The sequence below is a fragment of the Escherichia sp. WS1451 genome (genome assembly GCF_046487365.1).
Taxonomy (GTDB): domain Bacteria; phylum Pseudomonadota; class Gammaproteobacteria; order Enterobacterales; family Enterobacteriaceae; genus Escherichia; species Escherichia coli.
The window spans coordinates 115,344-230,686 of sequence record NZ_JBJQJP010000006.1; the positions used below are offsets into that span (position 1 = coordinate 115,344).

The 115,343-nt window shown below is 50.0% G+C and carries 103 protein-coding genes and 3 pseudogenes (2 of these 106 cut by a window edge); 47 read left to right on the top strand and 59 right to left on the bottom strand.

The window, feature by feature from the left end; translation table 11 throughout:
• Positions 1–161 carry the end of a pyrroline-5-carboxylate reductase gene (proC, locus tag ACJHX7_RS10345; RefSeq protein WP_001304841.1) on the top strand. The gene continues 649 nt to the left of window position 1, outside the view, so 161 of the gene's 810 nt are visible here — the last part of the coding sequence; its start codon lies off the left edge, out of view; it ends in the stop codon at positions 159–161.
• Positions 162–177: 16 nt separating this feature from the next.
• Here the strand turns inward: proC and adrA are convergent, their stop codons facing one another.
• The 5 genes from adrA to ACJHX7_RS10370 all read right to left on the bottom strand — a co-directional run bounded on the left by adrA (position 178) and on the right by ACJHX7_RS10370 (position 3,994).
• On the bottom strand, positions 178–1,293 hold the full coding sequence (adrA, locus tag ACJHX7_RS10350; RefSeq protein ID WP_000484048.1) for a diguanylate cyclase AdrA: 1,116 nt from the start codon (positions 1,291–1,293) through the stop codon (positions 178–180).
• A gap of 101 nt (positions 1,294–1,394) precedes the next feature.
• On the bottom strand, positions 1,395–1,715 hold the full coding sequence (gene psiF / locus ACJHX7_RS10355) for a phosphate starvation-inducible protein PsiF (RefSeq protein ID WP_001295332.1): 321 nt from the start codon (positions 1,713–1,715) through the stop codon (positions 1,395–1,397).
• A gap of 118 nt (positions 1,716–1,833) precedes the next feature.
• Positions 1,834–3,249, bottom strand: coding sequence for an alkaline phosphatase (gene phoA, locus ACJHX7_RS10360; protein ID WP_000814386.1), 1,416 nt, complete (start codon positions 3,247–3,249; stop codon positions 1,834–1,836).
• A 99-nt stretch (positions 3,250–3,348) separates the two neighbouring features.
• Positions 3,349–3,609 carry an anti-adapter protein IraP gene (iraP, locus tag ACJHX7_RS10365; protein ID WP_000792975.1) on the bottom strand — a complete coding sequence of 87 codons (261 nt, stop codon included), beginning with the start codon at positions 3,607–3,609 and terminating at the stop codon, positions 3,349–3,351.
• A gap of 181 nt (positions 3,610–3,790) precedes the next feature.
• Positions 3,791–3,994 (bottom strand): hypothetical protein, encoded by a 204-nt coding sequence (locus tag ACJHX7_RS10370; RefSeq protein ID WP_094029739.1) that lies wholly within the window; start codon positions 3,992–3,994, stop codon positions 3,791–3,793.
• A 77-nt stretch (positions 3,995–4,071) separates the two neighbouring features.
• Here ACJHX7_RS10370 and ddlA point away from each other — a divergent pair, with 77 nt between their 5' ends.
• The gene (gene ddlA, locus ACJHX7_RS10375) at positions 4,072–5,166 is read left to right on the top strand and encodes a D-alanine--D-alanine ligase (protein WP_000413677.1); all 1,095 of its coding nucleotides are present in this window, start codon (positions 4,072–4,074) and stop codon (positions 5,164–5,166) included.
• A gap of 23 nt (positions 5,167–5,189) precedes the next feature.
• Here the strand turns inward: ddlA and ACJHX7_RS10380 are convergent, their stop codons facing one another.
• Positions 5,190–5,402 carry a DUF2754 domain-containing protein gene (locus ACJHX7_RS10380; protein ID WP_001295334.1) on the bottom strand — a complete coding sequence of 71 codons (213 nt, stop codon included), beginning with the start codon at positions 5,400–5,402 and terminating at the stop codon, positions 5,190–5,192.
• A 259-nt stretch (positions 5,403–5,661) separates the two neighbouring features.
• Here ACJHX7_RS10380 and ACJHX7_RS10385 point away from each other — a divergent pair, with 259 nt between their 5' ends.
• Positions 5,662–5,970 carry a YaiY family protein gene (locus ACJHX7_RS10385; protein ID WP_000763151.1) on the top strand — a complete coding sequence of 103 codons (309 nt, stop codon included), beginning with the start codon at positions 5,662–5,664 and terminating at the stop codon, positions 5,968–5,970.
• Between the two features lie 57 nt (positions 5,971–6,027).
• On the opposite strand, the gene yaiW is transcribed toward ACJHX7_RS10385, so the two are convergent.
• Positions 6,028–7,122, bottom strand: a complete 1,095-nt coding sequence (yaiW, locus tag ACJHX7_RS10390) for a surface-exposed outer membrane lipoprotein YaiW (protein WP_094029740.1) — start codon at positions 7,120–7,122, stop codon at positions 6,028–6,030.
• Positions 7,123–7,134: 12 nt separating this feature from the next.
• The gene (gene sbmA, locus ACJHX7_RS10395; protein ID WP_001304845.1) at positions 7,135–8,355 is read right to left on the bottom strand and encodes a peptide antibiotic transporter SbmA; all 1,221 of its coding nucleotides are present in this window, start codon (positions 8,353–8,355) and stop codon (positions 7,135–7,137) included.
• Between the two features lie 351 nt (positions 8,356–8,706).
• Between sbmA and ampH the strand changes: the two genes are divergently transcribed.
• Positions 8,707–9,864: a D-alanyl-D-alanine-carboxypeptidase/endopeptidase AmpH gene (gene ampH, locus ACJHX7_RS10400; protein ID WP_000830741.1), complete on the top strand. Its 1,158-nt coding sequence runs from the start codon at positions 8,707–8,709 to the stop codon at positions 9,862–9,864.
• Here the strand turns inward: ampH and iprA are convergent, their stop codons facing one another.
• Together iprA and ACJHX7_RS10410 are read right to left on the bottom strand one after the other, a co-directional pair.
• Entirely contained in the window at positions 9,865–10,488 is a 624-nt protein-coding gene (gene iprA, locus ACJHX7_RS10405; RefSeq protein ID WP_001295817.1) for a hydrogen peroxide resistance inhibitor IprA, read from the bottom strand.
• An 85-nt stretch (positions 10,489–10,573) separates the two neighbouring features.
• Positions 10,574–13,525 (bottom strand): autotransporter outer membrane beta-barrel domain-containing protein, encoded by a 2,952-nt coding sequence (locus ACJHX7_RS10410; RefSeq protein ID WP_094029741.1) that lies wholly within the window; start codon positions 13,523–13,525, stop codon positions 10,574–10,576.
• Between the two features lie 525 nt (positions 13,526–14,050).
• Between ACJHX7_RS10410 and hemB the strand changes: the two genes are divergently transcribed.
• Positions 14,051–15,025: a porphobilinogen synthase gene (gene hemB, locus ACJHX7_RS10415; protein ID WP_001295337.1), complete on the top strand. Its 975-nt coding sequence runs from the start codon at positions 14,051–14,053 to the stop codon at positions 15,023–15,025.
• A gap of 39 nt (positions 15,026–15,064) precedes the next feature.
• Here the strand turns inward: hemB and tauD are convergent, their stop codons facing one another.
• The 4 genes from tauD to tauA are packed head-to-tail and all read right to left on the bottom strand — an operon-like array spanning position 15,065 to position 18,479.
• On the bottom strand, positions 15,065–15,916 hold the full coding sequence (tauD, locus tag ACJHX7_RS10420; RefSeq protein WP_410231561.1) for a taurine dioxygenase: 852 nt from the start codon (positions 15,914–15,916) through the stop codon (positions 15,065–15,067).
• On the bottom strand, positions 15,913–16,740 hold the full coding sequence (gene tauC / locus ACJHX7_RS10425) for a taurine ABC transporter permease TauC (RefSeq protein WP_088170421.1): 828 nt from the start codon (positions 16,738–16,740) through the stop codon (positions 15,913–15,915). The genes tauD and tauC overlap by 4 nt, the downstream gene beginning before the upstream one ends.
• Positions 16,737–17,504 carry a taurine ABC transporter ATP-binding subunit gene (gene tauB, locus ACJHX7_RS10430; RefSeq protein WP_088170420.1) on the bottom strand — a complete coding sequence of 256 codons (768 nt, stop codon included), beginning with the start codon at positions 17,502–17,504 and terminating at the stop codon, positions 16,737–16,739. The genes tauC and tauB overlap by 4 nt, the downstream gene beginning before the upstream one ends.
• A gap of 12 nt (positions 17,505–17,516) precedes the next feature.
• The gene (tauA, locus tag ACJHX7_RS10435) at positions 17,517–18,479 is read right to left on the bottom strand and encodes a taurine ABC transporter substrate-binding protein (protein WP_001018416.1); all 963 of its coding nucleotides are present in this window, start codon (positions 18,477–18,479) and stop codon (positions 17,517–17,519) included.
• 608 nt (positions 18,480–19,087) lie between these two features.
• On the opposite strand from tauA, the gene ACJHX7_RS10440 reads away from it, so the two are divergent.
• From ACJHX7_RS10440 to fghA, 7 genes are all read left to right on the top strand, one after another.
• Complete coding sequence (locus tag ACJHX7_RS10440) at positions 19,088–19,759, top strand: PIG-L deacetylase family protein (protein WP_000362022.1); 672 nt, start codon at positions 19,088–19,090, stop codon at positions 19,757–19,759.
• Positions 19,760–19,768: 9 nt separating this feature from the next.
• Positions 19,769–20,965: a glycosyltransferase gene (locus ACJHX7_RS10445; RefSeq protein ID WP_000860421.1), complete on the top strand. Its 1,197-nt coding sequence runs from the start codon at positions 19,769–19,771 to the stop codon at positions 20,963–20,965.
• The gene (locus ACJHX7_RS10450; RefSeq protein WP_072146072.1) at positions 20,943–21,524 is read left to right on the top strand and encodes an acetyltransferase; all 582 of its coding nucleotides are present in this window, start codon (positions 20,943–20,945) and stop codon (positions 21,522–21,524) included. The genes ACJHX7_RS10445 and ACJHX7_RS10450 overlap by 23 nt, the downstream gene beginning before the upstream one ends.
• A gap of 1 nt (position 21,525) precedes the next feature.
• Positions 21,526–22,299: a YaiO family outer membrane beta-barrel protein gene (locus tag ACJHX7_RS10455; RefSeq protein WP_088170419.1), complete on the top strand. Its 774-nt coding sequence runs from the start codon at positions 21,526–21,528 to the stop codon at positions 22,297–22,299.
• Between the two features lie 184 nt (positions 22,300–22,483).
• Positions 22,484–22,759 (top strand): formaldehyde-responsive transcriptional repressor FrmR, encoded by a 276-nt coding sequence (gene frmR / locus ACJHX7_RS10460; RefSeq protein ID WP_001141271.1) that lies wholly within the window; start codon positions 22,484–22,486, stop codon positions 22,757–22,759.
• Between the two features lie 34 nt (positions 22,760–22,793).
• The gene (gene frmA / locus ACJHX7_RS10465; RefSeq protein WP_000842102.1) at positions 22,794–23,903 is read left to right on the top strand and encodes an S-(hydroxymethyl)glutathione dehydrogenase; all 1,110 of its coding nucleotides are present in this window, start codon (positions 22,794–22,796) and stop codon (positions 23,901–23,903) included.
• A 93-nt stretch (positions 23,904–23,996) separates the two neighbouring features.
• Positions 23,997–24,830: an S-formylglutathione hydrolase gene (gene fghA / locus ACJHX7_RS10470; protein ID WP_094029742.1), complete on the top strand. Its 834-nt coding sequence runs from the start codon at positions 23,997–23,999 to the stop codon at positions 24,828–24,830.
• A 124-nt stretch (positions 24,831–24,954) separates the two neighbouring features.
• On the opposite strand, the gene ACJHX7_RS10475 is transcribed toward fghA, so the two are convergent.
• The 8 genes from ACJHX7_RS10475 to ACJHX7_RS10510 all read right to left on the bottom strand — a co-directional run bounded on the left by ACJHX7_RS10475 (position 24,955) and on the right by ACJHX7_RS10510 (position 33,253).
• Complete coding sequence (locus tag ACJHX7_RS10475; RefSeq protein WP_001096710.1) at positions 24,955–25,494, bottom strand: DUF2058 domain-containing protein; 540 nt, start codon at positions 25,492–25,494, stop codon at positions 24,955–24,957.
• A 101-nt stretch (positions 25,495–25,595) separates the two neighbouring features.
• The gene (gene mhpT, locus ACJHX7_RS10480) at positions 25,596–26,807 is read right to left on the bottom strand and encodes a 3-(3-hydroxy-phenyl)propionate transporter MhpT (protein WP_000107624.1); all 1,212 of its coding nucleotides are present in this window, start codon (positions 26,805–26,807) and stop codon (positions 25,596–25,598) included.
• A gap of 175 nt (positions 26,808–26,982) precedes the next feature.
• Complete coding sequence (gene mhpE, locus ACJHX7_RS10485; RefSeq protein ID WP_001013507.1) at positions 26,983–27,996, bottom strand: 4-hydroxy-2-oxovalerate aldolase; 1,014 nt, start codon at positions 27,994–27,996, stop codon at positions 26,983–26,985.
• Positions 27,993–28,943 carry an acetaldehyde dehydrogenase gene (mhpF, locus tag ACJHX7_RS10490; protein ID WP_000044321.1) on the bottom strand — a complete coding sequence of 317 codons (951 nt, stop codon included), beginning with the start codon at positions 28,941–28,943 and terminating at the stop codon, positions 27,993–27,995. Before mhpF ends, mhpE begins: the two co-directional genes overlap by 4 nt.
• On the bottom strand, positions 28,940–29,749 hold the full coding sequence (gene mhpD, locus ACJHX7_RS10495; protein WP_000160712.1) for a 2-keto-4-pentenoate hydratase: 810 nt from the start codon (positions 29,747–29,749) through the stop codon (positions 28,940–28,942). The genes mhpF and mhpD overlap by 4 nt, the downstream gene beginning before the upstream one ends.
• Before the next feature lie 9 nt (positions 29,750–29,758).
• Positions 29,759–30,625 (bottom strand): 2-hydroxy-6-oxonona-2,4-dienedioate hydrolase, encoded by an 867-nt coding sequence (gene mhpC, locus ACJHX7_RS10500; RefSeq protein ID WP_094029744.1) that lies wholly within the window; start codon positions 30,623–30,625, stop codon positions 29,759–29,761.
• A gap of 17 nt (positions 30,626–30,642) precedes the next feature.
• Positions 30,643–31,587, bottom strand: a complete 945-nt coding sequence (gene mhpB, locus ACJHX7_RS10505) for a 2,3-dihydroxyphenylpropionate/2,3-dihydroxicinnamic acid 1,2-dioxygenase (protein WP_000543457.1) — start codon at positions 31,585–31,587, stop codon at positions 30,643–30,645.
• A gap of 1 nt (position 31,588) precedes the next feature.
• Complete coding sequence (locus ACJHX7_RS10510) at positions 31,589–33,253, bottom strand: bifunctional 3-(3-hydroxy-phenyl)propionate/3-hydroxycinnamic acid hydroxylase (RefSeq protein ID WP_001007420.1); 1,665 nt, start codon at positions 33,251–33,253, stop codon at positions 31,589–31,591.
• A 190-nt stretch (positions 33,254–33,443) separates the two neighbouring features.
• Between ACJHX7_RS10510 and ACJHX7_RS10515 the strand changes: the two genes are divergently transcribed.
• The 5 genes from ACJHX7_RS10515 (at position 33,444) to lacA (ending at position 40,615) form a co-directional block, all read left to right on the top strand.
• The gene (locus ACJHX7_RS10515; RefSeq protein ID WP_001295813.1) at positions 33,444–34,277 is read left to right on the top strand and encodes a DNA-binding transcriptional regulator; all 834 of its coding nucleotides are present in this window, start codon (positions 33,444–33,446) and stop codon (positions 34,275–34,277) included.
• 76 nt (positions 34,278–34,353) lie between these two features.
• Positions 34,354–35,436, top strand: coding sequence for a DNA-binding transcriptional repressor LacI (lacI, locus tag ACJHX7_RS10520; RefSeq protein WP_094029745.1), 1,083 nt, complete (start codon positions 34,354–34,356; stop codon positions 35,434–35,436).
• A gap of 122 nt (positions 35,437–35,558) precedes the next feature.
• Positions 35,559–38,633, top strand: a complete 3,075-nt coding sequence (gene lacZ / locus ACJHX7_RS10525; RefSeq protein WP_410231565.1) for a beta-galactosidase — start codon at positions 35,559–35,561, stop codon at positions 38,631–38,633.
• Positions 38,634–38,684: 51 nt separating this feature from the next.
• Positions 38,685–39,938, top strand: coding sequence for a lactose permease (gene lacY, locus ACJHX7_RS10530; protein ID WP_000291549.1), 1,254 nt, complete (start codon positions 38,685–38,687; stop codon positions 39,936–39,938).
• 65 nt (positions 39,939–40,003) lie between these two features.
• Entirely contained in the window at positions 40,004–40,615 is a 612-nt protein-coding gene (gene lacA / locus ACJHX7_RS10535) for a galactoside O-acetyltransferase (protein WP_077516195.1), read from the top strand.
• 87 nt (positions 40,616–40,702) lie between these two features.
• Here the strand turns inward: lacA and cynX are convergent, their stop codons facing one another.
• The 3 genes from cynX to cynT are packed head-to-tail and all read right to left on the bottom strand — an operon-like array spanning position 40,703 to position 43,050.
• Positions 40,703–41,884, bottom strand: a complete 1,182-nt coding sequence (cynX, locus tag ACJHX7_RS10540) for a cyanate transporter CynX (protein ID WP_410231567.1) — start codon at positions 41,882–41,884, stop codon at positions 40,703–40,705.
• Positions 41,885–41,889: 5 nt separating this feature from the next.
• Positions 41,890–42,360, bottom strand: a complete 471-nt coding sequence (cynS, locus tag ACJHX7_RS10545) for a cyanase (RefSeq protein WP_000616241.1) — start codon at positions 42,358–42,360, stop codon at positions 41,890–41,892.
• A 30-nt stretch (positions 42,361–42,390) separates the two neighbouring features.
• Positions 42,391–43,050 (bottom strand): carbonic anhydrase CynT, encoded by a 660-nt coding sequence (gene cynT, locus ACJHX7_RS10550; protein WP_022645257.1) that lies wholly within the window; start codon positions 43,048–43,050, stop codon positions 42,391–42,393.
• A gap of 109 nt (positions 43,051–43,159) precedes the next feature.
• Here cynT and cynR point away from each other — a divergent pair, with 109 nt between their 5' ends.
• Complete coding sequence (gene cynR / locus ACJHX7_RS10555; protein WP_094029748.1) at positions 43,160–44,059, top strand: transcriptional regulator CynR; 900 nt, start codon at positions 43,160–43,162, stop codon at positions 44,057–44,059.
• A 39-nt stretch (positions 44,060–44,098) separates the two neighbouring features.
• Here cynR and codA read toward each other — a convergent pair whose 3' ends face one another.
• From codA to prpB, 6 genes are all read right to left on the bottom strand, one after another.
• On the bottom strand, positions 44,099–45,382 hold the full coding sequence (gene codA / locus ACJHX7_RS10560; RefSeq protein ID WP_012602187.1) for a cytosine/isoguanine deaminase: 1,284 nt from the start codon (positions 45,380–45,382) through the stop codon (positions 44,099–44,101).
• Positions 45,372–46,631: a cytosine permease gene (gene codB, locus ACJHX7_RS10565; RefSeq protein ID WP_000076233.1), complete on the bottom strand. Its 1,260-nt coding sequence runs from the start codon at positions 46,629–46,631 to the stop codon at positions 45,372–45,374. The genes codA and codB overlap by 11 nt, the downstream gene beginning before the upstream one ends.
• A 236-nt stretch (positions 46,632–46,867) precedes the next feature.
• Positions 46,868–48,754 carry a propionate--CoA ligase gene (gene prpE / locus ACJHX7_RS10570; protein WP_094029749.1) on the bottom strand — a complete coding sequence of 629 codons (1,887 nt, stop codon included), beginning with the start codon at positions 48,752–48,754 and terminating at the stop codon, positions 46,868–46,870.
• A 39-nt stretch (positions 48,755–48,793) separates the two neighbouring features.
• Positions 48,794–50,245, bottom strand: a complete 1,452-nt coding sequence (gene prpD / locus ACJHX7_RS10575) for a 2-methylcitrate dehydratase (protein WP_094029750.1) — start codon at positions 50,243–50,245, stop codon at positions 48,794–48,796.
• Between the two features lie 33 nt (positions 50,246–50,278).
• Positions 50,279–51,448, bottom strand: a complete 1,170-nt coding sequence (gene prpC / locus ACJHX7_RS10580) for a 2-methylcitrate synthase (protein WP_001285909.1) — start codon at positions 51,446–51,448, stop codon at positions 50,279–50,281.
• A 44-nt stretch (positions 51,449–51,492) separates the two neighbouring features.
• Complete coding sequence (gene prpB / locus ACJHX7_RS10585) at positions 51,493–52,383, bottom strand: methylisocitrate lyase (RefSeq protein WP_000052173.1); 891 nt, start codon at positions 52,381–52,383, stop codon at positions 51,493–51,495.
• Between the two features lie 238 nt (positions 52,384–52,621).
• Here prpB and prpR point away from each other — a divergent pair, with 238 nt between their 5' ends.
• A complete protein-coding gene (gene prpR, locus ACJHX7_RS10590; protein ID WP_000941047.1) occupies positions 52,622–54,208 on the top strand; it encodes a propionate catabolism operon regulatory protein PrpR in 1,587 nt (528 codons plus the stop codon).
• A 100-nt stretch (positions 54,209–54,308) separates the two neighbouring features.
• Here the strand turns inward: prpR and yahO are convergent, their stop codons facing one another.
• Positions 54,309–54,584, bottom strand: coding sequence for a DUF1471 family periplasmic protein YahO (gene yahO / locus ACJHX7_RS10595; protein ID WP_000691951.1), 276 nt, complete (start codon positions 54,582–54,584; stop codon positions 54,309–54,311).
• 146 nt (positions 54,585–54,730) lie between these two features.
• On the opposite strand from yahO, the gene ACJHX7_RS10600 reads away from it, so the two are divergent.
• Positions 54,731–55,402, top strand: a complete 672-nt coding sequence (locus ACJHX7_RS10600; RefSeq protein ID WP_000976966.1) for a LysE family transporter — start codon at positions 54,731–54,733, stop codon at positions 55,400–55,402.
• A 16-nt stretch (positions 55,403–55,418) separates the two neighbouring features.
• Here the strand turns inward: ACJHX7_RS10600 and yahM are convergent, their stop codons facing one another.
• From yahM to ACJHX7_RS10670, 14 genes are all read right to left on the bottom strand, one after another.
• Positions 55,419–55,664: a protein YahM gene (gene yahM / locus ACJHX7_RS10605; RefSeq protein ID WP_000290600.1), complete on the bottom strand. Its 246-nt coding sequence runs from the start codon at positions 55,662–55,664 to the stop codon at positions 55,419–55,421.
• Positions 55,665–56,077: 413 nt separating this feature from the next.
• The gene (gene yahL, locus ACJHX7_RS10610) at positions 56,078–56,893 is read right to left on the bottom strand and encodes a protein YahL (protein WP_001330069.1); all 816 of its coding nucleotides are present in this window, start codon (positions 56,891–56,893) and stop codon (positions 56,078–56,080) included.
• Positions 56,894–57,135: 242 nt separating this feature from the next.
• Positions 57,136–58,185 (bottom strand): NADPH-dependent aldehyde reductase YahK, encoded by a 1,050-nt coding sequence (yahK, locus tag ACJHX7_RS10615; RefSeq protein WP_000692717.1) that lies wholly within the window; start codon positions 58,183–58,185, stop codon positions 57,136–57,138.
• An 86-nt stretch (positions 58,186–58,271) separates the two neighbouring features.
• Positions 58,272–59,228: an ABC transporter permease gene (locus ACJHX7_RS10620; RefSeq protein ID WP_000750339.1), complete on the bottom strand. Its 957-nt coding sequence runs from the start codon at positions 59,226–59,228 to the stop codon at positions 58,272–58,274.
• On the bottom strand, positions 59,225–60,196 hold the full coding sequence (locus ACJHX7_RS10625) for an ABC transporter permease (protein ID WP_094029751.1): 972 nt from the start codon (positions 60,194–60,196) through the stop codon (positions 59,225–59,227). Before ACJHX7_RS10625 ends, ACJHX7_RS10620 begins: the two co-directional genes overlap by 4 nt.
• On the bottom strand, positions 60,189–61,673 hold the full coding sequence (locus ACJHX7_RS10630; protein WP_000447338.1) for a sugar ABC transporter ATP-binding protein: 1,485 nt from the start codon (positions 61,671–61,673) through the stop codon (positions 60,189–60,191). The genes ACJHX7_RS10625 and ACJHX7_RS10630 overlap by 8 nt, the downstream gene beginning before the upstream one ends.
• A 48-nt stretch (positions 61,674–61,721) precedes the next feature.
• Complete coding sequence (locus ACJHX7_RS10635) at positions 61,722–62,705, bottom strand: autoinducer 2 ABC transporter substrate-binding protein (RefSeq protein WP_001042107.1); 984 nt, start codon at positions 62,703–62,705, stop codon at positions 61,722–61,724.
• Positions 62,706–62,958: 253 nt separating this feature from the next.
• Complete coding sequence (locus tag ACJHX7_RS10640; RefSeq protein ID WP_044705473.1) at positions 62,959–63,369, bottom strand: ASCH domain-containing protein; 411 nt, start codon at positions 63,367–63,369, stop codon at positions 62,959–62,961.
• Between the two features lie 299 nt (positions 63,370–63,668).
• Positions 63,669–65,051, bottom strand: coding sequence for an amidohydrolase family protein (locus tag ACJHX7_RS10645; protein ID WP_410231570.1), 1,383 nt, complete (start codon positions 65,049–65,051; stop codon positions 63,669–63,671).
• A 9-nt stretch (positions 65,052–65,060) separates the two neighbouring features.
• Positions 65,061–66,011, bottom strand: a complete 951-nt coding sequence (locus ACJHX7_RS10650; protein ID WP_000661641.1) for a carbamate kinase family protein — start codon at positions 66,009–66,011, stop codon at positions 65,061–65,063.
• Between the two features lie 94 nt (positions 66,012–66,105).
• Positions 66,106–67,524, bottom strand: a complete 1,419-nt coding sequence (locus ACJHX7_RS10655) for a DUF1116 domain-containing protein (RefSeq protein ID WP_410231571.1) — start codon at positions 67,522–67,524, stop codon at positions 66,106–66,108.
• Positions 67,524–69,071 (bottom strand): acyl-CoA synthetase FdrA, encoded by a 1,548-nt coding sequence (fdrA, locus tag ACJHX7_RS10660; protein WP_022645248.1) that lies wholly within the window; start codon positions 69,069–69,071, stop codon positions 67,524–67,526. The genes ACJHX7_RS10655 and fdrA overlap by 1 nt, the downstream gene beginning before the upstream one ends.
• A complete protein-coding gene (locus ACJHX7_RS10665; RefSeq protein WP_001361812.1) occupies positions 69,061–69,924 on the bottom strand; it encodes a DUF2877 domain-containing protein in 864 nt (287 codons plus the stop codon). The genes fdrA and ACJHX7_RS10665 overlap by 11 nt, the downstream gene beginning before the upstream one ends.
• 39 nt (positions 69,925–69,963) lie before the next feature.
• The gene (locus ACJHX7_RS10670; protein ID WP_000153097.1) at positions 69,964–70,569 is read right to left on the bottom strand and encodes an ankyrin repeat domain-containing protein; all 606 of its coding nucleotides are present in this window, start codon (positions 70,567–70,569) and stop codon (positions 69,964–69,966) included.
• A 257-nt stretch (positions 70,570–70,826) separates the two neighbouring features.
• Between ACJHX7_RS10670 and ACJHX7_RS10675 the strand changes: the two genes are divergently transcribed.
• Entirely contained in the window at positions 70,827–71,324 is a 498-nt protein-coding gene (locus tag ACJHX7_RS10675; RefSeq protein WP_001013882.1) for a DUF1097 domain-containing protein, read from the top strand.
• A gap of 91 nt (positions 71,325–71,415) precedes the next feature.
• A complete protein-coding gene (locus tag ACJHX7_RS10680; protein ID WP_001084388.1) occupies positions 71,416–72,348 on the top strand; it encodes a LysR substrate-binding domain-containing protein in 933 nt (310 codons plus the stop codon).
• 41 nt (positions 72,349–72,389) lie between these two features.
• On the opposite strand, the gene pdeL is transcribed toward ACJHX7_RS10680, so the two are convergent.
• Both pdeL and betT read right to left on the bottom strand, forming a co-directional pair.
• The gene (gene pdeL / locus ACJHX7_RS10685) at positions 72,390–73,478 is read right to left on the bottom strand and encodes a DNA-binding transcriptional activator/c-di-GMP phosphodiesterase PdeL (protein WP_001305451.1); all 1,089 of its coding nucleotides are present in this window, start codon (positions 73,476–73,478) and stop codon (positions 72,390–72,392) included.
• Positions 73,479–74,353: 875 nt separating this feature from the next.
• Positions 74,354–76,387: a choline BCCT transporter BetT gene (betT, locus tag ACJHX7_RS10690; RefSeq protein ID WP_000131044.1), complete on the bottom strand. Its 2,034-nt coding sequence runs from the start codon at positions 76,385–76,387 to the stop codon at positions 74,354–74,356.
• Between the two features lie 128 nt (positions 76,388–76,515).
• On the opposite strand from betT, the gene betI reads away from it, so the two are divergent.
• The 5 genes and pseudogenes from betI to ACJHX7_RS10715 all read left to right on the top strand — a co-directional run bounded on the left by betI (position 76,516) and on the right by ACJHX7_RS10715 (position 80,749).
• Positions 76,516–77,103, top strand: a complete 588-nt coding sequence (gene betI / locus ACJHX7_RS10695; protein ID WP_024241779.1) for a transcriptional regulator BetI — start codon at positions 76,516–76,518, stop codon at positions 77,101–77,103.
• Positions 77,104–77,116: 13 nt separating this feature from the next.
• Positions 77,117–78,589 carry a betaine-aldehyde dehydrogenase gene (betB, locus tag ACJHX7_RS10700; RefSeq protein WP_094029754.1) on the top strand — a complete coding sequence of 491 codons (1,473 nt, stop codon included), beginning with the start codon at positions 77,117–77,119 and terminating at the stop codon, positions 78,587–78,589.
• Positions 78,590–78,602: 13 nt separating this feature from the next.
• On the top strand, positions 78,603–80,291 hold the full coding sequence (gene betA / locus ACJHX7_RS10705) for a choline dehydrogenase (RefSeq protein WP_094029755.1): 1,689 nt from the start codon (positions 78,603–78,605) through the stop codon (positions 80,289–80,291).
• 193 nt (positions 80,292–80,484) lie between these two features.
• Positions 80,485–80,550, top strand: a pseudogene (locus ACJHX7_RS10710) (hypothetical protein); the annotation flags it as partial.
• Position 80,551: 1 nt separating this feature from the next.
• Positions 80,552–80,749 carry a hypothetical protein gene (locus ACJHX7_RS10715; RefSeq protein WP_015674588.1) on the top strand — a complete coding sequence of 66 codons (198 nt, stop codon included), beginning with the start codon at positions 80,552–80,554 and terminating at the stop codon, positions 80,747–80,749.
• 73 nt (positions 80,750–80,822) lie between these two features.
• Here the strand turns inward: ACJHX7_RS10715 and ACJHX7_RS10720 are convergent, their stop codons facing one another.
• The 4 genes from ACJHX7_RS10720 to rclR all read right to left on the bottom strand — a co-directional run bounded on the left by ACJHX7_RS10720 (position 80,823) and on the right by rclR (position 85,050).
• Positions 80,823–81,518 carry a lactate utilization protein C gene (locus ACJHX7_RS10720; RefSeq protein WP_094029756.1) on the bottom strand — a complete coding sequence of 232 codons (696 nt, stop codon included), beginning with the start codon at positions 81,516–81,518 and terminating at the stop codon, positions 80,823–80,825.
• Positions 81,511–82,938 (bottom strand): LutB/LldF family L-lactate oxidation iron-sulfur protein, encoded by a 1,428-nt coding sequence (locus tag ACJHX7_RS10725; protein WP_000023900.1) that lies wholly within the window; start codon positions 82,936–82,938, stop codon positions 81,511–81,513. Before ACJHX7_RS10725 ends, ACJHX7_RS10720 begins: the two co-directional genes overlap by 8 nt.
• Before the next feature lie 10 nt (positions 82,939–82,948).
• Positions 82,949–83,668, bottom strand: coding sequence for a (Fe-S)-binding protein (locus ACJHX7_RS10730; protein ID WP_001102126.1), 720 nt, complete (start codon positions 83,666–83,668; stop codon positions 82,949–82,951).
• A gap of 527 nt (positions 83,669–84,195) precedes the next feature.
• Positions 84,196–85,050 (bottom strand): reactive chlorine-specific transcriptional regulator RclR, encoded by an 855-nt coding sequence (gene rclR / locus ACJHX7_RS10735; RefSeq protein ID WP_000339604.1) that lies wholly within the window; start codon positions 85,048–85,050, stop codon positions 84,196–84,198.
• A 226-nt stretch (positions 85,051–85,276) separates the two neighbouring features.
• Here rclR and rclA point away from each other — a divergent pair, with 226 nt between their 5' ends.
• The 3 genes from rclA to rclC all read left to right on the top strand — a co-directional run bounded on the left by rclA (position 85,277) and on the right by rclC (position 87,552).
• Positions 85,277–86,602 carry a reactive chlorine resistance oxidoreductase RclA gene (rclA, locus tag ACJHX7_RS10740; protein ID WP_001046301.1) on the top strand — a complete coding sequence of 442 codons (1,326 nt, stop codon included), beginning with the start codon at positions 85,277–85,279 and terminating at the stop codon, positions 86,600–86,602.
• Positions 86,603–86,710: 108 nt separating this feature from the next.
• Positions 86,711–86,947 (top strand): reactive chlorine resistance periplasmic protein RclB, encoded by a 237-nt coding sequence (rclB, locus tag ACJHX7_RS10745; RefSeq protein ID WP_000474088.1) that lies wholly within the window; start codon positions 86,711–86,713, stop codon positions 86,945–86,947.
• A gap of 11 nt (positions 86,948–86,958) precedes the next feature.
• Complete coding sequence (gene rclC, locus ACJHX7_RS10750; protein ID WP_001298546.1) at positions 86,959–87,552, top strand: reactive chlorine species resistance protein RclC; 594 nt, start codon at positions 86,959–86,961, stop codon at positions 87,550–87,552.
• Positions 87,553–87,711: 159 nt separating this feature from the next.
• On the opposite strand, the gene ACJHX7_RS10755 is transcribed toward rclC, so the two are convergent.
• Positions 87,712–88,581: an aldo/keto reductase gene (locus ACJHX7_RS10755; RefSeq protein ID WP_122992236.1), complete on the bottom strand. Its 870-nt coding sequence runs from the start codon at positions 88,579–88,581 to the stop codon at positions 87,712–87,714.
• A gap of 247 nt (positions 88,582–88,828) precedes the next feature.
• Between ACJHX7_RS10755 and ACJHX7_RS10760 the strand changes: the two genes are divergently transcribed.
• Complete coding sequence (locus ACJHX7_RS10760) at positions 88,829–89,686, top strand: helix-turn-helix domain-containing protein (RefSeq protein WP_000620999.1); 858 nt, start codon at positions 88,829–88,831, stop codon at positions 89,684–89,686.
• Between the two features lie 120 nt (positions 89,687–89,806).
• On the opposite strand, the gene fdeC is transcribed toward ACJHX7_RS10760, so the two are convergent.
• On the bottom strand, positions 89,807–94,060 hold the full coding sequence (fdeC, locus tag ACJHX7_RS10765; RefSeq protein WP_094029758.1) for an inverse autotransporter adhesin FdeC: 4,254 nt from the start codon (positions 94,058–94,060) through the stop codon (positions 89,807–89,809).
• Positions 94,061–94,625: 565 nt separating this feature from the next.
• On the opposite strand from fdeC, the gene ACJHX7_RS10770 reads away from it, so the two are divergent.
• A complete protein-coding gene (locus ACJHX7_RS10770; RefSeq protein WP_001174464.1) occupies positions 94,626–95,477 on the top strand; it encodes an aldo/keto reductase in 852 nt (283 codons plus the stop codon).
• 26 nt (positions 95,478–95,503) lie between these two features.
• Positions 95,504–96,493 carry an aldo/keto reductase gene (locus tag ACJHX7_RS10775; RefSeq protein ID WP_001172288.1) on the top strand — a complete coding sequence of 330 codons (990 nt, stop codon included), beginning with the start codon at positions 95,504–95,506 and terminating at the stop codon, positions 96,491–96,493.
• A 30-nt stretch (positions 96,494–96,523) separates the two neighbouring features.
• On the opposite strand, the gene ACJHX7_RS10780 is transcribed toward ACJHX7_RS10775, so the two are convergent.
• Entirely contained in the window at positions 96,524–97,417 is an 894-nt protein-coding gene (locus tag ACJHX7_RS10780) for a LysR family transcriptional regulator (protein WP_000910713.1), read from the bottom strand.
• Between the two features lie 205 nt (positions 97,418–97,622).
• Entirely contained in the window at positions 97,623–98,549 is a 927-nt protein-coding gene (locus tag ACJHX7_RS10785) for a LysR family transcriptional regulator (protein WP_094029760.1), read from the bottom strand.
• Between the two features lie 156 nt (positions 98,550–98,705).
• Between ACJHX7_RS10785 and ACJHX7_RS10790 the strand changes: the two genes are divergently transcribed.
• From ACJHX7_RS10790 to ykgO, 5 genes are all read left to right on the top strand, one after another.
• A complete protein-coding gene (locus tag ACJHX7_RS10790; RefSeq protein WP_000860025.1) occupies positions 98,706–99,626 on the top strand; it encodes an alpha/beta hydrolase in 921 nt (306 codons plus the stop codon).
• A 244-nt stretch (positions 99,627–99,870) separates the two neighbouring features.
• Positions 99,871–101,013, top strand: a complete 1,143-nt coding sequence (locus ACJHX7_RS10795) for an NADH-dependent flavin oxidoreductase (protein WP_000182338.1) — start codon at positions 99,871–99,873, stop codon at positions 101,011–101,013.
• Positions 101,014–101,486: 473 nt separating this feature from the next.
• Positions 101,487–101,588, top strand: a complete 102-nt coding sequence (ykgR, locus tag ACJHX7_RS10800; RefSeq protein WP_000662258.1) for a small membrane protein YkgR — start codon at positions 101,487–101,489, stop codon at positions 101,586–101,588.
• 364 nt (positions 101,589–101,952) lie between these two features.
• Complete coding sequence (locus tag ACJHX7_RS10805) at positions 101,953–102,216, top strand: type B 50S ribosomal protein L31 (RefSeq protein ID WP_000803998.1); 264 nt, start codon at positions 101,953–101,955, stop codon at positions 102,214–102,216.
• The gene (ykgO, locus tag ACJHX7_RS10810) at positions 102,216–102,356 is read left to right on the top strand and encodes a type B 50S ribosomal protein L36 (RefSeq protein ID WP_000866436.1); all 141 of its coding nucleotides are present in this window, start codon (positions 102,216–102,218) and stop codon (positions 102,354–102,356) included. Before ACJHX7_RS10805 ends, ykgO begins: the two co-directional genes overlap by 1 nt.
• 34 nt (positions 102,357–102,390) lie before the next feature.
• Here ykgO and ACJHX7_RS10815 read toward each other — a convergent pair.
• A pseudogene (locus tag ACJHX7_RS10815) lies at positions 102,391–102,565 on the bottom strand (hypothetical protein).
• Positions 102,566–103,439: 874 nt separating this feature from the next.
• Here ACJHX7_RS10815 and ecpR point away from each other — a divergent pair.
• From ecpR to ACJHX7_RS10850, 7 genes are all read left to right on the top strand, one after another.
• Positions 103,440–103,982: an ECP biosynthesis operon DNA-binding transcriptional regulator EcpR gene (ecpR, locus tag ACJHX7_RS10820; RefSeq protein ID WP_000389022.1), complete on the top strand. Its 543-nt coding sequence runs from the start codon at positions 103,440–103,442 to the stop codon at positions 103,980–103,982.
• A gap of 74 nt (positions 103,983–104,056) precedes the next feature.
• Positions 104,057–104,644, top strand: a complete 588-nt coding sequence (gene ecpA, locus ACJHX7_RS10825) for a common pilus major fimbrillin subunit EcpA (RefSeq protein WP_000730982.1) — start codon at positions 104,057–104,059, stop codon at positions 104,642–104,644.
• A 57-nt stretch (positions 104,645–104,701) separates the two neighbouring features.
• Positions 104,702–105,370, top strand: a complete 669-nt coding sequence (gene ecpB / locus ACJHX7_RS10830; protein WP_000716409.1) for a fimbrial chaperone EcpB — start codon at positions 104,702–104,704, stop codon at positions 105,368–105,370.
• A gap of 25 nt (positions 105,371–105,395) precedes the next feature.
• Positions 105,396–107,921, top strand: coding sequence for a fimbrial usher EcpC (ecpC, locus tag ACJHX7_RS10835; RefSeq protein ID WP_075861850.1), 2,526 nt, complete (start codon positions 105,396–105,398; stop codon positions 107,919–107,921).
• The gene (gene ecpD, locus ACJHX7_RS10840) at positions 107,911–109,554 is read left to right on the top strand and encodes a fimbrial adhesin EcpD (RefSeq protein WP_001265646.1); all 1,644 of its coding nucleotides are present in this window, start codon (positions 107,911–107,913) and stop codon (positions 109,552–109,554) included. The genes ecpC and ecpD overlap by 11 nt, the downstream gene beginning before the upstream one ends.
• Positions 109,523–110,233 (top strand): fimbrial chaperone EcpE, encoded by a 711-nt coding sequence (gene ecpE / locus ACJHX7_RS10845; protein WP_001307601.1) that lies wholly within the window; start codon positions 109,523–109,525, stop codon positions 110,231–110,233. Before ecpD ends, ecpE begins: the two co-directional genes overlap by 32 nt.
• Before the next feature lie 312 nt (positions 110,234–110,545).
• Positions 110,546–110,875 carry a YkgJ family cysteine cluster protein gene (locus ACJHX7_RS10850; RefSeq protein ID WP_001303809.1) on the top strand — a complete coding sequence of 110 codons (330 nt, stop codon included), beginning with the start codon at positions 110,546–110,548 and terminating at the stop codon, positions 110,873–110,875.
• Positions 110,876–111,124: 249 nt separating this feature from the next.
• Here ACJHX7_RS10850 and ACJHX7_RS10855 read toward each other — a convergent pair whose 3' ends face one another.
• Both ACJHX7_RS10855 and ACJHX7_RS10860 read right to left on the bottom strand, forming a co-directional pair.
• On the bottom strand, positions 111,125–111,739 hold the full coding sequence (locus tag ACJHX7_RS10855; protein ID WP_001019920.1) for a YagU family protein: 615 nt from the start codon (positions 111,737–111,739) through the stop codon (positions 111,125–111,127).
• A 214-nt stretch (positions 111,740–111,953) separates the two neighbouring features.
• Positions 111,954–112,139: a hypothetical protein gene (locus ACJHX7_RS10860; RefSeq protein ID WP_000146241.1), complete on the bottom strand. Its 186-nt coding sequence runs from the start codon at positions 112,137–112,139 to the stop codon at positions 111,954–111,956.
• A 23-nt stretch (positions 112,140–112,162) separates the two neighbouring features.
• Here ACJHX7_RS10860 and ACJHX7_RS10865 point away from each other — a divergent pair.
• Together ACJHX7_RS10865 and ACJHX7_RS10870 are read left to right on the top strand one after the other, a co-directional pair.
• Positions 112,163–112,317, top strand: a pseudogene (locus ACJHX7_RS10865) (integrase); the annotation flags it as partial.
• Positions 112,318–112,816: 499 nt separating this feature from the next.
• Positions 112,817–115,343, top strand: partial view of an SIR2 family protein gene (locus ACJHX7_RS10870; RefSeq protein ID WP_104698912.1) — the 5' portion only. The gene runs 284 nt beyond the window's last position; the window shows 2,527 of its 2,811 coding nt (coding positions 1–2,527); the start codon lies at positions 112,817–112,819; the stop codon falls past the right edge of the window.

A 115,343-nucleotide genomic window follows, 5' to 3' on the forward strand; every position in this document is an offset into this window, starting at 1 on the left:
AAACGGGAGAACATCCAGGGGCACTGAAAGATATGGTCTGCTCACCGGGAGGCACCACCATTGAGGCGGTACGCGTACTGGAAGAGAAAGGCTTCCGTGCCGCAGTGATCGAAGCGATGACGAAGTGTATGGAAAAATCAGAAAAACTCAGTAAATCCTGATGACTTTTGCCGGACGTCAGGCCGCCACTTCGGTGCGGTTACGTCCGGCTTTCTTTGCTTTGTAAAGCGCCAAATCTGCCGATTTCAACCACTCACGATAGTGACTCATTTGTGGGTTCAGCGGCGCAACCCCCACACTAATCCGTAAAGTTACCTGTGGCGTATTCGGCAGACGTAATGTATTTAGCCCTTCATGCACTCGTAACATGGCGGTAATGGCGCTCTCAGCTGGCGTACCGGACATGATTACCGCAAACTCATCGCCGCCAAACCGACCAATCACATCGCTACCGCGCAGGGTTATTTGTAACTGTCGGGTAAGCGCCACAATCGCTTCATCGCCCACATCATGGCCCCAGGTATCGTTGATGCTCTTGAAATGGTCGATATCGATAATCAGTAATGTCGCATCGCGGTTATGCCGCCGACAGTTATCAAATTCATTGCGTAACATAGTTTCCCAATGACGTCGGTTATACACGCCCGTCATACCGTCGCGGGTACTCATGACCTGCAACCTGCGTTTATGTTCCGCCAGTTTAGTCGCCGTCTGGTAGCTGACCCAGCCAAACAGCAGAGGATAAATGACGATAATGGGAAGGGAGAGCCACCATTCCAGCGGCGCACTATTGAACGACACGGTAATGCCCGTCAGTTCGAGGGTGACAAGGCAGGAAACCACCATCAACACCAGACCCGCGACAAACAGACGGGGGCCGCCTGCCCCCATCAAATTCAGACACATAATCATCAACATCGCGGTGGAAGGCAGCACGTTTACGCCCATTACGCCTACCCACATTCCCGCTAATACTGCATCGGTTTTTAAGTTGTAAATTTCCCGGCTAAGCGGATCGACGGCCCTGCTCGCTATCTGCCAGGCTAAATGCGGCCAGACGAACGCCCAGCCGACCAACACCAGCCACCACCAGCCCGGCGGCGGGTGCGAAACCAGCGTTGAAGCAATCGGTAAGAACATGCCAGCCAGGCCAACCGCGCGGGGTAGTCTGACGCGACGGGCGAAGCGCAGCCCGGACCGCTGATGTTCGTTTTGAGGAGTTAAAGGAGGTTCCTCCCCATGCGCCGCCGCTTTTTTGAAAAAGTTTTCATCATTCATTATTTTTGGGAACATTCAGAAACAATTTTCCCAAATTATAGAGACGGGGCTAAAGGCAGAAGTATGAAATTTCGGGTGAGCCATTTTCGTAGCTCACCCGTTAGCACTATCAGGTATCAGGCGGCTTTCTTGAGGCAGGCGCTCATAAACTTATTACGATCATCACCTTTCAGAGATTGTTGCGTTGCTTGATTATTACATTCGCGCATCTTTTGCTGCTGTGGCGTCAAACTTTTTTCACCAGGCGCAGACTTGCTGTTCTTCAGGCAATCACTCATGTAGGTCTTACGAGCATCCCCTTTCAACGCCTGCGCCGTCGCCTGCTGATTACAGGAGGTCATACGCTGTTGTTGCGGGGTTAAGGTTCTCTCGGCAGCGCCGACGGTGGTTAAAAAAACCAGTCCGAAAAGCAAGGTAACCAGTAATGTTATTTTCATAGCACCATCCCTCTTCATGTTTTAACCATGAGCGTTTGCGCCCGTGATCTGCCATTAAGTCTGGTTGCTAACAGCAAAAAAACCACCCGACAGCGAAAATTCACCGCCGGGCGCGGTTTTATTTCAGCCCCAGGGCGGCTTTCATGGTGTAGAAGAGATCGGTCTGGTCGGTCAGTCCAACGACATTGGCGGCATGTGGGCCATACGCTGCAATACGCAACTGACTGCCGGTATGTTCTTGTGAATCCTCTTCGGAGTTCCCGTAACTCATCACCATCACTGCGCCATCTTTGGTATTTAGCGCCTGGGTGAGGCCCGGCGCTTTGGTGTCCGGCGCGACAATCTGGCTGGCGTGGGCGTGATCAGCGGTGACTATGACCAGCGTGTTGCCATCCTTTTTAGCGAATTCCAGCGCACGTTGTACGGCTTCATCGAGGTCGACCGTCTCGCCAATTTGCCCACAAGGATTCGCAGCGTGATCCTGTTTATCGATTGATGCACCTTCAACTTGCAGGAAAAAGCCTTTCTCATTTTTACTCAACAATTCAATGGCTTTGTCGGTCATCTGCGCCAGGGTCGGTACACTGTCATTACGTTGCGGATTAGGTGTACAGGTGACTGCGGGCTTATCTATATTACCGTGGTACGTTGCTTTCGGTCCTTGCCAGCGCACTGGCATATTGCCGTCAGCAAACAGTCCTAATAGGGGTTTTTGCTGATTCGCTTCCGTCACCGCATTTAGCGAGGCAGCATCGCTCACCAACTGATAACCACGCGCCAGTGCCTGTTCACGCAGCGTTTTTCCCTGCCATTCACCGGCGGTTGCCGTTTCAGCAAAGGTTTTTGCACCGCCGCCAAGCGTAACATCGGCACGGGCGTTAAGCAGCTGTTCGGTAATCGATCCTTTTCCGCCTTTTTCCAGAGCGTTACCCGGACATTTTTCACTGGTCGCACTCGGACCGTAGCATTTGCGCGAGGTCACATGCGCCACCAGCGCAGCGGGCGTGGCATCCTGCAACTCTGCGGTAGAAACGTTACCGGTCGCCAGACCTGCGGCTTTTGCCATTTCCAGAATCGTTGGGTGATCTTTTTCGTGAATATCGACGCCCAGCGCGCCGTTATAGGTTTTGACACCAGTTGACCAGGCGGTTGCTGATGCAGCCGAGTCGGTGACGTAGTCCGGTTTGCCGGTTTTTTTATTCAGCGCATAGTGTGTGTATTGTCCGGTAAGCGGTAAGGCATCGATACCTTTAAAAAAGCCGCCCGCACCTTCGGCATAATTGCGTGCGGCAGTAATTTCCGAGTCCCCCATCCCATCGCCAATCAGCAAAATAATATTTTTTGCAGGTTTATCGCTAAGAGAATCACGCAGAGCGGCGGTCTGATCACCCGTTAAGCGGCGAGCACCGCCGGGTGCAGTAATATCGCCCTGAGCAGCCCGGTTTTCCAGAACAGGCATTTCTGGTGTCCGGGCTTTTGTCACAGGGGAAAACAGTAACGGTAAGAGTGCCAGTGCAATAGTGCTTTGTTTCACTTTATTTTCTCCATGTACAAATACATTAAAAATAAAAACAAAGCGACTATAAGTCTCGGCCGTGACAGCTTTATGACAGCTGTTGAAAAGATTAACTTTTTACTGACGAGGATGCTTCAATAACTTCTTTACATAATTGCGCAGCAGCTCCGTATCGTCGTCAGGAATGCTGGCATCGGGCTTTACCTCGTACAGCGCCCCCTCTACCTGATCAATCAACCTCTGTTGGTCATTTTGCGCCATATTGCGAAGCATTGCCGTGACGATAATCTCCAAAGCTTCTACCTGCGCGCACAGTTCTTTCGACTCTTCTTCTTTTTGGGCAAGCTTAAATAACAACTCAGCAATGAGATTTTTCATGTCTGTATTTCCTTATCCAAAGTATGGAGAAGTTAACATTATGTTTCACAACTTCATAGTGTCTGGAAGTATTATTTTTATGACAAAGGAAATACTTTGCGCAAATATTTTTTGTTTGATTACCAGCGAAACGTTTCTCTTATTTTAATAATTACCCACACAAAATATAGGCTTTTAATTATCAACCTTTATTATAAATAAAAGTTATGAAATATATTCTCTTCGTTAACTTATAATTAAGAGAAAAAAACTCACTGCATGGCCATACAAGCCAGGAATAAATTAGCTTCCCGTTCATCATTTTTGTGATCTTGCGCACATCATTGAGATAACGCACTTTTTTCACCATTACGTTGCACGCTTTGTCAGCAGAAGATTGCAACATTCTGTCAGAAGGCCGCGAATCCCCCGTTTTGTCGTGGTAATGTATGCACTTTGTGTTAGACGGGATAGGTTTTTAAGATGGAAAAACTGCGGGTAGGAATCGTTTTTGGTGGTAAATCAGCGGAACATGAAGTGTCTCTGCAATCGGCAAAAAACATTGTCGATGCCATTGATAAAAGTCGCTTCGACGTTGTGCTGCTGGGCATTGATAAACAAGGGCAATGGCACGTCAGCGATGCCAGCAATTATCTGCTAAATGCAGACGATCCTGCCCATATTGCGTTGCGCCCTTCGGCGACCAGCCTTGCGCAGGTGCCTGGTAAACATGAACATCAGCTTATCGACGCGCAAAACGGTCAGCCGTTGCCGACGGTGGATGTCATTTTCCCGATTGTCCACGGTACGCTGGGCGAAGATGGTTCCTTGCAGGGAATGCTGCGGGTCGCCAATTTACCGTTTGTAGGTTCTGATGTTCTGGCTTCAGCGGCCTGTATGGATAAAGATGTCACCAAACGTCTGCTGCGCGATGCCGGGCTGAACATTGCGCCATTTATTACCCTGACGCGCGCTAATCGTCACAACATCAGTTTTGCCGAAGTGGAGTCTAAACTGGGGTTACCGCTGTTTGTAAAACCGGCTAATCAGGGCTCTTCTGTTGGTGTCAGCAAAGTAACCAGTGAAGAACAGTACGCAATTGCCGTCGATCTGGCGTTCGAGTTCGACCATAAAGTGATCGTTGAGCAAGGGATCAAAGGTCGTGAGATCGAATGCGCAGTTCTGGGCAACGACAATCCGCAAGCCAGCACCTGTGGCGAGATCGTACTCACCAGCGATTTCTATGCCTACGACACCAAGTACATTGACGAAGATGGCGCGAAAGTGGTTGTTCCGGCAGCCATTGCGCCAGAAATCAACGATAAGATCCGGGCGATTGCCGTTCAGGCCTATCAAACGTTGGGATGCGCAGGCATGGCGCGTGTAGACGTGTTTTTAACCCCAGAGAACGAAGTGGTGATCAACGAGATCAACACCCTGCCTGGCTTCACCAACATCAGTATGTATCCGAAGTTGTGGCAAGCCAGCGGTCTGGGTTACACCGACCTGATCACGCGTTTGATTGAGCTGGCGCTGGAGCGTCACGCTGCAGATAACGCACTGAAAACCACAATGTAATATTCAAACGCCCGGTAATATTCTTATTGGGCGTTTTCAGTTTCTTCATCGCGACGACGAATAATCAGCCCCGCCAGCCAGAAACTAATCACCCACGTCACCAGACCGACGGCATAGGTCTGCCAACCTTTTGCTTCAAATCCCAGTAAACCCACCACGCCATTAAGAATGAATATAAGGCCAATGGCGAACGCATAGTAGTGCCAGTCACGGCGGATTTTTACAGGCAAGTTCATGGCAGCTCCGTTAACGAAAAACAACATCCTTGCATATTCTGCAACATCCGTCTGTGGCGTAGACAACATTTCCGTAATTGTTAATAAATTTAACTTAAGGTTGTCATTTTGTGACTCACGACGAAGATTCACGCTTCGGGAATATTCCCAACATCAATTTACCATGATTCTGATATTGACAATCTTAATGACCTGTCAGACTTGCCATAAGCCGCTGGTATCACACCAGAAGAGAAGCAGATGACTTCCGGAGGTTTTTATGGCTGATTTCACCCTGTCAAAATCGCTGTTTAGCGGAAAATATCGCAATGCCTCTTCAACGCCTGGCAATATTGCCTATGCGTTGTTTGTGCTGTTTTGCTTTTGGGCTGGGGCGCAATTGCTGAACCTGCTAGTGCATGCGCCCGGCGTCTATGAGCGTTTAATGCAGGTCCAGGAAACAGGTCGCCCACGGGTGGAAATTGGTTTAGGTGTCGGCACCATTTTCGGGCTGATCCCGTTTTTAGTAGGCTGCCTCATTTTTGCAGTAGTGGCGTTATGGCTGCACTGGCGACATCGCCGCCAGTAAGATTTACTTGCCAGATAGGACCTAAAACGCTTTATCTGGCATGACATTCCTGTTTGATCACTGTTTCATACAACGCGCCCGCCGTTCGTCTACGCGCTTCGCAAACCAGGCCGTAGTCAAGTTGCTGGTGATTTTCGGGCTTTCCAGTTGAATGCCAGGCAACATTTCGCGGGGTAGTGATTTACCCGTTTTCGCTTCGGCAAGTTGATAAACTTTCTTGTACAGCGCCGTCTCCTCAAAAGAGAAGCTGTCCCCTTTCTCTAACTGGCGGCGAATTTCACTGTCGCTCATCCCCAGTTTTCCCGCCAGTTTGCGCGTTGCCAGTTCGGTTTTCCCGGGCTCTTTACTGTCGTAACGAATTAAATCACCGTCCAGTGCCAGCTTCACGCCGCTGACCTTACTGACCGCGTTCTGAAACGCGGCATTACGGCTGGCGTACCAGCCAGCGTTAAAATCAGCAAAACGGTATATCGGCGCGCTATAGCTGGCGGGATAATTCAGTAAATGGTAAGTACCAAACCACAACCCGCCGCGACGACTGAAGACTTCCTGACGGACTGTACCGTCCATTTTCCACGGATACCCTTTGGTATGCTGTTCGGCAAAGGCAATGCTGACCTGCATCGGCCCACCGGTGCGCACCGGATTAAGCGAACCAAACAACGTCTGCCCCATTGGCACCATGCTGATCAGATCGTCAAAAATCGCGCTCAATTGCTTTTCAGTACGCACCGAATCTAACCGTTCGCTATAGCTTTTGCCGTTTGGCGATTTGATTTTTAGCGCGGTATGCACCAGAAAAGCAGGAATGTGCATCCGTTCAGCACGACGGTCAATCTCTTGCCAGGCGATCTTGCTTAAGCCCGGAACGGCCGGATCTGCCTGATAATTTGACTCCTGCTGCGCCACCGCCAGCACCGAGCAGACGTTTTCCAGCGTCGGTGCCAGCCCCTGACTTTCAAACGTGGTGGCGAGATCTTTCGCCCAGGCATCGCGGTCTTTCACGCTCGCAGGCATCTTCTGCCGCACGACGCTCGCCACATCTATCGCTTTTTCGCCCTTTTTCAACGGTTGCGGAGCCTGACTACTACACCCCGCTAAAACCAGAACCGCCAACAATGACAGCGAAGATAGATGATTGACGCGCGACATTACTTCTCCTTTTTAGCTCAAGGTATGGGTTACTTCCTGAATTTTGTCACCATCCAGCTCATGTTCAAAGCTGCGCAGACGTTTGTAGATAGACATCAACTCAACCAGTGTGGTCCATGAGTTAATCAGGTACTGGAAAGCTCCGCGAACCTGACCAAAAACGTTGGTAATCTGCGTCATCAGGCCGAGCGTAATCGTACCGGCAACAATTGACGGAAACAGCAAGAACAAACCGAAAACGTTATCGACCTGCAAATAGAGAATGCGGGCGATATTGAAATACATATAGTGAAAATAGAGGCGGAAATAGTTTTTCCGTACGGCGCTAAACAGCTCGCGTACCGTAGGCGGCGTCGCGCGCGTGGCATCGTCTTCACCATAAACCAGCTCTTTACGGTAGGCAGCCTCTACACGCTGGTTTTTAAACTCCAGCCCCGGCAGTTTGATCCCTACCACTGCCAGTAATCCGGTCCCCATCAGCGACCAGACGATAGCGGCAATCACCAGACCATACGGAATGTGCCCGACAATCGGCAGCTCCGGCACATGTGCGGAGAGCGTTACCAGCACCGGCAGGAAGGCGATCAACGTCATGATAGCGTTGATAAAGCTGACGCCCATATTCTCCAGCGTTGAAGCAAAACGCATGGTGTCTTCCTGCACACGCTGTGCGGCACCTTCGATATGACGCAGTTGTTGCCAGTTCGCCATGTAATATTCGTTCATCGCCGTACGCCAGCGGAACACGTAGTGACTGACAAAGAAGTTGTTCAGCACACTGATCACTACCGCGATCAGCGCAATCCCCAGAAAGACGCCCACTTCGCGGTAAAATTGTTCGATGGTGACTTTATGCGGCGAACTTAGCGCGGTTTGAATCAGATCATAGAACGGCGCATACCAGGCGTTGACGGCGACCCCGACTTCCACCAAAAACCAGGTGACGAAGATGATCAGTGCAGTACCGAGTATTGACCAGTATTGCCAACGGTGCGGGCTGTAGATAAACCAGAACAATGCAAAAAGTCCTACGCAAACAATGTAGTAAGCGTAAAAAATCAGGAAATCCAACGACCAGAAACGCGCGGCGCTAATCGGGATCTGCCCGGAAGCGCCGGTGATACGCGCCACCCAGTCACCCCCACCGGCTTGCCAGAAGATAACGGCAATCAATGCCCAAACAAAGGCCGAGAGAAAAAACGTTCCCGGCTTTGGGAAAAAAGACTTAAACATATGCACTCCTGCTAACTTCTTATCGTTTTAACAACTGCTGTGTATTAACCGCATGACCGCTACAAAGCGTCAGCCAAATGAAACCGCCCATTGTGACCCATAGCAAGGCGCTTAGTTCGCCAGCCTGACCATAAGAATTGTTTCGACGGATTTCACAAACCAAAGATTGTTTACATAAGCGGATTAACACGTGCAGGATCACAAATGCAGGCATTGGTGAGCAGGAAAAAGATCGTGTTTACGCGCCGTTACGTTTTTAACACTATTATTGCACTAATTCGCCCTTTGCAATCCATCAATGAGTAGTATAAATACGCTCAGTTACCTTCATTCAATTTATGGACACCACCGTTGAAACGTAGTCTGCTTTTTTCTGCCGTGCTGTGTGCGGCGTCATTGACCTCCGTCCATGCGGCGCAGCCGATCACTGAACCGGAGTTTGCCTCTGATATTGTCGATCGTTATGCCGATCATATTTTTTACGGCAGCGGTGCCACGGGGATGGCGCTGGTTGTTATCGACGGTAACCAGCGCGTCTTTCGCAGTTATGGCGAAACGCGACCTGGTAATAACGTTCGCCCGCAGCTGGATTCGGTCGTGCGTATTGCTTCCCTCACCAAGCTAATGACCAGTGAAATGCTGGTGAAATTGCTCGACCAGGGGACCGTGAAGTTAAACGATCCGCTAAGTAAATATGCTCCGCCAGGCGCACGCGTGCCAACCTACAATGGGACGCCCATTACGCTGGTGAATCTAGCAACCCATACCAGCGCCCTGCCCCGTGAACAGCCCGGTGGCGCGGCACATCGTCCGGTATTTGTCTGGCCAACGCGCGAGCAACGCTGGAAATACCTTTCCACTGCCAAACTAAAAGCCGCGCCGGGCAGCCAGGCCGCGTACTCCAACCTCGCATTCGATCTGCTGGCAGATGCACTGGCGAATGCGTCCGGCAAGCCTTATACCCAGTTGTTTGAAGAGCAGATTACCCGTCCATTGGGGATGAAAGACACCACCTACACCCCCTCACCGGATCAGTGCCGCCGTTTAATGGTTGCTGAGCGCGGTGCCAGTCCGTGCAATAACACGCTGGCGGCAATTGGCAGCGGCGGCGTCTATTCCACGCCTGGCGATATGATGCGCTGGATGCAGCAGTATTTGTCATCTGATTTTTATCAGCGCAGTAATCAGGCAGATCGCATGCAGACGTTGATTTATCAGCGCGCGCAGTTTACGAAAGTGATTGGCATGGATGTCCCCGGCAAAGCGGATGCGCTTGGTTTAGGCTGGGTATATATGGCCCCGAAAGAGGGTCGTCCGGGGATTATTCAGAAGACAGGCGGTGGTGGCGGTTTCATTACCTATATGGCGATGATCCCGCAGAAGAATATTGGCGCGTTTGTGGTGGTCACTCGTTCGCCATTGACGCGCTTTAAAAATATGAGCGATGGCATCAATGACCTGGTGACCGAACTGAGCGGGAATAAACCGTTGGTCATCCCCGCGTCCTGATTAATACTCTGAAGGCAAACGGTTGATAGCGACCAGTTTGCCTTTATTCATTTCGATATAGCCGCCTTTACGTAAAGCAGCGAGAACTTCTGCGACGACAGAACGCGATATGCGTGTACGTTGATGGATATAATTCATCACACCAATACGTGAGCGTAATTCTTCATTCCAGTCAATCATTGATAATAAAGTTGCGCGGATTTGTTCGTAGGAATTATGCCCAATGAGCTGTACGTCACGTAATTCCAGAATTCTATTTTGCCAGGCTAACCAGTAAAAAGCGTCTCGCCAGAGTTGATTTTGTTCAATAAGGGTAATGGTTTGTTTGGCTGGCAGATGATATCCCGTACAATTTCCTTCTGATATTAATTTGTATGGTATATCGTTTTTCATTAAACCATCAGCCAGTCCCATAATATAAGGAGCCTGGGTAATACCGATAAGTACGTTTTCTTCTCTACGCAGAGAGATAACGCCCTCTAAAATAACGAAAGTATCTTCGCTATTGACATCACTTGAAAATATAACTTGCTTTTCATTATTAAACTCGAAGCGCGTGCCATATCTGGACAAACATTTATCGAGCTTACCAAATTCCTGAAGAGGTTTAACTACAGATAACATTTGCGCGTCCTTTGCAGTAATGCCCGTCAAATCCTTGACGGGCATTATTTAGATTAAATAACCTATTTCTTCAGAGTGAAGAATATTACCAGGTATATTTAACACCCACGTTCGCGGACCAGTCTTGATCTACGTCACCACCACCGAGGTAGTTAGCATCGGTATAGGCGCTGAAGTTCTTGGTGAAGCTGAACTGAGTACCCAGACCAACACGTACCGCAGACCCTTCAGTACCGTTATCGATGGAATCACCGTTCACATCGTTATGGTTGTTAGAGTCGTCGTAAACGTAAGCCAGTTTGAAGTACGGAGTCAGAGCCTGGTCTTCGCTGTAGGTGAAGGTATAACCTGCATCTACACCCAGTTCATAACGCATGCTGTCGTAAGACTGACCGTCAACTTTCATGTTGTTGCTCAGCTGGTAGTCATCACCAGACTGGAACAGACCAGAAACGCTGCCGTAAGGAGTCACGTAACCTGCATCACCCAGTTTGAAGTCGTAACCGGCTTTCAAACCAAAGCCCCAAGCGTCGGAGTTGGTGCTGCCGTCAACGTAAGTACCGTTGCTCATGGTTGCAGACACGTCGTTGTTGAAGTGAGAGTAGCTCAAGCTACCGTCAACAAAGACGTTGTTCGCGAAGTGAGCAGAAGAGTAGATGTAGGCAGTCTGGCTGTCTTGATCCACCTGACCAGAACGGTCATTCATGTCACCTTTAGCGAAGCCTGCAGCCGCACCGACGATCCACTTAGCGTTGTTACCGTCAATTTTGGTATCAACACCGACCATGATGCCGTTAACATCCTGATCATAGTTGATGGTGCCATTGTCGCCGTTGAAGTTACCACCGAAGTAGCTTACCCATGCGCCGCCGTTATCAGCCAGGCCATGACGAGAGTTGGTCAGACGAGTACCAACGGTGTCTTGTTCCAGGTTCCAGATATTGGTGTTCGCAGACGGGATGCTCAGCGCCATGTTAGCGTAGTCGGTCAGCTCCATCTGTTGCAGAACAACGGTGTTACCACGCTGCTCAGCCTGATAGGTGTATGCACCCAGGTCAGCTTTGTTAGCAGCAGAGAAGGTCGCGTTGCTGTTGACGTCGTTTACGTAGATAATTTCTTTATCTTTGTAATCAGCGATAGCGCCAGCGCCAGTTGCGTTGTCGATACGAACTTTGTAGTTACCGGTTGCAGCAACAACGTTGTCTACAGAGCTGTTATCCAGTTCAGTACCGTTGTCTACGTCGCCGTTACCATTGATAGTCAGGTGACCATCAGAGTTCATAGCAACAATACCGTAACCGTAGTTAGACTTGGAAGTATCCCACGTACGGTCGTTCACCAGGTCAGCGTTCAGAACGTAATCGCTGCTGTTGATGTCGAACACACCAGAAATTACGTTGCCGTTATGGTCAGCAATGTTGCCGCTGGTCAGTTCCAGTTTATCAGTACGGAAAGCTTCAGTATCGAACTGATCAACATTCACATCCAGCACACCACCGTTAGTCACAGTGATAGTATTGGTATACAAATTAGAATAATTATTCCAACCAGTAGATTCGGTTAAATTAACGGTACTGTAGCTATCAACAGTCAGGTGGTCTGTAGCAACCACGCCATTTGCACCAATATTCAGTGAAGAACCGTTGGTTAAACCAATGGTATCTGATACCAGAGAGGAATCAGTAACATTTACCTGAGAGCCATTATTTACAGCTAATGTATCAATTACTGAACTATTAACGGTATTCCATTCTGAACTATTGTTCAGTGCTACGTTAAATACGCCGCTCTGGAATACTTTGTTGTCAATAATACGGCCCCAATCATTAGCTTCGATGGTGGCACCAGGGGTCAGGCTGTTCGGCGCAACGTCATACATATCTGCCGGAGCAATTACTTCAGCACTCATGTTTGCTGAACCAACCCACTTACTACCGTTATTCAGAGTAATGTTCAGTTCGTCAACGTTCTGAGCGTCATCTACCCAACCGCCGTTGGTATCAAGGACGCCGTCGCCGTTGCTGTCATGGCCGGTGGAATAGAAGAATACGCCATCGTTATTCCAGTGACTTGTAAATTCGACATCACCCAACAGAGTTGAATGGTCAAAGTTTACATTGTTTTTCATGGAATAATTTGAGCCAGCATTGTCAGTGAATGACAGTGCTACGTCATTCTGGCCACCATTACCAGCGTAATCACTTGGTTCAGCAGATTTACCGAAGAAGCCATCACTTTCTTCCAGCGGAGTCTGTGATCCTGAAGTTACAGTGGAATTAGACACATTGATGTTGTTGTCCCACTGATGATATTCGCTAGTATAAGTTGTGTTGCTTGTATTGCCTTCAGACAGCGCAATGCCAGCTACACGGGAGTTGTTGGTAATATTGATATTGCTTTCAACATCAAGATTTACTGCAACACCCAGAGCGGTATAGAACGTTTCATTGGTTGACTTAGATTTATCACCATCGAGATGTGTGTCAGTGAAGTAAAGAGCTTCATAGTCATCATCAATGGTGGAATTGGATACGTTCAGAGTGAATACGTCACCATCGTACCAATTGTAGTCAAGGTCAGTAGTGGTTCCGTTATTGAAAGTATAGCCATTATAACCTTCAGGCGTAATGCTGTAATAACCAAATGGCAGTTCAGAAGTGATTGACCCATGAATTACTGAATTGCTGATATCTACCTGGTTAACAGAACCGCTAGCGTAATCATGATTCAAGTAATAAGTAGAAATGGTACCGTTAACGGTATCGCCTTTAAAGACTGTATCGAAATCGCCATTGGCATTGTTATAGTAAACAAAACCATTGTAAGTTACGTAGTTACCATCTGAACCCATCGGGTCCATGCCGCCAGCATCGGCAATTCCATCATTGTCGGTGTCATACGGCCAAACTAAATCGGTCGTGGTGTTGTCATGATACCCCCAGGTATCATAGTTTGCTGCATTAGCCTGAGAGGTGATAGCCAGAGTGCAAGCCAATGCTAATTGTGATACTACAAGTTTCTTTTTCCAGGAGTGCATTTGTCATCCCTCCTCAGGGACGTAATAAGTTGATCCATCAATTATCAATGCATAGAAAACATATTATGTTTCGCGTTTACGATTATGCGGCGTTATAGAGGAATGGTTCAATTATTCTTTCCTCTAAGTCCGATTGCGGACATATATAAAGCACGTGAACACACACAAAGAAAGAAATAACAAAAACACAATATTTCAATACGTTAATGAAAGCGTTAATTTTAAAATATAGACCATGAAAATACAAAACACACAAAACAGACAAATAATGTATCAATAAGCAATGAACTTTAAGTCATTCACTTTTTGAAAACGTCACCAAATCTCCAAAAACAATAATCTATAGCTATAAATAAAAATTAAAAATATTTTCAGTGAATATGAAATTATTGCTATTTCTATTACAAAGATGTCCTGGCCTCTCTTCCATTCTCTTCTTGTCAACATCGCGACAACTTTCGTAAAACATCCCCACCCTGCTTCAGGTATACTATGCCCCTCGATTCCACAAACATCAGGCAGACCATGACAGATTTAATCCAACGCCCTCGTCGCCTGCGCAAATCTCCTGCGCTGCGCGCTATGTTTGAAGAGACAACACTTAGCCTTAACGACCTGGTGTTGCCGATCTTTGTTGAAGAAGAAATTGACGACTACAAAGCCGTTGAAGCCATGCCAGGCGTGATGCGCATTCCAGAGAAACATCTGGCACGCGAAATTGAACGCATCGCCAACGCCGGTATTCGTTCCGTGATGACTTTCGGCATTTCCCACCATACCGATGAAACCGGCAGCGATGCCTGGCGGGAAGATGGACTGGTGGCGCGGATGTCGCGCATCTGCAAGCAGACTGTGCCAGAAATGATCGTTATGTCAGACACCTGCTTTTGTGAATACACTTCTCACGGTCACTGCGGTGTGCTGTGCGAGCATGGCGTCGACAACGACGCGACTCTGGAAAATTTAGGCAAGCAAGCCGTGGTTGCAGCTGCTGCAGGCGCAGACTTCATCGCCCCTTCCGCCGCAATGGATGGCCAGGTACAAGCGATTCGCCAGGCGCTGGACGCTGCGGGCTTTAAAGATACGGCGATTATGTCGTATTCGACCAAGTTCGCCTCCTCCTTTTATGGCCCGTTCCGTGAAGCTGCCGGAAGCGCATTAAAAGGCGACCGCAAAAGCTATCAGATGAACCCAATGAACCGTCGTGAGGCGATTCGTGAGTCACTGCTGGATGAAGCCCAGGGCGCAGACTGCCTGATGGTTAAACCTGCTGGAGCGTACCTCGACATCGTGCGTGAGCTGCGTGAACGTACTGAATTGCCGATTGGCGCGTATCAGGTGAGCGGTGAGTACGCGATGATTAAGTTCGCCGCGCTGGCGGGTGCTATAGATGAAGAGAAAGTCGTGCTCGAAAGCTTAGGTTCGATTAAGCGTGCGGGTGCGGATCTGATTTTCAGCTACTTTGCGCTGGATTTGGCTGAGAAGAAGATTCTGCGTTAATGATCATTATGCCGGGTTATCCAACCCGGCATTTCCCCCTTACCCCGCCCGATAAAACGGTTTATCCCCAAGAATCGTCGCCCGATGCATAATCCGCCGCTGTGGCAGGTAATCGGCATTGGCATAGTGCTGAGTCACACGGTTATCCCAAATCGCAATATCATTTGGCTGCCAACGCCAACGCACCTGAAACTCCGGTTTGGTGATATGGGCAAACAAAAAACTTAACAAGGCTTCGCTCTCTTTCTCGCTCACATCAACAATTCGCGTAGTAAAGCCTTCATTCACAAACAGCGCCTGTTTACCGCTCACCGGATGCGTTCGCACCACCGGATGTAGCAACGGCAGATTTTTCGCGACCGCCTCGCGCCAGCGTTGATGCACCTCCTCGGTTTTGCGGTATTTGTATTCCGGGAACGATTTACGGAAATCATGCTCCGCACGCAGCCCGCTCAGCAGTTGGCGGAAGGGAACAGAGAGCGCCTCATAGGCCGCAATACCGCTGGTCCAGAGCGTATCGCCGCCGGTCGAGGGTAACTCTTTTGCCGCCAGAATCGCCCCTGCGGGTGGCGTTTCAATAAATGTCACATCGGTATGCCAGTTGTCGTTATCCGGCGGATTATCGTTATGAGTATCCAGGACGATGATCTCGTCAACCCCTTCGGCATGAGGGTAAACAGGATGAATATGCAGTTCGCCAAAACGTTGGGCCAGCGCGCGTTGCTGCTGCGGCGTAATAGCTTGATCGCGCAGAAACACCACCTGATGGCGCAGCACCGCATGGTAAAGCTGTTCAAACTGATTATCGCTTAACGGGCGCGTCAGGTCGGCACCCGAAATTTGTGCGCCAATATACGGCCCCAGCGGGGTAATGCTCAGACGTTCACTCATTGTACTTCTCCATGCCAGGGCGTCAGGCGGCGCTGTAACGCGCGCAAACCCAGTTCTAAAAGAAAAGCGATAATCGCAATCACCGCGATCCCCGCCAGCACCACGTCAGTCGCGAGAAATTCACCCGCTGACTGAACCATAAATCCTAAACCGCGCGTCGCGGCAATCAGCTCCGCCGCTACCAGCGTAGACCAGCCCACACCCAGACCAATGCGTAATCCGGTGAGGATTTCCGGCAGCGCACCGGGCAAAATAACAAACCACAGCACCTGCGCACGACTGGCACCCAGCGACTGGGCGGCACGAATGCGAACCTGCTGCGCGCTTTTCACCCCCGCCAGCGCCGACATCGCCACAGGTGCAAAAATCGCTAAATAGATCAGTAAGATCTTCGAGGTTTCGCCAATACCAAACCAGATCACCATCAGCGGCAAATAAGCCAGCGGCGGCACCGGACGATAAAGCTCGATTATCGGATCCAGAATGCCGCGCACCGTCGGGCTTAGCCCCATGGCGATCCCGACCGGAATACCGATCAACACCGCCGCGAGTAGCGCCAGCAAAATGCGCGTCAGGCTGGCTGCCAGATGCTGCCACAGCGTGGCGTCCATAAATCCCTGCGGTCCGGCAATGGTGAGCAGTTTTGCCAGGACCTGTTGCGGTGCCGGCAAAAACAGCGGGCTAATCAGTTGCAGCGCCGCCACCGCCCACCATACAGTGAGTAAAACCGCTAACGTGCCAATGCTTAAGGTCACCTGACGCGAGAGCGGCCAGCGCCATTTCAGCCGATGCGAATGCAGTTTTTCATTAATGAGCACACTCATGAGAATGCCTCCCGTTGCTCAAATACGCGGCTTAAAACATATTCGCGCATGGCGATGAATTGTGGATCGGACTTGATGCTGCGGCTCGGTTCCCCGGCAACAAAGCGGCGAGCAAAGTTGAGCGGCAGCCGCTCCAGCACGCGGCCAGGGCCGGATGAAAGCAGAACCAGTTCAGTCGCCATAAACACCGCTTCTTCTATATCGTGGGTAATCAACAGCACCTGCTTGCCCGTCTCCTGCCAGAGTTTCAGCAGCAGGGTTTGCATCTGATCGCGGGTGAAGGCGTCCAGCGCGCCAAACGGTTCGTCGAGTAATAACAGCTGGGGATTCGCCGCCAGCGCGCGGGCAATGCCCACCCGCTGACGTTGACCGCCGGAAAGCTGCCAGATGTAGCGTTTTTCTGCGCCTTCCAGCCCCACTTTTTTCAGCATCTGGTGCGCGATTTCCAGTCGCTGTACTTTCTCTACACCTGCCAGTTGCAGGCCGAATGCCACGTTGTCTACCACATTACGCCACGGCAACAGCCCTTCATTCTGAAAAACCACGCCACGCTCTGCTCCCGGTCCCTGAATACCCTTACCCGCCAGTTGAATGCTGCCATGCTGATAAGGCACAAAACCAGCAATCAAATTCAGCAACGTAGTTTTGCCGCAGCCAGACGGCCCCAGAACTACCAGAAGCTCGCCGCTTTCCAGCGTCAGGTTGATATCTTCCAGTGCCGGTTTGCCGCCATAATCGGCGTAAAGATGAGAGATTTGCAGCATCTGCGCCTCCTTTTATTGCACGAAGCGCGAGGTAACGTACTGGCTGTAATCATTCGCTACAGCCGGGACTTTGCCCTGCTCTTTCAAAAACTGCGCGGTGTCGATGATCGCTTTGTTCACCGGTCCGGTCAGTTCTGCCGTTTGTTGCTGCGGCGTCAGATAGGTATTCCCCTTCACCAGCCCCGGAACGTCACCTTCAGGCACGCCGCTTAACCGCGCCAGTTTGCTGATGTTTTCAGGCTGTTTCAGCCACGCGTCTGGGTTAGCAATGTACGGCTGCTGAGCATCGATGGCGCTTTTAGCGAACGCTTTCACGACCTCAGGATGTTTCTCGGCAAAATCTTTGCGCACTACCCAGACATCCAGCGTCGGCGCGCCCCACTGCCCGACCTGTTCAGAATCGGTCAGCACCTTGCCGTCTTTTTCCAGGGCGTTAACCGCCGGTGCCCAGACATAAGCACCATCAATGTCTCCCCGCTGCCATGCAGCGATAATCGCGGGCGGCTGCAGGTTCACAATCTCCACTTGCCCGGGTTTAATGCCCCAGTGTTTCAGCGCCGCCAGCAGGCTGTAGTGGGTGGTGGAGATAAACGGTACGGCGATGCGTTTGCCAATCAGATCTTCCGGTTTGCTGATAGTTTTCTTCACCACCAGCGCTTCGGAGTTACCCAGTTTTGACGCCAGCAAGAAGACTTCAATCGGCACCTGTTGGCTGGCTGCAACCGCTAACGGGCTGGAACCGAGGTTACCGATTTGGACATCGCCTGAAGCCAGCGCCCGCACGATGCTGGCTCCGCTGTCAAACTTACGCCAGTCCACCGTCGCCCCGCTCTCTTTAGCAAAGGTGTTATCAGCCTGAGCCACTTTCGCCGGTTCAGCGGAGGTTTGATAGGCCACGGTGACGTTCACCGCCTGTGCCTGAAAAGCGATGAATGCCAGTGCGGCAAGAAGTGTGTTACGCGATGAAATTGCCATGATTGTCTGCTCCCCTGTCTTGTTATAGGAGCAGTATTCAGGAATAAAAACATTCATTAAAAGAATTAGTCGTTATCGCACAGATGATTTTATTCTTAGCGAAAAAGTGGCAAAGGAAAGATTAAATATGCAATTACACCCACTCTGACAATTCAGTAAGTTACTGCACTTCATTTTTATGAATGCATAAACAAGCAGATCATAATGTCTTTTATTTTACTAACAGCAATACATATAATGAAATCATTATATTCACATTGTATATATAACTGTATTATTCTCAATCAACCACATAATATATTCACATAATGTATATAACCCATATTTGTGTATAGAACATATTTTTAATATGTAATTAATTGACAAACTAAATCACATCTAAATACAATATATAAAACAAAATAACTATACAAACCAAACACACAAACACTTAACATATGAACTACATAAAAGATTACGCAGCCGTATCCCCATACCTGAAAGCCCCTTATTTTTCAGCTATCAGCAATTTTTAACACTTATAAATTAGCATCTGGCTGCGCCAGAGATTACGTCTCTGAGTGCATCGTTGTGCTTGTAGTATAATAAATAAAATGGAGTGTCATTAAGTGGATAAGGTTTTAGATTCAGCCCTCCTTTCTTCGGCAAATAAAAGAAAGGGTATCCTTGCTATTGGCGCACATCCTGACGATATAGAATTAGGCTGTGGCGCATCGCTTGCTCGTCTTGCGCAAAAAGGAATTTATATCGCAGCCGTGGTGATGACTACCGGCAACTCTGGCACAGATGGAATAATCGATCGCCATGAAGAATCGCGCAACGCCCTAAAGATATTAGGGTGCCACCAAACTATTCATCTTAATTTTGCTGACACCCGCGCTCATTTACAGCTCAATGATATGATTTCCGCCCTGGAAGACATCATTAAAAATCAAATTCCGTCTGATGTAGAAATCATTCGTGTATACACCATGCATGATGCTGACCGCCATCAGGATCATCTTGCAGTCTATCAAGCCTCAATGGTTGCCTGCCGAACTATTCCACAAATTCTCGGCTACGAAACCCCGAGTACCTGGCTTTCATTTATGCCTCAGGTTTTTGAATCCGTTAAAGAAGAATATTTCACAGTCAAACTTGCTGCATTAAAAAAACATAAAAGCCAGGAACGACGCGATTATATGCGTCATGATCGCCTGCGTGCAGTTGCACAATTTCGCGGGCAACAGGTCAATAGCGATCTGGGTGAAGGCTTTGTAATTCATAAAATGATTCTTTGAGCAAATTGCATGAAAACCTGGATATTTATCTGTATGGCCGTAGCAATATTGCTATGGTTCCTGAGTACGTTAAGGCGTAAGCCCAGCCAAAAAAAAGGCTGTATTGACGCCATTATACCTGCTTATAACGAAGGCCCGTGTCTGGCGCAGTCACTGGATAATCTGCTGCGTAACCCTTATTTTTGCCGGGTAATTTGCGTTAACGACGGCTCCACGGACAATACCGAAGCGGTCATGGCGGAAGTCAAACGCAAATGGGGCGACCGCTTTATTGCCGTCACGCAAAAAAATACCGGTAAAGGTGGTGCGCTGATGAATGGCCTCAATTACGCCACCTGCGACCAGGTTTTTTTAAGTGATGCCGACACCTATGTTCCGCCCGATCAAGACGGAATGGGCTATATGCTGGCAGAAATAGAGCGCGGTGCTGATGCCGTAGGCGGCATTCCCTCTACTGCGTTGAAAGGCGCGGGTCTGTTACCGCACATCCGCGCGACCGTAAAGTTGCCGATGATTGTTATGAAGCGCACGCTACAGCAGCTCCTGGGCGGCGCACCGTTTATTATCAGCGGTGCCTGCGGGATGTTCCGTACTGATGTATTGCGTAAGTTCGGTTTCTCTGATCGTACTAAAGTCGAAGACCTTGATCTCACCTGGACATTGGTGGCAAACGGCTATCGTATTCGGCAGGCGAATCGCTGCATCGTATACCCACAGGAATGCAACAGCCCGCGTGAGGAATGGCGTCGCTGGCGGCGTTGGATTGTGGGCTACGCGGTCTGTATGCGCCTGCATAAAAGACTTTTATTTAGCCGCTTCGGTATCTTCAGTATATTTCCTATGCTGTTGGTTGTGCTTTATGGCGTTGGGATTTATCTCACTACCTGGTTTAATGAATTCATCACCACCGGGCCGCATAGTGTGGTGTTGGCAATGTTTCCGCTTATCTGGGTCGGCGTAGTTTGTGTTATTGGTGCTTTTAGCGCCTGGTTTCATCGTTGCTGGTTGTTGGTGCCTTTAGCGCCGCTTTCCGTTGTGTATGTATTATTAGCTTATGCCATCTGGATTATTTATGGACTTATTGCCTTTTTTACTGGACGCGAACCTCAGCGCGACAAACCCACCCGCTATTCCGCACTGGTGGAAGCGTCAACCGCTTATTCCCAACCTTCTGTCACAGGAACTGAAAAACTTTCTGAAGCTTAATGTTAAAGAGAAAAACATTCAGATTGCAGACCAGGTAATTATTGATGAAACTGCAGGTGAAGTTGTTATCGGCGCGAATACCCGTATTTGTCACGGTGCCGTTATTCAGGGTCCGGTAGTGATTGGCGCAAACTGCCTGATAGGTAATTATGCGTTTATTCGTCCTGGCACAATAATCAGTAATGGCGTAAAAATTGGTTTCGCCACCGAAATTAAAAATGCAGTTATTGAAGCAGAAGCAACGATTGGTCCGCAATGCTTTATTGCCGACTCGGTAGTTGCAAACCAGGCATATTTGGGCGCACAAGTACGAACCAGTAATCATCGTCTGGATGAACAGCCCGTGTCTGTTCGAACTCCCGAGGGAATTATCGCTACCGGATGCGATAAATTAGGTTGTTATATCGGGCAGCGTTCACGCCTTGGCGTACAAGTTATTATTTTGCCTGGGCGAATTATTTCCCCGAACACGCAACTTGGCCCGCGCGTGATTGTAGAACGTAATTTACCTACCGGAACTTATTCACTCCGACAAGAACTTATCCGTACAGGAGATTAAAATGATAAAACGGACGTTATTAGCGGCAGCAATTTTTAGCACATTGCCCGCTTATGCCGGGTTAACTTCCATTACCGCGGGCTACGATTTTACCGATTATTCTGGCGATCATGGCAACCGTAATTTAGCGTATGCTGAACTGGTGGCGAAAGTTGAAAACGCAACGCTGCTTTTTAATCTTTCCCAGGGGCGTCGTGATTATGAAACTGAACATTTCAATGCCACTCGCGGTCAGGGTGCGGTCTGGTATAAATGGAATAACTGGCTGACAACCCGAACGGGTATTGCCTTTGCGGATAATACGCCGGTCTTTGCCCGCCAGGATTTTCGTCAGGATATTAACCTGGCACTGTTGCCAAAAACGCTTTTCACGACCGGTTATCGCTACACTAAATATTACGATGATGTCGAAGTCGATGCCTGGCAAGGCGGCGTATCACTCTATACTGGCCCGGTGATCTCCAGCTACCGCTATACCCATTATGACTCCAGCGATGCAGGTGGTAGTTACAGCAATATGATTTCCGTGCGTCTGAATGACCCGCGCGGCACTGGTTATACGCAACTATGGCTAAGCCGCGGAACAGGCGCTTACACCTATGACTGGACGCCAGAAACACGCTACGGCAGCATGAAGAGCGTCAGTTTGCAACGTATTCAACCGCTGACTGAGCAACTTAATCTCGGGCTGACGGCAGGTAAAGTGTGGTACGACACCCCAACTGATGATTATAACGGTCTGCAATTTGCAGCCCATCTGACCTGGAAATTCTGATTGCTTCTGCCGCCCGCTATCCGGGGCGGCCTTCCCTGCCGAATAGCCCCCCCTTTCCTCTTTGTTTTCCGACCACATTCACCGGATAAATTTTATTCTCCAGTGTTATATACTATAGGGGGGTATGCATTGACATATAGCATACCCCCCTATAGTATATTGCGAGCAGATGATGAGGTGCGAAATGCCCAGTACTCCGGAAGAGAAGAAAAAGGTCCTTACTCGAGTTCGTCGTATTCGGGGGCAGATTGATGCTCTGGAACGGTCGCTGGAGGGTGATGCCGAATGCCGTGCCATACTCCAACAGATCGCTGCCGTTCGGGGCGCGGCTAACGGGCTGATGGCAGAAGTGCTTGAAAGCCATATCCGGGAAACGTTTGACCGAAATGACTGCTACAGCCGCGAAGTCAGCCAATCCGTTGACGACACTATTGAACTGGTTCGTGCCTATCTTAAATAGCTGAATCTATTACCATATTGAGGAAGAGCGAGAGATGAAATCACGTGCTGCCGTTGCATTTGCTCCCGGTAAACCGCTGGAAATCGTTGAAATTGACGTTGCACCACCGAAAAAAGGTGAAGTGCTGATTAAAGTCACCCATACCGGCGTTTGCCATACCGACGCATTTACCCTCTCCGGCGATGACCCGGAAGGTGTATTCCCGGTAGTTCTCGGTCACGAAGGGGCCGGCGTTGTGGTTGAAGTCGGTGAAGGCGTAACCAGCGTCAAACCTGGCGACCATGTGATCCCGCTTTACACCGCAGAGTGCGGCGAGTGTGAGTTCTGTCGTTCCGGCAAAACCAACCTCTGTGTTGCAGTTCGCGAAACCCAGGGTAAAGGCCTGATGCCAGACGGCACCACCCGTTTTTCTTACAACGGGCAGCCGCTTTATCACTACATGGGATGCTCTACATTCAGTGAATACACCGTGGTCGCGGAAGTGTCTCTGGCCAAAATTAATCCAGAAGCAAACCACGAACACGTCTGCCTGCTGGGCTGTGGCGTGACCACCGGTATTGGCGCGGTACACAACACGGCTAAAGTCCAGCCAGGTGATTCTGTTGCCGTATTTGGTCTTGGCGCGATTGGTCTGGCAGTGGTTCAGGGCGCGCGTCAGGCGAAAGCGGGACGGATTATCGCTATCGATACGAACCCGAAGAAATTCGATCTGGCGCGTCGCTTCGGTGCTACCGACTGCATTAACCCGAATGACTACGACAAACCGATTAAAGATGTCCTGCTGGATATCAACAAATGGGGTATCGACCATACCTTTGAATGCATCGGTAACGTCAACGTGATGCGTGCGGCGCTGGAAAGTGCGCACCGCGGCTGGGGTCAGTCGGTGATCATCGGGGTAGCTGGTTCTGGTCAGGAAATCTCCACCCGTCCATTCCAGTTGGTCACCGGTCGCGTATGGAAAGGTTCCGCGTTTGGCGGCGTGAAAGGTCGTTCCCAGTTACCGGGTATGGTTGAAGATGCGATGAAAGGCGATATCGATCTGGAACCGTTTGTCACGCATACCATGAGCCTGGATGAAATTAATGACGCCTTCGACCTGATGCATGAAGGCAAATCCATTCGAACCGTAATTCGTTACTGATTTCCCGCAGGTTTTACCCCGTCCAGTTCAGGCGGGGTTCTTAATACTCTCCCCGGGCAGCCGCCCGGGGGATTAACCGTGAGATAATGACTGATGGAACTCATTGAAAAACATGCCAGCTTTGGCGGCTGGCAAAATGTGTATCGGCATTATTCCCAATCACTGAAATGTGAAATGAATGTCGGCGTCTATCTCCCACCAAAAGCCGCGAATGAAAAATTGCCGGTACTGTACTGGCTTTCGGGCCTGACCTGTAACGAGCAGAATTTCATTACTAAATCGGGGATGCAACGTTACGCGGCTGAGCACAACATTATTGTTGTTGCGCCAGACACCAGTCCGCGAGGCAGTCATGTCGCAGATGCCGACCGTTACGATCTCGGGCAAGGTGCCGGGTTTTACCTGAACGCAACGCAAGCGCCGTGGAATGAACATTACAAAATGTATGATTATATCCACAACGAGCTGCCGGATTTAGTGATGCAACATTTTCCAGCAACGGCAAGAAAGTCGATATCGGGTCATTCTATGGGCGGGCTGGGCGCGCTGGTGCTGGCGTTACGTAACCCAGATGAATATGCCAGCGTCTCGGCGTTTTCGCCCATTGTCTCCCCATCGCAAGTACCGTGGGGACAGCAAGCCTTTGCCGCATATCTTGGTGAAAATAAAGAGGCCTGGTTGGATTACGATCCGGTGAGCCTTATTTCACAAGGTCAACGCGTTGCGGAAATCATGGTTGATCAGGGGTTGAGTGATGATTTTTACGCAGAACAGCTGCGGACTCCAAATCTTGAAAAGATCTGCCAGGAGATGAATATCAAGACGTTAATCCGTTATCACGAGGGTTACGACCACAGCTATTATTTTGTCTCCAGTTTTATTGGCGAGCATATTGCGTACCACGCCAATAAACTGAATATGCGTTGATAATAGTGCACGACTGCCGGATGCGGCGTGAACGCCTTATCCGCCTACATTTCGCCTGGAAACCGTAGGCATGATAAGACTCGCAAAGCGTCGCATCAGGCATCTGCACATGATTTATCAATGTTTACCACATCAAATCATCAGGCACTTTGAAGTCAGCATACGGATCGTCTTCATCCTGCTCTTCGGCGCTGAGCGCGCTGTGCAACACAATACTGCTGGCATCACGCTGAGCAATTTTATCGGCAACGCTGGCGGGAATAATGGCGTATTCACCCTCACTATTGTTATCGACCAACAAGCGGGCAATAGCCAGACGACCATTAATCAACTGCGTTTGCGTGAGCTTATCGACAAAAATCTTCTTAATCAGATTGCCGTCAGTGAAGTTAAAACCAATATCGCCATTGGCAATGGTAATTCGGTTCATTTCAATGAGCTGCTTCACCTGGGCTTTATATTCTTTCGCCAACGCCGCTTGTTTTTGTTGCTCGCTAAGCTGTTTATCACGCTCAAGCTGTGCCTTTTTATTTTCTTCTACCGCCGCCCGAGCTTCACGCGCCTGAACACGCGATTTTTTCGCCGTTCTCTCGACCTTCGCCGCTTTTTTGCTGGTGACTAATCCTGCTTTGAGCAACTGCTCTTGTAAGGTAAGTTTTGCCATCTTTGTTTCCAAACCCGCTGAATAATTTTTAGCGAGTATACCTGTAAACGCCGTAGGTGTATTGGGGGGAAGTCCCTTTCGCCCCTGCTTAATAAGGCGCGTCAGGCATCTGCACACGGCTGCATTCGTGATCTCCGGCTCATCAAAATAAACACTGCCAGGCCGGCAACAAGAATACCCGGCGCAGAAGCGGCCATTACGCCAACCGTGCCAGTGCCTAATGCCAGCATTTTCCCGGCCAGTAACGGACCGCTCATAGCCCCCAGACGCCCTACCGCCACGGCTGTTCCCACACCTGTTGCGCGGATCTGCGAGCTGTAAAACAACGGTGCCAATGCATACAAAACGCTTTGCCCACCTGTCGCAAACAACCCCGCGACGAATCCCGCCAGCAACATACCGTTAAATGACGACACCGTTCCCAGCGCCAGCAGCGAAGCTAACATGCCGCTATAAATCAGTAGCGACATGGTTACTGGACGCAGCTTATCCATCAATGCGCCCAACATTAACGTCCCGCTTGCCGCCCCCATTTGCAGTGCAAACATCACCCCTGCCGCCTGCGATGGCTGGAATCCTTGCTCCACCAAAAGCAGCGGTAGCCAGTTGATCAACATGTAGACCACCAGCAGAGTGAAGAAATAACACAACCACAGCAGCAGCGTCGCGGTGGCCGTTTCTGGCGCAAATAACGCACGCAGTGGTGGCGCAGCCTGTTTTTCGCCAGCGAACACCGCCGACTCCGGCAGCCAGCGCATTAATAGCGGCACCAGAATCAACGGCACCACACCACCTACCCAAAACACCGTTTGCCATGCTAAGTTTGCCCCCGCGAAACCCAGTGTCGCCGCCAGCGCCGCGCCAATGGGAACACCGCAATACATCAGGCTCACTGCCGTCCCACGAAAACGTGGACCCGCGGCTTCAGACGTCAGGGCGATCAGATTCGGCAACGCCGCCCCCAGCCCGACACCGGTCATCAGCCGCGCAAAGACCAGTGAGGGGAAATCCCAGGCAATCGCCGTTGCCAGTGAGAACAAACCAAACAGCGCAACTGAGCCAATCAAAATGCGCTTGCGACCATAACGGTCCGCCAGCATTCCGCCAACCAACGCGCCGGGTAGCAAACCGAGTATTCCGGCGCTGAATATCCAGCCCATTTGCATTTTATCGAGTGCAAAAGCCTGGGCGATGCCACCCGCCGCAATGCCAGCCGCCTGAAGATCCAGCCCTTCCATCAGAGCGACCAAAAAACAAAGCCCGATGGTCAGCATCAGGCGGGATGAAGATGATGAAGGGGTACGAGTCGACATAAGATGAACCTCGTTGCGAGTACAGGTGAGTCGCGGCTGATACATTGCCAGCCGCGTAATCAGAACCATTTAATGACTGCCTACGGGCGAAATGTAGGCCGGATAAGGCGTTTACGCCGCATCCGGCAGTCGTGCTGGGATGGGCATACAAAATGCACGTTCTCGGCAGTCATCATTATTTGTTGTTGCGCAGATCCAGCGCCACGTCGACGATCATATCCTCCTGGCCGCCAACCATCCGGCGTTTGCCCAGCTCAACGAGAATATCCACCGCGCTTAAGCCATAACGCGCCGCCGCCGTTTCACAGTGACGCAGGAAGCTGGAGTAAACGCCAGCGTATCCCAGCGCCAGCGTTTCGCGATCGACTCGTACCGGACGATCCTGCAACGGACGCACCAGGTCGTCAGCGGCATCCATTAACGCATAGAGATCGGTCCCATGCTGCCAGCCCAGTTTATCCGCGGCGGCAATAAACACTTCCAGCGGCGCGTTACCTGCGCCCGCCCCCATTCCCGCGAGACTGGCATCGATGCGGTCACAGCCCTCTTCCACCGCCGCGATAGAGTTCGCCACACCAAGACTCAGGTTATGGTGAGCATGCATGCCAGTTTGCGTTTCCGGTTTCAGCACCGCTTTCAGGGCGCGGAAACGGTCACGGATATCGCTCATGTTCATCGCACCGCCAGAATCCACCACATAAATACAGGTCGCACCGTAGCCTTCCATCAGCTTTGCCTGCTTTGCGAGATTCTCCGGCGTGGTCATATGGCTCATCATCAGAAAACCAACGGTGTCCATTCCGAGCTCGCGGGCATACTGAATATGCTGGGCGGAAACATCAGCTTCGGTACAGTGCGTAGCCACACGAACCACCCGCGCGCCAGCCTGCCAGGCATTTTTCAGATCGTGAATAGTGCCGATTCCAGGCAGCAACAACGTCGCGATTTTGGCGTGCTTCACCACATCCGCCGCCGCTTCAATCCATTCAAGGTCGCTATGTGCGCCGAAACCATAGTTAAAGCTGGAACCCTGCAAACCGTCGCCGTGGGCCACTTCAATCGAATCCACGCGGGCATCGTCCAGTGCTTTGGCAATCTGGCGAACGTTTTCCAGCGAATACTGATGACGAATGGCGTGCATACCGTCACGCAACGTGACGTCCGAGATATATAGTTTTTTACCGTTCATGCCGCTTCTCCTGCCTTGCGCGCCAGTGACTGAGCCATTTTTTCCGCTGTCGCCAGCGCACTGGAAGTCATAATGTCGAGGTTGCCCGCATAGGCAGGCAGATAATGCGCTGCGCCTTCGACTTCCAGCCAGACCGCCGTTTTCAGCCCGGAGAACTGCCCCACGCCCGGCAAATTAACCGGTTTATCCTGCGGGATGACTTCAAACTGCACGCGCTGTTTCAGGCGATAACCCGGTACGTAAGCCTGCACCGCTTCAGCCATTTCATTGATTGAGGCTTCGATATCATCTTGTGAAGCTTCATCGCTCAATACATACACCGTGTCACGCATCATCAACGGTGGCTCTGCTGGGTTAAGTACAATAATTGCCTTCCCTTTTGCCGCGCCACCCACCACTTCAATGGCGCGCGAGGTGGTTTCCGTAAATTCATCGATATTGGCACGCGTGCCAGGTCCGGCAGATTTACTGGCGATAGAAGCGATAATTTCGGCGTAATGAACACGCGCCACGCGTGAAACTGCCGCCACCATTGGAATGGTGGCCTGGCCGCCGCAGGTGACCATGTTGACGTTCAGTTGATCGACGTTCTCCTCGAGGTTAACCACCGGCACGCAGTAAGGGCCGATGGCAGCAGGCGTCAGGTCAATTAAGCGAATATCCGGTTTCGCTTCGCGCAAAGCGGCATCGTTTTTCACATGCGCGCCCGCGCTGGTCGCATCAAATACAATGTCGATATCAGCAAATTCAGGCATGTTCATCAGCCCGATCACCCCTTCATGGGTGGTGGCGACGCCCATACGTCTGGCACGCGCCAGACCGTCGGACTGAGGATCAATGCCGACCATCACCGCCATCTCCAGATGCTGACCGTGACGCAAAATTTTAATCATCAGATCGGTGCCAATGTTGCCAGAACCGATAATGGCGACTTTACGCTTACTCATGACAGACTTCCTTTTGGGGCTGCGCTTGAAAATGTCGCAGCAACTGAACCTATGCCTTCAATATGGGCTTCAAAACGATCGCCCGCATTCACCGCCACCATCGGACCTAATGCCCCGGTAAGAATGATATCTCCGGCGCGCAGCGGTTCACCCAGACTGGCCATTTTGCGTGCCAGCCAGACGGCGGCATTAAGCGGATGTCCCAGGCATTCGCTGCCGCGCCCGCTGGAAACCTCTTCGTTATTACGCGTCATCTTCATAGCGCAGTTTTTCAGGTCTAACCCCGCCGGACGTTGCGCCGGACCGCCGATGACATACACCCCGCAGGAAGCATTATCTGCCACGGTATCGACAAACTGAATCGACCAGTCGCGAATGCGGCTCCCCACCACCTCCAGCGCCGGAAGTACCCATTCAATGGCGTTATACAATTCGTCGAAGGTGATATCGGTTGCGGGTAGATCGCGGTTCAACACCAGTGCGATCTCCGCTTCAATGCGGGGTTGCAGAACACGGGAAAAAGGAATGGTTTCATTATCGCCATAACACATGTCGGCAAATAATGTCCCGAAATCCGGTTGATCAACGCCCAGTTGTTGCTGCACTTTCGGATGCGTCAGCCCCACTTTGCGCCCCACCACTCGCCGTCCCTGAGCGACGTCATGTTGCACATTGATGTGCTGAATGGCGTAGGCCGCTTCAGCGTTATCGATACCAATCAGATCGCGCAGCGGCGCAATCGCTTCGCCCTGCTCTGCGGCGCGGCGTAAATCCGCCGCCAGTTGCTCAAGAGTATGCTTCGTCATGACCGTTCCTTAAGGGCGTGCGAGGAAATTCAGCACCAGTTGATTGAAAGCGTCGGCATGTTCCCACTGCGCCCAGTGACCACAGTCGCGGAAGATATGCAGTTCAGAACCGACAATGCCGGACAGCAGACGCAGACCCGCATCCATCGGCACAAAGCGGTCGTTGCGCCCCCAGACAATCAGGGTTTGCGCTTTGATTTCCGCCAGACGTGGGCCAAAATCCGGGAACTGTTTCGGATTGGCTTCCAGGCTCTTAACGAAGTTTTCCAGGTGATCGCGGCGCGACAGCATATTATTCAGGCGCGCTTCAAACAGGGCGTCGGTCAAATCGCTGGTATCAAAAACGAAGATATCCATCATCAGCTTCAGGTTTTCGATAGTCGGCTGACGATAAAGCTGATTCAGTCGCTTAATACCTTCGGTTGGCATCGGCGTAAACAAACTCATGCCGCCCGTACCGCCGCCCATCAGCACCAGTTTGCCGACGCGCTCCGGCCAGTTAAGAGTGAACGCCACAGAACTGTGGCCACCCATCGAGTTGCCCAGCAGGTGGATTTTGGCGATATCCAGTTGATCCACCACGCTTTTCAGGATTCGCGCATTAAGATCCGATCGCGAACCACTATTAACGATCGAATCGCTCTTACCCCAACCCGGACAATCCAGCAGGATCACCCGATAGCCCGCCTCTACCAGCGGATCGATATTGCGGCTGAAGTTCGCCCAGCCAGTAGCACCCGGGCCGGAACCATGCAGCAGGACAACAGTTTCGTCGCCTTGTCCGCAGTCATTAAAATGGATGCGCAGCGTTTTACCCGCTTCTTCTACATTCAGAAAACGGCTGGTGGCGGCTTCGGTTTGTGGCTGATAACTCATCATCTTCTCCTGCATATTCAGTTCTCTGTTCTGGCGCTTAACGAGCCAAATCCGGCAATCCACTCCGGGATTGGGCGGTAATAACGCCCTTCGCTACGCCAGTTGCCAAACGCAGAAATAGCGGCAAAAGCGGCGACCCAGGTTTTGATTTCATGTGTCGACTTTCCGGCAATGGCGGAAAGCTCTTCGTTACTGACGGCATCCAGTTCCTGTATGCGTCCCTGCTCCAGCAAAGTCATGAACTGGTTATCCCAAATCGGGTTGAGCGGATGCAGCGTTCTCTGATCCTCAACAAACTTCTCAGCGGCGCTAATCACCCGTTGCTGACGCAATTCGCGCTCACTGGCGGGTAAATCTTTCCCGCTCCCCAACAGACGGTCGCGCATATGGGCATCGGCTTTCGCCAGTTCGGGCACCGGCGGCTGATGGGAAAGCCCACCGGAACCCAGGAACAGCACGCGTTTATTGAGAGTACTGGTGAAACGTCCAATGGCTTCCCCCAACATGCGGGTACGCTGGAAACCGGGCAGCGGCGTGGCGACACCGTTGATGAACACCGGCAGTACTGGCACCTTATCCAGCCCGCCGAGCAGGAACTCCAGCGGCTGGGCGAACCCGTGGTCCACCTGCATACAGTAAGAAACGGCAAGATCGATCCCGCTCTTCATGACGGCATGCGCACAGGCCTCCGCCAGCTCCACAGGCACGGGCAGCTCACCTGCCGCACTGCCGAAATCACCAATTGCCGTCGCTCCAACGCCTAAACAGAACGGTGGCATCACGTCATAGAAAAAGCCGTTGTAGTGATCTGGCGCAAACAGCACCACCAGTTCAGGGGAGAAAGCCGCAATACGCTCGCGGGCGCTGGCAATCACGCCATTGACCTCATCGAGTACCTCTTGCGCCGGGTCGACATATCCCACCAGCGGCGAGTGGGAAAGACAGTGAAGATAAGCGTGCATATCAGGCTACCTTTTCGACAGAAACGTCGGCATCAGGGCGGGTCAGCGTCATCACCGACGCCAGTTTATTCAGGGTCTTGCCCAGGGTTTGCGGAATGGCGGTGGCGGCAACAAAGCGATCCGGGCGCATCACCACCAGCGAAGCATTGTGTTGCGCGAACCAGCTACGCAGGCGACCTTGCGTATCCCCCACGCGTAGTACGCCGTCGTGGTTATCCTGTGCGGTATGAATTTGCACTTCCGGCACCACCTGAATGAAGCGTGTGCCCAACGCGCGCCACTGCTGGATTTGCTCGTCGCTCATCCCCCACAGTGGATTGCATCCCCAGCCAATTACCGCGAAGTTCGCGCCGATCGCGTTATCGAGTAGCGTCACGTCGCCGTTTTCCAGCGTGACTTTCGGCTGAATAAACATCTTGCCGACCGGAGAGTGCTTCGCTTCGCCCTCACGCACCAGCGCACCGCCGTAATATTGCGGCATCGGCTTGAAGCGCATTTCGAGGAAGTAGCGTTTTACTGGCGGCAGATAATTCAGCAGCCAGGAAACGCCGTCACGTAACGTACCCTGCCAGCGTTTCGGCGGAGCCAGCACGTTGCCCGCCGTCACGGACAGGTCAATCATCGCTTTGGCGTGATCGCGACGTTCTTGTTGATAGGTATCGAGCAGCGCATCGCGGGCTTTCCCCTGGATAACCAACGCCAGTTTCCATGCGAGGTTAAAGGCGTCGCGCATACCACTGTTATAGCCCTGCCCCTGCCACACCGGCATGATGTGCGCGGCATCGCCCGCCAGCAGTACGCGATCAATACGAAAACGTTGCGCCAGTCGCGCGTTGTGGGTGTAGACACGCTGGCGAATCAATTCAACATTGTCCGGATTAGGCAGCACTTTGCTTAACAGCTTGCGCATATTTTGCGGCTCACGCAGCTGTTCTTCGGTTTCTCCCGGCATCACCATAAATTCAAAGCGACGTACCGCATGAGGCAGCGCGGCGGAAACATACGGGCGCACCGGATCACAACACAAATAGATATGCGGCGTACTTAACGGATCGTTGGCGATATCTACCACAATCCACTGATTTGGCGCAGTTTTACCTTCAAACGGCACATTCAGGGTGCGACGGACAAAACTTGCCCCACCATCACAGGCCACCAGCCACTGGGCTTTGACCGTTTCCCGCTGCCCTTCTTCCGTTTTCAGGTGCAAGGTCACTTCGTCATCTTGCTGGCTGAAGGCCTCCAGCTCGCGGGAAAACAGGCAGCGCACATTCGGAAAACGCGACAATCCTTCCAGCATCACCGCATCGACCTGAGGCTGAATAAAGGCGTTACGGCGCGGCCAGCCAAATTCATCGGTCATTGGCTGAATATCAGCAAAACAGCGACCTTTTGGGGTGAGAAAACGCATCGCGTGCCACGGCGTAGTGTGCGGCAGAACATTATCGACCAGGCCGACCGACTGCATGGTGCGCAGCGCCTCGTCATCAATACCAATCGCACGCGGGTAGTCGATCAACTTATCGAGTTTCTCCACCACCAGCACGTCAATGCCCATCTGGCCGAGATAGTTCGCCATCATCAGCCCGACCGGACCGGCACCAGCGATCGCCACCTGAACGCTATGGTTAACAGCAGGCTGGATGTCAGGGTGTTGTATTGCCATTTCAGTACCTCACGACTCGGACAAAATGCCGTTGCGCGCACAGTACAGCGCAACTTATTTTGTTAAAAACATGTAAATGATTTTTTATTGTGCGCTCAGTATAGGAAGGGTGTTTTCGGCTACAATCAAAACATGCCCGAATGTGCACCAGGTGCACAACGTTGTTTTAACTATATAAATGTCAATTAATATGCAGAACAATGAGCAGACGGAATACAAAACCGTGCGCGGCTTAACCCGCGGTCTAATGTTATTAAATATGTTAAATAAACTTGATGGCGGTGCCAGCGTCGGGCTGCTGGCGGAACTCAGCGGCCTGCATCGCACCACTGTGCGGCGACTGCTGGAGACGTTACTGGAAGAGGGATATGTCCGGCGCAGTACCTCCGATGACAGTTTTCGTCTGACCATCAAAGTGCGGCAATTAAGCGAAGGATTTCGTGACGAACAGTGGATTTCTGCACTGGCGGCCCCGCTGCTGGGCGATCTGTTGCGCGAAGTGGTATGGCCGACAGATGTGTCCACCCTGGATGTTGATGCAATGGTGGTACGCGAAACCACCCATCGTTTCAGCCGCTTATCTTTTCACCGGGCAATGGTCGGGCGACGGTTACCGCTTCTGAAAACCGCCTCGGGCCTGACCTGGCTGGCCTTTTGCCCGGAACAAGAACGCAAGGAATTAATCGAGATGTTAGCCTCCCGCCCCGGTGATGACTATCAACTGGCACGAGAACCGTTAAAGCTGGAAGCCATTCTGGCGCGCGCGCGCAAAGAGGGGTACGGACAGAACTACCGCGGCTGGGATCAGGAGGAGAAGATCGCCTCTATCGCCGTACCGCTGCGCAGTGAACAACGGGTGATTGGCTGTCTGAATCTGGTGTATATGGCGAGCGCAATGACCATCGAACAGGCAGCGGAAAAGCATCTTCCGGCGCTGCAACGGGTGGCAAAACAGATCGAAGAAGGGGTTGAATCGCAGGCTATTCTGGTAGCGGGAAGGCGAAGCGGCGTGCATTTACGCTGACACCATCGAATGGCGCAAAACCTTTCGTGGTATGGCATGATAGCGCCCGGAAGAGAGTCAATTCAGGGTGGTGAATGTGAAACCAGTAACGCTATACGATGTCGCAGAGTATGCCGGTGTCTCTTATCAGACCGTTTCCCGCGTGGTGAACCAGGCCAGCCACGTTTCTGCGAAAACGCGGGAAAAAGTGGAAGCGGCGATGGCGGAGCTGAATTACATTCCCAACCGCGTGGCACAACAACTGGCGGGCAAACAGTCGTTGCTGATTGGCGTTGCCACTTCCAGTCTGGCCCTGCACGCGCCGTCGCAAATTGTCGCGGCGATTAAATCTCGCGCTGATCAACTGGGTGCCAGCGTGGTGGTGTCGATGGTAGAACGAAGCGGCGTCGAAGCCTGTAAAGCGGCGGTGCACAATCTTCTCGCGCAACGCGTCAGTGGGCTGATCATTAACTATCCGCTGGATGACCAGGATGCCACTGCTGTGGAAGCAGCCTGCGCTAATGTTCCGGCGTTATTTCTTGATGTCTCTGACCAGACTCCCATCAACAGTATTATTTTCTCCCATGAAGACGGTACGCGACTGGGCGTGGAGCATCTGGTCGCATTGGGTCACCAGCAAATCGCGCTGTTAGCGGGCCCATTAAGTTCTGTCTCGGCGCGTCTGCGTCTGGCGGGCTGGCATAAATATCTCACTCGCAATCAAATTCAGCCGATAGCGGAACGGGAAGGCGACTGGAGTGCCATGTCCGGTTTTCAACAAACCATGCAAATGCTGAATGAGGGCATCGTCCCCACTGCGATGCTGGTTGCCAACGATCAGATGGCGCTGGGCGCAATGCGCGCCATTACCGAGTCCGGGCTGCGCGTTGGTGCGGATATCTCGGTAGTGGGATACGACGATACCGAAGACAGCTCGTGTTATATCCCGCCGTTAACCACCATCAAACAGGATTTTCGCCTGCTGGGGCAAACCAGCGTGGACCGCTTGCTGCAACTCTCTCAGGGCCAGGCGGTGAAGGGCAATCAGCTGTTGCCCGTCTCACTGGTGAAAAGAAAAACCACCCTTCCGCCCAATACGCAAACCGCTTCACCCCAGGCGTTGGCAGATTCTTTAATGCAGCTGGCGCGACAAATTTCCCGACTGGAAAGCGGGCAGTGAGCGCAACGCAATTAATGTGAGTCAGCTCACTCATTAGGCACCCCAGGCTTTACACTTTATGCGTCCGGCTCGTATGTTGTGTGAAATTGTGAGCGGATAACAATTTCACACAGGATACAGCTATGACTATGATTACGGATTCACTGGCCGTCGTATTACAACGTCGTGACTGGGAAAACCCTGGCGTTACCCAACTTAATCGCCTTGCGGCACATCCCCCTTTCGCCAGCTGGCGTAATAGCGAAGAGGCCCGCACCGATCGCCCTTCCCAACAGTTGCGCAGCCTGAATGGCGAATGGCGCTTTGCCTGGTTTCCGGCACCAGAAGCGGTGCCGGAAAGCTGGCTGGAGTGCGATCTTCCTGAGGCCGATACTGTCGTCGTCCCCTCAAACTGGCAGATGCACGGTTACGATGCGCCTATCTACACCAACGTGACCTATCCCATTACGGTCAATCCGCCGTTTGTTCCCGCGGAGAATCCGACATGTTGTTACTCGCTCACATTTAATGTTGGTGAAAGCTGGCTACAGGAAGGCCAGACGCGAATTATTTTTGATGGCGTTAACTCGGCGTTTCATCTGTGGTGCAACGGGCGCTGGGTCGGTTACGGCCAGGACAGCCGTTTGCCGTCTGAATTTGACCTGAGCGCATTTTTACGCGCCGGAGAAAACCGCCTCGCGGTGATGGTGCTGCGCTGGAGTGACGGTAGCTATCTGGAAGATCAGGATATGTGGCGGATGAGCGGCATTTTCCGTGACGTCTCGTTGCTGCATAAACCGACCACACAAATCAGCGATTTCCATGTTGCCACTCGCTTTAATGATGATTTCAGCCGCGCGGTACTGGAGGCAGAAGTTCAGATGTATGGCGAGCTGCGCGATGAGCTGCGGGTGACGGTTTCTTTGTGGCAGGGTGAAACGCAGGTCGCCAGCGGCACCGCGCCTTTCGGCGGTGAAATTATCGATGAGCGTGGTGGTTATGCCGATCGCGTCACACTACGTCTGAACGTCGAAAACCCGAAACTGTGGAGCGCCGAAATCCCGAATCTCTATCGTGCGGTGGTTGAACTGCACACCACCGACGGCACGCTGATTGAAGCAGAAGCCTGCGATGTCGGTTTCCGCGAGGTGCGGATTGAAAATGGTCTGCTGCTGCTGAACGGCAAGCCGTTGCTGATTCGCGGCGTTAACCGTCACGAGCATCATCCTCTGCATGGTCAGGTCATGGATGAGCAGACGATGGTGCAGGATATCCTGCTGATGAAGCAGAACAACTTTAACGCCGTGCGCTGTTCGCATTATCCGAACCATCCGCTGTGGTACACGCTATGCGACCGCTACGGCCTGTATGTGGTGGATGAAGCCAACATTGAAACCCACGGCATGGTGCCAATGAATCGTCTGACCGATGATCCGCGCTGGCTACCGGCGATGAGCGAACGCGTAACGCGAATGGTGCAGCGCGATCGTAATCACCCGAGTGTAATCATCTGGTCGCTGGGGAATGAATCAGGCCACGGCGCTAATCACGACGCGCTGTATCGCTGGATCAAATCTGTCGATCCTTCCCGCCCGGTGCAGTATGAAGGCGGCGGAGCCGACACCTCCGCAACCGATATTATTTGCCCGATGTACGCGCGCGTGGATGAAGACCAGCCCTTCCCGGCTGTGCCAAAATGGTCCATCAAAAAATGGCTTTCGCTGCCTGGAGAAATGCGCCCGCTGATCCTTTGCGAATATGCCCACGCGATGGGTAACAGTCTTGGCGGCTTCGCTAAATACTGGCAGGCGTTTCGTCAGTACCCCCGTTTACAGGGCGGCTTCGTCTGGGACTGGGTGGATCAGTCGCTGATTAAATATGATGAAAACGGCAACCCGTGGTCGGCTTACGGCGGTGATTTTGGCGATACGCCGAACGATCGCCAGTTCTGTATGAACGGTCTGGTCTTTGCCGACCGCACGCCGCATCCGGCGCTGACGGAAGCAAAACACCAACAGCAGTATTTCCAGTTCCGTTTATCCGGGCGAACCATCGAAGTGACCAGCGAATACCTGTTCCGTCATAGCGATAACGAGCTCCTGCACTGGATGGTGGCGCTGGATGGCAAGCCGCTGGCAAGCGGTGAAGTGCCTCTGGATGTTGGCCCGCAAGGTAAGCAGTTGATTGAACTGCCTGGACTACCGCAGCCGGAGAGCGCCGGACAACTCTGGCTCACAGTACGCGTAGTGCAACCGAACGCGACCGCATGGTCAGAAGCCGGACACATCAGCGCCTGGCAGCAGTGGCGTCTGGCGGCAAACCTCAGCGTGACACTCCCCTCCGCGCCCCACGCCATCCCGCAACTGACCACCAGCGAAACGGATTTTTGCATCGAGCTGGATAATAAGCGTTGGCAATTTAACCGCCAGTCAGGCTTTCTTTCACAGATGTGGATTGGCGATGAAAAACAACTGCTGACGCCGCTGCGCGATCAGTTCACCCGTGCACCGCTGGATAACGACATTGGCGTAAGTGAAGCGACCCGCATTGACCCTAACGCCTGGGTCGAACGCTGGAAGGCGGCGGGCCATTACCAGGCCGAAGCAGCGTTGTTGCAGTGCACGGCAGATACACTTGCCGACGCGGTGCTGATTACGACCGCTCACGCGTGGCAGCATCAGGGAAAAACCTTATTTATCAGCCGGAAAACCTACCGGATTGATGGTAGTGGTCAAATGGCGATTACCGTTGATGTTGAAGTAGCGAGCGATACACCGCATCCGGCACGGATTGGCCTGACCTGCCAACTGGCGCAGGTCGCAGAGCGGGTAAACTGGCTCGGCCTAGGGCCGCAAGAAAACTATCCCGACCGCCTTACTGCAGCCTGTTTTGACCGCTGGGATCTGCCATTGTCAGACATGTATACCCCGTACGTCTTCCCGAGCGAAAACGGTCTGCGCTGCGGGACGCGCGAATTGAATTATGGCCCACACCAGTGGCGCGGCGACTTCCAGTTCAACATCAGCCGCTACAGCCAACAACAACTGATGGAAACCAGCCATCGCCATCTGCTGCACGCGGAAGAAGGCACATGGCTGAATATCGACGGTTTCCATATGGGGATTGGTGGCGACGACTCCTGGAGCCCGTCAGTGTCGGCGGAATTCCAGCTGAGCGCCGGTCGCTACCATTACCAGTTGGTCTGGTGTCAAAAATAATAATAACCGGGCAGGCCATGTCTGCCCGTATTTCGCGTAAGGAAATCCATTATGTACTATTTAAAAAACACAAACTTTTGGATGTTCGGTTTATTCTTTTTCTTTTACTTTTTTATCATGGGAGCCTACTTCCCGTTTTTCCCGATATGGCTACATGACATCAACCATATCAGCAAAAGTGATACGGGTATTATTTTTGCTGCTATTTCTCTGTTCTCGCTATTATTCCAACCGCTGTTTGGTCTGCTTTCTGACAAACTCGGGCTGCGCAAATACCTGCTGTGGATTATTACCGGCATGTTAGTGATGTTTGCGCCGTTCTTTATTTTTATCTTCGGGCCACTGTTACAATACAACATTTTAGTAGGATCGATTGTTGGTGGTATTTATCTTGGCTTTTGTTTTAACGCCGGTGCGCCAGCAGTAGAGGCATTTATCGAGAAAGTCAGCCGTCGCAGTAATTTCGAATTTGGTCGCGCGCGGATGTTTGGCTGTGTTGGCTGGGCGCTGTGTGCCTCGATTGTCGGTATCATGTTCACCATCAATAATCAGTTTGTTTTCTGGCTGGGTTCTGGCTGTGCACTCATCCTCGCCGTTTTGCTCTTTTTCGCCAAAACGGATGCACCCTCTTCCGCCACGGTTGCCAATGCGGTAGGTGCCAACCATTCGGCATTTAGCCTTAAGCTGGCGCTGGAACTGTTCAGACAGCCCAAACTGTGGTTTTTGTCACTGTATGTTATCGGCGTTTCCTGCACCTACGATGTTTTTGACCAACAGTTTGCTAATTTTTTTACTTCGTTCTTTGCTACCGGTGAACAGGGTACGCGGGTATTTGGCTACGTAACGACAATGGGCGAATTACTTAACGCCTCGATTATGTTCTTTGCGCCACTGATCATTAATCGCATCGGAGGGAAAAACGCCCTACTGCTGGCTGGCACTATTATGTCTGTACGTATTATTGGCTCATCGTTCGCCACCTCAGCGCTGGAAGTGGTTATTCTGAAAACGCTGCATATGTTTGAAGTACCGTTCCTGCTGGTGGGCTGCTTTAAATATATTACCAGCCAGTTTGAAGTGCGTTTTTCAGCGACGATTTATCTGGTCTGTTTCTGCTTCTTTAAGCAACTGGCGATGATTTTTATGTCTGTACTGGCGGGCAATATGTATGAAAGCATCGGTTTCCAGGGCGCTTATCTGGTGCTGGGTCTGGTGGCGCTGGGCTTCACCTTAATTTCCGTGTTCACGCTTAGCGGCCCCGGCCCGCTTTCTCTACTGCGTCGTCAGGTGAATGAAGTCGCTTAAGCAATCAATGTCGGATGCGGCGCGAGCGCCTTATCCGACCAACATATCAGGACGGAATGCTCGCAATGAACATGCCAATGACCGAAAGAATAAAAGCAGGCAAGCTATTTACCGATATGTGCGAAGGCTTACCGGAAAAAAGACTTCGTGGGAAAACGTTAATGTATGAGTTTAATCACTCGCATCCATCAGAAGTTGAAAAAAGAGAAAGCCTGATTAAAGAAATGTTTGCCACGGTAGGGGAAAATGCCTGGGTAGAACCACCCGTCTATTTCTCTTACGGTTCCAACATCCATATAGGCCGCAATTTTTATGCAAATTTCAATTTAACCATTGTAGACGACTACACGGTAACGATCGGTGATAACGTATTGATTGCACCCAATGTTACTCTTTCCGTTACGGGACACCCTGTACACCATGAATTGAGAAAAAACGGTGAGATGTACTCTTTTCCGATAACGATTGGCAATAACGTCTGGATCGGAAGTCATGTGGTCATTAATCCAGGCGTCACCATCGGGGATAATTCTGTTATTGGCGCGGGTAGTGTCGTCATAAAAGACATTCCACCAAACGTCGTGGCTGCTGGCGTTCCTTGCCGGGTTATTCGCGAAATAAACGAGCGGGATAAGCACTATTATTACAAAGATTATAAAGTTGAACCTTCAGTTTAAATAAGCACTGAAATAAATGTCGGATGCGCCATTGGGCACATCCGACAATAATTCACTCTTCCATTATCTGGCGAAACAAGCGTCGCATCATGCCTCTTTGACCCACAGCTGCGGAAAACGTGCTGGTGCAAAACGCAGGGTTATGATCATCAGCCCAACGACGCACAGCACATGAAACGCCCAGTCCATCAGGTAATTGCCGCTGATACTACGCAGCACACCAGAAAACCACGGGGCAAGCCCGGCGATGATAAAACCGATCCCCTGCATAAACGCCACCAGTTTGCCAGCAATAGCCGGTTGCGCAGAGTGATCGAGCGCCAGCAGCAAACAGAGCGGAAATGCGCCGCCCAGACCTAACCCACACACCATTGCCCACAATACCGGCAATTGCAGCGGCAGCCAGATAAAGCCGCAGAAACCCACCAGTTGTAACGCCAGTGCCAGCATTAAAAGTTTGCGCCGATCCTGATGGCGAGCCATAGCAGGCATCAGCAAAGCTCCAGCGGCTTGCCCAAGTGTCATCAATGCCAGCAAGGAACCGCTGTACTGCGCGCTGGCACCAATCTCAATATAGAAAGCGGGTAACCAGGCAATCAGGCTGGCGTAACCACCGTTAATCAGACCGAAGTAAACACCCAGCGTCCACGCGCGGGGAGTAAATACCACGCGAACCGGAGTGGTTGTTGTCTTGTGAGAAGAGGCGACCTCGCGGGCGTTTTGCCACCACCAGGCAAAGAGCGCAACAACGGCAGGCAGCGCCCACCAGGCGAGTGTTTGATACCAGGTTTCGCTATGTTGAACTAACCAGGGCGTAATGGCGGCACCAAATCCACCGCCGCCCATCAGAGCCGCGGACCACAGCCCCATCACCAGTGGCGTACGGTGCTGAAACCGCCGCTTAATTACCGAAGGCATCACTGCCTGAATGATGCCGATCCCCACTCCACCAAGCAGTGCGCTGCTAAGCAGCAGCGCACTTTGGGGGTAAAGCTCACGCATCAATGCACCGACGGCAATCAGTAACAAACTGATGGCGACGCTGCGACGTTCGCTGACATGCTGATGAAGCCAGCTTCCGGCCAGCGCCAGCCCGCCCATGGTAACCACCGGCAGAGCGGTCAACAGGGCAGCCACGCTAAAGCTCATTCCGCTTGCCTGGCGCAATTGCGGTAGCAGTGGCCCGACGTAGGTGAGCAGTGGTCGCATATTAAGACCAATCAGCACCAGAACCAGCAGCATCGTGAACGTCTTTTGATGGTTGCGCATGGCTGTCAGAACGGTTTGGTCGGCAGATATTTACCATCTAAGGTGATGACCGCACGTTCGCCACCCTCCGGGTCCGCCACTTTCTTAACGTCGAGTTTGAAGTTAATCGCGCTGATAATGCCATCGCCAAACTTCTCATGAACCAACGCTTTCAGGGTTGTGCCGTACACCTGCAACATTTCATAGAAACGATACATCGTTGGGTCGGTTGGAATACGGTCATCAATGCAGCCACGCAGTGGAATCATCTGCAACAGTAGAATGGCGTCTTCGTCGAGATCCAGCTTCGCCCCGACCAGGCGGGCGGCGTCGGCAGGAAGCGCCTGCTGCCCCAGCAAAGCCGCGGTTACAAAGGCTTCTGCCAGACCGGTGCCGTCGGCAATCTCGGCAAATGAGAGATCTTTTTTAGCTTTGCTGAGCAAAATGGCATCGGCAAGATCAAGACGAATATTGCGGTTAATTTGCGACTGAATCATGGTGGATCTCCTGATGGTTTAAAAATAAGGTTACGCTGCGGTCGGTTGGCGTAGCGGTATGGCACAAACGCGAGGATTAGCGGCCAGTGGCACAAACTGGCGGGTTGCGCCGTCAAAAGCTGCGATGCTGCCGCTTGCAATGTCGTAGACCCAGCCGTGCAGGGCGATCCGCCCCTCTTCTAGCGCCAGGCGCACCGATGGATGAGTTTGCAAATTAGCCAACTGAGCAATGACGTTTTCACGTACCATCGCCGCAGCTTTTGACGGTAAATCGGGATGCGGGCGCGCCTCATTAACGACGCGGGCTGAATCGGCATAACGCAGCCAGTGGGAAACGGCAGGCATATGGTCCATGCACTGACAGCTGGCAATGGAGGTCATCGCGCCGCAGTTGGAATGACCGCAAATCACAATGTCAGATACCCGAAGCGCAGCGACGGCATACTCCACCGAAGCAGAAACGCCACCGGGTTCCGGCCCGTAGGAAGGGACGATATTGCCCGCGTTGCGAATAACGAACAGATCGCCAGGCTCACGTTGCGTCACCAGCTCAGGGACCAGACGGCTGTCGGAGCAGGAGATAAAAAGTGTGCGCGGGCTTTGCTGTGTCGCCAGCTGTTTAAACAAGGCTTCCCGCTTCGGAAATGCCTCGCGCTGGAATTTAAGGAATCCATCAATAATCTCTTTCACCGTTAACCTCTGTCTGTCTCTGGAATGAGAGGCAGACTACTCGCCGATTGTCATAAGGTAAAAGTCTCATTTATGATGAGTTCTATTGGATTTACTTATAGGTTGGCGAATGCTCTCTCGACATATCAATTACTTTCTTGCCGTGGCTGAACATGGCAGCTTTACCCGTGCCGCCAGTGCGTTGCACGTCTCCCAGTCTGCGCTTTCCCAGCAGATTCGCCAGTTAGAGGAGAGTTTAGGCGTGCCGCTGTTTGACCGTAGCGGGCGAACGATTCGTCTCACTGATGCAGGAGAAGTCTGGCGACAGTACGCCAGCCGGGCGTTACAGGAACTGGGGGCGGGTAAACGGGCGATTCATGATGTTGCCGATCTGACGCGAGGATCGCTGCGTATCGCCGTCACTCCCACCTTTACAAGCTACTTTATCGGCCCTTTAATGGCGGATTTCTATGCGCGCTACCCCGGCATCACGCTCCAGCTACAGGAAATGTCGCAGGAGAAAATCGAAGATCTGCTTTGTCGCGACGAGTTGGACGTTGGGATTGCCTTCGCGCCTGTGCATTCGCCGGAGCTGGAGGCAATTCCTTTACTGACAGAAAGTTTAGCGTTAGTCGTGGCGCAACATCATCCGCTGGCTGCCTGTGAACAGGTGGCGTTGAGTCGCTTGCATGATGAAAAACTGGTCCTGCTCAGCGCGGAATTTGCCACCAGAGAGCAAATTGACCACTACTGCGAGAAAGCGGGGCTACATCCACAGGTGGTCATTGAGGCGAACTCAATTAGCGCGGTTCTGGAGCTGATTCGCCGCACTTCCCTTTCCACATTGTTGCCAGCAGCGATTGCCACACAACATGACGGGCTTAAAGCTATATCCCTTGCCCCACCGTTACTGGAGAGAACGGCGGTTTTGTTGCGGCGGAAAAATAGCTGGCAGACAGCCGCCGCGAAGGCATTTTTACACATGGCGTTGGAAGAATGTGCGGATGTTGGCGGGCATGAATCACGGTAGCCACTGACACAGGTCAGTGGCTCTTCAACGCAGAGGAAATTACCGTTTGTAATCGATGGCTTCCGGCTGCTCCAGATACACGGTGGTTTGTGCCGGTTGCGTGCTGGCAATCACCTTACCGCCACGTACCGAATAGCGCACCGGAACCTGACGGCGCAGCGCGTCAAACCCATTTTCAGCCGGCAGGATAATCAGGTTGGCGCTGTTTCCGGCGGCAATGCCGTAATCCTGCAAATTCAACGTCCTGGCACTGTGGTGGGTGATTAAATTCAGGCCATCGTTAATCTGCCCGTAGCCCATCAGCTGGCAAACATGCAGCCCCATATGCAGCACTTGCAGCATATTCGCCGTTCCCAGCGGATACCACGGATCGAAGACATCATCGTGACCAAAGCAGACGTTAATGCCGGACTCCAGCATCTCTTTAACGCGCGTGATGCCGCGACGTTTTGGATAGGTATCGAAACGTCCTTGCAGATGGATATTGACCAGCGGGTTGGCGACAAAGTTAATACCGGACATTTTCAGCAAGCGGAACAGGCGCGAGGTATACGCCCCGTTATAGGAGTGCATTGCCGTAGTGTGGCTGGCGGTGACTCGCGCGCCCATGCCTTCACGGTGCGCCAGGGCGGCAACGGTTTCAACAAAGCGCGACTGTTCGTCATCAATCTCATCACAGTGAACATCGATGAGACGGTCGTATTTTTGCGCCAGGGCGAAGGTTTTATGCAGCGACTCCACGCCATATTCACGGGTAAATTCAAAATGCGGAATCGCCCCCACTACGTCTGCCCCTAAGCGTAACGCCTCTTCCAGCAACGCTTCACCGTTGGGATACGACAAAATCCCTTCCTGCGGGAAGGCGACGATTTGCAGATCAATCCACGGCGCAACTTCCTGTTTCACTTCCAGCATCGCTTTCAACGCAGTCAGCGTTGCGTCGGAGACATCGACATGGGTACGCACATGCTGAATGCCGTTGGCAATCTGCCATTTCAGCGTTTGCCAGGCGCGTTGTTTCACATCGTCATGGGTTAATAACGCTTTGCGCTCGGCCCAGCGTTCAATGCCTTCAAACAGCGTGCCGGACTGATTCCAGTTCGGTTGTCCTGCGGTTTGCGTGGTGTCCAGGTGAATATGCGGCTCCACAAACGGCGGTATAACTAAACCTTGTTCGGCATCCAGGCTGTTTTCAGTTATGGGCATCACGCCGGATTGCGCATCAATGGCGCTGATTTTTCCGTCCTGCAGATAAATCTGCCACAGCCCCTCTTTGCCAGGTAACCGGGCGTTAATAATTGTTTGTAAAGCGTTATTCGACACTGTTAGCCTCCACATGCGTCATTGCTGCTGTCGTTTTACGATTCAAAATCGGGTTAAGGATCAGATAGCTCAGCGCGCCACCTAATACCGCGTTGACCGGAACAATTCCCGGTAACCAGTGGCCTGCGGCAATCCCCAAGGCGACCGCCAGAATCGCCACCCAATTGACACTCATCATACGCGTGGTCGCAAAGTGCTCATAGCGGCGACGGTTCATCAGATAGTCAGCGATGATCACGCCCCCTACCGGAGGAATAGCTGCCGAAAGGAAGGTCAGCCAGCCGACAAAATTGTTATACAGCCATAATGCGCAGACCGTACCGATAATACCGTTGATTACCGAAAGGGTTTTGCTCGACATCCCGGTAATGTTGGCGAAACCTAAGCCCGACGCATAGAGCGCGTTATCGTTGGTGGTCCAGATATTCAGCCCCAGCACCACAATCGCAGGCAGCAGCAGACCCTGAGCAATCATCACATCAGAGATATCCGCCATCCCCAGTGCCGCCGCGCCCGCTGCACCGAAAATAAACATCAACGAGTTGCCGAGGAAAAAGGCCACCATCGCCACCAGCACCGCCAGTTTGGCATTACGACCAAACCGGACAAAGTCAGCGGTGAGCGTGCCCGCACTGATAAATGACCCCACAACCAGCGCCAGCGCGACATTGAAATCTAACGGTTGTGCGGGAACGACCGCTTTTAATGCGTCCAGGCCGCCCATGCCGTTAACGGCCAACCACACGGAATAACCGCCAAGACAGGCGATAGCCGGAACTGCAATCACCGAAAGAACCGTCAGCGCCGAAATGCCAAAGAAGACGGTTACGGTCATCAGTAAACCGGAAACGGCAATCAGCAAATTAATATCCAGCCCAGTTGCCTTGCCCACCGGAATAGCAAACATCGCCACGCCAACGCCAAACCAGCCAACCTGAGTTCCGCCCAGTAGCAGTGAAGGCAGCCATGAGCCTTTAACACCAAAAGAGAAGCGAGCAAGAAGATGAGTGGTCAGGCCGGTTTTTGCGCCAATGTAACCAAGAAATGAAGTGTAAATACCGAGGAGAAGATTACCGATGAGGACTGCGAGGAAGAAATCATGATAGCTAAGACCGGTTCCGAGAGTGCCGCCGGTCCACATACTGGCGGAAAAGAAGGTTAATCCCAGCATGACGAACGTCAATGCCAATACCCCTTTCCGCGCCGACTGCGGGACTGGCCCCTGGCTAAAGTTGTTATCTTGCGACACGAAATTCCCCCTTTTTGCTGTTTGAAACCCAAAAAATCCGCCGCATTCTATTCATCTGAAGATAAAAAGCAATCGTTTTCGTGGGGGAATATATTTTTTATATGAATGAGTGCAAAAAGGTGGGGGAAAAATTATCGGTGTAAAAACAGTGGGTAGGCATAATAAGACGCGGTAAGCGTCGCATCAGGCATCGGCGCATGGTGTCGGATGCGCCAGGCGACGCATCCGACAATAACCTACTCTTCCATCGCCTGGCGGATCTGATCCAACGACGCAGGATCATCAATGGTCGTCAGATCCCCAGGATCGCGTCCTTCGCAAATCGCCTGGATCGTGCGGCGCAGCATTTTTCCGGATCGCGTTTTCGGCAATTGCGAGACAAACCAGACGTGCGCCGGGCGGCCAAAGTTGCCAATCTGGCTGTCCACCAGCGCCATAATCGCCTTCTCTTGCGAGTGCGCCACCTCACGATCTTCCAGACTATCGCTCTCTTTCGGAATGACAAACGCCACTGCCACCTGCCCTTTCAGCGCATCTTTCACCCCAACCACCGCCACTTCGGCAACGCCCGGATGACTGGAGATACTCTCTTCAATCTCGCGCGTCCCCAGCCGATGCCCGGCAACGTTAATTACATCGTCAGTGCGCCCGAGAATAAAGTGATAACCGTCAGCGTCACGGATGCCCCAGTCAAAGGTGGCGTACACCGGGCGGGAAAACAGCGACCAGTACGTCTTCACAAAGCGGTCGTCGTCGCCCCAGATGGTCTGAATACACCCCGGCGGCAGCGGCCCTTCCACCACCAGCATCCCTTTCTCGTTGACGCCACACGGTTCGCCGGTGACTTCATTAAGCAACTGCACGTTATAGCCATACATCGGCACGCCGGGGCTTCCCAGACGCGTCGGCCTGTCGTCCAGACCGCGAGCAATCGCCATAATCGGCCAGCCGGATTCGGTCTGCCAGTAGTTGTCGATGACCGGCACATCCAGCGTATTGCTCACCCAACTGGCGGTCGGCTCGTCCAGCGGTTCTCCAGCCAGATAGAGCACTTCCAGCGACGAGAGATCGTGTTTGCGAATTTCAGCGGTAGGGAATTTTTTCAGCACGCGAATGGCGGTCGGCGCTGAGAACATCCGGCTAACCTGATATTTCTCGACGATTTTCCACCACACGCCGCAGTCCGGCCAGGTCGGCAATCCTTCGTAAACGATAGTCGCCATCCCCGCCAGCAGCGGCGCATAAACGATATACGAATGCCCTACTACCCAGCCGATATCCGAAGCACAAAAGAACACGCCGCCCGCTTTGCCGCCAAAAATGGTGTCCATCGAGGTCGCCAGCGCCACCGCATATCCGCCGACGTCACGCTGCACGCCTTTAGGTTTGCCGGTCGTGCCGGAGGTGTAAAGAATGCAGGAGGTTTCGTTGGATTCCAGCCACGCCACTGGCACCCGCGCACCGATGTGTTGATGGCGAAACGACGCGAAATCGACATCCCGCCCGCTAACGCGCGGCATTTTCGCCAGCCCGCGATCCACCAGTAAAACGTGGCGCGGCTGATGCTGCGCCTGACTTATCGCATCGTCGAGTAATTTTTTATAGGGAATGATTTTGCCACCGCGCGCTCCGGCATCAGCCGAGACAATCAGCACCGGTTTAGCATCATCAATTCGCGCCGCCACGCTGTGCGAGGCAAATCCACCAAACACCACCGAGTGAATAGCGCCAATGCGCGCGCAGGCCAGCAGAGTAATATGCGCTTCGGCAATCATCGGCATATACACCAGCACCCGATCGCCACGCTGCACGCCCAGTGAGCGCAGCATTGACGCCACTGCGTTCACTTCGTCATGCAGCTGACGAAAGGTAAAGGTGCGCTCTTCTTCTGTTTCCGAAGAGACGGCAATCAGCGCCAGCGCCTCTGGCTGTTTCTCCAGCCAGCGGTCGATAGCGTTGTGACACAAGTTGGTTCGGCCTTCACAAAACCAACGGGCAAACGGCGGATTGCTGTGATCGAGCGTTTGCGTAAAGGGCGTCTGCCAGTCAATACGCCGGGCCTGCTCGGCCCAGAACTTCTCCGGTTCGTTAATCGAACGCTGATAAAATTCGCTAAAAGACATAATGCTCTCCTGTTGAACTTACGCCTTACCGCTGTTTGCTTAAATGACGTACAGGTCGAGATACTCATTGACCGGCATCTGTTCCAGGCGAGCTCTGTCGAGAGAAACCTCCAGAATGCGCTGCTGTTGGCGAGTCGGGAACTGGCGCGCGAGATTGATTTTGAATTTATCCACCAGCTTCGGAATGCCATCCTGACGGCGGCGAGCATGACCAATTGGGTACTCCACCACCACTTCTTCAAATCGCGTACCGTCGGTGAACTCAAGGGTTATGGCATTGGCGATGGCACGTTTTTCCGGGTCGTGGTAGTCAGCGGTAAATGCCGGATCTTCAAAGCAATTGATCTTCTCGCGCAGGGCGTCGATGCGTTTATCTTGCGCGACGTTGTCTTCGTAATCTGCTGCCGTTAAGCGCCCGAACAGCAGTGGGATCGCCACCATATACTGAATGCAGTGGTCGCGGTCAGCCGGGTTATTGAGCGGCCCTTTTTTGTCGATGATGCGAATACAGGCTTCGTGGGTGCGAATGGTCACTTTTTCGATATCTGCCGCCGTTTTGCCTGCTGCCTGCATCTGTTCATAGAGCGTCATCGCCGCTTCAACTGCCGTCTGGGAGTGGAACTCCGCCGGGAAGGAGATTTTGAACAGCACATTCTCCATGACGTAAGAACCGTACGGGCGCTGGAAGCGGAACGATTCACCTTTGAAGGAGACGTCGTAGAAGCCCCACACAGGCGCAGTCAGGGCTGACGGGTAACCCATTTCGCCCGTTTTCGCCATCAGTGCCAGACGTACCGCGCGGGAAGTGGCATCGCCCGCCGCCCAGGATTTACGCGTGCCGGTGTTCGGCGCATGGCGATAGGTGCGCAGCGACTGACCGTCCACCCACGCCAGCGAAACGGCGTTGAGAATTTCCTCGCGGGTCAGGCCGAGCATTTCGGCGACCACGGCGGTGGAAGCCACTTTCACTAACAGAACGTGGTCGAGGCCGACGCGGTTAAAGGAATTCTCCAGCGCGATGCAGCCCTGAATTTCATGGGCTTTGATCATTGCGGTCAGCACCTGTTTCATGGTCAACGGCGCTTTGCCGCTGGCGACCGCGTTGCGCGAAAGCCAGTCCGCCGTTGCCAGAATGCCGCCGAGGTTGTCGGAAGGATGGCCCCACTCCGCCGCCAGCCAGGTATCGTTGAAATCGAGCCAACGGATCATCGCGCCGATGTTAAATGCCGCCTGGACGGGGTCGAGCTGGAACTGAGTTCCGGGGACGCGCACGCCGTTAGGTACGACGGTGCCGGGGACAATTGGCCCCAGCAGTTTTTTACAGGCTGGGTATTCGAGAGCTTCAAGACCGCAGCCGAGCGTGTCGAGCAGGCAGTAATGTGCGGTGTCGTAGGCTACTCTGGAGCTGATTTCGTAGTTCATCACGTAATCGACGATATCAACGATTTCACGATCAAATTCCGGGCGGATGTTGTTGATTTGAGCTGACATTGGGTACGTTTCCTTATTGTTATTCGTAGAGATTTACTGGCGCTTATCCAGCGCGACAAACTGGCGGTCTTCCGGTCCAACATAATTGGCGGAAGGACGGATAATTTTGTTGTCCTGACGTTGTTCGATAATGTGCGCCGCCCAGCCGGTGACGCGGGCGATAACAAACAGTGGTGTGAACATCTCGGTGGGAACGCCCATCATGTTGTAGGAAACAGCGGAGAACCAGTCGAGATTGGGGAACATCTTTTTGCTCTCCCACATCACCGTTTCCAGGCGATCGGCGATGTTGTACATCTTCAGCGAGCCGCCTTCCTGCGAGAGCTGCTTCGCCACACGTTTGATCACCTGATGACGCGGGTCGGCGATGGTATAAACCGGATGACCAAAACCAATGACCACTTCTTTGTTTTCCACCCGCTTGCGGATATCGGCTTCGGCTTCGTCCGGCGTTTCGTAGCGTTGCTGGATCTCCAGCGACACTTCATTCGCCCCGCCGTGCTTCGGCCCGCGCAGTGCACCAATCGCGCCAATAATCGCGGAATACATATCAGAGCCGGTGCCCGCAATCACCCGGCTGGTAAAGGTGGAGGCGTTAAACTCGTGTTCGGCGTACAGCACCAGCGAAATATGCATCGCCTTTTCCCAGCTTTGCGACGGCTTTTCGCCATGCAGCAGATGCAGGAAGTGACCGCCGATGGAGTCGTCATCGGTTTCCGGCTGAATGCGTTCGCCGTTGTGGCTGTAGTGATACCAGTAGAGAAGAATCGAGCTAAGTGACGCCAGCAGTTTGTCGGCAATATCCCGCGCGCCAGAGACGGTATGCCCCTCTTTTTCCGGCAGCGTGCAGCCGAGCGCGGAAACGCCGGTGCGCATAACATCCATCGGGTGTGACGCCGCCGGTAAGGCTTCCAGCACGGTACGCACGTTAGCCGGTAAACCGCGCAGGGCTTTCAGTTTCGTTTTGTAGGCGGCGAGTTCGTCACGGGTCGGCAGTTTGCCGTGGATCAGCAGATGCGCTACTTCTTCAAATTCGCAATGTTCCGCCAGATCAAGAATATCGTAACCACGGTAATGCAAGTCATTGCCACTTTTACCCACGGTGCAGAGCGCCGTATTGCCCGCCGGAACGCCAGAAAGTGCTACCGATTTTTTCGGTTTAATGACATGGGTACTGTTTTGCAGGATCGTTGTGTCGCTCATATTGTCCTCGTCATTTGTAGGGTCGAGATATTTTTCGTTGTGTTTTATTTCACCTGGCTACGGGCAAACAGGTCGTCGAGTTTCTCTTCGTACTGGTAGTAGTTGATGCTTTCGTACAGTTCGTTGCGGGTCTGCATGGTGTCGATGACGCTCTTCTGCGTGCCTTCCTGACGCAGGACGTTGTAGACATGTTCGGCGGCGCGGTTCATGGCGCGAAACGCTGAAAGTGGGTACAGCGCCATTGCGACATGGGCGCTGCGTAATTCGTCGGTGGTAAACAGCGGTGTTGCGCCAAATTCGGTAATGTTGGCGAGGATTGGCACCTGCACCGCATCAGCAAACTGGCGGTACATGGCGAGTTCGGTAATCGCCTCCGGGAACAACATCTCGGCACCCGCTTCAACATAGGCCTGCGCACGCTCAATCGCCGCATCCAGCCCCTCTACCGCCAGCGCATCGGTGCGCGCCATGATCACAAAATCAGGATCGGTTTTCGCATCCACCGCCGCGCGGATCCGATCCACCATCTCCTCTTTCGAGACGATCGCTTTGTTCGGACGATGACCGCAGCGTTTTGCACCAACCTGATCTTCAATATGCAATCCCGCCGCACCGGCTTTAATCATCGATTTCACGGTGCGCGCAACGTTAAAAGCCGAAGAGCCAAAACCGATATCCGCATCAACCAGCAGCGGCAGCGAACAAACGTCGGTGATACGGCGAATATCTGTCAGCACGTCATCAAGAGTAGAAATACCGAGATCGGGCAGCCCCAGCGACCCTGCCGCCACGCCACCGCCGGAGAGATAAATTGCCTGATATCCGGCACGCTGCGCCAACAGCGCATGGTTGGCGTTAATGGTGCCAACAATCTGCAATGGATTTTCTTTAGACAGTGCAGCGCGAAACGCTTTACCTGGAGAGTGTAGAGACATAGTCCATCCTTTGTTATCAACTTGTTATTTGCGTTGATAAAGACAAAGCAAGGGGTGTGCCACAATTGACTGAATAAAATTAAATGTTTAATTTCAATTTGTTATAAATAAAGTCATGAAGTAATCCGCAAATATGCGTTTCAGTTAACGTTTCAGGCAATGTTTCACCGCGTTTCATTGCAACAATTATGAAACAAGGCTAAACCCAATATTCGGTTTCTTAACTTTGCGGTGCGCTATGGCACATCCACCACGGCTGAATGACGACAAACCGGTTATCTGGACGGTATCGGTGACGCGCTTATTCGAGCTGTTTCGCGATATCAGCCTCGAGTTTGATCACCTGGCGAACATTACCCCTATTCAGCTTGGCTTTGAAAAAGCAGTGACCTACATCCGCAAGAAACTGGCAAACGAACGCTGCGACGCCATCATCGCCGCTGGCTCTAACGGCGCGTACCTGAAAAGCCGCCTGTCAGTGCCAGTTATTTTGATTAAACCGAGCGGCTACGATGTGTTACAGGCACTGGCAAAAGCCGGAAAACTCACCTCTTCTATCGGCGTTGTCACTTATCAGGAAACTATTCCGGCACTGGTGGCGTTTCAAAAAACCTTTAATTTGCGCCTCGACCAACGTAGCTACATTACCGAAGAAGACGCCCGCGGGCAGATTAACGAGCTGAAAGCTAACGGCACCGAAGCGGTGGTCGGCGCGGGGCTGATTACCGATCTGGCAGAAGAAGCCGGAATGACCGGAATTTTTATCTATTCCGCCGCCACCGTACGCCAGGCATTCAGCGATGCGCTGGATATGACGCGCATGTCGTTACGCCATAACACTCACGATGCCACCCGCAACGCCCTGCGTACTCGTTACGTGCTGGGCGATATGCTCGGTCAATCACCACAGATGGAACAGGTACGGCAGACTATTTTGCTGTATGCCCGCTCCAGTGCGGCGGTGTTGATTGAGGGGGAAACGGGGACGGGCAAAGAGCTGGCGGCCCAGGCGATTCATCGGGAATATTTTGCCCGCCACGATGCGCGACAGGGCAAAAAGTCGCATCCGTTTGTTGCCGTCAACTGCGGGGCGATTGCTGAATCTCTGCTGGAAGCGGAGCTGTTTGGCTATGAGGAAGGAGCGTTTACCGGCTCGCGACGTGGAGGTCGCGCCGGGCTGTTCGAAATTGCCCACGGCGGTACGCTGTTTCTGGATGAGATTGGCGAAATGCCGCTACCGTTGCAGACTCGCCTGTTACGGGTGCTGGAAGAAAAAGAGGTCACCCGCGTCGGCGGGCATCAGCCTGTTCCGGTGGATGTGCGAGTCATTAGCGCCACTCACTGCAATCTGGAAGAAGATATGCGGCAAGGGGAGTTTCGCCGTGATCTGTTTTATCGGCTGAGTATTTTGCGTCTGCAATTGCCACCACTGCGCGAGCGGGTGACGGATATTCTGCCGCTGGCGGAAAGCTTTTTGAAAGTGTCTCTGGCGGCGCTCTCCGCCCCGTTTTCTGCCGCATTACGCCAGGGGTTACAGGCAAGCGAAACCGTGCTGGTGCACTACGACTGGCCGGGCAATATTCGTGAACTGCGCAATATGATGGAGCGACTGGCGCTGTTTTTAAGTGTGGAACCGACGCCGGATTTAACGCCGCAATTTTTGCAGCTGCTACTGCCGGAACTGGCGCGCGAGTCGGCGAAAACTCCCGCTCCACGCTTACTGACACCACAACAGGCACTGGAGAAATTTAATGGCGATAAAACAGCAGCGGCGAATTATTTAGGTATCAGCCGGACGACGTTCTGGCGGCGGCTGAAAAGCTGAACTGCCGAATGCAGCGCGAACGCTTTATCCGGCATAAATTTCAATAGATGATGATCACCGATAAACTTACGCATCGGGGATGTTTACATAGGATTCAGAATTACTTCTTCTTATAAATATTTGCCGTGCCGTGGATCTTATTGTCAGTTTGACCGGAGGTCAGTACCAACACATCAGCCCCTTTTTCATCGGCTTTTTTGATCAAATCTTCTTTCGCATCTGCGGTCGACATTTCATTACTGGTTGAAATATCACCTATTTTTTCATATTGCGATGCAACCTTTTCAAATTCCGCTTTGGTCATTAATTCTGCGGCATAGACATTGGTAACGGCAAACGCTAACGCACCGACTAACATTTTAGAGATTATTTTCATATTACGGCTCCAGAGTTGTTATCACACTATCACCCACCCACATTATTGGGTTGATTAATAATTAGTTCAGTCAGGGCATAAACGCCAGTAACCGGAAATAAGACACTTTGTGATCTCTCTCGCACCCGATTATTTTTGGTAGAAATATGATGAAGTTACTTCACTTATTTATGGATGAAATCACTATGGATCCTTTGCACGCCGTTTACCTGACCGTAGGACTGTTCGTGATTACTTTTTTTAATCCGGGAGCCAATCTCTTTGTGGTAGTACAAACCAGCCTGGCTTCCGGTCGACGCGCAGGGGTGCTGACCGGGCTGGGCGTGGCGCTGGGCGATGCATTTTATTCCGGGTTGGGTTTGTTTGGTCTTGCAACGCTAATTACGCAGTGTGAGGAGATTTTTTCGCTTATCAGAATCGTCGGCGGCGCTTATCTCTTATGGTTTGCGTGGTGCAGCATGCGCCGCCAGTCAACACCGCAAATGAGCACACTACAACAACCGATTAACGCCCCCTGGTATGTCTTTTTTCGCCGCGGATTAATTACCGATCTCTCTAACCCGCAAACCGTGTTATTTTTTATCAGTATTTTCTCAGTAACATTAAATGCCGAAACACCAACATGGGCACGTTTAATGGCCTGGGCGGGGATTGTGCTCGCATCAATTATCTGGCGAGTCTTTCTTAGTCAGGCGTTTTCTTTGCCCGCAGTGCGTCGTGCTTATGGGCGTATGCAACGCGTTGCCAGTCGGATTATTGGTGCAATTATTGGTGTATTCGCGCTACGCCTGATTTACGAAGGGGTGACGCAGCGGTGAGCAGATAATTTACTCTCTACGTAATCAACCTGATTTGCCGGATCCCGACCATCGGCGATGATAGCCCCCGTAATGCGTGGTCCTTATTTCCGATAAGTTTACTTGAGTCTTTAGCTTCCCATTTCAGCCCACTCTCCCCTGTGTGGGCTTTTTTCATTGCTCTGACCCGTCCTGAATAGCCAAACAATGGCAATGTTTCACTTTGCAGGGATGATAATAAGGGGATCTGATTCAGAAGAGTTATGAAAAGTTGGACCGCCATCGAGGCCTCGAACCCCGTACCATACAACAATCCTGGTTGTCGTCTGCTCTTCCTGATGAGCTAATGGCGGTTTTTGATATGAGCCTTACAGCATATTTTCTGTCAGGCTTGAGTGCGATGCGTAAGATACAGAAAAGCCCCCACACAAACATGATGGAATTATGATTTTTTTCATATGAATGTCAACCCACACATTCACAAAACATCTGCATGAGATCATTTTTTTATACACCGTATAGCTGCGAAACCACTGCTGATGCTTTTTTAAGCGAAGCGTCGCCGATCACAACAAAATATCGGCGAAAAAGGCGGTGGAATGCCATTTGGCATACGGATATACAGATGAAATGATCACCTGCTTTGCGATTCACTCTCTGGTGGAATAACAACTCGCAGGTGGAACCCTTTCTGAACTAAAGAGTGTAGCGGATTTTAACGTGCTTATTTACAGGATAATATCTGTCACCTAACTCCTGCACTCTATTAGATATCCATTCATTTAATCGCGCATCATCTCTGTATGTTTTTACGTCCAGAACAGAGAGCAATAACCTCACCAGTGATTCAGGAAAAACAGGGTAGATATTTTTTAAGTGTAATAATAATCCATGCGCAAGCGCCTGCTTAATGGGCGCGTCGGTCTCCGGGATAGACGACATTTCGCGAAGCCATTTTTCCACATGCATACACTCTTTCCCTTTAGGGAAAAGTCTCAGCAAAGGCATATGGTGTTCAAGAAGAATACATTTGCAATCTGTTCGCACTGAATCGATAAACTGCTCTAATTTCTTAAGCCCGGTAAAGCGTCCAGCCTGCACATTTGCTTTAATATCAAGAAACGCATCATCCTGGTCATATACCCAAACTGTCCCTTTTTGATTTTCAAGTATGCGAAAAACAAACTTAACCGGGTGATCAGGGTAATCCATCCAGTCATAAAACCCAGGGAAATCATTAAACTGCACATTTATGGTGAGTGCGTTATCGTCTGACCACTCACAGTCTCGTACGGCAGCCATGAGATGAATGAGTTTGTCGTCATCGACTAAATCATCACGACAATCATAAGGATAATCATAATATTGTTTAATCAAAACCTTGAATATATCGACACAGGAGACCAGGGAGCTTTTGATATCCTCTGATAACTGATTGTTTTTAACAGTATTAAGTATGCTTTGTTGCGTATATGGCATCAAATTATTGTGCGGAGCTTTTAATGATATCATCGCGATCTCTCTTAAATAAAAATAAACGTCGCAGATAATAAAGCCCTGATTAAACCAGGCACTATCAGAAATCGCTCATAACTAACGTGTGAAGTATTGTGTACTGGAGGGAGTTAATTTAACAATTTGAATTTACGTTATAGGTTTTACTGCTACTTTGATATTATTTCGCTCTCCTTAACTAAAAAGTTAAGTGGAGAGCGAAGTTAATATGTTAAACCACAGGATATTTATTAATTGTTTCAGTCTGTTAGTGTGCGATTATCGATAACAAAACGATATTTCACATCACCTCGCAGCATTCGCTCATAGGCTTCATTAATTTGATCGGCCCGAATCATCTCTATATCAGCCACGATGTCATGTTCGGCGCAAAAATCGAGCATCTCCTGTGTTTCTGGAATGCCGCCAATCATAGAGCCGGCTATCGCACGGCGTTTCATGATCAGGTTGAAAACTTCCGGTGATTTATGCGGTGTCGCAGGCGCACCAACCAGCGTCATGGTGCCATCACGCTTCAGCAAGGTGGTAAAATCGTCGAGATTATGTGGCGCAGCTACTGTATTCAAAATGAAATCGAAACTCTTGAGATGAGCCGCCATCTCATCGGCATTGCGTGAGTTAACAACTTCATCGGCCCCCAGGGCTTTTGCCGCTTCGCGTTTTGCCTCAGAAGTGGTAAATGCCACCACATGCGCCCCCATCGCGTGGGCCAGCTTAATCCCCATATGTCCCAGACCGCCGATGCCGACCACGCCCACTTTTTTTCCCGGCCCGGCCTGCCAGTGACGTAGCGGCGAATACGTGGTGATCCCTGCACACAACAAAGGTGCCACCGCCGCCAGCTGCTCTTGCGGGTGACGAATACGCAGAACATATCGCTCATGAACGACGATCTGTTGTGAGTAGCCGCCCAGAGTATGGCCCGGTTCGTCCGGCGTCGGCGAGTTATAGGTGCCGGTCATGTGATCACAGTAGTTTTCCAGCCCGTCTTCACACTCTTCGCAATGTTTACAACTGTCGACAATGCAGCCGACACCGACCAGATCGCCCGGCGCATGTTTTTCTACCTGATCACCAACGGCTACCACACGCCCCACAATTTCATGACCCGGCACACAGGGGTAAACCGTCCCCGCCCACTCGGAACGGACCTGGTGGATATCGGAATGGCAGACGCCACAGTAAGCGATTTCGATTTTGACATCATGCGGTCCCGGTTCACGCCGGGTGATATCCATCGGTTCCAGCGGTTGTTTAGCGGAATATGCACCAACAGCTTTGATCTTCATTGTGTTTACTCCTGATTAGCTATGTGTATTTGGCGATGCCTGATATGTCATCGCGGCAAAACGCGTCCATTGAATATAGCCAATATTTAAACCACCCGATCCAGCCCCAACATGCCGCGAGCCTGAATGAAACAGAGCAGCAACGTTCCCCATAAGGCCATCGTCAGGTAGGGGCTTATACCGAGAATATTGAAGCCGCTTTCAATAATTTGCAGAAGAAACAGCGCCAGCACCATACCAATTATCCGCCCGCTGCCGCCGTCCGGATTAACCCCGCCGAGTACTGCCGCGAGGATTGACACCAGCAAGTACGATTCGCCATAAGAGGCCTTAGCCGAGTTGAGTTTCGACATCATCAAAAATGCCGCTACCGCACAAAGCAAGGCGGAAATGACATAAACCCAAATCAGCACCCGACGAGTGTTAATGCCGGAGTAAAGTGTTGCTCGTTCGTTAGACCCAATCAGGTAAATGGCTTTACCGAGCGGCGTTTTCTCCAGCAATATCCACAGCCCCAGCGCCACTGCGGCAAACAACCACATCGGTAGCGGAATACCGAACCATTGCGCATGATTCAACCACAGCACCCATGAGGGATAATTGGCAATGGCGCTACCGCCTGTCACCAGAATATTTATCCCTTTGAGCAACGTCATCATCCCAAGCGTTGCAAGAATTGGCGACACTCGAATACCAGCAATCAATACGCCGTTACATAAACCGATTATCACCGCCGCGCCAGCGCCCGCCAGTAACGTAGCGACAACCGTAGCAATACCCGGTGGATACTGAGTCGCCACCCACGCCATCACCAGTGAACAGGCGTTAGCAGTGGCAATAATTGACAAGTTAATGCCACCGCAAAGCATGGTCACCGCCATAGCCAACGCCAGAATGCCCAGCACGGGCATTTGCGAAGCGACGGACTGGAAATTACTTATCGACCAGAAAATCTCCGGCATAGTAATGCTGAAGGCGGCAACAGTTAGCACCAGCAGGCCGATCAAGTAAAACTCAACGTTATTACGCCACGATTTTTTCATAGCAGACTCCGGTTCTGATGCTGACTCCACGCCGTGGCGCTAATGCTGGCAACGATGATGATGCCGGTGATCAATGTTTGCCAGTAAGACGAGACTCCCAATAAATTTAGCCCGTTTTGCATCACTGCCAACAACACCACGCCGAGCAAAGTACCGGTTAACGTGCCGCGCCCGCCGAGCAAACTAGTGCCGCCAAGCACCACCGCAGCCAGTACTGTCAGCTCATAACCCAGAAGAGAATCGGGGGCGACAGTCATCACCGTCCACGACTGCACTACACCCGCAGCACCAGACATCAATCCCATATAGCCATAGACGAAAAGTTGCAGTTTCAGCACACTAAAGCCGATGCGACTGGCGGATTCACGGTTCCCGCCAAGGGCATAAATTTTGCGCCCTACACTGGTGAAATTCATGATAAACGCTGTCAGCAGCACCACCGTAATCATGGCGATCAGCGGTAGACCAAGGCCATAGTCATAGCCATCAGCATCGGTGTACTTGAACAACATTACCCCCTGCTCAAACCACGGCGGAAAGTCGTACAGCCACACACCTTTACTCAACCATAACAGCAGGCCATAAAAAATATTCAGCGTCGAGATAGTGATGATGATAGAAGGCACCCGTAGGCGATTAACCAGTAAGGCGTTAATTAAGCCAAGTAAAATGCCGATGCCGCCCGCCAGGGCAAACGCGACAGCAAAGTTACCACCAATTTTTTGTAGCAACAGCACCATGCCGTATTGCGCAATGATGCTCATTGCCGGAAACGAAATATCAATTCCACCGGAAATCAACACCACAAACAAACCACAGGCGAGAATAGTCAACATGGCATAGTTATTGGCGAGATCGTACAAATTACCGAATGTCAGAAACTCGTCGCTGCGCCAGGCAAGGCCAACAAACAGCACCACAATCAGTAATGCCAGCCAGAATTCATGGCGTTTTTTCAGTTCAGCCATTGACCACCTCCGCAATCCTGGCCTGAGAACTGCTGTCAGGCAGGAAGCTATGGGTGATCTGACCTTTTTGCATTACCAAAATCCGGTGGCTTTGATACCACGCTTCTTCAATTTCATCGCAGATCATCAATACCGCAATGCCATGAGCCGCCAGATCGCTGATAATGCCGTATATTCCTGCTTTGTTGGCGATATCAACACCGACAGTCGGGCTATCGAGAATCAACAGTCGTGGCCCAATCGCCAGCCATTTGGCGATCGATACTCGCTGCGCGTTACCACCAGAAAGCGTATTCACCGGGAGATGAGGATCAGAGACTTTGATGGTCAATGCCTTGATTAGCCTGTCCACCAGGTCACGCACTTTAGCCTCACTCAGAAAGCCGAAGCGATCTTTTACCTTGTGAAAAACAGTGCTAATGATGTTGTCTTCAATAGATTGCGCCATCACCAAACCGCGCGACATGCGATCTTCCGAAACATAACCAATACCGTGGCGGATGGCGTCCTGGTTACTATGCAGTGTAACCAGCTGGCCGTTGATGAGGATCTCGCCAGCATCCGGTCGGGTCATACCAAACAGACTCAGACATAATTCCGTGCGCCCCGCACCAAGCAGGCCAACAATCGACACCACTTCGCCCGCTTCCACCCGCAAGTTAATATTTTGATATTCCCCATGACGACTTAAATTACGCACCTCCAGCACTGGGGTGCTGGATTTTCCCTGCCACAACTCTCGCACCTGATATTCAAACTCCTGGCCGGTCATCAGGAAACCGAGTTGTTTTGTGGTCATCTCTGCAGCCGGAAAGGTCCCGACCAGCTCACCATCTTTCAACACTGAAATACGGTCGGAAACTTCCATCACCTCTTCCAGACGATGACTGACGAAGACCACGCAGATCCCGCGTTCCCGCAATTGATGCACCACCTGTAATAACCCTTGCACTTCCTGATGGGTCAGCGAAGCGGTTGGTTCATCCATCACGATCAACCGTGCGTCCTGCGCCAGTGCACGGCAAATTGCCACCAGCTGACAGCGGGCAATTGAAAGCTCAGAAACGAGCGTATCCAATGGCAATGTGACGTTAATACTGGTCATTGCCGCCTGCGCCACCTCACGCAGACGACGTCGGTTAACAAACAGACCGTGGTGATAGTGATTCACGGCGATATTCTCCCAGACACTCAGGTTAGGAAATAAAGAGAGGTCCTGATAAATCACCTGAATCCCCTGCGCCACCGAAGCGGCGGGTGTCAGCTTTGACCAGTTTTTCCCACCAAGCGTAATTTCCGCCCCCTCATCCGGGCGATAAACACCGGACATAATTTTAATCAACGTCGATTTACCACAGCCGTTTTGCCCGGCAAGGCAGTGCACCTCACCCGACATAAAGTCGAGAGAAACATCGCGCAGCGCTCGCGTGGCATGAAACGTTTTGTTGATATGACGAAGGGAAAGGAAGGTTTCCATAGCATCCCCTGGCAATAAGAATCGGGGCTTTCGCCCCGAAGAAATGGATTAATAAAGTGAGTCGATATTGTCTTTGTTGACCAGTAATACCTTATGGAAACGGATAATTCGCTTATCCATATCTACGTCGGCCTTACCCAGATTCTGCATTTCTAATCCAGGTTTGATCTCTTCACCCTTCAGCAACGTGCTGGCGACGGCTGCGAGTGCGTAACCTGCAGAGGCCGGATCGTAAGTAATCCCTTCGGTGATATCACCACTTTTAATCAGTGATGCCGCCTGTGAAGGGATCATCATGCCATAGACTGCGACTTTATTTTTCGCCCGTTTCTCTTTCACCGCACGTCCCGCGCCAATCGGACCGTTTGAACCAAAGGAGACAACCGCTTTCAAGTCAGGATAGGTTTTCATCAGGTCAAGTGTGGTACGACGTGAGTCATCCACACTCTCGGCAACCGGCATGCGGCGGGTAACTTCATGCATATCCGGGTAATGCTCTTTCTGGTATTTCACCAGCAAGTCAGCCCATAAGTTATGCTGCGGCACGGTCAAACTCCCCACGTAAATCACATAGCCGCCCTTGCCACCCATGCGTTTCGCCATATGTTCAACATATTCAGCGGCAAATTTTTCGTTATCAATGATTTCGATATCCCAGTTAGCACTTGGCTGACCGGGAGATTCGTTGGTCAGAACCACAATTCCGGCATCTCGCGCTTTTTTGAATACCGGTTCCAGCACGTTGGCATCGTTTGGCACGATAGTAATTGCATTAACCTTACGGGCGATTAAATCCTCAATAATTTTAACCTGTTGCGGAGCATCAGTACTTGAAGGCCCCACCTGTGACGCATTAACACCAAAGGCTTTACCCGCCTCAACCACACCTTCGCCCATGCGATTAAACCACGGCATACCATCGACTTTAGAGATATTCACCACGACTTTTTCCGCTGCCTGGAGCGGCGCAGAAATTAGCGCAGCGCCTAATAACAGCGAAGACACCATATTGATAACAAAACGTTTATTCATCATTTCAGCCTCATTGCAGGGTAGTCAGGAAGTGTTCGCCCAAATTAGCGCGCTGGAGAGAATAAGAATTTTCGAATATTTTTATGCAGAATAAACAGCCCTATTTCAGGCAGCTATTAAAAATTTGGTTATAAATATGGACAAAACGGGCAGTAACAATAAGTGTGACAATCATCACGTAAAAAACAGCAAAATAAACAAAATTAGCGATACTTTATGTTTGTGAGCTTATTTCGCGTAGAAAAATAGTTATCTACACAACGTCAATAAGGGCATATTCTTCAAAGATAACGTCCATTTCAGGTGAATAGCATCCTTCTGCCTGGAAAAAACGACGGTGTTCATTACGCCAATATTCAAGACTGAGGTCACCTTCACCTTCCTTACGGGCAAGCTCCGCGGTGACATCAGAAAAGCGCAGTAAATGCAGGCCAATCACTCTGATAACACAGACAGGCTCACCACGGCTATTTTCTACAATCTTATACTCCCCAATCATCGGAAATGCGTTGTCTTCAATACATCCCGCCAGCGAACCACAGGAAGCTGTTTTAACACCAGTCGCAATCAACGTTGCGAGGTGATCGGCCAACGCTGCTGAATCGCCAAAAGTACAAAAGGAAGCATGGGGATATTTTTGTGAGAATTTTTCTTTTATGGTCATGAGAATATTTTCGCGATTACGGAAAAACAAATCACATCTTAATTACTGTTGATAACCATCAGCAAGAGTATCATTGGTTTTTCTATGTTTAATCTTTTTTATCCGAAGCAGGTCACATTTATGGCCTGATAAATACCTTTGTTAAAACTCACTTTTGTGTATTTCTCTCAAATAATCACCTGGAAATTATGCCTGGAGATTATAAAGTTCAGGATCATTCATTAACAAACCAGTGTCGCCCCACTCCCTGGGGCTTAATATCTCTTACGATTCACCGTTGCAGATATATCAAGTTCGTATCAACCTGCCACACTCCCCCACACCAGTTGCCCTTTATGGAACGTCGCCGTTCTCGGCGAAATACGCGCCACCGCCTCGGCGGAACAGGAGGCGTCCACCAGCACAAAGCTGGCGTCATCCTGCGCTTTGGGCCACACGCGCTCGCCTTTTTCGTTGAGCGGCAATACATCGCCAGTGGCTAAAAACAGCGAGCGGGAGAGGTTCTGTTCGTTAGGACGAATATAGAGCTGCGCGTACAGATTGGCTTTTTCCAGCATGTCGCCCAGGCCGTAAGGCGACCAGTGGTCGATAACGCTGTCGGTGCCGGTCATCACTTTTACGCCTTTGTCGTGCAGTTGTTTGAGCGGCATATGCAACGTGCCAATCGGCACCGTCGAGGCGATAGAAATTTGCTGCGCCGCCATCCGGTGCGCCAGTTCATCTACCTGTTGCTCATTGAGCGTTGCCAGCGCAAAGGCGTGGCTGATGGTCAGCTTGCCCTTCAGTTGCGGCGTTTTCTCCACCGTTTCAACCATATAATTGATGGCTGCCACGCCTGCCGGAGTGGTTTCGTGCAGGTGAATATCAACGCCTTTGTCGTAGTCCAGCGCAATCTGGAACATGGTGTCGAGGGATTTTTCCATCGCGCCATCAACACTGGTCGGGTCCAGTCCGCCGACGTAATGCGCCCCCGCCTGCATCGCTTCGCGCATTAAGGGTTCTGATTTCGACAGCAGCAAACCGTGCTGCGGGAAGGCGACAATTTCACACTCGAAGCCCGCCTGACGTCGCGCCAGAACCGCCTGCAAATTTTGCAGATTTTTCAGGCCGGAAACCGGTTCGATATTGCAGTGGCTGCGGGCAATGGTGGTGCCTTTCGACTGCAATAAATCGATCAGTTTTTCCGCCCGCTCCTGCGTGTACGGTTGTAACTCCGGCAGCATTTTCTGCTCGAGTTTGATCATGTCCTGGATGGTGGTGCCTGCCGGGCGATTGAGCGAGCGCCACGGCCCGCCGTAGAAAGTTTTGTCGAGATGAATATGCATGTCGCGGGTGGTGGGCAGCATCAACATACCGCCAGCGTCATAGTGCGGCAGCGTGGCGTCCGGATGCTGATTGTTCTCGCGCAGTGCAACAATTTTGCCGTTCTGAATTTCCACAGTCTGGCGCGCCGTGCGGGTCTGCACCGCCACGCCATTTTCGTAGTCAAAACCGGTTTCCAGCAACACGTTGTCGAGATAGTAGTGCGGGTCAGTGATTTTCATGGTGTTATTCGCGTCGCAGTGGGTTGTGCCAGGGACTGCCGCATGGGCGAGCGGCACAGAGGTACCAAACAGCGCGGCGGCGGTGACCATCTTACCGCTCTGGCTCAGAAACTCACGGCGGCTATTGCTTTCTTTCATCTTACGTCCTTACGTTTTAATAATATGGGTGCCCGTTTCACCGCGCAGCGCCGCAGGCAGGCATTCCGGCGTGGTGATAATCACTTCTTTGCCGCCCTGTTCCAGGAACGTCAGGCTGGCGATGATTTTTGGCAACATGCTGCCAGGCGGAAAATGCCCTTCCTGCATATAGCGGGTCATGGTGGCAATATCCACCCGATCGAGCGCCTGCTGCTGCGGTTTGCCAAAGTGAATACACACTTTTTCGACGCCAGTGGTGATCACCAGAATGTCGGCGTGAATTTCACGGGCCAATAGCGCGGTAGAGAGATCTTTGTCGATAACCGCGTCCACGCTTTGGTAATCCCCCGCTTCACTGCACACCACCGGAATTCCGCCACCGCCCGCGCCAATCACCACAAAGCCTTGTTGGATCAGCGCCTTAATGGCAGGTGCTTCTACAATACGTTGCGGTTCCGGCGAGGCGACCACGCGGCGATAGCCCCGTCCGGCATCTTCAACAAAACGCCAGTCAGGGTTTGCCTTTTGTAATTCGTCACGCTGGCTTTCACTAAAGAATGCGCCGATGGGCTTGGTGGGATGGGCAAACCCCGGATCGTTTTTATCCACTTCCACCTGAGTCACCACGGTGACGGCTTTTTTCTCACCGTGACGCGCCAGTCGGTTATTCAGCGCCTGTTGGATCAGATAGCCAATGCCGCCTTGCGTATCCGCCACACAGTTCGCCAGCGGCGTTAAGGGCAGCCCTTCGCGCTCGTGGGCTATCTCCGCGCGGCGTAAATCCAGACCGACCTGCGGCCCGTTGCCGTGGGTCAGCACAATGTCGTAATCGGAAGCCAGCATTTCCAGCACCGTATCGGCCACGGCTTTCACCGCCTCCGCCTGATGCTCAATCGACTGGCTGGCGTTATCTTTGATAATGCTGTTGCCACCAATGGCAACGACCACAAGCTCTTTCATGTTGTTATGTCCGCTACAGAGGGTGATGGGGTTATGAGAGTGAGGTTGCCCCTCTCCCCAGAAGGGAGAAGGGATCGTAAGGTGCGTTTGCAGGTCAGACGCCGTAACGTTCGCACCAGCCGAGAATGGCTTTCTCGAAGCAGGCGAATGGTGGATGCACAATGCCCGCACCAATCATGCCGACGCCCGCATCTTTATGGGCGATGGCGGTGTTGATCACCGGCAGAATGCCGCTGCTGCCCACGCGGGTGATGTCGATTGCCGACGGCACGCCCATAAAACCGAGCAGCGGAATGGTGACGTTGGGGTTTTCACCGAGAGTGATTTCACGCATCTGGCGGGAGAAATCGATAGCCTCTTCCACCGTACCGCCCACCAGCGCGACGATAGCAGGCGCGGTCGCCATGGCAAATCCGCCAATGCCGTAGGTTTCAGTGATGGCGCTGTCGCCGATATCCAGCCCCGAATCTTCCGGCTTATAACCGGCAAACATCGGGCCGATCACCTGCTGCGCCGGGCCGGTAAACCATTGCCCCGGCAGGCCGCTGACCCGCAGGCCGAACTCGACGCCGTTACGCGCCATGGTGGTGACCACGGTGCTGTATTCGATGCCGTGCGCCGCATCCATCGCCGCTTTACACATCGCCATCCACGTCGGGCCGGAGAAGTAGTCACTGCTGGCGACAAACTCAAACACTTCGCGTTGTTGCTCGACGGAGTAGCCCGCCTGAATAATCCCCGGCGTCAGCGCCTGAATCAGCAGCGTCGTCCCGGCGTTATTGCGGTTATGGCACTCATCGCCCATATGCAGCGCCTGCGCCAGCATTAAGCGCAGATCGATCTCGCCGATAATTTTCATCGCATCGCGCAGCATGGGGCCCTGCACATCACGCATCCAGTTGAGGCGGTCGATCACGCTCTGGTCGTTAGCGCCCATACGCAAAATCTTCGCCATCTGCTCGCTCATATTGGTGTAAGCGATGTTGCCGTAGGTTTTGTTTTTCACGATGTGCATAAACATCGAGGCCGAGGTAACACCCGCCATCGAACCCACGCAGTCGTGTTCGTGGCACGGCGAGAAGGTGATCTCCCCGGAGGCCGCCAGTTCAGCCGCCTCATCGAGATCTTTCGCCAGCCCTTCGAACATCAGCGCTCCGGTGACCGCGCCTTTCATCGCGCCGCACATTTTTTCCCAGGTGACCGGCGGCCCGGCGTGAAGAATGGTTTTCGGCGTCATTCCCGGCACCACGTTAATCGCCTGATCAAAACCAATCAGCACCGGATGCGACTGGATAATGCGCTCCAGCGCCTGCTGGTTAGCGGCGGCGATTTTGTCTGCCAGCGGCGAATCGGCAATGTTATCCAGCGCCTGCACCACCTGCATATTGCCCTGCCCCGGCGGCGTCCAGTCGAGTTGAGTCACTTCTACATGCTGCTTTTTCAGGTCATCGCTAAACATGGCGATGCCGACGTTAATAACGTTCAACGGTTGGCTAAACAGTGACTGGCTCATCAGGCTTCCTCCCCTTTGCAGATAAATTCACGCGCCAGCAATCCGGTATTGGTGCTACTGCTGGCCAGAATCACTCCGGCATCAAGCAGCATCTGGCTTTGTTGTTCTAATGATGGCGTATCAAGATCGGTACCCAGCACATAGGCGAGAATGATCAACTCACGTCCTTCGGCAGCGGCGATCGCTTTCGCCTCTTTGATCGCCTCAATGGTGGAACCGACCGGATCTTCATGCGATCCAAACCCGAGCACAAAATCCATCACGATCACCGCCACTTCTGGATCGCGCGCTTCTTCGATCAACCGGCTGATGCGGTTGGTCGGGTCAATCATTGGATGCGGCTTGCCGTTGGTAAAATCGTCATCGCCAAAGTCGAGGAAGGTATGTTTGACGCTGCGGTTGATATCTTTCAGGCGGAATTCAGGATCGGGCTGGATGTTGCTGTAGACATCGCCGTGTTTTTCCATCACCGCGAACATGGTTTCGTCACACAGCGTACCGCCGCAGAACAGGCCACGAATGTATTTCTGTTGCGGCTTCAGGCGAGCGCGCACGTCAGCAATCAATGGCTGGTTCAGGGTATGCAGATCGAGATGTTCCTGTTTCACGCCGGAAAGCATTACCGCTTTCAGCGCCGCTTCTTTGCTGCCGCGAGCAAACTGTAGCCCCTGCTCATCCACTGGCGTTTCGCCACGACCAAGGAAGCAGACCACCACCGGCTTGCGGCAGGCGCGTGCGCGTTCCAGCACTTTGCGGGCCACCGCAGGCGCAGGCGGTTTGGAGATAAGCACAATAATTTCAGTTTGCGGATCGTTTTCCAGCATCCCGATGGCGTCGAGCATCATCAGACCGCCGATTTTCTCGCTCAGGTCGCGCCCGCCGGTGCCGATCAGTTGCGAAACGCCGCCGCCAAATTCATGGATACGGACGCTCAGTTCCTGGCTACCGGTGCCGGATGCGCCAACAATACCGATGTTGCCGCGACGCACGGCGTTACCAAAGCAGAGCGCCGCGCCGTTGATAATCGCCGTGCCGCAGTCTGGCCCCATCAGCAGCAGCCCTTTTTCATGGGCCAACTGTTTGAGCGCCAGTTCATCTTCAACCGAGACGTTATCGGAAAACAGCATCACGTTAAGATCATTTTGCAGCGCCTGACGCGCTTCGCGAGCGGCAAACAGACCGTTGACCGAAATCACTGCCAGGTTACTTTCCGGGATATGCTTTTTGGCGCTGGCAATAGTGGCGTAACGCGCCTCGTGCGAGCCGCTTTGCGCTTTGGTGTTGAACAGTTCTTCAATCTCCACCAGCAACTGCTCGTTGTCTGCGCCCGCTTTGCCGTTGATGACAATCATCAGGTCGCCGTTTTTCGCCTGCTCCAGCTCCGGCGTCAGCAGCCCTAAATTCTTCAGTACGCCTTTGTTCATTTCGGTCGCCATCGCCACAAATGCCTGCTCGACGCCGTCGAGTTTATTTGCACGCGTAGAGATAGACATCAGCGAGACAGAATCAAAATAGGTATTCGGTTTAATGACTATTTTAACTGACATAATTCCCTCCGTAGGTTTGGCTCAGCGCACAACCATCGGCCATGCCATACAGCATGTCGCAGCCGGAACTGGAGCCAATATGTTTAATTTTTTCTATTGCCTGAGTTGCGTTCCCAGGGATGTCATAAATAATGTTATGAATAAAACGATGAATATTTTCCCGGCAGCGTTGTTGTAATGCGGCTTCCAGCGTTATGGCACTTAATAACGTGGTATTATTTCTGCCGCGTTGCAGACCGAGATAAAATTCCTCTTTGTATTTTTCCGCCGGATGTCCGGAAATAAATAAAATAAGCGCCAGACCTGTTAAATAATCGTCGGCTGATGGCGTAAGGCCAATCCCTAAGCCCATCATACTGGCGACTGCTGAGGCGATATTTTGTTTATCGTTTACGGCCTGAATAACTGCCCGTCGTTTAATATGTAATTCTTTATTTAACGCCTGATAAAACGGATTATCGCCGCAATAATTAAACAGGGTTTCATTTTCCCCCAGGTGCTGATGAATAATGTCATGCCACTGTTGCCAGACGATAAGGTGAAAATTCACAGCGGTCATTTGCAAGGTTGGGGACAGCCAACGCTGGCAATGACTCATCTCTATATGAAGATGTTGACCAACCGTAATGCCTTGATCGTCAAACTGAACCTTATCACCATGATGGAACAGACCATTAAAGTGAGTGAGTGCCAACCGACAACTGTTTGGCGCATTGTCGTACTCTTCACAAAGCAGCGTCAGCAACTGCTGGCGGGCCGGAAGTGCGATATTTACCGCTCTGGCAAAGACCTGTTCAACCTGTCCTTGCCCCCGCTGCGCCAGAAAATCCGCATCCGCAGTTAGCGCCCACACACACCGTCTTTCTGGTGTGTTGATAGCAAGCCTCCCGGTTTATGCGCCTGCGGCAATCAGTAACTGCGCAATCTCTTCAAAGCCTCGTTCCCGCGCCAGTTCCAGCGGTGTTTTGCCATATTTATCCGTCAGATGCGGGCTGGCACCGTGTTCCAGCAATAACTGGACAATCGCCTGCTGTTTAATCCCGCCATCATTAAGCACAATCGCTTCCAGTAGCGGCGTCCAGCCTACATGGTTGGTCTGGTTAACGTTAATCTCCGTATGCGCCAAAAGCTCTTTTACAATACTTAAATGGCCTTTTTCACAGGCAGGCGTCAGGCCGACACCGCCAAAACGGGTTACGCAATTAAGATCGGGTTTAGCCGGTAAAATAATTCGTAGTAGCGTTAAATCATCGTTCAGACAGCTAATTAAAAAAGGATTTAAACAGGTATGATCTTGCTTATTAATATCCGCTCCAGCGTCAATTAATGCCTGAACGCAAGCATATTGCTGATATAAACTTGCCAGCGTAATTGCCGTTTTCCCCTGACGATCGCAGGTATTAATATCGACACCCAGCGCAAGGCAGGTTTTTACTTTATCGATATCACCCTGTTGCGCAGCCAATAAATAGTCGGCAGGTAGATTTTTTATAGTCATTCACATTCCCCTGGTTTTTGTGGCTGTTTTCGATGAATTGAGAATAGCAACGATAATCTGATAAAAGAACCCGCTTAAATTTAATTCGCCGTATTTCGCCTTTTTGTTGAATGATGTTCAACAATCTTTTCGCAGTGTGCGGTAGTGCAATATTTGTTTCTTTGACCCGATACCCTTTCACTCAATCAGGTTTTATTTCTCTATAGTCTGCACATGTAAGAGTAGCTTTCGTCCATGTCTAACCAGAGGGGAACAAGATGAACGGACTCACGGCAACGGGTGTCACCGTCGGTATTTGTGCAGGGCTTTGGCAGTTAGTGTCTTCACATGTCGGGCTCTCTCAGGGATGGGAATTATTAGGAACCATTGGCTTCGTCGCCTTTTGCAGTTTTTATGCCGCAGGCGGCGGTAAATCGGGGTTTATCAGAAGCCTGGCGGTTAATTATTCCGGGATGGTGTGGGCGTTTTTCGCCGCGCTGGCTGCCGGTTGGCTGGCCTCGGTGAGTGGATTGTCCACGTTCTGGGCGAGCGTGATTATGACTGTACCCTTCTCGGCGGTGGTGGTCTGGCAAGGACGTTTCGGTTTATTGTCTTTTATTCCCGGAGGCTTTCTCGGCATGACGCTATTTTTTGCCAGCGGGATGAACTGGACGGTGACATTACTGGGTTTTCTGGCGGGTAACTGCGTGGGGATAATTTCAGAATATGGCGGACAAAAATTAAGCGAAGCGACGACTAAACGCGACGGGTATTAAAAGTTATTCAAAAATGATTATCTATCTTTAACCGATACCTCTACAGTCATGGCTGGAGAAATTCATATTCGATAATGGCGGGAATGGTTTAATGAACTCAATTTTTACCGAAGAGAATCTGTTGGCATTTACTACCGCTGCGCGTTTTGGCAGTTTCAGTAAAGCCGCAGAAGAGTTGGGTTTAACTACTTCCGCCATTAGCTACACCATCAAGCGAATGGAAACAGGGCTGGATGTGGTGCTGTTCACTCGCAGTACCCGAAGCATTGAGTTAACGGAGTCCGGGCGTTATTTTTTCCGCAAAGCAACCGACCTGCTGAATGATTTTCACGCCATCAAACGCAGCATCGATACTATTTCGCAGGGTATAGAAGCACGGGTGCGCATTTGTATTAACCAACTGCTTTATACGCCCAAACACACCGCACGCTTATTACAGGTACTGAAAAAGCAGTTTCCAACCTGCCAGATTACCGTGACGACCGAAGTGTATAACGGCGTCTGGGATGCGATTATTAATAATCAGGCGAATATTGCTATCGGCGCGCCCGACACACTGCTGGACGGCGGCGGCATTGATTACACGGAGATTGGCGCAATTCGCTGGGCTTTTGCTATCGCCCCGGATCACCCATTAGCCTTTGTGCCGGAACCCATCGCCGAAAGCCAACTGCGTCTCTATCCTAATATCATGGTGGAGGACACCGCGCATACGATTAATAAAAAAGTGGGCTGGTTGCTGCATGGGCAGGAGTCGATTCTGGTGCCAGATTTCAACACCAAATGTCAGTGCCAGATTTTAGGTGAAGGAATTGGTTTTTTGCCGGATTACATGGTCCGTGAGGCGATGGCGCAATCCCTGCTGGTTACCCGACAAATCCATAATCCGCGCCAGGATTCACGCATGTTACTCGCAACTCAGCATTCTGCTACGGGTCAGGTGACGCAGTGGATTAAAAAGCAATTTGCGCCAAATGGCATATTAACGGGGATCTATCAGGATTTACTGCATCGGGAGAATTAATCGCTGCCAACCTCCCGATGCGCTGTGAATAGCGGTTTACATCAACCACCGGCTTTCATTACCCATTCAGAGATAAATTTATTACCCGGTACTGGCGGAGAGTACAAATAGCCCTGCAAAAAGTGAACGCCTTTGCCGATCATTAAATCCGCCTGCTCCTGGGTTTCTACCCCTTCCGCCACGATACTCAGACCAGGCTTACGCGCCAGTTCGACAATATTGTCCACAATATGACCGGATATTTCGTCCACGCTCGCCATTTGCACAAATGACTTATCGATCTTAATAAAATCGACCGGGAACGCCTGCAAGTAACGATAGGTTGCATAACCCGTACCAAAGTCATCCAGCGCAAAGGTAATGTTGTGCTGATGAAGGCTGTCAAATATCGCTCTGGCTTCTGGCGTTACCGGAATAGGGTTACGTTCCGTTAACTCGAGAACCAGTTTGATTTTATCGTTACCTAATTTCTTAACCAGGTTCAGACACTCTTTTTCAAATCCCGCAGCCAAAAAACAGCCCGCCGAGACGTTGATACCAATATGGAAATTGTCCGGCAGCAAATGTTTTACCGGCATCAGAATATCCGCAGTCTGTTTCATCAGCTGGCGAGTCATTATGACAATAAGACCGGATGACTCCGCCAGAGGAATAAACTGATCCGGTGGGATAATTCCCGTTTGTGGATGTTCCCAGCGGACAAGCACTTCACAGCCCGTCAGTACCCCAGTCTGCGCGCAGAAAACCGGTTGGATCCACGGTTTAAATTCATGGTTTTCCAACGCCAGACTGATGGCTTCAGGCGTGACGATATGGTGATAGTGATTATCATTAATATATTTGTGACTATTATTACCCGTGGCGGATATGATCTCCGGATTGTACTGAAAGAAAATATCCCGCCAGAAAGTAATATCGCTCTGAATCCCCAGTTTCTCAAAGAGCTGTTTCTTTTGATGTGAAATGGTCTTTGCACTGCGATTTCTGTACTGTGATATTTCTGTTACAGACATTCCCTGCATCAGCAGCTTGAGTAGCAGTCGTTCTTTCTCGGATACGCTACCAGGCAATGACAAATGAACCGTTGTACCGAACTCTTGCAGAAAAACACGAAAATCACATGAATTCATGAACACACCTTTTATCTTTTATCGCTGTTCAGTATGAGTGATTACCTGTGGATTCCTGAGCACACATAAGGGGTAACCATAAACATTAGCGATGCCATACGTATAACATCCCACATCACTATCAAGAAGATTATCTTTACCTCTGATGCTCGCTCAAAAACAGTTACGCTAAATACCTTAAAAAGGTAATCACAAGTCAAACTCAGGAGATAATCACGCAAGAATGCAATATTAAAATTCAGATACTCATTTTTGGTAATAAAGAAGTAGTTGGACTATTTCAATATTTATAATTTCCCACTACGTATTGACGCCCATTCATGAGTAAAGGCGCATTATATGAATTTAACAATCCAGATCAACTGAAAATACCTCAACCTCATAAACACATAGCGTCAACATTCAATGACATAATGAGTAAAGATGTTGGTTATGCATACACGTCATTACTCTATGCCTATCTCTTAACAACCTGCTTTTTAAGACTGAATCCATTCAGCAATAGATAGCCAACATTATAACAATGACAATAAAAACAATATTTAAAACAATCAATAAAATATCAGACACAGACAATTAAACCTTAAACAACAAACGGTTACATTGATTTTAGTTGATTTGCGCTACGCGTTCCCCATGAATAAAGCGTCATTTCAAATTAGCACCAATATTTACATTAAATAAGACTAAGCTTATTGAACATTCACAACAGTCCAAACGTAGGTTTTGGGCTTCAATAGTTCTTTTCTTTTTTATTATCTGTTGCCTGGCAATCATCAATCGATACTAAGGGCTTAACTGTACAGATATAACATATCAAGAGGTAAGAGAAACCGCGCCATATGCAGACATGGCGCGGTTTTATGCAAAAACAATCACGCGTCCGGGAACATCACGCTATGGCCCGGCGCTTCACGATGGAGATGGATAAAGTTAAGATGCCGCTCGTACTGGTCAAGAATATCGGTGATCACCTGCTCTTTGCTGTAGTCCATCAGGTCGTTGCCCTGGCTGCCTTCTAACAGGAAGGTTTCCAGCCGGTAGTAGGTCGATTTACCGCTACGTGCGCGGTAGGTAAAGCCCGGCACCGAATATTGCTGCGGCCAAATCTGATAGACAAAGTTTTGCTCTTCGCCCATATGCACCAACAAATCCAGATGCCCCAACTGTTGTCCCTCTTCCGGCGGCAGGCTTTTTAGCTCCACGTACGCGCCGCGCAACCGCAGTTCCTGCGCCACTTCTTCCATTGCCGGGTAACAGACCGTCTCCATCATCTGTTTGGTGTAACGCGTGCCCGGATAATTCATCAGGCGCGAGAGACGTTTTTTCCAGCTCAGGCGATCCTGAAGCCCCAGCGGTCGCGGTGCGGTATCGCGGTTGGCACTTTCACGGCGGTAATCTTCTACCTTCAGAGATTTATACAACCCCGCCATCACGAAGAAGATCACAAAGCTGAACGGCAGCCCCATAATCACCGTGGTGTTTTGCAGCGCGGATATCCCGTTGGTCATCAGCATGCCGAGCGTCAGCAGGCCAATCGCCACCGACCAGAAGACGCGCAGCCAGCCGGGGGCGTCGCTGTTGATATCTTTAAGCTGCGAGGTGAAATTCCCCAGCACCAGCGCCCCGGAGTCCGCCGAGGTCACATAAAATAACAGGCCAGTAATGGTGGCGACGGAGGCGCTAAAGGTAAACGCCGGATACTGCGCCAGCAGGCTGTAGAAGCCGCGCTCCGGATGGACCATCGCTTCCTCGGCAAATGCCGCGCCGCCGTGGATGATTTCATACAGCGCGCTATTGCCGAATACCGAGAGCCATAACAGCGTGAAGGTAAACGGAATAATCAACGTGCCCAGCACGAACTGGCGAATGGTACGCCCACGCGAGATACGCGCCAGGAACAAGCCGACAAACGGCGACCATGCCACCCACCATGCCCAGAAGAAGAGCGTCCAGTTATTCATCCACTCAACCGGACGGTCGAAGGCAAAACTGTTGAGCGTCATGCCCATAAAGCGATTCACATAGTCGCCAACATTCAGCACCAGTGCATTAAGCAGGAACGAGGTGTCGCCCATAAACAACACGAACAGGATCAATCCCAGCGCCAGCGCAACGTTGAGTTCCGATAACACGCGAATGCCCTTATCAACACCGGATGTCACCGAGATAGTGGCGATGATCACCGACAAGGCGATCAGTGCCGCTTTCGCCGCCATCGAATCGGGAATATCAAACAGTACGCTCAAGCCATAGTTAAGCTGCACCACACCGATACCGAGCGTAGTGGCAATACCGAAGATGGTGCCGATCACCGCTGCAATATCCACTGAGTGACCTATCGGCCCGTTAATCCGTTTACCGAAGATCGGGTACAGCGCCGAGCGGATAGTGAGCGGCAAATTATAACGATAGCTAAAGTATCCGAGCGCCATGCCCATCAGCGCATACATCGACCAGCCGGTTAAGCCGTAGTGAAACAGCGTCCAGACCATCGCCTGACGCGCGGCCTCAATCGTCTGTCCCGCGCCTTCCGGCGGCTGCATATACTGCGTTACCGGTTCGGCTACGGAAAAGAACATCAGGTCGATACCGATCCCGGCAGCAAACAGCATCGCCGCCCAACTCAGCAGACTGAATTCCGGTTTTGATTGTTCTGGCCCGAGCTTCACCGAACCAAAACGCGAACAAGCGATACAGACCACAAAGACAATATAGAGCGTTGCCGCCAGCAGATAGTACCAACCGAAGGTTTTAGAAACCCAGTCCAGCGTGCGGCCAATCCACAGGGCCGAGAAGTCGCGAAACAGGATCGTTGTCAGGGAAAACAACAAAATCAGTCCGGCGGAAGTGTAAAACACCACCGGATTGATTTTGTCCTTTTCCCTGCTGTGTGAAAGGTCTGTCATCCAGTATCCCCACTGTTATTGTTACCATTTAAAATCAAATTAGTAACAATTAAGACACATTTTATATTGAACGTCCAATCAATAACCGCTTTAATAGATAAACAACGCTGATGAATGGAGTGGCGAAAATGCCCAAATTGGGGATGCAGTCGATCCGGCGCAGACAACTGATCGACGCCACGCTGGAAGCAATAAATGAAGTGGGCATGCACGATGCAACGATCGCGCAGATCGCCCGCCGTGCAGGCGTTTCTACGGGGATCATCAGCCACTATTTCAGGGACAAAAATGGTCTGCTGGAAGCAACCATGCGCGATATCACCAGTCAGCTGCGTGACGCGGTTTTGAATCGATTACACGCGCTAACGGATGGTAGCCCAGAGCAGCGATTACAGGCGATTGTTGACGGGAATTTCGATGAAACGCAGGTCAGTAATGCTGCGATGAAAGCCTGGTTGGCGTTTTGGGCCAGCAGTATGCATCAGCCGATGCTTTACCGTTTGCAGCAGGTGAGCAGCCGCCGCTTGTTGTCGAATCTGGTGAGCGAATTTCACCGCGAGTTACCGCGCCAACAGGCGCAGGAAGCGGGCTACGGACTTGCCGCGCTGATTGACGGATTATGGCTGCGCGCGGCACTGAGCGGCAAACCGCTGGATAAACCTCTCGCACACTCGCTGACCCGTCACTTTATTACTCAGCATTTACCCACCGATTAACCGAGGAGACGTGATGTCCCGAATGGCAGAACAGCAGCTTTATATACATGGTGGTTATACATCCGCCACCAGCGGTCGCACCTTCGAGACCATTAACCCGGCCAACGGTAACGTGCTGGCGACCGTGCAGGCCGCCGGGCGTGAGGATGTCGATCGCGCCGTGAAGAGTGCCCAACAGGGGCAAAAAATCTGGGCGGCGATGACCGCTATGGAGCGCTCGCGTATTCTGCGTCGGGCCGTTGATATTCTGCGTGAACGCAATGACGAACTCGCAAAACTGGAAACCCTCGACACCGGAAAAGCATATTCGGAAACCTCAACCGTCGATATCGTTACCGGTGCGGACGTGCTGGAGTACTACGCCGGGCTGATCCCGTCGCTGGAAGGCAGCCAGATCCCATTGCGTGAGACGTCATTTGTTTATACCCGCCGCGAACCGCTGGGCGTAGTGGCAGGGATTGGCGCATGGAACTACCCGATCCAGATTGCCTTGTGGAAATCCGCCCCCGCGCTGGCGGCAGGCAACGCGATGATTTTCAAACCGAGCGAAGTCACCCCGCTTACCGCGTTAAAGCTGGCCGAAATTTACAGCGAAGCGGGCCTGCCGGACGGCGTATTTAACGTGCTGCCGGGCGTAGGTGCGGAAACCGGGCAGTATCTGACCGAGCATCCGGGCATTGCCAAAGTGTCATTTACCGGCGGTGTCGCCAGCGGCAAAAAAGTGATGGCTAACTCGGCTGCTTCCTCCCTGAAAGAAGTGACCATGGAGCTGGGCGGTAAATCACCGCTGATCGTTTTCGACGATGCAGATCTCGATCTCGCCGCTGATATCGCCATGATGGCGAACTTCTTCAGCTCCGGTCAGGTGTGTACCAACGGCACCCGCGTCTTCGTTCCGGCGAAATGCAAAGCCGCATTTGAACAAAAGATTCTGGCTCGCGTTGAGCGCATTCGCGCGGACGACGTTTTCGATCCGCAAACTAACTTCGGCCCGCTGGTCAGCTTCCCGCATCGCGATAACGTGCTGCGCTATATCGCCAAAGGCAAAGAGGAAGGCGCGCGCGTACTGTGCGGCGGCGATGTACTGAAGGGGGATAGCTTCGATAACGGCGCATGGGTTGCACCGACCGTGTTCACCGATTGCAGCGACGATATGACCATTGTGCGCGAAGAGATTTTCGGTCCGGTGATGTCGCTTCTCACTTATGAATCTGAGGACGAAGTGATTCGCCGCGCCAATGATACCGACTACGGCCTGGCGGCGGGCATCGTGACGGCGGACCTGAACCGCGCGCATCGCGTCATTCATCAGCTGGAAGCGGGTATTTGCTGGATCAACACCTGGGGCGAATCCCCTGCTGAGATGCCCGTTGGCGGCTACAAACACTCCGGCATTGGTCGCGAGAACGGCGTGATGACGCTCCAGAGTTACACCCAGGTGAAGTCCATCCAGGTTGAGATGGCTAAATTCCAGTCCATATTCTAACCAGGAGGTTTATTTGCAATTTGACTACATCATTATTGGTGCCGGCTCAGCCGGCAACGTCCTCGCTACCCGTCTGACTGAAGATCCGAACATAACCGTGCTGCTGCTTGAAGCAGGCGGCCCGGACTATCGCTTTGACTTCCGCACCCAGATGCCCGCCGCGCTGGCGTTCCCGTTACAGGGCAAACGCTACAACTGGGCCTATGAGACGGAACCCGAACCGTTTATGAACAACCGCCGCATGGAGTGCGGACGCGGCAAAGGTCTGGGCGGTTCATCGCTGATCAATGGTATGTGCTACATCCGTGGCAACGCGCTGGATCTCGACAACTGGGCGCAAGAACCTGGCCTTGAGAACTGGAGTTATCTCGACTGTCTGCCCTACTATCGCAAGGCCGAGACTCGCGATGTGGGCGAGAACGACTACCACGGCGGTGATGGCCCGGTGAGCGTCACCACCTCCAAACCCGGCGTCAATCCGCTGTTTGAAGCGATGATTGAAGCGGGCGTGCAGGCGGGCTACCCACGCACGGACGATCTCAACGGCTATCAGCAGGAAGGTTTTGGCCCGATGGATCGCACCGTCACGCCGCATGGCCGTCGCGCCAGCACCGCGCGTGGCTATCTCGATCAGGCCAAATCGCGCCCTAACCTGACCATTCGTACTCACGCTATGACCGATCACATCATTTTTGACGGCAAACGCGCGGTGGGCGTCGAGTGGCAGGAAGGCGACAGCACCATTCCAACCCGCGCGACGGCGAATAAAGAAGTGCTGTTATGTGCAGGCGCGATTGCTTCACCGCAGATCCTGCAACGCTCCGGCGTCGGCAACGCTGAACTGCTGGCGGAGTTTGATATTCCGCTGGTGCATGAATTACCTGGCGTCGGCGAAAATCTTCAGGATCACCTGGAGATGTATCTGCAATATGAGTGCAAAGAACCGGTTTCCCTCTACCCTGCCCTGCAGTGGTGGAATCAGCCGAAAATCGGTGCGGAGTGGCTGTTTGGCGGCACCGGCGTTGGTGCCAGCAACCACTTTGAAGCAGGCGGATTTATTCGCAGCCGTGAGGAATTTGCGTGGCCGAATATTCAGTACCATTTCCTGCCAGTGGCGATTAACTATAACGGCTCGAACGCAGTGAAAGAGCACGGCTTCCAGTGCCACGTCGGATCGATGCGCTCGCCAAGCCGTGGGCATGTGCGGATTAAATCCCGCGACCCGCACCAGCATCCAGCGATTCTGTTTAACTACATGTCGCACGAGCAGGACTGGCAGGAGTTCCGCGACGCAATTCGCATCACCCGGGAGATCATGCATCAACCGGCGCTGGATCAGTATCGTGGCCGCGAAATCAGCCCCGGTGTCGAATGCCAGACGGATGAGCAGCTCGATGAGTTTGTGCGTAATCACGCCGAAACCGCCTTCCACCCATGCGGTACGTGCAAAATGGGGTACGACGAGATGTCCGTTGTGGATGGCGAAGGCCGCGTGCACGGGCTGGAAGGATTACGCGTAGTCGATGCGTCAATTATGCCGCAGATTATCACCGGCAATCTGAACGCCACGACGATTATGATTGGCGAGAAAATGGCGGATATGATTCGCGGGAAGGATGCGTTGCCGAGGAGCACGGCGGGATATTATGTGGCAAATGGGATGCCGGTGAGAGCGAAAAAAATGAGTCGTGATGTGAACTGACTCAGGAACCTATCAGATTGAGAGTTACCGTTCTACTATGAGGACCGAATCCTTATATAAAACACTGAGGTAACTCTCATGCTTCATATCCAGTATTCATGATGCTGGCTTTTTGCTGATATTTAACCCGAACATTCCTGATACAGACTATTAATTCATTTATCTGCGGCAGATTTTATTTTCTGGATATATTATGAGTGAACAAATCAAACAGGATATCGATCTGATTGAGATTTTATTTTATCTGAAGAAAAAGGTAGATGAATACTAACAAAACTCTGGGCAGTAATAAACAGCATTCTGATAGAGAGTGCCTGTATAAAGCTGAAGTGACAATGACCGGGAAGGGAACCCGTTTTCAGGAATGGATGCCTGTCTTTTTCACTTTAAATATCCTGGCATTAGTAATGCCAGGATATTTACAGAAGAGCAGCATAACCATGACGGAACGGGGTTAAGTCAGGTTGTCCTAAACGCTATTTTCAACCTCGTATGCCTTCTTCAGGTTTATGTCCAGACTTCATATCTCTCTCAGCAATCCTCAATAATCAGATACACCGCTTTCACCGGACCATGAACCCCGACGACTTTGATAAGCTCAATGTCCGCCGTTGAACTGGGGCCGCTAATGATGTTAATACATGACGGCATTCGTTCACCGGCCTGCGCTTTCTGATGCAATTTTTCTGCGAGTTGCGCTACACGCGGCAGGATAGTGCTTTTACGCAGGATAAAAAGAGAAGATTCCGGGAGCAGGCTCAATGAACGCCCGCGCCCGGCGGCGGAAAAAAGAACCACGCCTCCCGATTCGGTTAAACCATATTCAGCATACACTACGCCAACTTTAGCCTGCTCTGCTTGTGATATGTTCTCAATACCTTTCGCCGGATCCCAAACAACGGCATTGCATTCCTGCTGCAAACATTCGCTAATCCCCAATTCCTCCAGCCTCGTGTCACCGCTAATCACGATCGACTGATCTCCCAGCTCTTTACACAGACGTATTGCAGCTTCTGCCGCCTTCGCCTCGCTGGTCAGTTCACAGCGCGTCAACATAACATCGCTGGCAAACTGGATAAACGCGTCACAGCGCTGCTGTTGGTTAAGTTCGGTAAGCCGCTCGTTAGCATAGTTGTTAAGCGGCGCATCTTCTGCTTGCGGTTCAAGTCGCAGCGGGCGACCCAGTGCCTGAGCAACGTTATTCAAAAATTCGCTCCGATTATCCATTCTTTTTCTCCTGCGCCTGATGTTTCTTAAACCAACTACGGAAACTCTCTCCGTCAGCTTCAGGAAGATCGCGTGCTTCCATCCAGTCGCTAATCGCGCCAAATTTGAGTGGTGTTTTGCCGCCATTGATAAACCAGCTTGCCGCATGAGCACCAGCCATCATCCCAACTTTCCACAATCCTGGATGACTATTGGCATAAGCGAACATTTTTATCGCCCGTTGCTCTGCTTTTGCGGTGATCCCTTTTTCAGCCATCACCCGACGATGACGCAAAATCAGTTTTGACAGCGGAATACGCACCGGACACACGTTGTCACAAGCAGTGCATAAAGAGCAGGCGTAGGGTAAATCTTTAAAATCTTTATAGCCGCCAAGTAGCGGAGAAATCACCGCACCAATTGGCCCTGGATAAATAGAGCCATATCCATGACCGCCAATATGGCGATATGCCGGACAAGTATTCATACAAGCCCCGCAGCGAATACAGCGCAGCACATCCCGAAATTCAGAGGCCAGCACCTCAGAACGCCCGTTATCGACAATAACCAGATGAAACTCTTCAGGACCATCAACGTGCCCCGCTTCGCGCGGTCCTGTCAGCCAGGTGTTGTATCCCGTCAAACGTGCACCAACGGCACTGCGCGCCAGCATGGTGATCAATACATCTACCTCGGCAAACGTGGGGGCAATACGCTCCATTCCCATCACTGCAATATGCGTTTTAGGCAGCGTGGTACACATTCGCGCATTACCTTCATTGGTCACCAGGCATACCGAACCGGTCTCTGCCACCGCGAAATTACAGCCGGTAATACCTATTTCAGCACTGAGGAAATCTTCGCGGATTTTTTGCCGAATGAATAAGGTCATCGCTTCAGGCGTTTCCGGCCCCTCATAGCCCAGACGTTCGTGTAGCACTCGACGGATCTGATGGCGATCTTTATGAATTGCCGGGACCACAACATGAGAGGGCGGATCTTGATCCAGCTGGAGAATGTATTCACCCAGATCGGTTTCAATCACCTGAATGCCAGCATCCTGCAACACATGATTGACACCAATCTCTTCGGTCACCATCGATTTAGATTTCACCACCTTCCGGGCATTTTTGCGTTGGGCAACCTGTAAAATGTAGCGGGTAGCGTCTTCTTTGGTTTTTGCAAAACAGACGTGACCGCCGTTTTGCGTCACTTTTTCTGAGAGCTGGTACAGATAAGCGTCGAGATTACTCAGAACATGATCACGTATCTGGGCGGCCCGATCGCGCCACTCCTCCCAGTGCCCCAATTCATCGACCATTTTTTGCCGATTTGCCCCGATACGCTGCTGCGCGTTTGCCACCGCTTTGCGCATGATCGGATCTTCAATTTGCTGACGGATGCGTGTCTTAAAATCTGTATTACTGGTTTTGATCGACATCTTTATATCCTCAGCGGCTCATCAACACTTCAGCAATATGCATCACTTTGACTTTCTGCCCTTCCCGTTGTAATCGTCCACTGATGTTCAGCAGGCAACTCACGTCAGCACCAATTAAATACTCAGGGCGGACTTCCATCAGGTGCACAACCTTTTCTTTCACCATCTCGCCGGATATTTCGGCCATTTTGACCGAGAACGTGCCGCCAAATCCGCAGCAGGTATCCTGTTCAGCAAAGGTCAACAGCTCCAGTCCACGCACATTTTTCAGCAGCGTAAGTGGTTCGTCCTTCACCCCCAGCTTACGGGCCAGGCTACAAGATGGGTGATACACCGCTCTCCCTTGCAAACTGGCACCTACATCGACTACCCCTAATGTATTAACAATAAAAGAGGTGAGATCCTGCATACGCGCGGCAACCTTTTCGGCACGTGATGCCCATTCAGGTTCATCCGCCAGATACGTCGGGTAACTTTTTACGGCATAGGTGCAAGAGCCAGCCGGTGAAATAATGGGATCGTCGTTATCCTCCAGTGCGGCGATCAGATTTTTCATCCCTGGAATCGCTTCTTTGATATAACCACTATTGATCGCAGGCTGACCGCAGCATCCCTGTTTCTCCGGGAAATTTACGCGACAGCCGAGTTTTTCCAGTAGCAGCACGGAGTCTCGTGCCATTCTTGATTTCAGTGCGTCACCAATACAGGTGACAAAGAAATTGACATTCACAACTAATACTCCATTACTTCATGCCCATTTATGCCCGATGGTTCCCCCCTTCCGGGGGATCAATCATCAATAAATATGGCGTTCTTTTTTAATTGGCTAGCAACATACCACCCCTCATTTGTATGACAAATGATAATCTTTCATCTAAACTTCAAATGCAATAACTAATTTTATTTCTTTCGGCATCGCTCACATTTTATAGGGAAATCGACGATCATTTTTGGCATAAGAAATCCATTTAAAAAGGCTACACCCCTTATACCTATTCAGAGCTACTTATTCAGGGGTTATTGAGATATACACTGATGGTGCACAAAAAAAATCACCGACAATAATCACGTATCAAGTAATAGTCGGGATTTTATTTAATTGAAGCAATTTAGTTTGCATTTTTATTTAAAAACTGAGCTAGAGTCCATCAAAAAAAATATATAAAACCCAAAACCACCGTTGGAAATAGAAATAGTTGAAAGGCTCACAACTCCCGGAATGCGGATTATCTTTGCCCTGATTTCTGGCGGTTTTATTCAGGGTGAAAGCTGTCTCACCCTTTCCCGATATTCTCCCGGAGTACAACCAAACTCGCGGACAAACGCCTTGTGAAAAGATGATTCACTGGCATAGCCTACTGACTCAGCGATCACCACAACAGGGAGCATTTCCCGGGAAAACATCTGGGCCGCTATTTGTAGACGCAACTTTGTTAATACAGCCAGCGGCGTGGTTCCGGAAACATCACGGAAAAGCTGGGCAAAACTTGCCCGGGACATGTGGGCGATGCTGGCCAGCGATTCGACGGTCCAGGCGTGTCCTGGCATTTCCAGCATTTGCTGTATTACCGCACCAAGACGTGGATGCAGAAGCAAACTGAGAATGTTTTTCTCTGTATTAACCTGTGCAATCCACTCACGCACCGCGAGGGTAAAGAATGTAGCGCAGATCTGGCTACACAGAGCATCCACTCCCGGCATTGCCGATCTGGATTCCTGTTGTAAAAACGGGATCGCCTCCCTCAGCCAGTTATATTCCACGCTATGGTTCACTGGTGCTACAAACAGCGTTTCCGGCAAAGACGTTAAAAAATAACGCGCCGAATGTTGCAGCCGAAGAGTGCCACAGACAATACAGGTCGATTCATTATCGACATGACTCAGGCGATGAGCTGAATTTTGTGGTAGCAGGACCACATTTCCCGGGCGTAATGTAAAAATCTCTCCCGTCGGCATTTCCAGCTTCGCCGCTCCTTGCGTTAACGCATGCCAACGAATAACCGACAATTCCCCGGCACCATGTGGAAGTTGCCAGTCACTTCCTAACACGCAATTCTTATCGATCGTTCCTTGTGGAGCGTTAAGCATCAACAAACGGCTAAGAGCATCCATATCAGACTCCTGAGTGGTTTTTTGATTACAAACACCAACAATCTTAGTCAATAATTAATCTAATACCATCAAATAGTTAATCATGATTTTTGTTTTGTGATTCTGATTAAGAAAAAGAAAATACCAGACGATAAGACAAAATATCAAGCGTTGTGAAGAAATGTTATTTGCTCTTTTGCGTCTATAGTCATGATGTCAAATGAACGCGTTTCGACAGGAAATCATCATGAATAAATATCAGGCAGTTATTATTGGTTTTGGCAAGGCTGGAAAAACATTAGCCGTCACGCTGGCAAAAGCAGGTTGGCGTGTGGCTCTCATCGAACAATCAAATGCAATGTATGGCGGGACCTGTATTAATATCGGCTGTATCCCAACCAAAACATTGGTTCATGACGCACAGCAGCACACAGATTTTGTCCGTGCCATACAGCGTAAAAATGAAGTGGTTAATTTTTTACGTAATAAGAATTTTCATAATCTTGCGGATATGCCCAATATCGACGTGATCGACGGCCAGGCGGAGTTTATCAATAATCATAGCCTGCGTGTTCATCGGCCTGAGGGAAATCTGGAGATTCATGGCGAGAAAATTTTTATTAATACCGGTGCACAAACCGTGGTTCCGCCAATTCCTGGAATTACCACCACGCCTGGTGTATATGACAGCACCGGATTACTTAATCTAAAAGAATTGCCTGCACATTTAGGTATTTTGGGCGGCGGATATATTGGCGTTGAGTTCGCCTCTATGTTCGCTAATTTTGGCAGCAAGGTAACCATTTTAGAAGCAGCTTCGCTGTTTTTGCCTCGGGAAGATCGGGATATTGCTGATAACATCGCGACGATTTTACGCGATCAGGGCGTCGATATTATCCTCAATGCCCATGTGGAGCGAATCAGTCACCATGAAAATCAAGTGCAAGTGCATAGCGAGCACGCCCAACTGGCGGTGGATGCACTGTTAATAGCTTCCGGTCGTCAACCGGCTACCGCTTCTTTACATCCAGAAAATGCCGGTATCGCAGTAAACGAGCGCGGGGCAATTGTCGTTGACAAGCGATTACATACCACCGCAGACAATATTTGGGCGATGGGAGATGTTACCGGCGGGCTGCAATTTACTTACATATCACTAGATGATTACCGCATTGTACGTGATGAGTTACTGGGTGAAGGCAAACGTAGTACTGATGATCGGAAAAATGTGCCTTATTCCGTATTTATAACACCGCCACTGTCCAGGGTTGGTATGACAGAAGAACAGGCCAGAGAGAGTGGTGCTGATATTCAGGTGGTGACATTGCCTGTAGCTGTAATTCCGCGTGCCAGAGTGATGAATGATACTCGTGGGGTATTAAAAGCGATTGTTGATAATAAAACCCAACGTATATTAGGGGCATCACTGCTGTGTGTTGACTCCCACGAGATGATCAATATAGTGAAAATGGTGATGGATGCCGGGCTGCCTTATAGCATATTACGCGATCAGATATTTACTCATCCGTCGATGAGCGAATCACTCAATGATCTATTTTCATTAGTCAAATAAACTCAAAATCAGACGCCAGAACAAATATTCTGGCGTCTCAGAGAAAAGAATTTTATTAATTCCCTGTTACTTTATAACTTCTTAATCACTTCATTGATGGTATTTTATATGTTTAAAAAATCTGTTTTATTTGCAACACTATTATCTGGCGTTATGGCATTTTCCACCAATGCAGATGATAAAATAATTCTGAAACATATCAGCGTCTCATCAGTATCAGCATCACCGACAGTTCTTGAGAATGCCATTGCTGATATGGCCAGAAAATATAATGCTTCATCCTGGAAAGTTACATCGATGCGAATTGATAATAATTCAACCGCAACAGCAGTATTGTATAAATAAGGATGTTTACAATGGAAAGATACCTGCACCTGTTAAGTCGGGGAGATAAAATTGGCCTGACATTGATTCGTCTGAGTATTGCGATTGTTTTTATGTGGATTGGGTTATTAAAGTTTGTCCCTTACGAGGCAGACAGCATTACACCATTCGTCGCAAACAGTCCACTAATGTCGTTCTTTTATGAACACCCGGAAGACTATAAACAGCATCTGACTCACGAAGGCGAATACAAACCAGAAGCAAGAGCATGGCAAACGGCTAATAATACCTATGGTTTTTCCAACGGTCTTGGCGTCGTGGAGGTGATTATTGCTCTGCTGGTTTTGGCTAATCCTGTCAATCGCTGGTTAGGTTTATTGGGTGGGCTGATGGCATTTACCACGCCGCTGGTAACACTCTCATTTTTAATCACCACCCCGGAGGCATGGGTACCCGCATTGGGTGACGCTCATCATGGTTTCCCTTATTTATCCGGTGCTGGTCGTCTGGTATTGAAAGATACTCTGATGCTGGCAGGTGCTGTCATGATAATGGCAGATTCGGCGCGGGATATTCTTAAACAACGCAGTAATGAATCCAGTTCAACGTTAAAAACTGAATATTGATAATCCGAACACTGTCTGTTGTTCACTTTTTCGGGCGTCAGGCTCCCTTTCTGATGATGAAGCCTGACGCCATATTACCGGAGATATGACAGAGTGAAGATCAATATCACTCCCCTGTTAAAAAATTTTTGTCGTCTCAGATAAAATAAGTGATTAATATCAATCATGTATTTTTACAGCAAGACAACCACGAACAAACTCAGGATTAAAATGTTTTACCGATTCGCCAACATAACCCAAATCTAGCGAACTAATCTGCGCCATTTCTTTCTCTGTCAGTGAGAAATCCCAGATAGCAAAATTTTCTTCGATACGCTGTTGATGTGTTGATTTCGGAATAACGACCACTCCCCGTTGAATATTCCAACGCAGAATGACCTGAGAAATCGATTTTTGATGGGCATCTGCAATACTCTGAAGCAGATTATTTTCAAAGGGTTTATGTCGTCCACCACCTAACGGAGCCCATGCTTCAGGCTGCACGTTATAATACTTCATGGTTGCCAGCGCGTCTGGTTGGGCAAAATAGGGATGCAACTCGACCTGGTTGACCATCGGTTTAACTCTTACCGTTTCACAAAAGTTCGCCAGAACATGAGGGTAGAAATTGGAAACCCCAATCGCTTTTAATTTGCCCTCTTCATAGGCATCTTCGAGTGCACGCCACGCACTGAAATAATCGCGCATGGCCTGGTGCAATAAATAGAGATCGAAGTATTCTAGCCCCGATTTTTTTAATGATGCTTCAATACCTGCTGCTGCAATATCCTGATTCAACATATCCTGCACCCACAATTTAGACGTTATAAATAACTCTTCTCGGGTACATAAACCTTCAGATATGGCCTCACGAACGGCTTCACCGACGGCATCTTCATTACCGTATACCGCTGCTGTGTCGATGAGTCGATAACCCGTGCGGATAGCATTCAACACTGACTGTTTGCACACGTCTTTATCGGTAACCTGAAAAACACCAAATCCCATCATCGGCATTTTCAGATTGTTACTTAATACGGAAAATTCCACTGTCAGTCCCTCCATTAGGTATGAACAATGAGTCTACGTTAAAACGTAACCTCAAATTAGTATGTGGATTTTGATATCACTTATGCAAAAAATTCATTAATAATGTAGGACTGAAACCTCTCTATTTTTGGGGCAATGAAGCAGACGCTATCAGTGCTTTTGCCTTGGGACTTGCTGTTTTTGATACACTTAGGGCCCAGGACATAACGAAAATGTGCGATATGACAAAGAATTAACGGAGTATGTGATGATCAGGCAGAAGATTCTACAGCAGCTCCTGGAGTGGATTGAGTGTAATCTTGAGCACCCTATTTCAATCGAAGATATCGCACAGAAATCTGGCTACAGCAGACGCAACATCCAGCTTCTGTTCCGAAATTTCATGCATGTGCCTTTGGGAGAATACATTCGCAAACGAAGGCTTTGTCGTGCCGCCATTCTTGTCCGGCTCTCCGCGAAATCTATGCTTGATATTGCACTCTCTTTGCATTTTGATTCACAGCAATCATTCAGCCGCGAATTTAAAAAGTTATTCGGCTGCTCTCCCCGTGAATACCGCCACCGTGATTATTGGGATCTCGCAAATATCTTCCCTTCTTTTTTAATACGTCAACAGCAAAAGACGGAGTGTAGATTAGTCAACTTTCCTGAGACACCTATTTTTGGCAATTCATTTAAATATGATATTGAAGTGTCGAATAAATCACCGGATGAAGAAGTCAAACTGCGACGTCATCATTTAGCCAGATGTATGAAGAATTTTAAGACGGATATCTATTTCGTCTCCACGTTCGAACCGTCAACAAAATCAGTCGATTTGCTCACAGTTGAAACTTTTGCCGGTACGGTATGTAAACAAACCGATTCAGAGATGCCAAAAGAGTGGATAATTAACCGAGGACTGTATGCCTCTTTCCGCTATGAAGGTGAGTGGGAGCACTACCCTGAATGGGCGCGAAACCTCTATCTGATGGAATTACCTGCCAGGGGGTTAGCCAGAGTGAACGGCAGTGATATTGAGCGATTTTATTACAATGAAGATTTCGTAGAAAAGGATAGCAATGATGTTGTTTGCGAAATATTTATCCCTGTTCGTCCGGTTTAGTTATCGCTATATCTAAATGAATTTATAACGAGACTACTGTCAGGCAATTCAATAAATAATGGCGTTGAAGATGTCAACGCCATTATTGTTTATTAGAATGTTACTTTCATACTCTTAATATTATTTCATCGCCTCCTCGCCCTTTGCCGTATCGGCATCCACCGCGGTTATGGTCACCGTCACTGGCTTCATTTCGTACCCGCCATAGGTCAGGGCGTTAAATGTGAACGTATAGACACCAGGCTTGCTGGTACTAAATGTACGCGTGATTTTTCCGCTCACGAAATGGTCATTTTTCGACGGCAGGAATTGATAATCCTTCTCCGTCACTCCTTCCGGAGCCTCAATGTCGACCCACACATTCCCCCCAACAGGGTTATTTGCCGAGAACAGGGTAACCGTCATTGTTGCGGTCTGTACCCCATCCGCCACCAGAGAAGTCACATCAGATGATGCAGCGAGCACCGCGTTTTTATCATCCGCGACGAATTTAGATTCGGCGGTTTTCGTTGATACCTGACCGTTGTTCTGACTCACTTGCGCCGTGAGTGTATATGTCGCCGCAACAGTAGTGGTGGCGGTGAAAATAGCCTGCCCTTGCTCATTCGTTGTCGCAGTGCCATTCGGTTCCAGGTTTAACGAAGCCGGGCTGGCGGTCAGCGTCACCTCGCTATCTTTCAACAGGTTGTTATTGGCATCAGTCACCGTAACTTTATACGTCTGTTTGGCTTTGCCATCCGCCAGCGCATAGTTGCCAATCACCTCAATACCGGAGACGGTTGCGGTAGTCTTATCGGCTACAAACGTTATAGTCTGCGTATTCGAAGGCTGGCTATTCCCTGCCGATGCCGTGATCTCATACGTTCCGGCAGTCACTGAAACCACCTGCAACTCTGCTTTCCCCTCATCGTTGGCTTTCACCCAGACATTATCGCCTGTAAGCGGCTTGACACCCCGGGGCAGATTAAAGGTCACCAGGCTCCCTGGAACAGGGTTACCATTTTTATCCTCAACGTTCGCCGTCAGCGTAAAGGCATCTTTGCCGTTTGCCACTTTTTGAGCAGCGGCGTCTACCTGCAGGTTTGCCTGACCGGTGCTGGCATCCGCGTTGAATTTCACCGTGACCGTCTTCTGAGAGTTTTTCACCGCGGCCGCGATTTCAAGTTCCCCTGCAACGGTTGATATCAACTCAATATCCGCTTTACCTGCCGCATTGGTTGTTACTGTATTCCCCGTCTTGCTGGTCACACCCTGCGGTAAAGTCAGCGTAACTTCTTGCCCCTGCAACGGGTTACCATAGCTGTCCACGACGGTCAGGGTTACCTGGTTAGCAGACTGTCCATTTGCCAGTTGGTTATTCACCTTCACCGCCATATCACTGATCACTGCCCGGGAAGCGTCACCTGCAACATTCAGCACCAGTGGTTGAGCAACGGCATTTTGGCCGTTCACGCGCGGCATGACTGATAGCTGGCCTGCAGCCGATCCCAGCGTTAAGGTCGCCACGTAGACCCCATTACTTTGCTCTGTCCAGCTTCCTGCTGAAGGTCGCTCTGATCCCGTGCTGGCGGCACCGCTAAACACTGGTGCATCGAGCTTCAGGCCACTAACAGGGTTCCCATACGCATCCTTCGCGGTGAAGGTAAGTTCCGTCGTCGCTTTGACGGTCGGAGCCTTATTGTCCGCAACAAGCGTAGAGTTCGCTGATGACATCTCTCCGGCAATAACAGTCAGCTGCGCGGCTTCGGTGGCTACTGGCTGGCCGTTGAATAGCGGCATGACGAGAAGCTCACCCGTCTTTCCACCTGTTGTCAGCGTAGCGACATAGGAACCATCACCTTTTTCGGTCCAACTGGAAACAGTCGCCCCTTCAGACGCAGCACCCGTCAGGCTTGCCGACAGGGAAAGACCACTGATAGCGTTGCCATGTGCATCTTTTGCAATAAGCGTTACGGTTGTGCTTTCACCGGCTTTTACGTGATCTTCTGCGACAGAGACTTTCGACTGGTTTGAAGATAATGCATCAGCCACCACGGTTACTTTTGCCGCGTTTGCTGCCGCATCCTGTCCATTTAGCTTCGGCATAACTTCTAATTCACCCGCCGTAGAGCCGAGAGTAATCTGCGCAGTCCAGGTCCCGTCGCCATTATCCGTCCAGCCTGATGCCGTAGAACCAGCAGCAGCTGCGCCCGATAATGACGGCGCTTCCGGCGTGAGGCTGGTTACAGGGTTGTCATTAGCATCTTTTGCCGTCCAGATTGCCGTAACTGTACCGCCAACCACCGGTTTATCAGGATTCAGTGTGATGGACGAATGTGCTGCATCAAGCGGCCCGGCAACAAACTTCAGCGTTTGTTGTAATGTGCCCAGCTGATACTGCTCGCTGAAGGCACGCACAACAACGTTTCCGGCACGGGTCGAAGAAACCGTGGCGCTGTAAACCCCTGGTTTTATTTCCGAAATGGCACCAACGGTTACACCATTAGTGTCTTGCGGAACAAGTCGCAGGCGGCTGGCTTCTCCCGTCACCGGGTTACCATCAGTATCCACCGCAGTAAGCGTCAGCGTGTGGGATTGCTGACCATCAGCAACCACGTCACCTGACGGCTCGTTAGCGCTCAGGGTGGAGTTTGCCACATCCATCATCGTGGCCCGCAGTTCTGCAGTGACAGTTTTGCTCATGTCATCAACGCTAACAGTAATCGTTGCCTCTCCTGACTGCGTTCCGGTAGTAAAGACAGACTGATACACCCCTGCTTCAGTTTCGGTGAACTCACCCAGTGTTGGCTTTGCCTGTGATTTAGTGGCCTTCAGGGTACGAGTCACAATATTTCCAGCCGGTTTGAACGTCAGCTCAGTCTTGATCTGATCTTTCATGCCCGTGACTGGCTGCCCCTCGGCGTCGCGCAGAGAAAGCACCAGTGGCTTTTGCTCACTACCGTTAGCAAGCATTTGAATACGGCTCTGACCGTCAAGCGTTAACGCCGTGCGCTCGGCACTCATACCTGCTCCGGTAATGACCACCTCTGTCTGCACGTGTTTTGAGGCATTGCCTTTGTTATCGTAGGCAACCGCAGAAATCGCATAATAATTGTCTTTGCCTGCCTGGTAAGCCGGGAGCGTCACTTGCCACTGATTGCCCTGCCCCGTAATTTTTCCGCCTGCGGCCAGCAAAGACGGCGCTTCCCATTGAACATTTTTCAGACCGTGAGTTGCTTTACTCACCACAAGTCCCAGGGAAACCGTCTGCCCGCCCTTACCTGCAATACGGTCAGGCAGAGCAATACGGATCACTTCAGATTTGCGATACTCAAGAACGATGTTGTTATTACGCTCAACCAGGTCATAGCGGCTGCCTGCCAGCATTCGACGCTCGCGAATGCTATCCGTATCGAGTTGTTTCGCCAAAGGTTCGCCAATTCGGTAGTTAACTTCCAGGCCAAAGCGAGTGTCATTCTCACCGCTCTTGCCCTGCTTATGCCCGGCGCTCAGTGTCAGAAGAGGCACTGGTGTATAGGTTACCTCGGCAGAAATAGCATGCGGGTCTTTCTGGCGTTTATCTTTACCAAACAGCCCGACTTCATCGCCATAATACTGTTCATACATCAGGCTTGCGCCAAGCTGCGGCCAGGCAGGTAAATAGCCCTCTGCGCGGATATCCCAACCATTCGCCGGGCGTTCCTGATAATCCTCAATATCCGGCGATTTTTTCCAGCCAGAAGCCCGAATATAACCATTGGCGCTCAGTTTCAAATAATCGCGCCAGTATTCCGCACCAACACCAATGCGGGTATGACTACGGGATAAATCATGATCGATAAAAGTATTCACCCCCGCCATCCAGTCATTTCCTGAAAAATGACGCCAGCCAAAACCAATATTTGACTGAGTACGATCATCTGTACGATGTATTGCCCCCTGAGTGAACAACATATTTGTCGGCGTATCATAAATCGGATAAAGCATTTCCAGCGAAGAATCCTTCAGCGAGAAATCTTTATCGACATTCAGTTTGACGCGCGCTGTACCATATTTCCCGAGCCACTCCTGTATTTCCTGGTTAGCTTTAGCGGTGGCCATTCCGGTAATAAAATTACGTGTCGCATCGCTATCTGGCTGACTGCTTAAAAATGTCCCGGCATTTGCGGCAAACGACGCGACATTTTTCTCCACGTTATTATCAGAAGTTACCGTAGTATTTCCCATGCTCAACCGTGGCTGAACCGCATGCTGCGCACGTGCCGCCATTACTGGGGTAAAGGTGACAGCGAGTGGAAAAAGAACCTGAACAGAGATATTTGCCCACGCCACGCAGCGGGCCAGAACTGAATAACGAAATTGTGGTTGTTTATGACCTATTTTATAACGTGACATTGAGATAATTTCCTGATGAACGAATTAACGAACATAGGCAGACACAAATAATGGCGTCTGCTTGTCAGAAAAACCGGGGATTTCCCGGTTTCCTTTTCCGCAGAAAAGGAAATACCTTTATGTAAGAAAGTACACCGCCACCTAATATATCCAGTGCCTGTAGCCACTCATCAGGTGGTTGGGCGCGGGATTATATTTTTATTTATGGGTGAAAATTTAGCTTTTTGTGCAAGTCATTAAATAGATACCTAAGTTATATTTCTTACTCTGCGGACAGTGAATAATTCATTATTCAGAGTGAATAATAATGACCTGCCTTTAATTAGCAACTATTGGAAATACGTCGAAGTAGGTATATACGCCAGGATAAACCGATATATTTTTTATGGATATTCATTTTCCTTCATCAGACTGTGAATTGCAGGGATATCGAACTTGCACGACTCATCGCAACACTCAAACAGATTTATGAATTTCGTTCATAACCCCTGACAAATCCTGCCGTCTAATCGAGCTTTTCCCTTTACGTTATGCTTCTCATGAACGATAACGGAAGGATAACACCATGCAAAAAGTAAAACTGAACAACGGTATTGAAATGCCCCTGTTGGGCTTTGGTGTATTTCAGATGACCGATGCCGCTGAATGCGAAAGAGCGGTCATTGACGCTATTAACACCGGTTATCGACTGATTGACACCGCCGCCTCCTATCAAAATGAAACCCAGGTCGGGAACGCACTGAAACAAAGCGGTATCGCCCGTAACGAACTCTTTGTCACCACGAAACTCTGGTTGCAGGATACCAGTTACGAAGGGGCCAAAGCCCAGTTCGAACGCTCTCTGAATCGACTGCAACTTGATTACGTTGACCTGTACTTGATTCACCAGCCATATGGCGATGTCCACGGAGCCTGGCGTGCCATGGAAGAGCTGCAACAGGCCGGTAAAATTCGCGCTATTGGCGTCAGTAACTTCCATCCTGACCGACTGGCAGACCTTATCGCTTTTAATAACGTCGTTCCGGCGGTAAACCAGGTTGAAGTTAACCCTTTCAATCAGCAGCTACAGGCCGTTCCCTGGATGCAAAGTCGTGGCATTCAGCCAGAAGCCTGGGCACCGTTTGCGGAAGGGAAAAATGGTCTGTTCCAGCATCCTGTTCTCACGGCAATTGGCGAGAAGTATGGCAAAAGCGTGGGCCAGGTTATTCTGCGCTGGATCTACCAACGAGGCATTGTTTCACTGGCAAAATCAGTGCGAAAAGAACGCATGGAAGAGAACATCAACATTCTCGATTTTGAACTCAGCCCTGAAGATATGCTGCAAATTACCGCCCTGGATACCGCAACCAGCGCGTTCTTCTCTCACCGCGATCCCGCAATGGTGGAATGGCTGACTGGCCGCAAACTTGATGTTTAAGCCGCGATAAAAGAGGTATTCATTCAATGCAAAAACGTTATCTGGGTAAATCCGGACTCGAAGTCTCCGCCCTTGGGCTCGGTTGCATGGGCTTAAGCCACGGCTACGGCCCGGCGACCGATACCCGTCAGGCTATCGAACTTATTCGTGCTGCGGTTGAACGTGGCGTCACCTTCTTCGATACCGCCGAAGTGTATGGTCCGTATCTGAATGAAGAAGTGGTCGGCGAAGCCTTAAAACCGTTTCGTGACCGCGTGGTAATTGCCACTAAATTCGGTTTTACCTTCGGCGATGATAATAAGCAGCAGATTTTAAACAGCCGTCCGGAACATATCCGTGAAGCCGTTGAAGGATCATTACGTCGTCTGAAAACAGATGTTATTGACCTGCTGTATCAACACCGTGTTGATCCGGATGTTCCTATTGAAGATGTTGCAGGAACGGTGAAAGACCTCATCGCAGAAGGTAAGGTCAAACATTTCGGCCTGTCTGAAGCAGGAGCACAAACCATTCGTCGTGCACATGCGGTACAACCTGTCACCGCCCTGCAAAGCGAATATTCCATGTGGTGGCGTGAGCCTGAACAGGAAATTCTGCCGTTGCTGGAGGAACTGGGAATTGGTTTTGTCCCCTTCAGCCCACTAGGTAAAGGTTTCCTGACAGGGGCGATTAAGCCGGGAACCACTTTCGGCAAAGATGATTACCGCAGCACCGTACCGCGTTTCGCAACACAAGCCATTGAAGCCAATGAAAAACTGGTCACCTTGTTAGGTGAACTGGCTGCGGAGAAAGGGGTAACGTCTGCACAAATCGCACTGGCATGGCTATTAGCACAAAAGCCGTGGATTGTTCCCATCCCTGGCACCACTAAACTGAACCGGCTGGAAGAAAACCTGGCCGCTGCTGACATTGTTCTTTCGCAGAAAGATACGCAGCAGATAACCGAGGCGCTGGAAACAATTAAAATCGTCGGTGAACGTTACTCGCCTGAACATCAGGCACGCGTAGGCCGCTAATACCCAAACGGGTCCAGGATAAAGGACCCGTTATTCGGTGTAGCGAAGCGCATCGATCAACAGCGCAAAAGCTGGCGGATGCTGCTTGCGGCTGGGGTAGTAAAGATAATACCCAGGAAAAGTTGGACACCACTCCTGTAACACCTGAATAAGCTTGCCTGACTTTATATACTCCTGAACCATGTCTTCAGGGACACAAGCGATCCCAAACCCTGATAACGCGGCATCAATTCTTTCTGGCAATGGACTACACGTCAGTTGCCCATCAACCTTAACGCGAAGCGGTTTCCCTTCTCGCTCGAACTCCCAGTGGTAAAGCCCACCGGCAGTTGGCAAACGCATGTTGATGCAGCGATGATTTTGTAGCTCATGAGGCGTTTCAGGCGCAGGGTTTGCAGCAAAATACGCCGGAGCTCCCACCACAGCCATCCGCATATCTGGTCCAATCCTGACTGCAACCATATCTTTATCAACATTTTCACCCAGTCGTATCCCGGCATCAAAACGGCCTTCAACAATATCGACAAAACCGTTATCCACCACCAGTTCGACATTGATTTCGGGATACTCTCTGAGAAAAGGTTTTAGCTTCGGCCAGACCAGACTTCGCGCGGCATGTTCCCCGGCAGATAACCGAATATTCCCGGAGGGCGTGCCGTTCAATTGAATAAGTGATTCCAGTTCCTGTTCAAGCTCGTCAATACGCGGTTCAAGGCAGGCAATGATTCTCTCCCCCGCTTCTGTGGGAGCCACACTGCGGGTAGTCCGTGTCAGGAGGCGGATATTGAGCCTTTCCTCCAGAGCCTTCATTGCATGGCTAAGTGCAGACTGAGAGACGCCGAGTTTGCCCGCTGCTTTGGTAAAACTTCGCTCTCTTGCCACCACAAGAAAGATTTGCAGTTCGTTGAAGTTTTCTTTGAGCATTGGCGATTTCCTTGTAGAAGCATCAGCATCCTCTTCACAGACACTCATGAAGGGGGGCATAGATGCTATTATTTTAACCACATTATTAGTAACAATGATAATCTGGCTGTATCGAAAATAATTCTAAACTTTCAGGAGATTTATTATGAATAAACGTATCCTCACGATTGCGCCATTCTTCTTACCGATATTCTGACACACATCATTAACTTTCTATTTTTACTCTTTTCTCCACCATAAAATCAATAAAAGCACGAACTTTAGAGGGCATTCTCACCCGTGATGAAACATATATATAAAATCCAGGAAATGAAACGGCCCAATCCTCAAGAATCGGCTGTAACTTGCCCGCATTGATATGCTCAGCGATTGCAAAATCCAGATGTTGAATGATACCCGTTCCATTCAGCGCCATTCGTATCATGCTTTCGTCATCATTAGAAATATACTTACCTGACACCTCTATTTCGAACTCTTCATTACCCCCCACAACATTCGAAAACTCCCATGCTGAGAGTGCACCGCTACTTTTATGCCGCAACCGAAGACAATTATGGTTACTCAATTCCTGAGGAGTTTCAGGAATACCGTGTTCTTTTAAATAATCTGGCGATGCCACAGTAACCAGTTTAATAAGCGGAAAAACAGGAACGGCAGTCATATGCTCATCCAGTCCTTGCTCAAGACGTATGCCCACATCACAGCCGTCCGCAATAATGTTAGATAAACCGTCATCCATAATGAGTTCTATCTTTGTTTTGGGGTAACGAGTAAGAAACTCGCCAATATGAGGCTCAACAAGCATCCGTGCTGCAACACGGGAGGAATTTATTCTCAACAGGCCTGTAGGTTCAAGTTGGGTATCACCAACATCTTTCAAAGCATCATCAATTTGCCCCAAAGCCGACACCAGCACTTCATACAGACGCTGTCCTTCCTCAGTAAGCGACATATTGCGGGTCGTACGGTATATCAGCTTGGTGTTAAGACGTTCCTCAAGAGATTTTAAATTCTGGGACAATGCGGCCCGCGTAATACCCATTTCAGAAGCGGCTCTGGAAAAACTGCCGGCACGAACAATAAGCGCAAACCAGGCAAGAGAAGGCAAAATTGAAGGCTCTATTTTCATCATTGTAAACCTTAACTTAACACTGTGATAGATATTAGACCATTGATGATAACCAATACAAGTCATACTATTACGCCGTTCTCGATATGAACACGAATGCCAGTTGCGGATAATAGAAATGATATTTAAATCTGTTTAGGCAAATCCCCGGAGCTTGAAATGAAAACTGTTTCGATAAAACATACTTACTGGGATATAGCTGCTGATATCTATTTCCCTGACGATTTTAATAGTGAAAAAAAGTATCCTGCCATTATCAGCGCCCATCCAATTGGAAGCTGCAAAGAACAGACATCGGGTAGTGTGTATGGTGCCGCCCTGGCAAAAGCTGGCTTTATCGTCATTGCTTTTGATGCCAGTTTTCAGGGAAGCAGCGGTGGAGAACCGCGTTATCTGGAAGATCCAACAATGCGAGTAAAAGACTTCAGCATTGTCGTTGATTATCTTACCAGCTTACCTTACGTTGATGCCGGGCGTATTGGTGTACTGGGTATTTGTGGTGGAGGTGGATATGCCATTAATGCCGCAATGACAGAACGTCGAATTAAAGCTATTGGTACTGTCACGGGTGCAAACTACGGGCGTCTTATGCGTGAGGGATTTACAGCGTTTAATCCTATCGGAGCACTCGAAGCAATGGCGCAACAAAGAACAGACGAAGCTAACGGCGCAAAACTTCGCGTAGATGATTTGCTCCCTTCTTCTCCGGAAGCAGCTCTTGAAGCGGGATTAACAGAAATAGACCTTTTTGAAGCAACAGAATATTATCGTTCGCCACGAGGCTGTGCACCTAATGGGGTAAATCGTTCGCTATTCTCACATCAGACTGTTGCCGTGGGTTGGGATGCATTTCATCTTGCAGAAGTCCTGTTAACTCAACCAATAATGGTTGTGGTGGGCGATAGAGTGGGCGCATTTGGTGCCTACCGTGACGGCTGCGAAATTATTGGCCGCGCTGCCTCAAAACATAAAGAGCTGGTCGTGGTTGAAGGTTATTCACATTACGACCTGTATGATAAGCCAGAACCTGTGAAACAGGCACTCGACAAATTAATTCCTTTTTATAAAACACATTTGTAATAATCTTACAGGGAGATTCCTTATCTCCCTGACATTTATCCTTTATTGACTACACAACAATAATAAAATTACTCAAAAAGAAATTTCATTAAAGAAACAAAAAAGCAGCAACTCAATTATTAAGATTATTAGAAACCCTTTGAAGGAATTATAAATAAAGCCATAAATCTTGGTTCCAAAGCTGGCAACAACTAACCTGTTAAAACATACGCATCAAAATCAGATAAACATTTGAGGTATTGTTATGACAAATAAACACCCATCATTGTTTTCTCCTTTTATGCTGACAGAAAAAATAAAGCTACGTAATCGTATCGTTATGGCTCCTATGACGACCTGGTCAGCGAATCCTGATGGAACCATCTCTGAGCAAGAACTCGAATTTTATAAACGTCGCTCACAAAATGTTGGTTTAGTAATAACAGGATGCACCTATGTCACGCCAAGCGGCATTGGGTTTACTCATGAATTTGCCGCGTATGACGACCGTTTCATTAACAGCCTTGAAAAGTTAGCAGCTGCAGCCAAAAGTGGCGGTGCTCCGGCTATTTTGCAGATTTTCCACGCCGGTAATAAAGCCATCCCGGAGCTTGTGCCAAATAACGATGTTATTAGTGCCAGCGCATCAAGCGTAAAATCTGGTGACTTTATGAAGAGAGTGGTACAAAGCAGGGAAATGACTGAAAACGAAATTCAGGAAACCATTAGAGCATTCGGAGATGTCACAAAAAGGGCGATTAAAGCAGGTTTTGATGGCGTTGAACTTCATGGTGCGCACGGATTCCTTCTGCAGAATTTCTTCTCCCCTCTATTTAACCAGCGTAATGACCGATGGGGAGGAGATCTCGAAGGACGTATGCGCTTCCCGCTGGCCGTATTACAGGAAGTAAAAAATGTAGTCTATGAATATGCGACAAAGCCCTTTGCTATCGGTTACAGAATATCTCCTGAAGAATCTGCAACAGGGGGGCTGCGGATAGAGGATACTTATAAACTCCTTGATCGGCTCATTTCATCCGGTATTTCGTATATACATACCTCACTGGTCAGTATTAACGATAGCTACCCTGTTGAGTCGCCAAATGGCCCCCGAACTATTGAATTGATTTTAAATCATATTGCAGGCAGAGTGCCGGTAATCGCTGCAGGTAAAATACGCACACCGTCTCAGGCTCAAGAAGCAATTTCCACTGGCCTGCCACTTGTTGCGATCGGTAAAGGGCTGGTGATAAATCCAGAATGGGTGACTTTAGCTGAATCAGGTAGAGACCATGAAATTCAAACAACCCTTAATCCACAACTTGTTCATGAATTAACCATTCCGGATAAACTATGGGATCAAATTCAGACATCGAAAGGAACTGGCTGGTTTCCGTTAATGGATTAAATATCTATTACTCTCCCGAGAGTAAAACTATCAAACCAATGAGTAACCGATACAGCCTCACAAATTCTTTCAGATAATTAACCCGTCACTGCGGCACGTTCTCTCGTAAGGCGTGCCTGCAGTGTAATCCAGTATGTATCCGGCATAGTTGACGGTTTAATAGAACTCAATTCCTCTCCCTGGTTACCTACAACGATATCTTGTATAACACCCCAGGAGATACGACATTACGATGAGATGCGATATGCTCCTCAGCGCCAATCAACGCCAGGGCTGGGCCAATCTTGAGATCAGACTCATTCCCGGAACTGACTTCAGGCGACATATATCAATGACGTTGGGGCAATAAAAGATAGCCGATGTAATACATCTATTCAAATTTGTGATACATGTCAAAAAATTGGTTGACCAAACTCGTTATTTATATAAGGGCACTTACGAAGTGCACTCTTTTTTAAAGCGAGGAAGTACCAATGAAAGAGAATAAAGTACAGCAAATCAGTCATAAACTGATTAATATCGTTGTTTTTGTCGCAATTGTAGAATACGCCTATTTATTTCTCCATTTCTATTAATAACGGCAATAAACTGTTCACTTCAGTGATATTTAAAATATGCATCCTCTCCCTTTTTTGTAAGTAATTATTATATCCGTGGGAGAGGAATATACGCTGTCAGGTAATCAATCAAACTGCGATAAATCATCGGCCAGTAAAGTGGAGATAGCCTCCATTCTCGAAAAATCCATACTCTCAGCGAAACCATCATCAATCACTCATCCAGGCGTTTATGGGAGCGTCGCCAATGGCTGCTAACAATTTCAGACTTCCCCGTTGCGGAAATTCCACATCCCACAAATAGTCACAGGGATTGGGTGTTGAAATGATCCGGATGAGCATGTATCTTTATAGTTATATTATAACATAACAGGTAAAAATGATGAAGCCCAATATCCATCCTGAGTATCGTACTGTGGTGTTCCACGACACCAGTGTTGATGAGTACTTTAAAATCGGCTCGACTATCAAAACAGACCGTGAGATTGAGCTGGATGGCGTAACGTATCCGTACGTGACAATTGATGTCTCTTCTAAATCGCACCCGTTCTATACAGGGAAGCTGAGAACAGTGGCATCAGAAGGAAATGTTGCACGATTCACCCAACGTTTTGGTCGTTTTGTTAGCACGAAAAAGGGGGCATGATGAAAGTCCTTAACTCTCTGCGTACCGCAAAAGAACGCCATCCAGACTGTCAGATTGTGAAGCGAAAAGGACGGCTGTATGTGATTTGTAAATCTAATCCACGTTTTAAGGCCGTTCAGGGTCGTAAGAAAAAACGTTGATTTAAAATTCGACGAATTAACGATATTTGTCTGATTAATAATCAAACCGGATTAATGTTGGTGTATTTATTACACCAGCATTAATTTTTCTGGGGATGTATCTTCCTGTTCATTTAAGGTCAACTGCCTGACGTTTCTCTCCGAATATTCCATTATATTAATGTTGACTTGTTGACCAGCTTCGCCCTGTATGCTGGCATCAACTCTATTTTAGACTGAACACGTCACTCAGTTTCCTCCCTTTGCGACGCAGCCTGCATTTACACTCAAACTGTTAAGATGATAAATGTGGTAAATCTGTTGGTACTGGCATAAAAACGTTTACGCCACAGGAACGGCCTGATCCATCGGTAACCCCATCGCCGACGTTCGAGTGCCAGCTAGAGTAACGCGCACAGATGACTGAATGCAGTGCCCTGGCAAAGAGGCCATCGTTCCTGTGACAACTGGCAGTCTTCGTTTAACTTCACTTAATTTGGCTCTTAGGGGGCTTACCGGACAGATGACGTACTTACACCTGTTTAATTTTTCATCACTTATTGGAATGAACACCCATAACCATTTTGTGCGGCATGTTAATCCATTAAAACACCTTACTGATTGGCAAATCATCTTTAATTATGACTTATGATAGTTTTATATTCCATTTCTTATCATTTAAACTTGTTTTTTTACTAGTCCATTACACAACACATTAAGACTATTCCTAACACCTCAGGGCAAAGTTCCTGGCTAATATAAAATGCAAGTAAGAATTGAACGTTATATTGCCAATAACCTTATGAAACTGAATGTCTTTTTCTTCTTATCAAAAAAGCAATATTTTCATTTTTTGTAAATATTGACTTAACCATGGAATTCATTTTCTGTTCACATATTGACACTCATCAGGAAAAAAACATAAATTTAAACCTAATCGAAATAATTAAAACTTAATCTCGTTTAACCTATATTGATATGTGCTACGTATCTTATTTACTTCCGATTTACTAAAGAAACTGAATGTACCTGTAAAAATTACAGGTTTGGAAAGTAGTGACATGGCAAAATGATTACAGCAGGGACTATGAGGTTAAAAACCATATGGAATGTCAAAACCGTTCTGATAAATACATCTGGTCTCCCCATGACGCCTACTTCTATAAAGGACTATCTGAACTGATTGTGGATATCGACAGATTAATTTATCTATCGCTGGAGAAAATCAGAAAAGATTTCGTGTTTATCAATCTCAATACGGATTCTTTAACTGAGTTTATAAACCGTGATAATGAGTGGTTATCCGCGGTAAAGGGGAAACAGGTCGTATTGATTGCGGCCAGAAAGTCAGAAGCCTTAGCAAATTATTGGTATTACAACAGCAATATTAGGGGCGTGGTATACGCTGGACTGAGTCGTGATATTAGAAAAGAACTGGCCTATGTGATTAATGGCAGGTTCCTGAGAAAAGATATTAAGAAAGATAAAATCACTGACCGGGAAATGGAAATTATCCGCATGACGGCTCAGGGAATGCTGCCTAAATCGATTGCCAGAATTGAAAATTGTAGTGTAAAGACAGTGTATACCCATCGGCGTAATGCAGAGGCCAAGCTGTACTCAAAATTATATAAGTTGGTTCAGTAAACTCCAGGCAAGTTAGTTTTAAAAAATGACTCACCGGGACTTCATGTCCTCAATTCAACTCGGGAAGAAAAGCAATGAAAAAAAAGGTTCTGGCAATAGCTCTGGTAACGGTGTTTACCGGTACAGGTGTGGCGCAGGCTGCTGACGTAACAGCTCAGGCTGTAGCGACCTGGTCAGCAACAGCCAAAAAAGACACCACCAGTAAGCTGGTTGTGACGCCACTCGGTAGCCTGGCGTTCCAGTATGCCGAAGGCATTAAAGGTTTTAACTCACAGAAAGGTCTATTTGACGTGGCTATCGAGGGTGACTCAACGGCTACCGCCTTTAAACTGACCTCACGTCTTATCACCAACACCTTAACCCAGTTGGATACCTCAGGTTCCACACTGAATGTGGGCGTGGATTATAACGGCGCGGCAGTCGAAAAAACTGGCGATACCGTGATGATCGATACCGCCAACGGCGTACTGGGCGGCAACCTTAGCCCGCTGGCTAACGGTTACAATGCCAGCAATCGTACCACCGCACAGGATGGTTTCACTTTCTCCATCATCAGCGGCACCACCAATGGTACCACCGCAGTAACCGATTACAGCACTCTACCGGAAGGCATCTGGAGCGGCGACGTTAGCGTACAGTTCGACGCGACCTGGACCAGTTAATCTCTCTGATGTACCAGCAGGGGTAGCCCCCCTGCTTTATTCCTGGACGGAATTGTTATGAAAAAGCACCTTCTGCCTCTCGCTTTGCTGTTATCCGGAATATCTCCGGCCCAGGCGCTGGATGTCGGCGATATATCATCGTTTATGAACAGTGACAGCAGCACGCTGAGCAAAACGATCAAAAACAGTACCGACAGTGGTCGCCTCATCAATATCCGTCTCGAACGGCTCTCTTCACCGCTTGACGACGGGCAGGTTATCTCAATGGACAAGCCGGATGAGTTGCTACTCACTCCCGCTAGCTTGCTGCTACCCGCCCAAGCCAGCGAAGTGATCCGCTTCTTCTATAAGGGACCCGCAGATGAAAAAGAGCGCTACTACCGCATTGTCTGGTTTGATCAGGCCCTCAGTGATGCGCAGCGCGATAATGCCAACCGCAGCGCTGTGGCCACTGCTTCCGCCCGCATCGGCACCATTCTGGTCGTCGCACCCCGCCAGGCAAACTACCACTTTCAGTACGCCAACGGCTCCCTGACAAATACAGGAAATGCGACGCTGCGGATCCTCGCCTACGGCCCCTGCCTGAAAGCCGCCAATGGTAAAGAGTGTAAAGAGAATTACTACCTGATGCCGGGCAAGTCGCGTCGTTTTACCCGCGTGGACACGGCGGATAACAAAGGACGGGTTGCACTTTGGCAGGGTGATAAGTTCATTCCCGTGAAATAGATAGCTGTGCAGATGGATAACGACAATGCCTTTACGACGGTTCTCCCCAGGACTGAAAGCCCAGTTTGCCTTCGGCATGGTCTTTTTGTTCGTTCAGCCCGATGCCAGCGCTGCTGACATAAGTGCGCAGCAAATAGGTGGGGTGATTATTCCGCAGGCCTTCAGTCAGGCGCTTCAGGACGGCATGAGCGTCCCGCTCTATATTCATCTCGCCGGTAGCCAGGGTCGCCAGGACGATCAGCGAATCGGCAGCGCTTTTATCTGGTTGGATGATGGACAGCTACGCATCCGGAAAATACAGCTGGAAGAGAGTGAAGATAACGCCAGTGTCAGCGAACAAACTCGACAGCAGCTGATGGCTCTGGCGAACGCCCCGTTCAATGAGGCCCTTACCATCCCCCTGACTGACAACGCGCAGTTGGATCTCAGCTTGCGCCAACTGCTGCTGCAGCTGGTGGTCAAGCGCGAAGCGCTGGGCACTGTACTACGCTCACGTAGCGAAGACATCGGGCAGTCCAGTGTTAACACCCTCAGCAGTAATCTGAGCTATAACTTCGGCATCTATAACAACCAGTTGCGTAACGGCGGGAGCAACACATCCAGCTATCTGTCGCTGAATAACGTTACTGCACTGCGCGAACATCATGTGGTGCTCGACGGCTCGCTGTACGGGATCGGTAGCGGTCAACAGGACAGTGAATTATATAAAGCGATGTATGAACGCGATTTTGCCGGTCACCGATTTGCCGGTGGAATGCTCGACACCTGGAACTTGCAGTCCTTAGGGCCGATGACCGCCATTTCAGCAGGGAAGATTTACGGCCTTTCCTGGGGAAACCAGGCCAGCTCCACCATCTTCGACAGCAGCCAGTCAGCCACGCCAGTGATCGCCTTTTTACCGGCGGCGGGCGAAGTACATCTCACCCGTGATGGGCGGTTACTAAGCGTTCAGAACTTCACCATGGGCAATCATGAAGTGGATACCCGGGGTCTACCGTACGGTATTTACGATGTGGAAGTTGAGGTCATCGTTAACGGTCGCGTGATTAGCAAACGCACTCAACGGGTCAATAAGCTGTTTAGCCGGGGGCGCGGCGTCGGTGCACCACTGGCGTGGCAGATATGGGGCGGTAGCTTTCATATGGATCGCTGGTCGGAAAACGGGAAAAAGACGCGACCAGCTAAAGAGAGTTGGCTGGCAGGTGCCTCGACCTCCGGCTCACTGAGTACGCTTAGCTGGGCGGCAACGGGATATGGATACGATAATCAGGCGGTGGGTGAAACCCGTCTGACGCTGCCGCTTGGGGGGGCGATCAACGTTAACCTGCAAAACATGCTGGCAAGTGACAGCTCATGGAGCAACATCGCCAGCATCAGCGCCACTCTACCTGGAGGCTTCAGTTCGCTGTGGGTTAACCAGGAAAAAACCCGCATTGGCAATCAATTGCGACGTAGCGATGCCGACAACCGTGCAATCGGCGGCACACTCAACCTGAACTCACTGTGGTCGAAGCTGGGCACATTCAGCATCAGCTACAATGATGACCGCCGTTACAACAGCCATTATTACACGGCAGATTACTATCAAAGTGTCTACAGCGGTACCTTTGGTACGCTTGGCCTGCGGGCCGGTATTCAGCGCTATAACAACGGCGACAGCAGCGCCAATACAGGGAAATATATCGCTCTCGATCTCTCGCTACCACTGGGCAACTGGTTTAGCGCAGGGATGACCCATCAAAACGGCTACACCATGGCAAACCTGTCAGCACGCAAACAGTTTGATGAAGGGACCATTCGCACTGTTGGTGCCAATCTGTCACGAGCCATCTCCGGCGATACCGGTGATGACAAAACTCTCAGTGGTGGGGCGTATGCACAGTTCGACGCTCGCTACGCCAGTGGAACGCTGAACGTCAATAGCGCGGCGGACGGCTACGTCAATACCAACTTGACCGCCAATGGCAGCGTCGGCTGGCAGGGTAAAAACATTGCTGCCAGCGGTCGGACTGATGGCAACGCTGGGGTGATATTCAACACCGGGCTGGAGGACGACGGTCAGATCAGCGCCAAAATCAACGGACGGATTTTCCCGCTTAACGGCAAGCGTAACTATCTCCCGCTCTCTCCCTATGGAAGATATGAGGTGGAGTTACAGAACAGCAAAAACTCACTCGACAGTTACGATATCGTCAGCGGTCGCAAAAGTCATCTGACTCTCTATCCAGGCAATGTCGCTGTCATTGAGCCAGAGGTGAAGCAGATGGTTACCGTCTCCGGTCGTATCCGTGCGGAAGACGGCACACTGCTGGCTAACGCACGGATTAACAACCATATCGGCCGAACCCGAACCGATGAAAACGGCGAGTTTGTCATGGACGTGGATAAGAAATACCCCACTATCGATTTTCGCTACAGTGGCAATAAAACCTGCGAAGTGGCACTGGAACTCAATCAGGCGCGCGGTGCAGTCTGGGTCGGTGATGTGGTCTGCAGCGGCCTCTCATCGTGGGCGGCGGTGACGCAGACAGGAGAAGAGAATGAGAGTTAACCTACTGATAGCGATGATAATCTTTGCGCTAATCTGGCCTGCAACCGCGCTCAGAGCGGCAGTGAGCAAAACAACCTGGGCGGATGCTCCGGCACGCGAGTTTGTGTTTGTCGAAAACAACTCAGACGACAACTTTTTCGTCACTCCTGGCGGGGCGCTGGATCCGCGCCTGACCGGTGCCAACCGCTGGACCGGTTTAAAATACAATGGTTCAGGAACCATCTATCAGCAAAGCCTCGGCTACATTGATAACGGTTACAACACCGGCCTTTATACCAACTGGAAGTTTGATATGTGGCTGGAAAATTCACCAGTTTCATCTCCTTTAACTGGCTTGCGCTGCATCAACTGGTACGCTGGGTGTAATATGACCACCAGTCTTATCCTGCCGCAAACCACCGACGCCAGTGGATTTTATGGCGCGACGGTGACCAGCGGCGGCGCGAAGTGGATGCACGGCATGTTGTCAGACGCGTTTTACCAGTATCTGCAACAAATGCCCGTCGGCAGCAGCTTTACAATGACCATCAATGCCTGCCAGACCTCTGTGAACTATGATGCCAGCAGCGGCGCACGCTGTAAGGATCAGGCCTCCGGCAACTGGTATGTTCGCAACGTCACCCATACGAAAGCAGCAAATCTGCGGTTGATAAATACCCACTCGCTGGCGGAAGTATTTATCAACAGCGACGGAGTACCGACTCTGGGCGAAGGGAACGCCGACTGCCGGACGCAAACCATCGGCAGCCGTTCAGGATTAAGTTGTAAGATGGTTAACTATACCCTGCAAACAAACGGACTCAGCAACACCTCAATCCATATATTCCCGGCGATCGCCAACTCGTCGTTAGCCTCGGCCGTCGGGGCGTACGATATGCAGTTCAGTCTGAATGGCAGTTCATGGAAACCGGTGAGCAATACTGCCTATTACTACACCTTCAACGAGATGAAGAGCGCAGACTCGATCTATGTTTTCTTCTCGAGCAACTTCTTTAAGCAGATGGTGAACCTGGGGATCAGCGATATCAACACCAAAGATCTATTCAACTTTCGCTTTCAGAACACCACATCACCGGAGTCTGGCTGGTATGAATTTTCTACCTCCAACACGCTGATTATCAAACCCCGTGATTTCAGCATCAGTATTATCTCCGATGAATATACTCAGACACCGTCGCGGGAGGGATATGTTGGCAGCGGCGAGTCGGCACTCGATTTCGGCTATATCGTAACCACCAGCGGTAAAACAGCTGCCGACGAAGTGCTGATCAAGGTGACCGGACCCGCGCAGGTGATTGGCGGGCGCTCCTATTGTGTCTTCAGCTCCGATGACGGTAAGGCGAAAGTACCGTTCCCGGCGACACTTTCCTTTATTACCCGCAACGGAGCTACAAAAACCTACGATGCCGGGTGCGATGATAGCTGGCGGGATATGACCGATGCGCTGTGGTTGACCACACCGTGGACTGATATCTCTGGCGAAGTGGGGCAGATGGATAAGACCACAGTCAAATTTTCGATTCCAATGGATAACGCCATTTCGCTGCGTACGGTAGATGATAACGGCTGGTTTGGCGAAGTCAGCGCTTCAGGAGAAATTCATGTTCAGGCGACGTGGCGTAACATTAACTAAGGCCCTGCTGACAGCGGTCTGTATGCTGGCGGCACCTTTGACACAGGCGATTTCGGTCGGCAATCTGACATTTTCGCTGCCGTCCGAGACTGACTTTGTCAGCAAACGTGTAGTGAATAACAACAAAAGCGCGCGGATATACCGTATTGCCATCAGTGCTATCGATAGCCCGGGCAGCAGTGAATTGCGCACCCGACCGGTGGATGGTGAACTGCTTTTCGCCCCCCGCCAGCTGGCGTTGCAGGCTGGTGAGAGCGAGTATTTTAAATTTTACTATCATGGTCCACAGGATAACCGCGAGCGCTACTACCGGGTCTCATTTCGCGAGGTCCCCACTCGCAACCAGACAAGACGTAGCCCAACCGGCGGCGAGGTCAGCACAGAGCCGGTGGTGGTGATGGATACCATTCTGGTAGTACGACCACGTCAGGTTCAGTTTAAATGGTCCTTCGACCAGGTGACAGGAACGGTAAGTAACACCGGCAACACGTGGTTTAAGCTACTGATTAAACCAGGATGTGATTCGACCGAAGAGGAAGGCGACGCCTGGTATCTACGTCCGGGAGACGTGGTTCATCAGCCTGAGTTACGTCAGCCGGGGAATCACTATCTGGTCTATAACGACAAATTCATTAAGATTAGCGATTCCTGTCCGGCTAAGCCCCCTTCGGCGGACTAAGACTTATCCATCAGACGAGGGAAGAATTCCACCTCAGAGACTCAAAAATCGTTTAAATGATGTGGAAGCGATCGTCAATGTCACCTGTAACGATGAGCTTTCTCATATGCACACCACAGTGTTCAGGAGACACGGAAAGGTACCAGGCGGCCTGCTAACGAGTGGTTTCTTCACGAATTAGGACGTAAAATCGGTAACGGCTGGAAATCATTCAATACTCACACTATCGAAAGTACACCAGCCAACCGCGATACGTCCCTGCATACGACGTACCGCAGTTCTCTTTACGATTTATAGCTGTACTGGTGAATTATGAGCAATCTGAATCCATGCATGACGTGTGGTGCCTGTTGTGCATTTTTCCGCGTCTCTTTTTACTGGGCCGAAGCCGACGATGCTGGCGGTACCATTCCCGCCAGGCTTACTGAACAAATATCCCCTTTTCACCGATGCATGAGCGGTACCAATCAGAAAAACCCCCGATGTATTGCCCTTGCAGGAACACCGGGCAAAAATGCCTGTTGCACGATATATAAAAATCGATCGTCCACGTGCAGAGAATTCGCCATGTCTGGTGAGAACGGAGTCGTCAATGAGGCTTGCAATCGTGCAAGAGCTAAATACGGGCTGACACCGTTATAAATATGCAATAATTAATTGCACTGCCCCGCCAGCTATAATCGCGGGGCCTCGTTTTTCAGGGATAACAAACCCCGAAACTTCTTCCATCTGCCAGCAACAATGCCTCTTCCTCTATAGTGTTCTCCGGATCTACAGCATCCTGAAGTAGCGCGATGTACTCACTGGCTATCTGCCATCAGAAAGTTAAAAACAATGTTTTTAACCTATAAAAATGGCGCTGTATTTGCGCCATTTTTATCATTCAATGCATTATCTGTTTGAGCCTAAAGGGATCTCAGGGTCTGGCTCATGAGTAATTCTGTTTCGTAAATCTCTGCGAATAATTTCAATGGACCAGAACCAGACTAAATGTCCAAAAATTTCAGAAACATTCTCATACCACGGGAGATCAAACAGAGGTGGCGTCAGTCCCATGAGAGGGAATGAAATCATATGAACAAAAAGTTGGGCTAAAGCACCTGCCAGTAAGCCCTGCCAGAGTTTAATTTTTGGAAATACTTCAGCGACCACACAATAACCGACAGCAAACACTATCGAAAAGATAATGTGCGTAACACCAACCCAGTTAAAGACATGCCCGGCAAAGGTATAAACAGCCGCATTGGGATCTGTCAGCCCCAGCCAGTCTCGAAGAAAAATATACGGAGGATTGAGAAAATTACGGGAGCAATCAATTTGCCCAGCAGCCCTGATTAATGATTCCGGACCACACGCTGCATTAAACATATCCACCGGGCTACGTGGCGGCAATGGAACTTCAGCCCCCCACTTCACAAATGCGGAAACAACGCCAGCAATCAGCCCAATGAATGCAGCAAGACCATAACGTCTGCGGTTCGGTGGAGTTTGTTCAAATATATTCATATTTACCCTGTTTGTTTAATTATGTTGTACACCTCTTCAGGAGTATTCATAAAACAAGGCAAATGTAAAGAACTGTATTGTTTTGTATAACCACATGGTTACCTAATCGCCAATTAATATAAGCTCCATTATTTCTCCATATTTTTATGTTAGAAGTGACAAGGAGAAATGTAATGTTTCTCTCAGAGAATATAAATCATTCCTTTTGCCCACCTTAATGGTGGGCTTTTTTATGCAAAACCTGAACGTCCTGTGGTATTCCTCTGGCATAATGATTTTCGCGATTAACCAACAACCAGACCAGCAAAGACGCCACCACAAGCACAGCAACATCCATCAGGCTTGCCACACCCCATATGTGCGGCTCAAAGCCGCCATGGCATATTAATCCGCTTGCCATTTTCGAACAGCTGATTGGTTTAGTCCGGTGTTTCCCTGCTTGCACTTAAAAATGAGCGGATGGGAAACTCTCGAAATGGTTCGTCGATATGCTCACCTTTCAGTCAGGCATTTCACCGCGCACGCGAGCAAAATCAAAGGCACAAGAGGAGAACGTAGTTTACTTAAATGTGAGATAACTTATTGATTTAAATGGTGCCGATAATAGGAGTCGAACCTACGACCTTCGCATTACGAATTATAAGAATCCGATTCTAATTCAAAGCATTACCCCATCAACACTGCGCTCACACGTCCCGCCACATCAAAACATGTAAAGCCTTGCAAGCCATTGCGAGGCCTTATGTGTCTCAGTTTTGTCCCACCTTGTATTACGACTTGCATAGCCAATGAAGATAAATGTGACGACAAACGGCGCAGCAGTCTTCTTTTCTTTCATACTTTCCCACACTCGGCTTGCATACCTTTCTGCCATAACTGTAGTGAATGTCTGTTATGAGAGAGAGGCGGAAGTCCCCCACTTTATAAGTCAGTTAATGGAGAAATTACTAGCAGCGGTGTACTTGGAACAAGTTAATGGATTATAATGATAAATTAAGCATCGTTATGATTTGAAATACTTAATTATGCTAATATTGATGGAAGCAATGAATTTTAAGACATGCATAGAGTTATAAAATGATAGAATTAAATCCACTTTCTTTTTCTGAATATGACTTGAACGAAATATTGAATGCCAGTCAAGATAATAAGTTAGTTCTTTTTATTGGTGCTGGTTTTTCTAAATTCAGCGAAACGGAATTAATAAAAATACCAACCTGGAGGGAGTTAATAAATGAGCTAAAAGACGACTTAGGATTGTCTGAAGAAAATGATTATTTAAAAATAGCCCAACTTTACTTTCTTCAATACGGACAAAACTCTTATGTTAAAAAAGTCAAATCAATAATTAGAGATTTGAAACCAAGTCTTTTTCATAAGATGCTATTTGAATTAAACCCCCACTATATAATTACAACCAACTGGGATAGTTTGCTTGAAAAAACTGCACAAGATATAGGATTGGCTTATGATTTAGTTAGTTCTGACGTGGACCTGGCACAAAGTCATTTGGACAAGAAAATTATAAAGATGCATGGGGATTTTCGACAGAATAATTTTGTTTTTAAAGAGGATGATTACTTACAGTACAGCCAAAATTTTCCACTTATCGAAAATTTTATAAAAGGAATTTTCTCAACAAACACTGTTGTGTTTTTAGGATACTCTTATAGTGATTATGATTTAAAACAGATTGTTTCATGGGTTACAACTATATCAAAAGCAACACCAAGAAAATATTTGCTCCAGAAAAATCATGATGCAGCCCAGGCTCTTTACTTAAGAAATCATGGGATATCCTTGTTGACACCGATGAATACTGACATTAGCTATCATGATCTTTATTCAAAATTTTTCAGTGATTTCAAGCTTGTTAAAAACCAAGATGAGTTTATAAAGAGGACCCTGATCTATACTGAGTCAAAGGTAAAAAAAATAGAAGATGACCTGAGAATGTCTGATTTTGATAAAAATAAATTGAAGAATGATATTCAATGTATTGTAACAAAAAAAATAAATAAATATGTTGATAGCAAACTAAAAGCATTAACACAATACAAAGTATTGCTCCCTGAGCAGATCAGTAAAAAATTAACTAATAGTACCATTGATTATGATAAATCTGGGGTTAAACTAACCTCCCACAATAATATTTTGACGACTGATTATGACGAGTATAGCAGGAAAATAAATAGCATATACCTTAATGACATTTTGAGTAAAAATACTCACTTAAAAAAGACATTCTCATCAATTTTGGAAAAGGCATTTATAAATACAGTTAGTTATGACTCGAAACTGTATGAGGTGATTAGTTCTTCAGAATTAGAGTCTGAGCTATACAATAAGATTTCTTTCGCTTATTCAAAGGATAATGCTGAAATACTTCTTATTAACAAGGAATATGGCAAACTTCTCGATATTCTTATTTCGAAAGTAAAGCTTCATCTTAATGAGAGAAACTATATTCTCGCCACCATTCACATGTCTAATTTTGATTATGCTTACAGGATGTTGAAGTCGGATTTACACTGTAACGGTAAGGACATTGATGAAGATTGTAAATCAATAATGGAAAGCCATACTCCATTTGAGTTTAAAAGTAAAATAATTGATTTTCCACGGGGGGTGCAAAGTGAGTTACAAGAATTAGTAAAGATGCTTGAATTTAATGAAATATACAAAGCTTACTATCGATTTGACGTTGAATCGAAGAAGAATTTAGGGTACTCACAAATAAGAAAGAGTGGTGGAATAGCATTTTCCAATGATGAATTTAAAACAAGAGCGAAACTGTACCCTTATGTGTATTTCATTTTAGGCAACGAAATTTTAATTGAAGAATCTAAAGAAGTTAAACAATTTTTCGAATTTAATATTCTTAGTAGCCTCGAACACTATCTATGCGAAGATATATTCTATGTTAATAGAATCGATCTATTTATGTTAATAAAATACTGCGAGACAGAAAAACTCAAAAAATTTTTAAGTAAAGTAATAAAAGACAAAATAATAATCAGCACCAGCAAACTTGACAAAAGAGAAGTTCGCCATATTAAGAAATATTTACTCAACTCTCTCGAAAATATATGCAACCTGATTAGGTTGAAAAATAAAAATTTTATTCATACCACTTCAATAGATCGATGGACCAATAATTTATTGATTATATTAGGATGTGTTCCGTGGAGTTCAAACCAGTTAAAGAAAATAATAAATGGCTTACTTCCTTTGTTAGAAGGCAGAACTAATAACATAAATATTTATGAAAACATACATAATCTTCTAGCTGTGAATGAGTTTTTGTATCAAAAATCCCATGATGATATGTTAAAAATCCTGGATGTAATACTTATAAAAATCAATACAGGAGAGTTAAATGGTTATGACCAGCATGTAATTAACTCCAATATCTTACGAAACATTTACATATTATCAGAGAATCATAATTACGAATACAAAAACACTGAACTATTAACATTAGCGCTAACAAAAATACAATTATTTGATGATGAGTGGAAAAGATTCATCACTAAGAGTTTATTATTGAACATCAAAAGGATTGGCTCTCCTGAGGTCGTTGACATTATAGACAAGTTTATTA

Coding starts and splice junctions, on each gene's coding strand:
- adrA (WP_000484048.1), bottom strand. CDS start 1,293: ATGTTCCCAAAAATAATGAATGATGAAAACTTTTTCAAAAAAGCGGCG.
- psiF (WP_001295332.1), bottom strand. CDS start 1,715: ATGAAAATAACATTACTGGTTACCTTGCTTTTCGGACTGGTTTTTTTA.
- iraP (WP_000792975.1), bottom strand. CDS start 3,609: ATGAAAAATCTCATTGCTGAGTTGTTATTTAAGCTTGCCCAAAAAGAA.
- ACJHX7_RS10370 (WP_094029739.1), bottom strand. CDS start 3,994: ATGTTGCAATCTTCTGCTGACAAAGCGTGCAACGTAATGGTGAAAAAA.
- ddlA (WP_000413677.1), top strand. CDS start 4,072: ATGGAAAAACTGCGGGTAGGAATCGTTTTTGGTGGTAAATCAGCGGAA.
- ACJHX7_RS10380 (WP_001295334.1), bottom strand. CDS start 5,402: ATGAACTTGCCTGTAAAAATCCGCCGTGACTGGCACTACTATGCGTTC.
- ACJHX7_RS10385 (WP_000763151.1), top strand. CDS start 5,662: ATGGCTGATTTCACCCTGTCAAAATCGCTGTTTAGCGGAAAATATCGC.
- yaiW (WP_094029740.1), bottom strand. CDS start 7,122: ATGTCGCGCGTCAATCATCTATCTTCGCTGTCATTGTTGGCGGTTCTG.
- sbmA (WP_001304845.1), bottom strand. CDS start 8,355: ATGTTTAAGTCTTTTTTCCCAAAGCCGGGAACGTTTTTTCTCTCGGCC.
- iprA (WP_001295817.1), bottom strand. CDS start 10,488: ATGTTATCTGTAGTTAAACCTCTTCAGGAATTTGGTAAGCTCGATAAA.
- ACJHX7_RS10410 (WP_094029741.1), bottom strand. CDS start 13,525: ATGCACTCCTGGAAAAAGAAACTTGTAGTATCACAATTAGCATTGGCT.
- hemB (WP_001295337.1), top strand. CDS start 14,051: ATGACAGATTTAATCCAACGCCCTCGTCGCCTGCGCAAATCTCCTGCG.
- tauD (WP_410231561.1), bottom strand. CDS start 15,916: ATGAGTGAACGTCTGAGCATTACCCCGCTGGGGCCGTATATTGGCGCA.
- tauC (WP_088170421.1), bottom strand. CDS start 16,740: ATGAGTGTGCTCATTAATGAAAAACTGCATTCGCATCGGCTGAAATGG.
- tauB (WP_088170420.1), bottom strand. CDS start 17,504: ATGCTGCAAATCTCTCATCTTTACGCCGATTATGGCGGCAAACCGGCA.
- tauA (WP_001018416.1), bottom strand. CDS start 18,479: ATGGCAATTTCATCGCGTAACACACTTCTTGCCGCACTGGCATTCATC.
- ACJHX7_RS10445 (WP_000860421.1), top strand. CDS start 19,769: ATGAAAACCTGGATATTTATCTGTATGGCCGTAGCAATATTGCTATGG.
- ACJHX7_RS10455 (WP_088170419.1), top strand. CDS start 21,526: ATGATAAAACGGACGTTATTAGCGGCAGCAATTTTTAGCACATTGCCC.
- frmR (WP_001141271.1), top strand. CDS start 22,484: ATGCCCAGTACTCCGGAAGAGAAGAAAAAGGTCCTTACTCGAGTTCGT.
- frmA (WP_000842102.1), top strand. CDS start 22,794: ATGAAATCACGTGCTGCCGTTGCATTTGCTCCCGGTAAACCGCTGGAA.
- fghA (WP_094029742.1), top strand. CDS start 23,997: ATGGAACTCATTGAAAAACATGCCAGCTTTGGCGGCTGGCAAAATGTG.
- ACJHX7_RS10475 (WP_001096710.1), bottom strand. CDS start 25,494: ATGGCAAAACTTACCTTACAAGAGCAGTTGCTCAAAGCAGGATTAGTC.
- mhpT (WP_000107624.1), bottom strand. CDS start 26,807: ATGTCGACTCGTACCCCTTCATCATCTTCATCCCGCCTGATGCTGACC.
- mhpE (WP_001013507.1), bottom strand. CDS start 27,996: ATGAACGGTAAAAAACTATATATCTCGGACGTCACGTTGCGTGACGGT.
- mhpF (WP_000044321.1), bottom strand. CDS start 28,943: ATGAGTAAGCGTAAAGTCGCCATTATCGGTTCTGGCAACATTGGCACC.
- mhpD (WP_000160712.1), bottom strand. CDS start 29,749: ATGACGAAGCATACTCTTGAGCAACTGGCGGCGGATTTACGCCGCGCC.
- mhpC (WP_094029744.1), bottom strand. CDS start 30,625: ATGAGTTATCAGCCACAAACCGAAGCCGCCACCAGCCGTTTTCTGAAT.
- mhpB (WP_000543457.1), bottom strand. CDS start 31,587: ATGCACGCTTATCTTCACTGTCTTTCCCACTCGCCGCTGGTGGGATAT.
- ACJHX7_RS10510 (WP_001007420.1), bottom strand. CDS start 33,253: ATGGCAATACAACACCCTGACATCCAGCCTGCTGTTAACCATAGCGTT.
- ACJHX7_RS10515 (WP_001295813.1), top strand. CDS start 33,444: ATGCAGAACAATGAGCAGACGGAATACAAAACCGTGCGCGGCTTAACC.
- lacZ (WP_410231565.1), top strand. CDS start 35,559: ATGACTATGATTACGGATTCACTGGCCGTCGTATTACAACGTCGTGAC.
- lacY (WP_000291549.1), top strand. CDS start 38,685: ATGTACTATTTAAAAAACACAAACTTTTGGATGTTCGGTTTATTCTTT.
- lacA (WP_077516195.1), top strand. CDS start 40,004: ATGAACATGCCAATGACCGAAAGAATAAAAGCAGGCAAGCTATTTACC.
- cynX (WP_410231567.1), bottom strand. CDS start 41,884: ATGCGCAACCATCAAAAGACGTTCACGATGCTGCTGGTTCTGGTGCTG.
- cynS (WP_000616241.1), bottom strand. CDS start 42,360: ATGATTCAGTCGCAAATTAACCGCAATATTCGTCTTGATCTTGCCGAT.
- cynR (WP_094029748.1), top strand. CDS start 43,160: ATGCTCTCTCGACATATCAATTACTTTCTTGCCGTGGCTGAACATGGC.
- prpE (WP_094029749.1), bottom strand. CDS start 48,754: ATGTCTTTTAGCGAATTTTATCAGCGTTCGATTAACGAACCGGAGAAG.
- prpD (WP_094029750.1), bottom strand. CDS start 50,245: ATGTCAGCTCAAATCAACAACATCCGCCCGGAATTTGATCGTGAAATC.
- prpC (WP_001285909.1), bottom strand. CDS start 51,448: ATGAGCGACACAACGATCCTGCAAAACAGTACCCATGTCATTAAACCG.
- prpB (WP_000052173.1), bottom strand. CDS start 52,383: ATGTCTCTACACTCTCCAGGTAAAGCGTTTCGCGCTGCACTGTCTAAA.
- prpR (WP_000941047.1), top strand. CDS start 52,622: ATGGCACATCCACCACGGCTGAATGACGACAAACCGGTTATCTGGACG.
- yahO (WP_000691951.1), bottom strand. CDS start 54,584: ATGAAAATAATCTCTAAAATGTTAGTCGGTGCGTTAGCGTTTGCCGTT.
- ACJHX7_RS10600 (WP_000976966.1), top strand. CDS start 54,731: ATGATGAAGTTACTTCACTTATTTATGGATGAAATCACTATGGATCCT.
- yahM (WP_000290600.1), bottom strand. CDS start 55,664: ATGGCGGTCCAACTTTTCATAACTCTTCTGAATCAGATCCCCTTATTA.
- yahL (WP_001330069.1), bottom strand. CDS start 56,893: ATGATATCATTAAAAGCTCCGCACAATAATTTGATGCCATATACGCAA.
- yahK (WP_000692717.1), bottom strand. CDS start 58,185: ATGAAGATCAAAGCTGTTGGTGCATATTCCGCTAAACAACCGCTGGAA.
- ACJHX7_RS10620 (WP_000750339.1), bottom strand. CDS start 59,228: ATGAAAAAATCGTGGCGTAATAACGTTGAGTTTTACTTGATCGGCCTG.
- ACJHX7_RS10625 (WP_094029751.1), bottom strand. CDS start 60,196: ATGGCTGAACTGAAAAAACGCCATGAATTCTGGCTGGCATTACTGATT.
- ACJHX7_RS10630 (WP_000447338.1), bottom strand. CDS start 61,673: ATGGAAACCTTCCTTTCCCTTCGTCATATCAACAAAACGTTTCATGCC.
- ACJHX7_RS10635 (WP_001042107.1), bottom strand. CDS start 62,705: ATGAATAAACGTTTTGTTATCAATATGGTGTCTTCGCTGTTATTAGGC.
- ACJHX7_RS10640 (WP_044705473.1), bottom strand. CDS start 63,369: ATGACCATAAAAGAAAAATTCTCACAAAAATATCCCCATGCTTCCTTT.
- ACJHX7_RS10645 (WP_410231570.1), bottom strand. CDS start 65,051: ATGAAAGAAAGCAATAGCCGCCGTGAGTTTCTGAGCCAGAGCGGTAAG.
- ACJHX7_RS10650 (WP_000661641.1), bottom strand. CDS start 66,011: ATGAAAGAGCTTGTGGTCGTTGCCATTGGTGGCAACAGCATTATCAAA.
- ACJHX7_RS10655 (WP_410231571.1), bottom strand. CDS start 67,524: ATGAGCCAGTCACTGTTTAGCCAACCGTTGAACGTTATTAACGTCGGC.
- fdrA (WP_022645248.1), bottom strand. CDS start 69,071: ATGTCAGTTAAAATAGTCATTAAACCGAATACCTATTTTGATTCTGTC.
- ACJHX7_RS10670 (WP_000153097.1), bottom strand. CDS start 70,569: ATGACTATAAAAAATCTACCTGCCGACTATTTATTGGCTGCGCAACAG.
- ACJHX7_RS10675 (WP_001013882.1), top strand. CDS start 70,827: ATGAACGGACTCACGGCAACGGGTGTCACCGTCGGTATTTGTGCAGGG.
- ACJHX7_RS10680 (WP_001084388.1), top strand. CDS start 71,416: ATGAACTCAATTTTTACCGAAGAGAATCTGTTGGCATTTACTACCGCT.
- pdeL (WP_001305451.1), bottom strand. CDS start 73,478: ATGAATTCATGTGATTTTCGTGTTTTTCTGCAAGAGTTCGGTACAACG.
- betT (WP_000131044.1), bottom strand. CDS start 76,387: ATGACAGACCTTTCACACAGCAGGGAAAAGGACAAAATCAATCCGGTG.
- betI (WP_024241779.1), top strand. CDS start 76,516: ATGCCCAAATTGGGGATGCAGTCGATCCGGCGCAGACAACTGATCGAC.
- betB (WP_094029754.1), top strand. CDS start 77,117: ATGTCCCGAATGGCAGAACAGCAGCTTTATATACATGGTGGTTATACA.
- ACJHX7_RS10715 (WP_015674588.1), top strand. CDS start 80,552: ATGAATACTAACAAAACTCTGGGCAGTAATAAACAGCATTCTGATAGA.
- ACJHX7_RS10720 (WP_094029756.1), bottom strand. CDS start 81,518: ATGGATAATCGGAGCGAATTTTTGAATAACGTTGCTCAGGCACTGGGT.
- ACJHX7_RS10725 (WP_000023900.1), bottom strand. CDS start 82,938: ATGTCGATCAAAACCAGTAATACAGATTTTAAGACACGCATCCGTCAG.
- rclR (WP_000339604.1), bottom strand. CDS start 85,050: ATGGATGCTCTTAGCCGTTTGTTGATGCTTAACGCTCCACAAGGAACG.
- rclA (WP_001046301.1), top strand. CDS start 85,277: ATGAATAAATATCAGGCAGTTATTATTGGTTTTGGCAAGGCTGGAAAA.
- rclB (WP_000474088.1), top strand. CDS start 86,711: ATGTTTAAAAAATCTGTTTTATTTGCAACACTATTATCTGGCGTTATG.
- rclC (WP_001298546.1), top strand. CDS start 86,959: ATGGAAAGATACCTGCACCTGTTAAGTCGGGGAGATAAAATTGGCCTG.
- ACJHX7_RS10760 (WP_000620999.1), top strand. CDS start 88,829: ATGATCAGGCAGAAGATTCTACAGCAGCTCCTGGAGTGGATTGAGTGT.
- fdeC (WP_094029758.1), bottom strand. CDS start 94,060: ATGTCACGTTATAAAATAGGTCATAAACAACCACAATTTCGTTATTCA.
- ACJHX7_RS10770 (WP_001174464.1), top strand. CDS start 94,626: ATGCAAAAAGTAAAACTGAACAACGGTATTGAAATGCCCCTGTTGGGC.
- ACJHX7_RS10775 (WP_001172288.1), top strand. CDS start 95,504: ATGCAAAAACGTTATCTGGGTAAATCCGGACTCGAAGTCTCCGCCCTT.
- ACJHX7_RS10780 (WP_000910713.1), bottom strand. CDS start 97,417: ATGCTCAAAGAAAACTTCAACGAACTGCAAATCTTTCTTGTGGTGGCA.
- ACJHX7_RS10785 (WP_094029760.1), bottom strand. CDS start 98,549: ATGATGAAAATAGAGCCTTCAATTTTGCCTTCTCTTGCCTGGTTTGCG.
- ACJHX7_RS10790 (WP_000860025.1), top strand. CDS start 98,706: ATGAAAACTGTTTCGATAAAACATACTTACTGGGATATAGCTGCTGAT.
- ACJHX7_RS10795 (WP_000182338.1), top strand. CDS start 99,871: ATGACAAATAAACACCCATCATTGTTTTCTCCTTTTATGCTGACAGAA.
- ykgR (WP_000662258.1), top strand. CDS start 101,487: ATGAAAGAGAATAAAGTACAGCAAATCAGTCATAAACTGATTAATATC.
- ACJHX7_RS10805 (WP_000803998.1), top strand. CDS start 101,953: ATGAAGCCCAATATCCATCCTGAGTATCGTACTGTGGTGTTCCACGAC.
- ykgO (WP_000866436.1), top strand. CDS start 102,216: ATGAAAGTCCTTAACTCTCTGCGTACCGCAAAAGAACGCCATCCAGAC.
- ecpR (WP_000389022.1), top strand. CDS start 103,440: ATGGAATGTCAAAACCGTTCTGATAAATACATCTGGTCTCCCCATGAC.
- ecpA (WP_000730982.1), top strand. CDS start 104,057: ATGAAAAAAAAGGTTCTGGCAATAGCTCTGGTAACGGTGTTTACCGGT.
- ecpB (WP_000716409.1), top strand. CDS start 104,702: ATGAAAAAGCACCTTCTGCCTCTCGCTTTGCTGTTATCCGGAATATCT.
- ecpC (WP_075861850.1), top strand. CDS start 105,396: ATGCCTTTACGACGGTTCTCCCCAGGACTGAAAGCCCAGTTTGCCTTC.
- ecpD (WP_001265646.1), top strand. CDS start 107,911: ATGAGAGTTAACCTACTGATAGCGATGATAATCTTTGCGCTAATCTGG.
- ecpE (WP_001307601.1), top strand. CDS start 109,523: ATGTTCAGGCGACGTGGCGTAACATTAACTAAGGCCCTGCTGACAGCG.
- ACJHX7_RS10850 (WP_001303809.1), top strand. CDS start 110,546: ATGAGCAATCTGAATCCATGCATGACGTGTGGTGCCTGTTGTGCATTT.
- ACJHX7_RS10855 (WP_001019920.1), bottom strand. CDS start 111,739: ATGAATATATTTGAACAAACTCCACCGAACCGCAGACGTTATGGTCTT.
- ACJHX7_RS10860 (WP_000146241.1), bottom strand. CDS start 112,139: ATGGCAAGCGGATTAATATGCCATGGCGGCTTTGAGCCGCACATATGG.